We start from the raw sequence: 112,775 nt of genomic DNA on the forward strand, positions 1-112,775 counted from the left end.
GGTGGGGGTGGGGGGGCCGGTGCGGGGGGCGCGGCCGGGGGCCGCCCCCCCCGACCCCCCCCCCCCCGGCGGCACACCTCAGCTCCGGTCGAGATACGCCCGCCAGCCCCCGTAGGCCGTGATGTCCCGCGCGTCGTCGAGGGCGCCGGGTTCGCACAGGAAGCCGGGGACCCGGGTGCCGTCGGCGAGCTCGACGCTGCCGAGAGCCATGGGGCGGGGGAGCGCCGCGAGCAGGCTGCCCAGCCCCTCCGCCGGGAGCCGCCAGATCTCCACCTCGATCGCGGCGCCGCCCTCGTCCACCCGCACGAGACCCGGCTTGGGCGGGGCGGTGCGCAGGGCGTGCAGGCGGTAGACCGGGGACGTCGTCGTGGTTCGGTCCAGCACCGCGCCGAACGACAGCAACTGCGGGTTGAGGGGCTGGCCGGTCAGATGGGCGCCCGCCACCGCCAGGTGGACCTCGGGCCGCAGCAGGTCCGCGATCCGGGCCAGCCGGTCGTCCGTGAAGGCCGGGCCGACCAGCATCACGCCGAAGGGCAGTCCGTCCACCTCGCCCGCCGGGACGGCCACCGCCGCCAGGTCGAAGAGGTTGGTGGAGTTGGTGAAGCGGCCCAGCCGGGCGTTGGCCCCCAGCGGATCGGCGGCGACCTCCGCGAGGGTGGGGTGGCCGGGTGCGGTGGGCAGCAACAGGGCGTCGGAATCGGCCAGTTCGGCCAGGGCGCGGGTGCGCAGGGCCGCCAGGCGCCCGGTGTCCGCGAACAGCCGGTGGGCCGGGATGTCCCGGGCCCGGGTGATGATGCCGGCGACGGTCGGGTCCAGACCTGCGCCGCCCTCTGCAGTCAACTTGTCGACAAATGCACCCACGGCGGTGTAGCGCTCGGTGACGAACGCGCCCTCGTAGAGCATCGCGGCGGCCTCGGTGAACGGAGTGAGGTCGATGGTGCGGAGCTCGGCCCCGGCCGCCCCGAGCCGCCGCACCGCCGCCTCGTAGGCCGCCGCCCAGCCCTCGTCCAGCTCGCCCAGCCGGTCGAGGGGCGGGACCGCGATCCGCCAGGGGCCGGGCGCGCGGGCGGGCAGCGAGGGGAGGGCGCGGCCGGACGGCGACGCCATGTGGGCCAGGGCCCGTTCCGCCTCGGGGAGCGTCCGGGCGAACACCGTCACGCAGTCGATCGAGGCGCAGGCCGGGACGACGCCCTCGGTGGGGACCAGTCCGCGGGTGGGCTTGAGGCCGACGATGCCGTTGAAGGCGGCCGGGACGCGCCCCGAACCCGCCGTGTCCGTGCCCAGCGCGAGGTCGGCGATGCCGAGGGCCACCGCGACGGCCGAGCCGGAGCTGGAGCCGCCGCTCACCCGTGACGGGTCGACGGCGCCCCGCACCGCGCCGTACGGGGAGCGGGTGCCCACCAGTCCGGTCGCGAACTGGTCCAGGTTGGTGGTGCCCAGCACCAGCGCGCCGGCCGCGCGGAGCCGGGCGACGGCCGGAGCGTCCTCGGCGGGCCGGTAGGCGTACGCCGGGCAGCCCGCCGTGGTGGGCAGCCCGGCCACGTCGATGTTCCCCTTGACGGCGAGCAGCCGGCCGGCGAGCGGGAGGCGCTCGCCCCTCGCCAGCCGCTCGTCGAGGGTGTGGGCCTCCGCCTCGACGTCCGCCAGCGGCCGCAGGTCGATCCAGATCTCCGGCCGGTCCGCGGCCTCGATGCGGGCGTAGGCCGCGCGGACGCGGGACACAGTCGTGGAGATGCGTGCTCCTTGCATGGTGTCGGGCCGGTCGGCCGGTCAGCGCGCGACCGGGGCGAGGACGAGCAGTGCCGTCCCCGCCTCGACCTGGTCGCCGGGTCGGGCCAGGACCTGTGCCACCACGCCGTCGACCGGCGCGTGCACCCTGGACTCCATCTTCATCGCCTCCAGGGCGAGCAGCGGCTGCCCCGTCGTCACCTCGTCGCCCGGCGACACGTTCAACTGCCAGACGGAGGCGGCGAACTCGGCCTCCACGAGGCGGCCGCCCGGGGGCACCGCCACCTCGGCCGGGGGAGCGGCCGGCGCTTCCGCGGCCGCCGCCCGCGCGAACTCGCCGGCCGCCTCCCAGGCGTCCCGCTCCGTCGCGAACGCGGTCTGCTGGCGGGACCTGAACTCCGCTATGGGGCCGGCGTTCTCGGCGAGGAAGGCCTGGTACTCGGCGAGCGAGAAGGCGCCCTCCTCGACGCGGGGCACGAAGCGGCCCGAGATGATGTCGGCCCGCAGTTCGAGGAGTTCGTCCGCGTCGACGGGATACCAGCGGATCCGGTCGAAGAAGCGCAGCAGCCAGGGCGAGCCCGGTTCGAACGCGCCGCGCTGCTGCCAGGGCGACCACACCTGGGTCGTCCGGCCCACGAACTGGTAACCGCCGGGTCCCTCCATGCCGTAGACGCAGAGGTACGCGCCGCCGATGCCCACCGAGTTCTCGGCCGTCCAGGTGCGCGCGGGGTTGTACTTCGTCGTCACCAGGCGGTGGCGCGGGTCGAGCGGGGTGGCGACCGGGGCGCCCAGGTAGACGTCACCGAGGCCCAGGACCAGGTACTCGGCGGCGAACACCGTGTCGTAGACGTCCGCCACCGTGTCCAGCCCGTTCACCCGGCGGATGAACTCGATGTTCCAGGGGCACCAGGGCGCGTCGTCGCGGACGCCCGCCATGTAGCGGGCGATCGCCTCCCGGGTCGCGGGGTCGTCCCAGGACAGCGGGAGGTGCACGGTGCGGGAGGGGACGACCAGTTCGTCCAAGGGGGGCAGGGCGGCCGTCATCTCCCTTACCACGGCGAGGAGTTCACACAGCGGGAGGCGGGCGGGGTCCGTCCGGATCTGGAGCGAGCGGATGCCGGGGGTGAGATCGGTGACGCCGGCCAGGTCCGCCGCGGCCACCGCCTCCATCAGCGCGTGGACCCGCATGCGCAGCGCCAGGTCCAGCTGGAGCGGTCCGAACTCGACGAGCAGGTTGTCGTCGCCGCTGCGCCGGTAGGCCACGTCGCCGTCCCGGGCCAGCACGCCCCCGTCGACGATCCCGGGGCGCGGCGCGCCGCCCACGTCCACCGGGGCGAAGCGGACCGTGTCGCCCGGGCGCAGCTGGCCCAGCTTCCAGCGCTCGGAGCTGAGCACCGTCGCCGGGCACACGAACCCGCCGAGGGACGGGCCGTCCGGGCCGAGCAGCACCGGCATGTCACCGGTGTAGTCGACGGCGCCGACGGAGTAGGGGGTGTCGTGGATGTTGGACGGATGCAGACCCGCCTCGCCGCCGTCGGTGCGGGCCCAGCGCGGCTTGGGCCCGACCAGGCGCACACCGGTGCGGGCCGAGTTGAAGTGGACCTTCCAGTCGGCGGCGTAGAAGTCGCGGATGTCGTCCTCGGTGAAGAACTCCGGCGCCGCGTGCGGGCCCTCGACGGCGCCCAGGTGCCACACCGGGGTGAACTCCGGGCGTTCCGGGACGGGCACGGCGGCGCCCTCGACGACCGTCCCGCCGTGCAGGACGTCCCCCGTGCGCAGCGCCCGCCCGCCGTGGCCGCCGAACCGGCCCAGCGTGAACGTGCTCGCGCTGCCCAGGAAGGCGGGGACGTCCAGGCCGCCCGCGAACAGGACGTACGTCCGCAGGCCGTGCTCGCCGGGCGCGCCGATCTCCAGCAGCGATCCGGCCGGGACGGTCACCGGCTCCCACTGCGCCACCGGCGTGCCGTCCACGGTGACCGGGGCCGGCGCGCCCGTGACGCACACCGTGGTGGCGTGGGTGAAGCGCAGCGCCGGGCCCTGGAGGGTGCACTCCAGGCCCGGGGCGCCCTCGGGGTTGCCGAGCGCCCGGTTGCCGAGGCGGAACGAGCGGTCGTCCATCGGGCCGGACGGCGGGACGCCGACCTGCCAGTGACCGGTGCGGCCGGGCCAGTCCTGCACGGTGGTGAGGGTGCCGCCGGACACGACCTCGACCCGGGGCGTCGGGTCGGTGACGGTGGCGAGGGTCGCCGTCGAGTGGGCCGCCGTCCGGAACCGGGAGTCCGCCAGCGCCGCCCGGACCAGCCCGAGGTTCGTCTCGATGCCGTCGACGCGGGTCAGGGCGAGGGCCTCGTCCAGCCGCCGCAGCGCCTGCTCGCGGTCAGCGCCGTACGCGATCACCTTGGCGAGCATCGGGTCGTACGACGTCGTCACCTCGGCGCCCGTCTCCACCCAGCCGTCGACGCGCACGCCCGGGGGGAACTCGACCCGGGTCAACAGACCGGCGCTGGGCCGGTGGTCGCGGCTGGGATCCTCCGCGTACAGGCGTGCCTCGACGGCGTGGCCGCGGGGCGGGCCCGGGTCGCGCACGACGCCGCGCTCGCCGCGCGCCAGGCGCAGCATCCAGGCGACCAGGTCGACGCCGTAGATCTCCTCGGTGACGGGATGCTCCACCTGGAGACGGGTGTTGACCTCCAGGAAGTAGGCCTCCTCGCGGGCCGCGTCGTAGACGAACTCGACGGTGCCGGCGGACCGGTAGCCGACCGAGGCGCACAGGTTCCGTGCGCTGGAGGCGAGTTGCTCCCGCACGTGGGCGGGGAGGCCGGGGGCCGGGGCCTCTTCCACGACCTTCTGGTTGCGGCGCTGCAGGGAGCAGTCCCGGTCGCCGAGGACGACGACCTCTCCCGCGCCGTCGCCGAAGACCTGCACCTCGACGTGGCGGGCGTGCTCCACGAGCCGTTCCAGGAAGACACCGGCGGAGGAGAAGGACGCGGCGGCGACGCGCTGGACGCGCTCCCAGGCGTCGGTCAGCTCGGTGGCCGAGCGACAGGCCGACATGCCGATCCCGCCGCCACCGCCGGTGGCCTTGAGCATGACCGGATAGCCGATGAGCCGTGCCCGCTCCAGCGCCTCGGGCAGATCCGCCAGGAGCCCGGTGCCGGGGGCCAGCGGCACCCCCGCCGCCTCCGCCGCGGCCCGCGCGGTGTGCTTGGCCCCGAACAGCTCCAGCTGCTCGGGCGCCGGTCCGACGAAGACGATCCCGGCGTCGGCGCAGCGGCGGGCGAAGTCCGCGTCCTCGGAGAGGAAGCCGTAGCCCGGGTGGATCGCGCCCGCGCCGGTGTCCTTGGCCGCGCCCAGCACCAGGTCGGCGTCGAGGTACGACTCCTTCGCGGGCGCAGGGCCGAGCCGTACCGCCTGGTCGGCGAGCCGGACGTGGGGGGCCGAGCGGTCGGCGTCGGAGTACACCGCCACCGTGCGCAGGCCGAGTTCGCGGGCCGTGCGGATGACCCGGACGGCGATCTCGCCCCGGTTGGCGACCAGCAGCGTGTCGAAGCTCATGCGGCGCCCGCCTCGTCGATGGTCATCTCCACCGCCGTCGGCTCGAAGCCGTTGCAGGGGTTGTTGATCTGGGGACAGTTGGAGACCAGGACGAGGACGTCCCGTTCGGCGCGCAGGGTGAGCGAGAGGCCGGGCGCCGAGAGTCCGTCGACGATGCCGAGGGTGCCGTCCCTCTCGACGGGCACGTTCATGTACCAGTTGATGTTGGAGACCAGGTCCCGCTTGCCCAGGCCGTGCCGGGCGCCCTCGGCGAGGAAGTTGTCCACGCACGCGTGCTGCGCGTAGGTGTGGTGGCCGTAGCGCAGGGTGTTGGACTCCTTGGAGCAGGCGCCGCCGAGGGTGTCGTGGCGGCCCACGTCGTCCGCGGTCACCGTCATCAGCGCGGTGTGCTCGTTGGACATCAGCACACTGCCCGTGGTGAGGAAGACGCCGCCCTGGGCGTGGACCGTGTCGGGCGCGCTGTAGCGCACGGACGTGTCGCGGGCGTCGTACACGAGGAAGTCGACGGCCTGGTTCCCGTGCAGGTCGGTGATGGTCAGCGTCGCGCCCTCGCGGACGACCGACGACCAGGAGGCGCGGGCCGCCACCACTGTCTCCGTGCTCATGCGAGCCCCTTCGCGGTGAGGAATTCGGCGGTGTTGAGGAAGGCGCGGCGGCCCTCGGGCGTGGCGTCCCACAGGGGGTCGCCCGGGCAGGTGGCCGCCGCCCGCCAGGCGAGGACCTCCAGCGGAGTGCTGACGTACTCCGGCCGGGGGTCGGCCGGGTGCGGCACGTTGGCGATCAGGACCGTCACGTCCTGTTCGGCGCGCAGCGTGACGCTGCCGCCCGGGCCCGCCGAGCCGGTGAAGTCGAGCGTGCCGTCGGCCCGGACCTCCACCCCCTGGAAGAAGGAGAGCGAGGGCGGCAGGTCGCGGGGCTCCAGGCCGTTCTTCGCGGCGGCCAGCTTGAACAGCTCCCGGCCGGCCGGGGAGGCGGACTGCGGGGTGCCGTCGCCGTAGCGCTCGGTGTTGCGCACGAGGGTGGAGGTGCCGCACAGCGCGTCGTGCCGGCCGGCGGTGTCGGCGACGACCGAGGCGAGGACCCGCCCCTGGTCGGACAGGAGCAGCACGCCCTCGCCGAGGTAGGCGTTCCACTGGACCTTGACCGTGTCCGCGACGTTCAGCCGCTCCCAGGGGCGGCCGTCCGCGTGGAGGAGCAGATGGGCGCAGGCGTCGCCGTGCGGGTCGGTCAGGCGCAGCTCGGTGCCGCGGGCCAGGACCCGGTGGGTGTAGTTGCCGCCCGCGACCGTCTCGGCCCAGACCAGGTGGCCCGCCTCGCAGGGCGGGTCCTGCCAGTCACGGGCCGGGACGACCGGCATGGCCTCGGCCCGGGCGCCCTCCTGCGCCCGGGCGTGGGCGCGTGCCCCGTACGTGGTCGCTGTCGCCGCCATTGCGGACCTCCGCAGCTCGGTTCCGTCGCTGTCGCGGTATTTCTGTCGCCCGACAGAAATTAGGTCCGGGGCGGGTCGCCGCCGTTGCCCTCCGGTTGCGGGGCGGTTACTGACTCCTCACCTGCCCGCCCGGAGATCGCGGTGCGGGGCCGTGTGCGAGGATCGAACGCATGGGGACGAGCAGCGGACGTCGAGTGGGCCGCCCGCGGGCCGCGCAGCGCCCGGACAGCGGGCTCACGCCGCGCGCCGAACTGCTCGGGGCAGCCGCGGAGTTGTTCACCACGCGCGGCTACGCCGCCACCACCACCCGGGCCGTCGCCGAGCGTGCGGGCATGCGCCAGGCCTCCATGTACCACTACGTCTCCGGCAAGGAGGAACTGCTCGCCGCACTGCTGGAGTCGACGGTCACGCCCTCCCTGGCCTACGCCCGTGAGCTGCTCGCGGACGAGACGCGGACGGCCGAGGACCGGCTGTGGGAGCTGTGCCGCACCGACGTCGAGCTGCTGTGCGGGGGCTCGCACAACCTCGGCGGCCTGTACCTGCTGCCCGAGGTGCGCACCGAGCGGTTCGCCGGTTTCCATGCCGTGCGCGCCGAACTCAAGGACGCCTACCGTCAGTTGATCGCTGCCACGGCGGTGGGCGGCGCGCTCGTGAAGAGCGCCCTGGATCTCCGTACCGATCTGGTCTTCGGTCTGATCGAGGGTGTGATCCTCGTGCACCGCTCGGATCCCGACCGATCGGTCTCGGAGTTCGCCCGCGCCACCGCCGACGCGGCCCTGCGCATCGCGGGGAACTGAACATCGCCCGCTCCACGCACGGGTGCTCGCCTCATCCGTCCCGGTGAAGTGTTTCGCACGCCACTTCGGTGTCACGCACGGTGTTCGAACAAATGCCGTGAGTGTAAAGAGACCGAGGTTACTCCACGTGCGGGAGTGGTTTCAGGCAGTTGCTGAATATGACACGGCGATGATCCGGTCGGACTAAGCTCGCCCGCGGCGCACCGAGTTGAGGCGTATTCGTGCGCTTGTTCCCAAACTTCCCGAAGATGCCGACAGATCCCTACAGAGGGTGCCCACATGGTGAGTGTTCAGTCCCCACCCGGTCGCCGAGAACTTCCCTACGCACGCGTGCTGTTGCTGCCGGCGATACTGATGGCCGCGGCGACCGGCGCCGCCGTCGCCCTGGTGGCGACGCAGGCCCGGCTCGCCGTCGGCGTCTGCGGAGCCGTCGCCACCCTCCTGGTGATCGCGGCCGGAGCCGAGTCGGTGCGCCGTGGGCGGCTCCTGCGGGAGCTGCGCGCGGAACGGGACCAGCGCGTCGCGTACCTGGAACGCCGGGTGGCGGGCCACGCGGAGGAGAACCGCCGCCTCGCCGAGGAGTTCGTGCCCAACACCGTGGAGTGGCTGCGGGCCGGACATTCCCCCAGGGAGGTGATGCGCGACTTCAGCGAGGGTGATCCCGACTTCCGTGCCCTCGACGACGCGCAGCGCGCCGTGGTCAGGAAGATCCTCGACATCGTCGACCACGAGGAGTCCCTGCGCGACTCGGCCCAGCGCTCCTTCGTCAGCATCGCCCGCCGGGTCCAGGCCATCGTCCACCAGCAGTCCGCGGAACTGCGGGAGATGGAGGAGGACCACGGGCGCAATCCCGAGGTCTTCGACGACCTGCTGCGCATCGACCACGGCACCTCGCTGATCGGCCGCCTCGCCGACTCCATCGGTGTGCTCGGCGGCGGCCGGCCGGGCCGCAACTGGCCCCAGCCGGTGCCGCTGTACAGCGTGCTGCGCGGCGCCATGTCCCGGATCCTGGACTACCGGCGCATCCAGCTGGACTCCATCGCCAAGGTGAACATCCGGGGCCTCTCCGTGGAGCCGCTCATCCACGCGCTCGCCGAACTCCTCGACAACGCCACCCGCTACTCGCCTCCGCAGAGCAAGGTGCACGTCAACGCCGTCGAGGTGCAGACCGGCATCGCCATCGAGATCGAGGACGCCGGCGTCAGCCTCAGCGAGGAGGCCCGCGCCAAGGCCGAGCGCATGCTGGAGCAGGCCATGGCGGGCGTCGACATCCAGGACGTCGGCGGCACCCCGCGCCTGGGCCTCGCGGTCGTCGGCCGTCTGTGCACGTCGTTCAACCTCCAGGTCTCGCTGCGCACCTCGGCCTACGGCGGCGTCCGGGCCGTCCTCATCGTGCCGAGCGAGATGCAGACCTCCGACCCCGCTCCCGGCTTCGCGCACGGCATCGGGGCCACCGCCGTTCCGCAGATCGACCTGAGCCAGATCGGCGAGGGCCCCAAGCGCCCGCCCAAGAAGCGCCGCCCCACCAACGCGCGCATCCCGGCCGGAGTCTCCCTGACCGACGACGAGGTGCCCGAGGTCACCGAGTGGACCGAGCAGGGTCTGCCGCAGCGTCGCAGCAAGGCCACGATCCCGATCACCCAGCGCTACGCCGAGGCGTACGCCGCCCAGGAGGCCGAGCGCCTCGGTCAGCCCGACCCGTTCGCGCAGCGCCGGCCGGAGCCCGAGCCGGAACCCCAGAAGAAGCGGGAGCCCGGCCTGGCGTTCGAGGCCTTCTGGGAGGGCCTGGTCAAGGCGGCCCCGCCCGGCGTGCACCCCACCGACTTCACCCGCAATCCCACCGCTTACGTGCATCTGCTCGAAGACAAGGCCAGGCCCGAGGCCGACGATGAAGGGGACCTCACGTGATCCAGCAGCGCCAAAACTTCGACTGGCTGCTCAAGGAGCTCTACGACGGGGTTCCGGGCATCGAGATGATCGTGGTCCTCTCGGCCGACGGACTGCGCATCGCCCGCTACGCCGGTGACCCCGACGCCGCCGACCGGGTCGCCGCCGCCTGCGCCGGCCTGCAGAGCCTCGCCGCCGCGGTCGGCCAGGAGATCCACTCGAGCACCGGCGAGATGGACATGGTCGTCATCGACCTGAGCGGCGGCTACTTCTACATGATGTCGGCCGGCGCCAACGCCTACCTCGCCGTCCTCGCCGACGTGCGCTGCGAGGCCAGCCGGATGAGCGGCATGATGCGCGACCTCGTGGTCCGCATCGGCGCCCATCTGACCAGCCCGCCCCGGCGCAACGGGCAGAGCGTATGACTCCTCCGCAACGCCGTCGGCGACAACCCCTGCCCCCGGCGCCTCCGCCGTCCCCTCCGCCCCCGAAGGACGCCAAGGACGGGGCGGAGGGGGAGGGCAAGAACCCCGAGCGGCTGTACATCATCACGGGCGCGGACGGTGAACGCGCGCCCGTCGACCTCGTGACGTTAGTCGTGGCGCGTGCCGAACCGCCCTCGTCGGCCACCCCGGAGCAGACGGCGGTGCTGCGGATGTGCGCCGCCCCGCTGTCGGTGGCCGAGATCTCGGCCTACCTCGGTCTGCCGTTCAGCGTGGTGACGGTGCTGCTCACCGAGATGCTGGCGGCGGAACTCGTCCAGGCACGCGCCCCCATCGTCCGGCAGCAGCTCCCCGACCGTTCCCTTCTCGAAGCGGTGATGCATGGACTTCAACGGCTCTGACACGATTCCCGGCCCACGGGCCGAGGACCATCTGCCGCACACCACCACGGCCGCGGCGAAGATCGTCATCGTGGGCGGCTTCGGCGTCGGCAAGACCACCATGGTCGGCTCCGTCAGCGAGATCAGGCCGCTGACCACCGAGGAGACGATGACCCAGGCGGGCATCGGGGTCGACGACAACTACGGCTCCGAGACCAAGACCGCCACCACCGTGGCCATGGACTTCGGCCGGATCCGCATCACCGAGCAGGTCGTGCTCTACCTCTTCGGCACGCCCGGCCAGGAACGCTTCTGGTTCCTGTGGAACGGACTGTTCGAGGGCGCGCTCGGCGCGGTCGTCCTGGTCGACACCCGCCGTCTCGAGGTGAGCTTCGAGGTCATGGGCCGGCTCGAGGAGGGCGGCGTGCCCTTCGTCGTCGCCGTCAACACCTTCCCCGACGGGCCCCGCTACCCCGTCGAGGACCTGCGCGCGGCCCTCGACCTGCCGCCCGAGATCCCGATCGTCGAGTGCGACGTCCGGCGCCGCGCCTCCAGCCGCGACGTCCTGATGACCCTCATGCGCTTCCTGCACTCCCTGGCCCTGACCCGCAGCCTCGCCTGACCCGCACGCCAGCACCTCCCCACACACCGGATTCAGCACAGTTTCGGAGCGACCCCCTGTGACTCCCGAACACCCCACCCCGACCGGCCCGCACGACCTCGCCCTGGACCCGCCGCCCGGCTGCCCCGCGCACGGCCGCGGCCCCGGCGGACTGGCCCGCCTCTACGGCCCCGGCGCGGAGGACCTGAACGAACTGTACGAGCGGCTGCGCGAGGAGCACGGCCCCGTGGCGCCCGTCCTCCTCCACGACGACCTGCCGATGTGGATGGTCCTCGGGCACGCCGAGAACCTGCGCATGGTGCGGACCCCCTCGCACTTCACCAAGGACAGCCGCATCTGGTCGCAGCTGCTGGACGGCAGGGTCAGGCCCGACCACCCGCTCATGCCGCACATCGCCTGGCAGCCCATCTGCGCCCACGCCGAAGGCGACGAGCACAAGCGGCTGCGGGGCGCGGTGACCGCGGCCATGGCGACCATCGACGACCGCAGCGTCCGCCGCTACATCAACCGCTCCAGCCAGCGCCTGGTCAACCGCTTCTGCGAGCAGGGCCGGGCCGACCTCGTCGGCGACTTCGCCGAGCACCTGCCGATGGCCGTGATGTGCCATGTCCTCGGCATGCCCGACGAGTACAACGACAAGATGGTGCACGCCGCCCGCGACGCCCTCAAGGGCAGCGAGACCGCGCTCGCCAGCCACGAGTACGTCGTGGGGGCCCTCGCCCGGCTCACCGCCCGCCGCCGCGCCAAGCCCGAGGACGACTTCACCAGCCACCTCATCGGCCACCCGGCGCAGCTCACCGACGACGAGGTCAGGGAGCACCTGCGGCTCGTGCTCTTCGCGGCCTACGAGGCCACCGTCAACCTGCTCTCCAACGCGCTGCGCATGGTCCTCACCGACCCGCGCTTCCTCGCCCAGCTCAACGGCGGCCAGATGACGGTGGCGGAGGCGGTCGAGCAGTCCCTGTGGGACGAGCCCCCGTTCAGCACCATCTTCGGCTACTTCGCCAAGCAGGACACGGAGTTGGGCGGTCAGCGCATCCGCCGCGGCGACGGTCTCTTCTTCGCGCCCGCGCCCGGCAACGTGGATCCCCGGGTACGCCCCGACCTGTCCGCCCACATGCAGGGCAACCGCTCCCACCTCGCCTTCGGCAGCGGTCCGCACGAGTGCCCCGGCCAGGACATCGGCCGCGCCATCGCCGACGTCGGCGTCGACGCGCTGCTCATGCGGCTTCCCGACGTGCAACTCGACTGCGACGAGGACGAGTTGCGCTGGACGATGTCGATCGCCTCGCGGCACCTGGTGGAACTGCCGGTCCGGTTCGAGCCGAAGGACCAGCAGGACGTCAAGCACAAGCCCAGCCACGCCCCGATCCCGTCGCAGCGCCTGACCCGGCCGGTGAGCATGGAACCGCGCCCCGCGCCGACTCCGGCCCCCGCTCCCGGACCCGCCCCCGAAGCGGCGGCCGCTCCGGCGCCCGCGCCGGGCCGGGCGACGGCTCCTGTACCCCCCGTCCCGCAGTCGACGGGGCCGGACCGCAGGCCCAACGCCTGGCGGCGCTTCCTGTCCTGGTGGCGCGGCTACTGAGCGGCGCCCGCCGCCGGGGCGCCGGCCCAGCCGTCGTACGACGTCCAGGCCTCGAGCACCCGGCCGCTCCGCAGACGGTGCTCCGTCCCCGTGACCGGGTCGGTGAACTCCAGCTCCCGCGCCAGCAGTTGCAGCGGACGCCGGAAGTCGCCGGCCGGCACGGCGGCGGCCACCTCGGGGTAGAGCGGATCGCCGAGGATGGGCACGCCGAGCCTGTTCATGTGGACGCGCAGCTGATGCGTCTGCCCGGTGGCGGGCAGCAGCCGGTACCGGCCGAGTCCCCGCGCGTCGTGCTCGACGAGCTCGACGCGGCTCACGGCGTTCGGCTCGCCCGCCACCTCGTAGGCGGCCAGGATCCCGCGCTCCTTGACGATCCGGCTGCGCACGGTCCGGGGCAGGGCGAGCTCCGGGTCGTACGGCGCGACGGCCTCGTACACCTTGCGCACCAGGCGGTCGCGGAAGAGCGACTGGTAGGCGCCGCGCTCCTCGGGACGCACGGTGAACAGCACGAGCCCGGCGGTCAGCCGGTCGAGCCGGTGCGCGGCGCCGAGCGCGGGGAGGTCCAGCTCCCGCCGCAGCCGGGCGAGCGCGCTCTCGGTGACATGGCTGCCGCGGGGCGTGGTGGCCACGAAATGCGGCTTGTCGACGACGACGATGTGCTCGTCGCGGTGCACGATCTCCAGCGGGAACGGCACGGGCGCCTCGGGCGGCAGCTCGCGGTGGTACCAGACGAACATCCCCGGCACGTAGGCGGCGTCCGGGGCCACCGCCCGCCCGTCGGCGCCGACGACGAGCCCGGCCTCCAGCATCCCGTCCACGATCGCGGCCCGCGCCGCGCCCATCCGCTCCACCAGGTGCTCCCGCACGGTGGCCCAGGCCCCCTCGCCGGGCAACCGCACCCGCACCGGATCGATCCCGTCGCGCTGCGGCAGCGGGGAGGGCGGGGGCGGCGTACGGCGTCTCATCGGGGTCAAGCCTACGGGCCGGAAAACCCGTTGGTCGGGCCGTCGTCCGTTGGCAGGATGCGGCTCATGCCCTTCACCGCCGACGCCGTCCTGCCCGCCGGAACCCTCTCCGGGATCCCGCAGCCCGAGCTCCGCAGCGGCGACGGGCTGCTCCTGCGCCCGTGGCGGGCCGAGGACGCCCCCGCCGTGTACGCCGCCTTCCAGGACCCGGCCATGCACCAGTGGCACATCAGAGCCGCCGACTCCGAGGAGGAGGTCGCCGGCTGGATCGAGGAGTGGCGCGCGAGCTGGGCGCGCGAGCGCGACGCCCAGTGGGCCGTGGTCGACACGGACACCGGCGAACTGCTCGGGCGGGTGGCGCTGCGCAGCGTCCTGCTCGCCGAGGGCGTCGCCGAGATCGCCTACTGGACGACCAGGGCGGCCCGTGGCCGTGGTGTGGCGCCCCGCGCCACGACCGTCCTCACCCGCTGGGCCCTCGACGAGATCGGCTTCCACCGCCTGGAGCTGATGCACGCCACCGCCAACGAGGCCTCCTGCCGGGTCGCCGGGAAGGCGGGCTACCTCCTGGAGGGCACCAGGCGCAGCGCCGCCCTCCACCAGGACGGCTGGCACGACATGCATCTCCACGCACGCGTGCAGGGCGACTGAGCCGCGTGCAGGGTGACTGAGCGAGGCTCACCCCCGGGCGAGCGCCGGGCCCCGCCGGCCGCCCCGGCGGTGCCGGCGGCCGGTCCGCTCTGCGCGGACGGCGGGCGCACCGGGACCGCCGGGACTACGACCGCAGGGACTGCGCGGCCGCCGGCTCCGGCACCGACGGAGCCGGTGCCGGTGAGCGCCTGCGGGAGGTCCGGAAGGCCACGCCGACCGCGAGCGTCGCGCCGAGGAACAGCACGGTGAACCACTGGAAGTACCAGTGACCGCCCGCCGGGTCGTACACCGCCGCGCGCGGCCAGGCCAGGTTGACCGTCATCAGCAGGCCGTAGAGGAGCGCGAGGGCGTTCACCGGGACGCCCCAGCGGCCCAGGGAGAAGAGGGGGGCGCCCGTCTCGTCGGCGCCGGACGAGGAGAACCCTCCGCGCAGCCGCCGCACCAGCAGCGGGCCGGTGACCATCGCGTACGCCAGGTACAGCATCACGATGCAGGTCGTGCCGATGGCCAGGAAGGCTTCCGGCGAGGCGAAGTCGAGCAGCAGCAGGGCCGCCGCGAGGACGCCGACCACCAGCGCCGGAGCGCTCGGCATGCCGGTACGGGGGTTCACGCGCGCGAGGCGGCCGGAGAAGGGGAGCTGACCGTCGCGGGCCATCGAGAACAGCATCCGGCAGGCCGACGTCTGGATGGCGAGCGTCGCCACCGCGATCGCGACCACCACGTCCGCCAGCAGCACCTTGCCGACCCCGTCGCCGAGGCTGCTGGTGAGGACGTAGCTGAGGCCGTCCACCCCGAGCCGTCCGTCGGTGAGACTGGGCGCGGCCAGCAGCCCGCCCAGCACGATCAGCCCGCCGAGCAGTCCGGCCGCGCCGAGCGCGGTGAGGATCGTGCGGGGCGCGGTGCGCCGCGGGTGGTGCGTCTCCTCGCTCATCTCGCCCGCGCTGTCGAACCCGATCATCACGTAGGCGGCCGTGAACGAGCCGACGAGCAGCGCCCCGAACAGGCCGTTCTGCGCGGCCCCCTCGGTGTGGAAGGTGATGCTCGGAGTGCGCTCCGAGTGGGTCAGCAGCAGCACGACGATGAGGACCGCGCCGATGATCTCGGCGGTCACGCCGACCCGGTTGACCAGGGACATCACGCGGTTGTCGACGACGTTCACGAACGTGGTGAGGGCCAGCAGGAACACGCCGAGCAGCGCCGCGTTGGCCGCGCCGTCCGGTGAGGTGGGCGCCGGGTCGGTGCCGATCAGCTGGAAGCCGGACCAGATCGCCGGCAGCACCATCTGCAGGGCCAGCGCGGCCGCCGCGACCACGACGATCTGCCCGGTCACCATGATCCAGCCGGCGAACCAGCCGAACGACGGCGTCGACAGCCGCGACGACCACTGGTAGATCGCGCCCGAGATCGGGTAGCGCGCCGCCAGCTCGGCGAAGCACGCGGCGACCAGCAGCTGACCGACCAGCACGACCGGCCAGGCCCAGAAGAAGACCGGGCCGCCGAAGGCGTACCCGAAGGCGAAGAACTGGAAGACGGTCGTCAGCACGGAGATGAAGGAGAACCCGGCGGCGAAGGAGGCGTACCGGCCCAGACTGCGGTGCAGCTCCTGGCGGTAGCCGAACTCGGAGAGGGAGCCGTCGCCCGCGCCGGGGGAGAGCGGCGGGTCGGGGCGTACGTCGGAAGGGGCTGTTGTCGTCACGGCGGAACCTGCCTTGGGCCCAGAGGGAACGTCATTCCTGTCGGGCGACAGAAATTAGGGACGCGCTGTTTCGTGCGCGTCACGCCGCCGTGTCCGGGGCGGGCCCAAGTCCTCACGTCCGCACCCGCCTCACCCGATCGCGTTACATCGCGTCCGTTGCGGCGGTGTGGTGACTCGCGATATGTTCGGCTACGGATATTCGGCAGCGAAGTGCTGGTCGTGACCGGTGGAACGAGGTGGTCGTCGTGGCGAGGAAACGCCGCAAGCTCGGCAACCCGTTGGCGCTCGCCGTGATGACGACGCTCTGGCAGAAGCCGATGCATCCGTACGAGATCGCCCAGACCTTGCGCAGCCAGGGCAAGGACACCAGCACGAAGACCAACTACGGCTCGCTCTACACCGTCGTGCAGAACCTCGAGAAGTACGGCTTCGTCGAGGTGACCGGTGTGGAACGCCAGGGCAACCGGCCCGAGCGCACGGTCTACGGGCTCACCGACGCCGGGCGTGAGGAGATGGCCGAGTGGCTGTCCGATCTGATCGCCATCCCCGCGAAGGAGTACCCGATCTTCGAGACGGCGCTCTCGCTGATGGCGGCGCTGCCTCCCGACGAGGTGGTGCGCCTGCTGAAGACCCGGCTGAGCTCTCTGGAGGTCCAGGTGGCCAGTGGCCGGGGCGCCCTCGAGAAGCTCTACGAGACGCTGCCGAGGCTCTTCCTCGTCGAGGTCGAGTACCAGCTGCACATGGTCGAGGCGCAGGCCGAGTGGGTCGGCGGATTCCTCGAGGAGATCAAGAAGGGCTCACTGCCCGGCGTCGAGGAGTGGCGGCGCATCCACGAGACGGGGGAGCCGCCCACGGAATTCACCTCTTGAGAACGACCCCGGCAGGGCTGTTGGAGCAGCTCCGCCGGGGTCCCAACCCCGAACGGGATCCGCCGTGAAGCGGCTCCGGGCCATCGAGGTGCGGCACACCCAGGATAGCCCGGCGCTCTTCACGCGGATCCGCAGTCCTGTCCGCTCACGAAGGAGCACCGTCATGAGCAACACCCGCGCGCCCGCGGTCGAGGCGTGTCGACTCGTCAAGACCTACCCCGGTGGCGTCACCGCCCTGAACGGCCTCGAGATCACCGTCGAGCCCGGCACCGTCTTCGGGCTGCTCGGCCCCAACGGCGCCGGCAAGTCCACCGCGGTCAAGATCCTCACCACCCTCGCCCGCCCCGACTCCGGGACGGCCACCGTCGCCGGGCACGACGTGCTGCGCCACCCGGACCGGGTGCGCCGCGCGATCGGCGTCGTCGCGCAGCACTCGGGCGCCGACCCGGTCGCCAGCGGCCGCGACAACCTCCGTCTCCAGGGCCGGCTCCACGGCCTGCGCGGCGCCGCCCTCGACCGGCGCGTCGACGAGCTGCTCGAACGGTTCACGCTCAGCGACGCCGCGAGGCGCCCGGTGAAGGGCTACTCCGGCGGCATGCGGCGCCGGCTCGACGTCGCGCTCGGTCTGGTGCACCGGCCCGAGGTGCTCTTCCTCGACGAGCCCACCACCGGTCTCGACCCGGAGGCCCGCACCGCGATGTGGGACGAGATCGGCCGGCTGGCCGGCGAGGAGGGGCTGACCATCCTGCTCACCACGCACTACCTGGAGGAGGCCGACCGGCTCGCCGGACGTGTGGCCATCGTCGACCGCGGCCGGATCGTGGTCACGGGCGCCCCCGACTCCCTGAAGGGCGAACTCCGCGGCGACGCCGTGCACGTGGAGCTGCGCACCGCGCCGGGCGAGAGCGGCCGCGTGCTGCTCCGGGACGCCCTGGGCGGAGTGCCGGGCGTCCACGAGGTGGTCGTCGACGGGCCCCGGATCAGCGTCCGCGCCGAGGACGGAGCCGCCGCGGTGCCCGCGCTGCTCGGCGCCCTGGAGCGGGCCGGGGTGGCCGTCGCCACCGCGACCGTGGCCCGGCCCTCGCTGGACGACGTCTACCTGCGGTACGCGGGCCGTCGGTACGCCGAGGCCGAGGGCGGGACCGCCGCCGACGCCCTGATCCTCGCCGGGGGTGCGCGATGAGCACCGCGATCGTCCAGACCTGGTACATGACGCAACGCCAGCTGATGGTGTTCGCCCGCCAGCCCGCCTACGCCGTGATCACGCTGATCCAGCCGGTGATCTGGCTCTTCCTCTTCGGCAGCCTCTTCCGGAACGTGGTGGCGCTGGGCGGCTTCGGCACGACCTCCTACCTCGACTACCTGGTGCCGGGCGTGGTCGTCATGAGCGCGCTCGCCTCCAACCTGTGGGCGGGCATGGGCACGTTGGAGGAGATCCAGCGCGGCACGCTCGACCGCTTCCTGACCACCCCGGCCAGCCGGGCGGCGCTCATGAACGGCAATGTCGTCCACAACGGCGTCGTCACCGCTCTCCAGTCGGCCGTCATCGTGCTGCTGGGCCTGGCGGGCGGTGCGGAGTACCCGGGCGGGGTGCTGGGCGTCGTCGTCCTGATCGTCGTCTCGGTGCTGCTGGGCACGGTGTTCGGCGCGCTGTCCAACACCCTGGGCATGCTGGTGCGGGAGCGGGAGTCGATCATCGGCGTCAACACGTTCCTGCTGCTGCCGCTGACCTTCCTGTCGAGCGCGTTCATGGCGCCGGACCGGATGCCCGGCTGGATACGGCAGGTGGCGCGCTTCAACCCGTTGGACTGGGCGATGGTCGCCGGCCGGTCGGCCCTGTCCACCGACCCGGACCCGGGCGCGGTGCTCCTGCGCGGCGGGGCGCTCCTCGCGCTCGCGACGGCGGCCGTGTGGCTCTCGATCGGGACGTTCCGGTCGTACCAGCGGTCGGTGTAGCGGCAGGGTGCGGCCCAAACGGGGTCGCAGGGGCGGCCCGCCGGGTGCGGGCCGCTTCCGTCGGGTCAGGCGGCCGGCGCCGCCCCCTCCTGCTCCGCCCCCTCCTGCTCCGCCTCCACGCGCGCGTTCCAGTCCCGCTTCGAGGCCTGCCAGCCGTCCTCGTTGTGGCCGAGCCGCCAGTAGCCGGAGATCGACAGGTCCTCCCGCGGGATCTGCAGCTCGACGCGCAGGAGTTTGCGCAGCTCCTTCACGCAGGCGGCCTCGCCGTGCACGAACGCGTGCAGGCGGCCCTCGGGGAACTCCAGCGCCCGGACCGCCTCGACGAGCCGCTCGCCGACCGGCCGGTCGCCGCGGTGCAGCCAGACGACCTCCACGTCGGAGTCGACCTTCTGCTCCTCCTCGGGGCCCGAGACCTCGATGAAGGCGTGGGCGACGGTGCCGGCGGGCAGCGACTCCAGGGCGGCCGCGATGGCCGGCAGGGCGCTCTCGTCGCCGGCCAGCAGGTGCCAGTCCGCGTCGGTGTCGGGCGCGTAGGCGCCGCCGGGGCCCATGAAGCGGACGGTCTCGCCCGGCTGGACGCGCGCCGCCCACGGACCGGCCAGGCCCTCGTCGCCGTGGACCACGAAGTCCAGCGTCAGCTCGCGGAGTTCGGCGTCCCAGTGGCGCACGGTGTACGTGCGGGTCACCGGCCAGTGCTCACGGGGGAACTCGGCGCGGATGCGGTCCATGTCGAAGGGCTCGGGGTAGGTCACGCCCTCGGGGCCGAAGAGCAGTTTCACGTAGTGGTCGGTGCAGGTGCCGGCGGTGAAGTCGGCCAGGCCCTCGCCGCCGAGGACGACGCGCTGCATGTGGGGGGTGAGCCGTTCGGTGCGGACGACCTGCGCGGAGTGGGGCTTCCGCGGCTTCCGTGCCGGACGTTCTGCCATGACGGCCTCCCATGTGGCTATGGTTAGGGTTACCTAAGTTAGCATCTCTCCCCCCGGCGATGCCCTCCCCGACGGGAGGCCGCCCTCACCTCTCACCGGGATCTCATGCAGAGGATGCCCTCCCGCCCCGGCGAAGGTCAGCCCCCGGCGCGAGAGCAATGGTCACGCGGGCGGTGCGCCCAGTGTCGTGAGCAGCCGCTGGAGCGACCCGCCGAGTCCCCAGCGATGCGCCAGTGCCTCCAGTGTCTCTCCGTCGCGCGGCGCGTGCGGCAGGGCGGTGTCCACCTCCGGCAGCGGCACGTCGTCGGCGACCTTGACCACCTTCGGCGCGACGGCGAGGTACGGCCGTGCCTCGTCGAGCCGGCTCCGCTGCGAGGGGGTCAGCTTGGCCCCGCGGTCGTCGATCGCGGCCACGATCCCGGCCAGGTCGCCGAACTCGGCCAGCAGCTTGGCCGCGGTCTTCTCCCCGATGCCCGGCACGCCCGGCAGGCCGTCGCTCGGGTCGCCGCGCAGCAGCGCCAGGTCCGCGTACCCGCTCCCGTCGACGCCGTACTTCTCGCGCAGCCACGCCTCGTCCGTCAGCTGGAGCGTGCCGACGCCCTTCAGCGGGTACAGCACGCGCACCCCGCGGGAGTCGTCCACCAGCTGGTAGAGGTCGCGGTCGCCGGTCACGATGTCGACCGGGCCCTTCGCCCGCCCGGTGAACGTGCCGATCACGTCGTCCGCCTCGTAGCCGGCGACGCCCACCCGGGCGATGCCGAGCGCGTCCAGGACCGCCTCGATGATCGGCACCTGCGGCGAGAGGGTGTCCGGCACCTCCTCCTCGTCCGGGCCGGACTCGTGCTCCTCGGCGACGCGGTGCGCCTTGTAGGAAGGGATCAGGTCGACCCGCCACTGGGGGCGCCAGTCGGCGTCCATGCAGGCGACCAGCTCGTCCGGCCGGTGGTCCTTCACCAGCCGGTCGATGAAGTCCAGCAGCCCGCGCACCGCGTTCACCGGGGTGCCGTCCGGCGCCTTCACGGAGTCCGGGACGCCGAAGTAGGCGCGGAAGTAGAGCGAGGCGGTGTCGAGGAGCATCAGTCGTCCGGTCACGCCTCGCATCATGCCGCACGCGCGCCCCCGCTCTTGGTGGGTATTCACTCCCGTGGCAGGAGTGAACATCCGGTGAAACCTGCTGTGAACTGAACCACTCGTCCGTTTGACCCCATCCGAACAGGGCAGGGGCGGGCTCGGAGCAACGCCCGGTTGCGTTTTCAACTGTTTGCTGTTGCCGAGTGCTCCGATTCCTGTCCCCGACGAGAGGTACGCGTGTCCTCCAGGCTTGAGGCCGAGCATCTGCACAAGGTGTTCGGCAGACGACCGCAGCAGGCAGTCGAGCGGCTCCGGGAGGGAGCCGACCGGGAGGAGCTGCGCGCCGACGGCACCACGGCCGCCGTCATCGACGCCTCCTTCACGGTGGCCCCGGGTGAGATCTTCGTCGTGATGGGCCTGTCGGGATCGGGCAAGTCCACCCTGCTGCGGATGCTCAACGGGCTGCTGGAGCCGACGGCCGGCCGCGTCCTCTTCGACGGCCAGGACCTCACCGCCCTCGCCGACCGCGAACTGCGCGAGGTCCGGGCGAAGAAGATCAGCATGGTCTTCCAGCACTTCGCGCTCTTCCCGCACCGCAGCGTCCTCGACAACGCCGCCTACGGCCTCGCCGTCCAGGGCGTCCCCCGTCGCGAACGCGAGGAGCGCGCCGCCGAGGCGCTGCGCCTGTGCGGTCTGGCCGGCTGGGAGAAGTCCTGGCCGGACGAGCTGTCCGGCGGCATGCAGCAGCGCGTCGGCCTGGCCCGCGCGCTCGCCACCGACGCCGACCTGCTCCTGATGGACGAGTCCTTCAGCGCGCTGGACCCGCTGATCCGCCGGGACATGCAGGACCAGCTCCTCACCCTCCAGCAGACGCTGAAGAAGACCATCGTCTTCATCACCCACGACCTCAACGAGGCCATGCGTCTCGGCGACCGGATCGCCGTCATGCGCGACGGCCGCATCGTGCAGACCGGCACGGCGCAGGACATCCTCATCCGCCCCGCGAACGACTACGTCGCCTCCTTCATCCAGGACGTCGACCGCTCACGCGTGCTGACCGCCTCCGCCGTCATGGACACCGCCGTGCGCGGCGACGAGGCCGACTGCGGCTGCGAGACCGCCACCCCGGACACCCCGTTCACCGCGCTGTGCGCGCTCAGCGCCCGCCTGCCCCATCCGGTCGCGGTCCTCGACGGGAAGCGGGAACTCGTCGGCGTCGTGTCCGGGCAGCGCCTCGTGCGCTTCCTCGGCGACGAACAGGGCGGGACGACGGCCTGCGAGGGTCCGCGCGACAGCGGGAAGAAGGTGATGGCCCGTGCCTAGGCTGCACCTCGGCGACCGGGTCGACTCCGGCGTCGACTGGCTCGTCACCCACATGTCCTGGCTCTTCGACGCGATCAAGACGGTCGTCGAGGGCATGTACGACGGTCTCGACGCCGTCCTCACCGCCCCCGAACCGCTTCTCCTCGCGGGCATCCTCGCGGTGCTCGCCTGGTGGCTGCGCGGTCTCGTCGCGGGCGTCCTGGCCTTCGCCGGGTTCGCCCTCATCGACTCCCTGGCCCTGTGGGACGAGGCGATGTCGACGCTCTCCCTGGTGCTGGTGGCCACGGTCATCGCCCTGGTGATCGCCCTCCCGCTGGGCATCTGGGCCGCCCGCTCCAAGGCCGTGAGCGCGACCCTGCGCCCCGTCCTGGACCTGCTCCAGACCATGCCGTCGATGGTCCTGCTGATCCCGGCCATCCTGTTCTTCGGGATGGGCGTCCCGGCGGGCGTCATCGCCACCCTGATCTTCGCGCTCGCCCCGGGGGTCCGGATGACCGAGCTCGGCATCCGCCAGGTCGACCCCGAACTCGTCGAGGCCGCCGAGGCGTTCGGCACCACGCCCCGCGACACCCTGCTGCGCGTCCAGCTGCCGCTCGCCCTGCCGACGATCATGGCGGGCGTCAACCAGGTCATCATGCTGGGCCTGTCGATGGTCGTCATCGCCGGCATGGTCGGCACCGGCGGCCTCGGCGGCGCCGTCAACGAGGCCATCGGCCAGCTCGACATCGGCCTCGGCTTCGAGGCGGGCCTCGGCATCGTCGTCCTCGCCATCTACCTGGACCGGATGACCGGCGCCCTCGGCACCCGCATCTCCCCGCTCGGCCGCCGCGCCGCCGCCAAGGCCCGGGGCACGGTGTGGACGTACCGTCCGCGCCCGGCCGTGGCCGTGGTCGGCGTGGTCGTGCTCGCCCTGGTCGCCGGCGGCATGAACGTCTTCGGCTCCTCCTCCGGCACCGCCGAGGCCTCCGCGTCGGACATCGGCCGGGGCAAGGAGGTCAAGATCGGCTACATCCCGTGGGACGAGGGCATCGCCTCCACCTACCTCTGGAAGGAACTCCTGGAGGAGCGCGGCTTCGACGTCACCACCACCCAGTACGCCGCGGGCCCCCTGTACACCGGCGTCGCCACCGGGCAGATCGACTTCCAGACCGACGCCTGGCTGCCCACGACCCACGACGAGTACTGGAAGAAGTACGGCGGGCAGCTCGACGACCTGGGCTCCTGGTACGGCCCCACCTCGCTGGAGCTGGCCGTCCCCTCGTACGTCAAGGACGTCGGCTCCCTGGCGGACCTGAAGAGCCACGCCGCCGAGTTCGACGGCAAGATCACCGGCATCGAGCCCAGCGCCGGGATGATGGGCCTGCTCAAGGACAAGGTCCTGGGACAGTACGGCCTCGACGGCGCCTACGCCGTCGTCGACGGGTCCACCCCGGCGATGCTCGCCGAACTCAAGCGCGCGTACGCCGCGAAGAAGCCGATCGTCGTCACCCTGTGGTCGCCGCACTGGGCGTACAGCGACTACGACCTGAAGAAGCTCGCGGATCCCCGGGGCGCCTGGGGCAAGGGGGACGGCGTGCACACCGTCGCCCGCAAGGGCTTCGCCGCCGACAACCCCGAGGTCGGCACGTGGCTGAAGGACTTCAGGATGACCGAGGCCCAGCTCACCGGTCTGGAGGCGCGGATCCAGAAGGCCGGCAAGGGCAAGGAACAGGACGCGGTCCGGACCTGGCTGAAGGAGAATCCAGGTCTGGTCGAGAAGTGGGTACCGGTCGCCGATTCTGGGCAGGAAAGCCGGGCGGCCCGGTGACCTGACAGCACCGCGACCGCCTGACGAGGGGCGGGCACCGGCGTACGGCCTCCGGGCCCGCGCCGGGGCCCGCCCCTCGTGTCGTTCCCGGGGCGCCGGCCGGCCCGCCCCGGGTCGTTCCCGTACGTCTCCCGCGGCGCGCGACCGGCCACGGCACCGGTCCGGCCCCGTCCGGCCGCCGCCCCGCCACGGCAAGGATCCGGCCAAGTACGGAGAGCTACGCCCACGCCCGAACCCCGTCTTCGCGAAGCCGGGGACGAGCGGGAACATGCGCGGCCGTTCGCGCATTGAACCGGACGACGGGTGGCCGGGTCCGTGCCCGGCGCGTCCGGGGTCCGATCGGCTGGCGCGAACTGTGAGGTCCGGTGTTACGCCAGGTGTCCTCGATGTGACGGGCGCATGAAACGGTTTGCCGAACATGCGTAGGGTGCAGACAACTCCTCAGAGGGCGTAGAGGACGTCATGACACCGACGAGCTAAGGAGGGAGCCGGAGCGATGGGCGACCACAAAGAACAGCCCCTGCGCGTAGGCGCGGCCGTGCGGCGCCGCCGGCGGTCCCTGGAGCTCACCCTCGCCGTCGTGGCCGAGCGCAGCGGCCTGTCGGTGCCGTTCCTCAGCCAGATCGAGAACGAGCGCGCGCGGCCCAGCACCAGCTCCCTGGAGAAGGTCGCCGACGCCCTGCGCACCACGGCCGTCGAGCTCCTCGCCGCCGCCGACCCCGCGTGCAGCGTGGACGTCGTGCGCGCCGAGGTGACCGAGCCGGGACCGGGGCCCGAGCCGGAGCCGCGCTCCCGTTCCCTGGTGCGCGGTCACCACCAGATGCACGCCTCGGAGTTCACCGGCGACCATGACGCGGGCCGTGAGTTCCAGTACCGCAACGACCAGCTGATGTACGTGGCCGACGGCGCCGTGGAGATCGAGGCGGAGGGCCGCGCCTACCGTCTGGGCCGCGGCGACACCCTGTACCTCACCGGCGGGGTCCGGCACCGCTGGCGGGCGACCGTGCCGGACACCCGGGTGGTCGTCGTCGCCGTGGCGGAGCACATCGAGGCGGTACGGGACCGGGACCGGGGCCGGAAGCGGTAGTGCGGGTCGTCTCGCTGGTGCCGTCGCTCACGGAGGCGGTCGCCGCCACCGTGCCCGGCGCCCTGGTGGGCGCCACCGACTGGTGCAACCGTCCCGCGGACCTCGGCGTCGTCCGGATCGGCGGGACCAAGAACCCCCGGGTCGACCGGATCGTCGCCCTCGCCCCCGACCTGGTGATCGCCAACGAGGAGGAGAACCGGGAACCGGACCTGGCCGCGCTGCGTGCGGCCGGGCTGGAGGTCCTGGTGACCGCCGTCCGGGACGTGCCGCAGGCCTTCGGCGAGCTGGCGCGGGTGCTCCGGGCCTGCGGGGCTCCCTCCCGGCCGAAGTGGCTCGACCAGGCCGAGGAGGCGTGGGCGGCCCCGCCGCGGCCCGCCCGCCGCCGGACGGCCGTCGTGCCGATCTGGCGCCGCCCGTGGATGGTGCTGGGCCGCGACACCTTCGCCGGGGACGTGCTGGCCCGCCTCGGCGTCGACCAGCTCTACGCCGGGCACGCCGAACGCTATCCGCGGATCCCGGTCGGGGAACTGCTCGCCGCCGCACCGGACCTGGTCGTGCTGCCGGACGAGCCCTACCGCTTCACCGCCGACGACGGCCCGGAGGCCTTCCCCGGTCTGCCCTGCGCGCTGCTCAGCGGACGGCACCTGACGTGGTACGGCCCGTCGCTCGCCGAGGCGCCGCGGGTGCTGGGCGAGGCGCTGCGAGCAGCTCACGGCTGAGCAGCCCCCGGACGGTGTGCGCGGCGGCGACGCCCCACGCGGCGACGAGGACGGCGTACAGCGCGCAGGCGAGCACGTCGTAGGCGACCAGCCCGGTGTGCCGGGCCAGCGCCGCCGCGCCGGTCACACAGGTGCCGACCGGGAAGGTGAACGCCCACCAGGTCATCGCGAAGCCCATCCCGTGCCGGCGGGCCCGCACCACGTGCGCGGTGGCCAGAGCCAGCCAGAACAGCGCGAACCCCATGACGGGCACCCCGTACAGCACGGCGAGCACGGCGAGACCGCGGCTGTCCGGGCCGGGCAGGACCCCCGGAGCGACCTCCGCGAACTTCCCGACGGCGGTCGTGGACTGCCCCAGCGGGCCCAGGACGAGGAACAGGGTCGGGGTGAGGGCGAGGGGCAGCGGCCCGCCCGTCACCAGCCGTCCGAACACCACCGGCAGCATGACGGACGTGGCGAGCAGGCTCAGCCCGAACAGCGAGAAGCAGGCCAGGAGCAGCGTCTGCCGCGGCTGCCCGGCCGGCAGATGCGGCACCAGCGCCGGCCCGAGCGCGGCGGACACCAGGGGCGCCACGAGCGGCAGCAGCCACACCGGCGTGGCCTGGGACACCCGGGCCCGGTGGCGTACGGCCATCAGGCAGGGGACGGCGACGGCGGCCGTGAGGGCGACGGCCGTCCCGACGGTGAACAGCACGGCGTCGAGCGCGACCGCGGCCCGGACGCCGATCCAGTCCCGGCCGACGGTGAGGGCGCCGCCCCCGACGGCGAGCAGCGCCATCGCGAGGCAGCCGTAGAACGGCGCCGTCGCCGGATCCAGGAGGTGGGCCCGGGCCTGGTCGCGGTGGTGCCGCCAGTGCAGGGCGCGGGCGGTGAGCAGGGCCGCCAGCAGGACGAGGGAAAGGGCCCAGCAGACGGTGAGGAGCGGGCGCAGCCCCGGCGGGTGGACGGGGAGCGCGGCTCCCGCCGTGGCGAGGATCGCGGTCCCCATGACCGTGGCGTACCAGTTCGGTCCGAGGTGACGGACGGCGCCGGCGCGCGCACGGGGGAGGGTGAACAGGGGCTGGGCGGCGGTGACCATGACTCCACGGTCGCCCGGGCGGCCGCCCGCGACCAGGGAGGATGACTCTATGGGGGCATAAGCTGGGCTTATGGGGAGTGTCGAGGAACAGCGCGCGGACGACGCACCGGGTTCGATCGCGCACCGTGTCCCGGACCTGGGCGCGCTGGAGTTGCTGCTCGCGGTGGCACGGCTGGGCAGCCTGGGCGCGGCCGCGCGCGAACTCGGCATCACCCAGCCCGCCGCGAGCAGCCGGATCCGTTCCATGGAACGCCAGTTGGGCGTGGCCCTGGTGGACCGCTCGCCGCGCGGCTCCCGGCTCACCGACACCGGCGCGCTGGTGACGGACTGGGCGGGACGGGTCGTCGAGGCGGCACGGGCGTTCGACGCGGGGGCGCAGGCGCTGCGGGTCCGCCGCGACTCACGGCTGCGGGTGGCGGCCAGCATGACGATCGCCGAGTATCTGCTGCCCGGCTGGCTGCTCGCGCTGCGCGCCGGACGGCCGGACACGGCGGTGTCGCTGCTGGCGGGCAACTCGGCGGCCGTCGCCGAGCGGCTGCTCGCGGGGGAGGCGGACCTCGGCTTCGTGGAGGGCCTCACGGTGCCGCCCGGCCTGGACTCGGCCGTGATAGCCCACGACCGTCTGATCGTCGTGGTCGCGCCCGCCCACCCGTGGGCCCGGCGGCGGCGGCCGCTGCCCGCGGCCGAACTGGCCTCGACGCCGCTGATCCTGCGTGAGAAGGGCTCGGGGACCAGGCAGGTGCTCGACACGGCGCTGGGCGGCCTGGCCCGGCCGCTGATCGAGCTCTCCTCGACGACCGCGGTCAAGGCGGCGGCGGTCAGCGGGGCGGGGCCCGCGGTGCTGAGCGAACTGGCGGTCGGTGAGGAGCTGGGGCTGCGGCGGCTGGTGGAGGTGCCGGTCGAGGGGGTGGCGCTGGCACGCGATCTGCGGGCGGTGTGGCCCACGGGGCACCGGCCCGCGGGACCGGCGCGGGAGCTGCTCTCGCTGACGCGGGGCTAGGTTCTCCCGCCCCTCCGCTCCCCGCGTGTCCTGCCCCGGCCCCGGGGACGGCCGCCCCGGGCCCGCTCCGGCCCGGGGCGGCCTCGTCCCCGAGCGCCGGAGGGGCCGGGGGCCCGCCGTCATCGGGGCGAGCCCCGGGAGTGCGCCGCGCCCACCAGGGCGTGCATGACGCGTGTGTCCTCGTCCATCTCCGGGTGCCACTGGACGCCCAGCACCCAGGCCGCGGACGGCAGTTCGATCGCCTCCACGGTGCCGTCCGCCGCGTGAGCCGAGGGGATCAGGCCCGTGCCGAGGCGGTCCACGGCCTGGTGGTGGTAGGCCGGTACGGAGGCCTCCTCCTCGACGACCGCCGCGTACCGCGTGCCGGGGACCGGCTTGACCGGGTGCCGGCCGAAGGCGCCGACGACCTCGGCGTGCCCTTCGATGTGCTGGGTCAGGGTGCCGCCGAGCGCGACGTTCAGCAGCTGCATGCCCCGGCAGATGCCGAGCAGCGGGAGGTCGGCCGCCAGCGCCGCCTCGATCAGGGCCAGCTCCCAGGCGTCCCGTTCGCGGGCCGGCGGCCCGGTGCGGGGGTCCGGCTCGGCGCCGTAGCGGACGGGTTCGACGTCGGGGCCGCCCGCGATCACCAGGCCGTCGAGGCGGGCCACGGCCGCCGCCGCGTGCCCGGGAGCGTCCGGCGGGAGCATCGCGGCCAGCCCGCCGGCCCGCTGCACCAGCCGCGGATACCCGACGGGCAGCAGCGCGGCGTCCAGGGCCCACACGCCCCAGCGCGCCGCGGACTCCAGATACGTGCTGACGCCGATCAGCGGCCGTGCGCCGTCCGTCATGTGCCCTCCTGCTCCCGCAATGGATCGAAGTGAGACCATTTCACGTCAGGAAGCCCCTGAGCAGGGCCGCGGTCCCCGCGCAGTGCTCCCGCATCATCTCCCGAGCCCCGTCCGCGTCCCCGTCCAGCACCGCCTCCACCAGCGCGAGGTGCTGGCGCTGCGAGTGCTCCAGGTTGCGGACGAGCAGCGGGATGCAGTCGAGCAGGTCGTTCACCGTGGCCCGGACCGCCGCGTACCGCGCGGTCAGCGAGGGGGAGCCGCACAGCTCGGCCAGGGTGAGGTGGAGCATCGTGTCCAGCCGCCGGTAGTCGGCCAGCGGCGCGTCCGCCGTGCGGGCCAGCGCCTCGCGCAACCGGTCCGCCTGCTCGTCGTCCAGGCCGTGCGCGGCGCACAGGCCCGCCGCGCCCACCTCGAGCACCTCGCGGAAGCGCAGGACGTCCTCGATGTCGACCTCCGCGATCCGCCGCCGCAGCTCGTCCTCGCCGCCGGCGTCCGAACGCGGCAGCACGAACGTTCCGCCGTAGCGGCCCCGGCGGGACTCGACCAGGCCCTGGTCCTGGAGGACCTTCAGCACCTCGCGCAGCGTCACCCGGCTGATCCCGAGCCGTTCCGCCAGGTCCCGCTCGGCCGGCAGCCGTTCGCCCCCCGGCACCAGCCCCAGCCGCACCACCTGGAGGATCTGCTCCAGCGCCTCCTCGAAGCCGTTCCCGGCCCGCACCGGCCGCAGCACCGGCGTCAACCGGTCGTCCGGTCCGCCGTCAGCGTCCACCGACATCTGGTCGCGCCCCCTTCCCAAGCAATGGTTCTCCGCAATACCTTATGGCTCCCGGCCCGCCCGAAGAAGACGAAGGAGCCGGGGAAGCCGAAGGAGGCCCTCCCGTGGCAGACCGCACACCCCCGCTCAGTGTCGACGAGCTGCACGCTCATGTCGCGAGCGGTGAGATCGACACTGTCGTCCTGGCCTTCCCCGACATGCAAGGGCGTCTCCAGGGCAAGCGGTTCGCCGCCGGGTTCTTCCTCGACGAGGTCCTCCGGCACGGCACCGAGGGCTGCAACTACCTCCTCGCCGTCGACACGGAGATGAACACCGTCGACGGGTACGCCATGTCCTCCTGGGAGCGCGGGTACGGCGACTTCGCCATGCACCCCGACCTGTCGACCCTGCGCCGCGTGCCGTGGAACGCCGGAACCGCCCTGGTCATCGCCGACCTGGCCTGGAACGACGGCTCGCCCGTGGTCGCCGCGCCGCGCCAGATCCTGCGCCGCCAGCTGGAGCGCCTCGCCGGGCACGGCTTCACCGCCCAGGTCGGCACCGAGCTGGAGTTCATCGTCTTCAAGGACAGCTACGAGGCCGCCTGGGACGCCGACTACCGCGGACTCACGCCCGTCAACCAGTACAACGTCGACTACTCGGTGCTCGGCACCGGCCGGGTCGAGCCGCTGCTGCGCCGCATCCGCAACGAGATGGCAGGCGCCGGACTCACCGTCGAGTCCGCCAAGGGCGAGTGCAACCCCGGCCAGCACGAGATCGTCTTCCGCTACGACGAGGCCCTGGTCACCTGCGACCAGCACGCGATCTACAAGACCGGCGCCAAGGAGATCGCCGCCCAGGAGGGTGTCTCGCTGACCTTCATGGCCAAGTACAACGAGCGCGAGGGCAACTCCTGCCACATCCACCTCTCGCTCACCGACGCCGACGGCGCCAACGTCATGGCCGGCGACGGGGAGGGCGGGATGTCCGACGTCATGCGGCACTTCCTCGCCGGACAGCTCGCCGCCCTGCGCGACTTCTCGCTCCTCTACGCCCCGAACATCAACTCCTACAAGCGGTTCCAGCCGGGCTCCTTCGCGCCGACCGCCGTCGCCTGGGGCCACGACAACCGGACCTGCTCCCTCCGGGTCGTCGGCCACGGCCGCTCGACGCGCTTCGAGAACCGGCTGCCCGGCGGCGACGTCAACCCCCACCTCGCGGTCGCCGGTCTGGTCGCGGCAGGCCTGTACGGCGTCGAACAGAAGCTGGAGCTGCCCGAGGCGTGTGCCGGCAACGCCTACACCGCCGAGTACGCGCACGTCCCGACCACCCTGCGCGAGGCCGCCGAGCTCTGGGCGAACAGCCCGATCGCGCTGGCCGCGTTCGGCGAGGAGGTCGTCGCGCACTACTCCAACATGGCACGCGTCGAGCTGGCGGCCTTCGACGCGGCGGTCACCGACTGGGAACTGCGCCGGTCCTTCGAACGCCTCTGACGGCGCCTCCGACGCACCCGCCCCCGCCCGTGAAAGGTCCTTCCGTGCCCGGTCCCTCCCTGCCCGATGCCTCGCCGTCCGGTCCCTCTCCGTCCGGCCCGCGGTCGCTTCCGCACGAGCTGATCGTCCTCAACCCGGCCACCGAGGAGGTCGTCGCCACCGTCCCGGCCGCGTCCGCGGCCGACGTGGACCGCGCGGTCGCCCGGGCCTGCGCCGCCCAGCGGGCCTGGTCGGCCGCCGCCCCGGCCGACCGGGCCCGGCTGCTGCGCCGCTTCGCCGACGTCGTCGACGCCCACGTCGAGGAACTGGCGCTGCTCGAGGTCCGCGAGGCCGGCCACCTCCTCGGGAACGCGCGCTGGGAGGCCGGCAACGCCCGTGACCTGCTCCTGTACGCGGCCGGCGGCGTCGAACGGCTCCTGGGCAGCCAGATCCCCGTGCCCGGCGGCTGGAACGTCACCTTCCGGGAGCCGCTCGGCGTGGTCGGGGTGATCGCCCCCTGGAACTTCCCGATGCCCATCGCCGCCTGGGGCTCCTTCCCGGCCCTCGCGGCGGGCAACGCCGTCGTCCTCAAGCCCGCCGAGACCACCCCGCTCACCGCCCTGCGCCTGGCCGAACTGGCCCTGGAGGCAGGCCTGCCGGAGCACCTCTTCCAGGTGCTGCCCGGCCACGGAGCCGTCGCCGGACGGGCGCTCGTCGACCACCCGGGCGTGGCGAAGATCGTGTTCACGGGCTCCACCCGCACCGGACGCGAGGTCATGGAGCGCTGCGCCCGGCAGGTCAAGCCCGTCACCCTGGAACTCGGCGGCAAGAGCCCCAACATCGTCTTCGCGGACGCCGACCTGAAGGCCGCGGTCGACCCGTTCTCCTTCCTCGACAACTCCGGCCAGGACTGCTGCGCCCGCACCCGCGTCCTCGTCCAGGAATCCGTCTACGACGAGGTGGCGGACCGTCTGGCGCGGGAACTGGCCGCTGTGACGGTCGGCGACCCGGCCGACGAGAAGACCCGGATGGGTCCGCTGATCTCCCGGCAACAGGTGGACCGCGTACGGTCGTTCGTGCCGGACGACGCCGAGGCGCTGCGCGGCACCGCGCCCGACGGCCCCGGCTTCTGGTTCCCGCCGACCGTCCTCACCGGCGTCGCGTCCGACGCGCCCGCCGCCCGCGAGGAGATCTTCGGCCCCGTCGCCGTACTGCTCCCCTTCACGGACGAGGCGGACGCGATCCGGCTCGCCGACGACACCCCCTACGGCCTCTCCGGCTCCATCTGGACCCGGGACGTCGGCCGGGCGCTGCGCGTCTCCCAGGCCGTCCGCGCCGGCAACCTGTCCGTCAACTCCCACTCCAGCGTGCGCTACTGGACCCCGTTCGGCGGCTACAAGCAGTCCGGCGTCGGCCGTGAGCTGGGGCCGGACGCCCTGACCGCCTTCACCGAAACCAAGAACGTCTTCATCAGCACGGAGGGCCCCGCACAGTGACCGCATCGCCTGACGAGATCATCTGCCGCCGTCTGGTCGGCCGCACCGCCGTCATCACCGGAGCCGGCAGCGGCATCGGCCTCGCCACCGCGCGCCGGCTCGCCTCCGAGGGCGCGCACGTCGTCTGCGGCGATGTGGACGAGACCCGCGGCAAGGCCGCCGCGGAGGAGGTCGGCGGCATCTTCGTGAAGGTCGACGTGACCGATCCCGAGCAGGTCGAGGCGCTGTTCGAGGCGGCCTTCGACACCTACGGCAGCGTCGACGTCGCCTTCAACAACGCCGGCATCTCGCCGCCCGACGACGACTCCATCCTGGAGACCGGCCTGGAGGCCTGGAAGCGCGTCCAGGAGGTCAACCTGACCTCCGTCTACCTGTGCTGCAAGGCGGCGATCCCCTACATGCGGCGCCAGGGCAGGGGCTCCATCATCAACACGGCGTCCTTCGTGGCCCGGATGGGCGCCGCCACCTCGCAGATCTCGTACACGGCGTCCAAGGGCGGCGTCCTCGCCATGTCCCGTGAGCTGGGCGTGCAGTTCGCGCGGGAGGGCATCCGCGTGAACGCCCTCTGCCCGGGGCCGGTCAACACCCCGCTGCTCCAGGAGCTGTTCGCCACGGACCCGGAGCGGGCGGCCCGCCGGCTGGTCCACATTCCCGTCGGCCGGTTCGCCGAGGCCGAGGAGATCGCCGCCGCCGTGGCCTTCCTGGCCAGCGACGACTCCTCGTTCGTCAACGCCGCCGACTTCCTGGTGGACGGAGGCATCTCGGGCGCGTACGTGACCCCGCTCTAGGACGCCCCACGGCCGCCCGCCTAGAGGAAGGTCCGCCCCTCACCCCGGTAGGTCGGCACGGTCGCCGTCACCGCGTCCCCCTCGACGAGGTGCAGCACGTCGAACCGCTCGCACAGCTCACCGGCCTTCGCGTGCCGGAACCACACCTTGTCGCCGATCAGCAGATCGTCGGCGGGGGAGCCGAGCAGCGGCGTCTGCACCTCGCCCGGTCCCTCCTGCGGGTCGTACCGCAGCCCTTCCGGCAGGTACGGCACGGGCAGCCGGTCGGGCCCCGCCGCACCGGACGCGGGATACCCGCCGCCGAGCACGGTCACGACCCCCACGCCCGGCCGCCGGACGACGGGCTGGGCGAACAGGGCCGCCGGACGGCCGCTGAAGGAGGTGTAGTTGTCGAACAGCCGCGGCACGTACAGCCCCGACCCGGCCGCGATCTCGGTGACCGCGTCCTCGGCCGCGGTGTGCTGCACACTGCCGGTGCCACCGCCGTTGACGTACTCCAGATCCGGCACGACGGCCCGCACCGCGCGCACCACCGCGGCGCGGCGCTCGGCGAGCTCGCGCCGGGCGGCGGCCTGCATCAGCCGGATGGCCCGGGACCGGAAGGGCCGCCCGGCGACCGCGTCGCCGACCCCGGCGATGTGCCCCTCGTAGGCCATGATCCCCACGAGCCGGAAACCGGGCCGCCGGGCGATCGCCCGCGCCACGTCGGCGACCTGGGCGGGGGAGTGCAGCGGCGAGCGCAGGGCGCCCACCCGGACCCGGCCGCCGAGGAACTTCAGCGCCGTGTCCAACTCCAGGCAGACCCGGATGACTTCGCGTCCCTCGCCGCGCGCGCCGTCGATGAGGTCGAGCTGGGAGACGTCGTCGACCATGACGGTGACGGCGGCGGCCGGCTTCGGGTCGGCGGCGAGTTCGGCGAACGCCGTGCGGTCCGCCGACGGGTAGGCGAGGAGGATGTCGTCGAACCCGGACCGGGCCAGCCACAGGGACTCGGCCAGGGTGAACGACATGATCCCGGCGAAGCCGTCCCTCGCCAGAACCCGTTCCAGCAGGGTCCGGCAGCGTACGGACTTGCTGGCGACACGGATCGGCTTGCCGCCGGCCCGGCGGACCAGGTCCTCGGCGTTCGCGTCGAAGGCGTCCAGGTCCACGAGGGCGAGAGGGGCGTCGAGATGGGCGGTGGCCCGGTCGTAACGGGCCCGGTCGGCGGCGCGCGCAGTCATGAACGCAGCCTGCCAGACAGGATTACCGCAGGGTAGGGGGACGTTCCGGGCAGAAGCCCCGGGCGTCGCGGACTGGTTCCCGTTCGCCCGGCGACAAGCCGTAGAGTGACGCGCACGCACGGAGGACGGCTCCGGCCGGGCACGCCTGCCGGGATGCCGGTCCGCCCGCGCGGGTATGCGTGCCCGGGACGGACTGCGTCGTCCACGCCGGGCCGCCCGGGCACGAGACCGACCGCCCGCGTACAGAACGACGGCCCGGGGACGAGGAAACGGGGGGTGCATGAGTACGGAAGCACGCCGCGCCTCGGTCCCCCCGCGCCCGGACGTGCCGCCGCCCCACCCCGGTGTCCCGCCCCGCCCGGCCACCCCGCCCCGCCCGGCCCAGCCCCCGACGGCCCCGCCGGACGAGGCGAGCACCCCCCAGGACCCCGCCGGGCCGCCGCGACGCGACCCCGCGCGCGGGACAGCCCCCGCCGCGGACCCGCAGAACCCCGCCGCGCCGCCTCGGACGCCGACCGGCCCGCCGCGGCAGCGGGCCGAGCGGGAGGTCCCGGACAGGGCGGCTCCCGGCCCGGCCGGAGCGCGCGAGGCACACCGGCGCGAGGGCGCGGCCGACGACGGCCTCCCCTCCCCGGGACCCGGCTCCCCCTTCTTCCGCACCACCCCCCGCCGCACCGCACCGCGGGCCCAGCACACGGACGCCATGACCCCGCCCCCGCCCCCCGCGTCCGCCCGCTTCCCGGACACCCCGCCGCAGCCGGCGCCGCGCAGCGACGACACCGGCACGCCCGCGCGCGCCGAGGAACGCCCCGCCGCACCCCCGGCCTCCCGGCCGGCCCCGCCCCACGACTTCCGCCGCACCCCCCGGCCCACCAGGCCGGCCGGCCGTCCCGCCCCGTCGGAGGACTCCCGCCCCACGGGCCAGGACGGCGCCACCCCGCGCACGGGTACGACCGCCCCCCGCACCGCCGGCGGTAAGGCCCCCCGCCCCACCGCCCCGGCCGACACCCCTGCCGCCGACACCCCTGCCACCGGCACCTCCGCCGTCCGCCCCACCGGCGACGCGCCCGCCGGTCCGGGCGCCTCCCGTCCCGCCGCCCCGGGAGACTTCTTCTCCGGCGCGGGCCCTCGCCCCACCGGCTCCGGCACCCGCCCCGCGGCCCCGCCGCCACCCCCGCGTCCCGTCGTCCCGCCGCCGCCCTCTCCTCCCGTGGGTCCGGCCGACGCCTCCTCGGCCGACAGCGCATGGTCGCCGCTGCCCCGCAGCTGGGTGCCCGCGCCCGGCCGGAGCCGACGGGAAACCGGGTCGGACGGTGCCGCGGGCGGGCCGCGCGCTGACGCGCAGGCGGCCCCGGCGGTGGCGGACGACGGACCGGCCTGGAGCCCCGGCGCGGCCGTGCGGCAGCCCGCGTTCGCCGTGCCGCCCGTCCCCGCCGCACCCCCCGCCACGCAGACCCCGCGCCGGACCGACGGCGGCCCGGACGGGGCGAGCGGCCCCGATCCGTCCCTCTCCTGGAGCGCTCCCATGACCCCGGGCGGCGCCCTCGGCGCCACCCGGCCCGTGGTGACCTTCGGGCGTCCCGAGGGATACCGGGACGCGCCCCGGACCTTCGGCCGACGGGGACGCCTCGCGGCGGCCACCGTCTGCGCCGTCCTCGGCATGGGGCTCATCGGCGGTGCGGTCACCGGCAGTTGGCTGGTCGGGGACTCGGCGGACGCCGCCGAGCGCAGCGCCTACACCACCGCCGGCGGCCTGTGGCACAACGTGCCGGTCGACCAGCTGTTCCCGCCCACGGTCGACGGCCAGGGCGCCGGTCCCGGCGGCGCCGACCGCACCTGGACCCGGATCGCCGTCGCCCCGGACGGCGGCTGCGCCGCGGCCTTCGACCCCCTGCTGCTCAAGGCGCTCGCCCCGGTCGGCTGCCGGCGGCTTCTGCGGGCCACCTACACCGACGCCACCCAGAGCCACGTGACCACCGTCGGCCTGCTGTTCACCACGGCCGACGCGGCCGCCATGCGGGCGCTCGACACCCGCTTCACCCGGGAGAAGCTGGCGGAGCGGACCGATCTGATGCCCCGGCCGTACGCCGCGAAGGGCACCGTCGCCGCCGCCTTCGGCGACCGGCAGCGCGCGGCCTGGACGGTCTCCGTCCTCACCGACGCGCCCGTCGTCGTCTACGCCGTCTCCGGCTGGGCCGACGGCCGCGTGGTCGACACCCCGCAGCCCGCCCCCGCGGCCACCGCGGCGGGCGCCACGACGGCCCCGGCCCAGGCGGGCCTCGGCAACGAGGCCCAGGGCCTCGCCGACCGCATCGAGCGCGGCCTGCGCAAGACCGCCGCCACGCCCTCGGAGCAGCCCTCATGAGCAGCCGTACGACCCGCAGGGCCGGGCTCCTGTGCTGTCTTCTCGCCGCCACCGTCGCCCTCGTGCCGCCCTCCACCGCCTACGCCGACGGCATCCGCGCCAAGCAGTGGGCCCTGGAGGCCCTGCACACGGACGAGGCCTGGCGGACCACCAAGGGCGCGGGCATCACCGTCGCCGTCCTGGACACCGGCGTCGAGGCCGATCACCCCGACCTCACCGGCAACGTGCTGACCGGCAAGGACATGGTCGGCTTCGGAGCCGGCCCGGGTGACCGCGCATGGGCCCGCCACGGCACCGCGATGGCCGGCATCATCGCCGGTCACGGCCATGGCAGCGGCAACGGCGACGGCGTCCTGGGCATCGCCCCGGAAGCGAAGATCCTCCCCGTCCGGGTGATCCTCGAGGACGGCGACCCGCAGCGCACCAAGGCCCGCAACACCCGCGGCAACGCCCTCGCCGAGGGCATCCGCTGGGCCGCCGACCAGGGCGCCGACGTCATCAACCTCTCCCTGGGCGACGACTCCGCCTCCGCCCACCCCGAACCCGCCGAGGACGAGGCCGTCCAGTACGCGCTGAAGAAGGGCTCGGTCGTCGTCGCCTCGGCCGGCAACGGCGGCGAGAAGGGCGACCACATCTCCTACCCGGCGGCCTACCCCGGCGTCATCGCCGCGACCGCCGTCGACCGCTACGGCACCCGGGCCTCCTTCTCCACCCGCCGCTGGTACGCCACGGTCAGCGCGCCCGGTGTCGACGTCGTCATCGCCGACCCGGACCACAAGTACTACGAGGGGTGGGGGACCAGCGCCGCTTCCGCCTTCGTCTCGGGAGCCGTGGCGCTCGTCAAGGGCGCGCGTCCCGGGCTCACCCCGGCCCAGATCAAGAAGCTGCTGGAGGACACCGCGCGCAACGCCCCCACCGGCGGGCGCGACGACTCCCGCGGCTTCGGGTTCATCGACCCGGCCGCCGCGATCAAGGCCGCCGCCGGGCTCGAGCCGGAGGGCCTGCAGTCGGCGGCCTACGGCGAGCGCTACTTCGGCTCCGGCCCGGACAAGCCCGAGGCGGACGACGACCAGGGCGGCTGGGCGGGCCTGCTCGCGGGCGGCGCCGGGGGAGTGCTGCTGGTGACGGGGGCCGTCCTGTGGCGCGGCCGCCGCGAGCGCAACCGGCCCGAGTCCCGCGAGGCGCTCCAGCCCTGAGGCGGCGCTCCGGCTCCGAGGCGGTACTCCGGCCCTGACGCGGTACTCCGGTCAGTCGGCGGCGGACGGCGAGGCCGACGCGGCGGCGGTCCCGCCCGGCGACGCCGAGGCGCCGCCGTCCCGCAGCGCCGACACCGCCGCCCGCGCCACCTGCTCGACCAACGAGATCCCGGCCGTCTGCGTCGCGTTGCCGTTCGACAGCACCGCCACCAGACAGTCGTGACCGTCGACGGTCACCCGGCCGATGCTGTTGATGTCCCACAGCCCCGTCGTGCTGCGCGCCAGCCAGCCGTTCTTCAGGGCCCACGAGGATCCGTCGGCCGCCGCCGAGACCCCCCAGCGCTGGCCGGCGGCTATCCGCCCCATCAGGCCCCGGAGGTACGTCCGTGACGCCTCGCTCAGCTCCGAGTCGTCCCCGAAGACCTGCCGGAGCAGGGTGAGCTGGTCGGCGGCCGTGGTCTGCGTCAGGCCCCACAGCATGTCGTCGCCGCCCGCGGTGCCGGTCAGCCCGAACCGTTCGTTCGCGGCGTCGAGTCCCGCCGCCTTGCCGATGCTCCGCCAGAGCGCCGACGCCGAGTCGTTGTCACTGTTCTCGATCATCGCGGTGGCGTACGTCTTCTCGGCGGCCGTGAGAGACCGGTCCGCGTCCTGCGCCTGGAGCAGCAGCGTCGCGAGGATGTCCACCTTGACGATGCTGGCCGTGTCGAAGGCGCTCTCGCCGTGCGTGGCGTCGGCACCGGAGTCCAGGTCGAGCACGGCCACGGACACGGCCGCGTCGCCGGGCACGGTCACCGACTCCATCGCGGACGCCAGCAGCGCGTCGTGGTCCACCTCGGGAGCCGCCACCGTCTCCACCGCCACCTCTCCGCCGTCCGGCCCGGACGCCGACGGCGTCGGGGAGGACGACGATACGGTCCCGGCGCCCGAGTGCGCCTGCGCCTTCACATAGACGGTCCCGCCCGCCGTCGCCCCCACGACGGCGATCGTGGCGAGCGCGGTGAAGAGGAGCGGACGGCGCCGGGAGGGACGAGCGCGGCGGTCGCGACGTGCTCTGGAGGACTCCATGAGCGTCGATGCTCGGGGCGGCGACTGTGCGCGCCGTTAGACGCGGGTTAGAGGCTCGTCAGGGATGTCTGAGAATCCCGTGAAAGGCGTCACCGCCGTGTTTCGGGCCCCGCACAAGCGCAGCAGCATCCCCCCGATAGGGTCGACGACCGTGGCGAACAAGAACATTCCCGACTCCGGCTTCCCCGACGACGACGGCTCCGCCGACCCCCGGCTGAGCGCGGCGCTCGCCGCCTGGGCCGAGGACCGCGCCGCCGTGGGCCCGGTCCTGGCGGCCCTCAAGGGCGCCCGGCTCCTCGTGCCCGTGGTCGCCGTGCTCGGCGAGGTGGAGGAGGACGAGAACGGGCTGCGCCGCGAGAAGACCAGCGACATGGCCGTGCCCACACTGAAGGCGGGGGCCCGCACCGCGCTGCCCGCGTTCACGTCCACGGACTCCCTCGCCCGCTGGGACCCCGAGGCCCGCCCGGTCGCCGTACCCCTGCACCAGGCGCTGCAGGCCGCCGCCCACGAGAAGGCGGACACGGTCGTCCTCGACCTGGCCGGACCGGTGGCCTTCGAACTGACCGGGCCGGCGCTGCTGGCGCTCGCCGAGGGCCGCACGTCGGCCGACCCGCTCGCCGATCCGGCCGTGCGGGCGGCGGTGCGGGCCGCCGTGGCCGCCGAACCGGCGGTCCTGAGCGCTCACCTCGGGCCGGGGCAGGCGGACGGCACCCTGGCCCTCGTCCTCGACCCGGCCGCCGTTCCCGCGGAGGCGGCCCGCGCCGTGGCCGGGCGGCTCGCCGCCGACGAGACACTGAGGGCCCGCCTGGTGCGCGGCCTCGACCTGGCGGTGCTGCCGGCCGGGACGGCGCCTCCGGGCGAGCCCCTGTACGTGAAGAGCTGAACCGGCGGACGGGCCGGCAGCGTGGACGGATCGGCTGGGTGGACGGGCCGGCTCAGCCGTAGATCGGGCCCGTGTACTTCTCGCCCGGACCCTGGCCCGGCTCGTCCGGGACGACCGACGCCTCGCGGAACGCCAGCTGCAGCGACTTCAGGCCGTCGCGCAGCGGCGCCGCGTGGAAGGAGCTGATCTCCGTCGCGCTGCCGTCCAGCAGGCCGGCGAGGGCGTGGATCAGCTTGCGGGCCTCGTCGAGGTCCTTGTACTTCTCGCCCTCCTCGGTGAGCCCCAGCTTCACGGCCGCGGCGCTCATCAGGTTGACGGCGACCGTCACGATCACCTCGACGGCGGGGACCTCCGCGATGTCGCGGGTCATCTCGTCGAAGTCGGGGGCGCCGGGGGTCCCGGCGGGGCCGGAGGGGGAGGTCTCACTCATGCCCCACACGATAGGCGCAGGCCGGCCGGGTCACCGTACCGAGGCTCGATTGGCCCTTCCTGGCGCGGACTGCTAATCTCGTGTAACGACCGGTCGGACACGCGTGCCCCTCAGCAGGCGGATCCGGCCCACAAGTGGAGGCTCCGAACTCCCACCCGACTGTCCTCGCGGACGGCGGGTCACCCCGGTCAGGCGGCCACCATCGTTCCGTACGGACGATGGAGTCGCCCGGTAGTGCGCCCCGCGTTCACGCGGCGGTGCTCCGGTAGTGCTTGGAGCCCCGCATGTGATCGTTCGGGGCATTTTTTGTGCTTCGGCGTGGTTGAAGATCTCACAACCAAGACGTTACGCGGCCGTTCGCCAGACTGCCGCGTGGTGCTACCAAGGAGGATCCATCAGCGCCGAGCCCCGCATCAACGACCGGATTCGCGTTCCAGAGGTGCGACTTGTCGGTCCCAGTGGCGAGCAGGTGGGCATCGTCCCCCTGGCCAAGGCACTGGAGCTTGCCCAGGAGTACGACCTGGACCTGGTCGAGGTCGCGGCGAACGCCCGTCCGCCGGTCTGCAAGCTCATGGACTACGGGAAGTTCAAGTACGAGTCGGCCATGAAGGCCCGTGAGGCGCGCAAGAACCAGGCGCACACGGTCATCAAGGAGATGAAGCTCCGGCCGAAGATCGACCCGCACGACTATGACACCAAGAAGGGTCACGTCGTTCGGTTCCTCAAGCAGGGCGACAAGGTCAAGATCACGATCATGTTCCGCGGTCGTGAGCAGTCCCGGCCCGAGCTGGGCTACCGACTGCTGCAGCGTCTCGCGGAGGACGTCCAGGACCTCGGGTTCATCGAGTCGAACCCGAAGCAGGACGGCCGAAACATGATCATGGTTCTCGGTCCGCACAAGAAGAAGACCGAGGCGATGGCCGAGGCCCGTCAGGCGCAAGAGGCCCGCAAGGCCGAGGCGAAGGCCAACCCGGGTCGCTCGCAGAACGCCGCGGACGCCGACGCCGTCAACGCCGAGGGCGATGTCGAGGCCGACGCCGCGAGCGCCGAGGCTGACGTCGAGGCCCCTGCCGAGGCTTCCGCCGAGGCGTGATCCGCGGGACGCGAGTCCCAAGGACTAACCGATACAAGCGACGTTCCACCGTGCCCGGTTTCGCGACCGGGCACCGGAACGCCACCGACGAGGAGAGAACGGCGCTATGCCGAAGAACAAGTCGCACAGCGGTGCCAGCAAGCGCTTCAAGATCACCGGCTCCGGCAAGGTGCTCCGTGAGCGCGCCGGCAAGCGCCACCTGCTCGAGCACAAGTCGTCCCGCGTGACGCGCCGCCTCACCGGCAACGCCGAGATGGCCCCGGGCGACGCCGCGAAGATCAAGAAGCTTCTCGGCAAGTGATGTCGGGCGCGCGTGACGCGCGCCCGACATCGGACCGGGACCCCATCTATTCCGGGTCGTGTGAGTCCCACCACGGCCCCGCTACAAGGAGTTAACAAGTGGCACGCGTCAAGCGGGCAGTCAACGCCCACAAGAAGCGCCGGGCGATCCTCGAGGCGGCCTCCGGCTACCGCGGTCAGCGTTCGCGCCTGTACCGCAAGGCCAAGGAGCAGGTCACCCACTCGCTGGTCTACAACTACAACGACCGCAAGAAGCGCAAGGGCGACTTCCGTCGGCTGTGGATCCAGCGCATCAACGCGGCCGCCCGCGCCAACGGCATCACGTACAACCGCTTCATCCAGGGTCTGAACGCCGCGAACATCGAGGTGGACCGCAAGATCCTGGCCGAGCTGGCCGTGAACGACGCCACCGCGTTCGCCGCGCTGGTCGAGGTCGCGCAGAAGGCCCTCCCGGCGGACGTGAACGCGCCCAAGGCTGCGTGACGCCGCGCCGGCGCCGACCGACGTGACCGAAGGACCCGCAGGTGTCAGCCTGCGGGTCCTTCGCTGCTGACGCCCACCGCGTCCGTCGTGCGGCGCCGGCCGTCCGCCGCATGTCGCGCCCCGGGCGGCGGAGCCGCCCATCGATACGGCCCCGCGCCCCCGGGGAGTCGCCGGCGCCCGCTGCCGAGCCGGTCGCACAGATACCGAAGGTGAACCACATGCCCTCCGCCACCCCCGAGCCGATCTCCCCCCGCTCTCCCCGGGTCTCCGCCGCCCGGCGGCTCGCCCGGCGGAACTTCCGGGGCAAGGAACGGCTGTTTCTCGCGGAGGGGCCGCAGGCCGTGCGGGAGGCCGCCGCACACCGGGCCGGCGGCGAGCCGACCCTCGTGGAGCTGTTCGCCACCGTCGAGGCGGCGGAGCGCTACGCCGACATCATCGGCGAGGCGCGTGCCGCGGGCGCCCGGGTGCACCTCGCGGCCGACCAGGTCATCGAGGACATCTCCACCACCGTCACCCCGCAGGGGCTGGTCGGGGTCTGCCGGTTCCTGGACACGCCCTTCGAGCAGATCCTCGCCGCCCGGCCGAAGCTGGTCGCCGTGCTGGCGCATGTGCGCGACCCCGGCAACGCCGGCACCGTCCTGCGCTGCGCGGACGCCGCGGGCGCCGACGCCGTCGTGCTGACCGACGCCTCCGTCGACCTCTACAACCCCAAGGCCGTCCGCGCCTCCGTGGGCTCCCTCTTCCACCTGCCGGTGGCGGTCGGCGTCCCCGTCGAGCGGGCCGTGGCCGGGCTGAAGGAGGCCGGGGTGCGGATCCTGGCCGCCGACGGCGCCGGGGACGACGACCTCGACGACGAGCTGGACAAGCGGACGATGGGCGGACCCACGGCCTGGGTGTTCGGCAACGAGGCCTGGGGGCTCCCCGAGGAGACCCGGGACCTCGCGGACGCCGTCGTGCGGGTCCCGATCCATGGAAAGGCCGAGAGTCTGAACCTCGCGACCGCCGCCGCCGTATGTCTGTACGCATCGGCCCGTGCACAGCGCGCCTCCGGAGGGTGCCGCTCCGTCACCGAGAGCTAGTAGGGTGACCAGCTCGGGGGCCCCTCAGTCGTCTGAGAGGTGGGGTACGGGGAATGAGCGTCGGCATGAGCGGTACACGGGAGGCGCAGACCGGTCCCGACGCCACCGCGCCCCGGCCGGCCGGTGACCTCGCCGGTCCCGGCATCGATCCGGACGACCTGCCCGACGGGCTCGTCGTCGCCGACGAGCACGGGCACGTCGTCTGCTTCAACGCCGCCGCCCAGCGCATCACCGCCGTCTCGGCCGCCGACGCCCTCGGACAGCGCCTCGAGAAGGCCCTGCCGCTGGAGGATCTCGAAGGCCGCCGCTGGTGGCAGCTGACCGACCCCTACGGCGGCCTCGCCATCCGGGTCGGCCAGCCCGAACGCAACCTGCTGCTGCCGGGCGGCCGCGAGGTGCTCGTCACCGTGCGGTACGTCCGCGGCGAACCCACCGGCCCGGTCCGCCGGGTCGTCGTCTCGCTCCGCGACACCGAGGCCCGTCGCCGCACCGAGCGCAGCCACGCCGAACTGATCGCCACCGTCGCCCACGAGCTGCGCTCCCCCCTCACCTCGGTCAAGGGCTTCACCGCCACCCTGCTGGCCAAGTGGTCGCGGTTCACCGACGACCAGAAGCGGCTGATGCTGGAGACCGTCGACGCCGACGCGGACCGGGTCACCCGCCTCATCGCCGAGCTGCTCGACATCTCGCGCATCGACTCCGGACGGCTGGAGGTGCGCCGCCAGCCCGTCGACATGGGCGCGGCCGTCGGCCGGCACATCCAGGCCTACGTGGCCGCCGGACAGCCCGCCGACCGGTTCCTGCTGCGCATCGAGCAACCGCTGCCCGCCCTGTGGGCCGACCCCGACAAGGTCGACCAGGTGCTCAGCAACCTCATCGAAAATGCGGTGCGCCACGGCGAGGGAACCGTCACGATCGATGTCACGCCCGCCGCGTCACCCCGTGAGGGAGAGGACACCGGCACATCGGTCACCGTGAGCGACGAGGGCGCAGGCATCCCGGAGGAGTCCATGAACCGCGTCTTCACCCGCTTCTGGCGGGGCAGCAAGCGCGGCGGCACGGGCCTCGGGCTGTACATCGTCAAGGGCATCGTCGAAGCCCACGGCGGCGTCATCACGGTCGGCCGGGCCCCCGGCGGCGGCGCCGAGTTCCGATTTACGTTGCCCGTGAGCGCACCGGCGTATCTCACCTGAGAACCGGCCGGGCCGCCCGCGGGCGCATGCGTATACCTCCACCCCGTTAGACTCGGCCTTTGGCACCTTTGTGTCCCATGGACGGCCCTCTGACCTCTGCGTGAGTCGGTGACGGGGACCTTCAGCCAGCCAACCGGAAGCACGGGAAGAGATGTCGGCACCGAATAAGTCGTACGACCCGGTAGAGGTCGAGGCCTTGAAACCGGAAGAGATCGAGCGCATGCGGGACGGGGCGCTCGCCGCCTTCGCCGCCGCGGACTCCCTCGACGCACTCCAGGAGGCCAAGGTCGCCCACACCGGCGGCACCTCCCCGCTCGCCCTCGCCAACCGCGAGATCGGCGCCCTGCCGCCGCACGCCAAGGCGGCCGCCGGCAAGCTGGTCGGCCAGGCCCGGGGCGCCGTGAACAAGGCCCTCGCCGCGCGTCAGGAGGAGCTCGAGGCCGAGCGTGACCAGCGCGTGCTGGTCGAGGAGGCGGTGGACGTCACACTGCCGTACGACCGCGTGCAGGCCGGCGCCCGCCACCCGCTCACCACGCTCTCCGAGCGCATCGAGGACGTCTTCGTGGCCATGGGCTACGAGGTCGCCGAGGGCCCGCAGGTCGAGGCCGAGTGGTTCAACTTCGACGCGCTCAACATCGGCCCGGACCACCCCGCCCGCGGCGAGGCCGACACGTTCTTCGTGCAGGGCCCGCAGGGCGGCACCGAGTCCGGGGTCGTGCTGCGCACCCACACCTCGCCGGTCCAGATCCGCTCGCTGCTCGGCCGTGAGCTGCCGGTGTACGTGATCTGCCCCGGCCGCGTGTACCGCACCGACGAGCTGGACGCGACGCACACCCCGGTCTTCCACCAGGTCGAGCTGCTGGCCGTGGACGAGGGCCTGACCATGGCCGACCTCAAGGGCACCCTGGACCACATGGTCCAGTCGCTGTTCGGCGAGGGCATGAAGACCCGGCTGCGGCCGAACTTCTTCCCCTTCACCGAGCCGTCCGCCGAGATGGACATGGTGTGCTACGTCTGCCGCGGCGAGTCCGTCGGCAACCCCGACCGCCCCTGCCGCACCTGCTCCAGCGAAGGCTGGATCGAGCTCGGCGGCTGCGGCATGGTCAACCCCAAGGTGCTGGCCGCCTGCGGCGTCGACCCGGAGAAGTACAGCGGGTTCGCCTTCGGGTTCGGCATCGAGCGGATGCTGATGTTCCGCCACAACGTCGAAGACATGCGAGACATGGTCGAGGGTGACGTCCGGTTCACCCGGCCGTTCGGGATGGAGATCTGATGCGGGTCCCGCTTTCCTGGCTGCGGGAGTACGTCGACCTGCCGGCCACCGAGACCGGCCGTGACGTGCAGGCCAAGCTCGTGTCGGCGGGCCTCGAGGTGGAGACCGTCGAGCCCCTCGGAGCCGACCTCAAGGGTCCCCTCGTCGTGGGCCAGGTGCTCACCATCGAGGAGCTCGAGGGCTTCAAGAAGCCGATCCGCTTCTGCACCGTCGACGTCGGCACCGCCAACGGCACCGGCGAGCCGCAGGAGATCGTCTGCGGCGCCCGCAACTTCGCCGTCGGCGACAAGGTCGTCGTGGTCCTCCCGGGCGCCGTCCTGCCCGGCGGCTTCTCCATCGCCGCGCGCAAGACGTACGGCAAGACCTCCCACGGCATGATCTGCTCCGGCGACGAGCTGGGCATGGGCGACGACGGCAGCCACGGCATCATCGTCCTGCCGCCGGAGACCGAGGTCGGCAAGGACGCCATCGAGCTGCTCGAACTGGTCGACGAGGTCCTGGACATCGCCGTCACCGCCAACCGCGGCGACTGCCTGTCCATCCGGGGCGTCGCCCGCGAGGCCGCCATCGCCTACGGTCTGCCGCTGCGCGACCCGGCGCTGATCGACGTGCCCGCGCCGAACGCCTTCGGCTACCCGGTGCAGGTCTCCGAGCCGATGGGCTGCGACCGCTTCACCGCCCGCACCGTCACCGGTCTGAGCCCCGAGGCGCGTTCCCCGATCTGGCTGACCCGCCGGCTCCAGAAGGTCGGCATGCGTCCGATCTCGCTCGCCGTCGACGTCACCAACTACGTGATGATCGAGATCGGCCAGCCGCTGCACGCCTACGACCGTTCGCTGGTCCAGGGCACCATCGGCGTGCGCCGGGCCGCCGAGGGCGAGCGGATCGTCACCCTCGACGGGGTGACGCGGGCGCTGCACGCCGAGGACCTGGTGATCACCGACGACCGCGGCCCCATCGGCCTCGCCGGTGTCATGGGCGGCGCCGACACCGAGATCGCCGATCACGACGCCGCCGAGAACGGGGGCGCCGCGACGACCGACGTCGTCATCGAGGCCGCCCACTTCAACGCGGTGTCGATCGCGCGCACGGCCCGCCGGCACAAGCTGTCCTCCGAGGCGTCCAGGCGCTTCGAGCGCGGTGTCGACCCGCAGGCCGCGGCGGCCGCCGCGCAGCGCACGGTGGACCTGCTGGTCCTGCTCGCGGGCGGTACGGCCGACGCGGGCGTCACGGAGATCATCGCCCCGTCGGGCCCGCACACGATCAGCGTCCCGGCGAACCACCCGGACAAGGTCGCGGGCGTGGAGTACGGCCGGGAGACGGTCGTCCGCCGCCTCCAGGAGATCGGCTGCGACGTGTACGGGCAGGACGAGCTGATCGTCACCGTCCCGTCCTGGCGGCCCGACCTCGCCGAGGTCAACGACCTGGCGGAGGAGGTCATCCGGCTGGAGGGCTACGAGAACCTGCCCTCCACGCTGCCCAAGCCGCCCTCCGGCCGTGGTCTCACCCACCGTCAGCGCCTCCACCGCCGGGTCGGCCGGGCGCTGGCCGGTGCCGGCTACGTCGAGGCGCCGAACTACCCGTTCATCGGCGAGCAGGTCTTCGACCAGCTCGGCCTCGACGCCGACGACCCGGCCCGCCGTGTCGTCCGGCTGACGAACCCGCTCAACGACGAGGAGCCCGCGCTCCGTACGTCGCTGCTGCCGGGCCTGCTGGCCGCCCTGCGGCGCAACGACGGCCGGGGCTCGCACGACCTGGCGCTCTTCGAGACCGGGCTGGTGTTCCTCCCGCAGGAGGAGCAGCGCGTCGCCGGGCACCTGCCCGTCGACCGCCGTCCCACCGACGAGGAGCTCGCGTCGCTGGACGCGGTGCTGCCCGCGCAGCCGCGCCATGTCGCCGCCGTCCTCGCGGGCGCCCGCGAGCAGGCCGGCTGGTGGGGCAAGGGCCGTCCGGCGGACTGGGCCGACGCCGTCGAGGCGGCGCGTGCCGTCGCCCGCGAGGCGGGGGCCGAACTGGTCGTCCGCAGCGGCCAGTACGGGCCGTGGCACCCGGGCCGGTGCGCCGAGCTGCTGGTCGTCGTCGACGGCGCCGAGCGGGTCGTGGGCCACGCCGGTGAGCTGCACCCGCGGGTGCTGAAGGCGCTGGGGCTGCCCTCGCGTACCTCCGCGATGGAGCTGGACCTCGACGTGCTGGAGCAGGTCGGCGACGACACGCCCCAGGCGCCGAGCATCTCGGTGTTCCCGGTGGCCACGCAGGACGTCGCCCTGGTCGTCGACAGGTTCGTCCCGCACGCCGAGGTGGAGGCCGCGCTGCGCGAGGGCGCGGGTGAACTGCTGGAGGCGATCCGGCTGTTCGACGTGTACGAGAACGCGGAGCAGCTCGGCGAGGGGCGCAAGTCGCTCGCGTACGCGCTGCGCTTCCGTGCCCACGACCGGACGCTGACCGTCGACGAGGCCTCGGCCGCGAGGGACGCGGCGGTCGCCCTGGCGGGCGAGCGCACCGGAGCGGTGCTGCGCGCCTAGGCGCCGGGGGAGCCCTGCGCTCGGCCGGCCGTGACGTGGTCGCGGCCTGCCGAGCGGTCCCCGGCTCCCCGGGGGCGCCTCCGCGGTCACCTCACTCCTTCGGGTGAGATCTCCTGGTGATCCGGTCCTCCGGGCCGTCACCTCGACAGAATCGGACCGGCCTTTCGGGGCCGGTCCGATCCGCGTTGTCGGGGCCTGGACGGGGGATCATCGACATGTTCGGCATCTGGCGGCCGTTGCGCCGGGCCCGTCCGCTGGGGCTGCCCGCGGCCTGGGGCGCCCTGGCCATCTCCTACAAGTTGTTCTGTCCGCCGGCCCGGCAGGACGGGCTGCTGGCCAGGATCGTCACCAGCGCCGTCTTCTTCGCCGTGGGCACCGGGCTGGTCCTCCACATGCGGCAGGCCCTGGTACGGGAGCTGAAGCAGGCGCGGCGGGTCGCCGGGGCCGCGCAGAGCGCCCTGCTGCGTCCGCCGCCGCCGCGCGTCGACGGGCTGCACGTGGCGGCCGCTCAGCTCTCCGCGGACCGGGGCGCGAGTGTGGGCGGCGACCTGTACGAGGTGGTCGCGACCGAGCACGGGGTGCGGGTCGTGATGGGCGACGTCCGCGGGCACGGGCTTCCCGCGCTCGGCACCGTCGCCGCCCTCCTCGGCAGTTTTCGCGAGGCGGCCCACGACGAGCGCGATCTCGGCCGCGTCCTGCGCCGTCTGGAGCGTGCCCTGGAGCGCCACTTGCGCGAACGGGCCCGTGAGGCCCCCGACGCCACGGTGACGGAGGAGTTCGTCACGGTCCTGCTGCTCGAGATCCGGGAGGACGGCGAGCTGCGGGCCCTGAACTGCGGTCATCCGTGGCCGTATCTGCTGAGCGGCACGAGCGTGCGGCCGCTGGCGCGGGCGGATCCGCTGCCGCCCCTGGGGCCGTTCCCGCTGCCGGCCGAACTGCCGCCCCTGTCCTGCGGCCCGCTGCTCCCCGGTGAGTCCGTGGTCCTGTTCACGGACGGCGCCGAGGACGCGAGGGACGCCCGCGGCAGGTTCTTCTCCCTGCCGCAGACGCTGGTGACGGCCGTACGGGACCAGCCGGTCACGGCCCAGCAGATCCTGCGGGCGGTGCTGGCAGCGGTGCTGCGCCACACGGCGGCCCCACCGACCGACGACATCGCCGTCCTGGTGCTGCAGAACGGGCGGCTGCCCGCCGTCGCGGCACGGGCGGGGGACACCGCGCGACCAGCCACCGCGCCCCCGTGGCCGGCCACGCCTCTCGACGGCGTGTCCGCACGCGATTCCCGGCCCGCCCCGGCCGGCGGAACACACCGCACCGCCGGGCCGTCGCTTGAATGAGGGGGAGCCGACGGCCCGGCGAACCTCTTGCGAGGCATTCCAGTCAACCGGGGGCGAACGCTCCGCGACAGCGCGCGCACCCTGCGAATGCGCGTACTCCGTTCACACCCCGTGTGAGGGCGGACCCACTACTCTGACGGCACCGAGGCACCCGGGGGGCACCCATGCAGCCCAACACTCTGCTCGACGCGATCCTGGACGAGGCGGGCGTCTCGCACGCGGGCCTCGCCGCCCACGTCAACCAGGCCGGACGGGCCCGCGGTCTCGCCCTGCGGTACGAGCACACGGCGGTGGCCCGGTGGCTGAAGGGCCAGCGGCCGCGCGGCCAGGTGCCCGACCTGATCTGCGAGGTGCTCGCGGAGCGGCTGCACCGGCCGGTCACCCTCGACGACATCGGCCTCGGCGTGCCGGGTGAACCGGCAGGCCCGCACGGCCACTCGCTCTCCGGCTTCGTCGAGCGGGCCACCGCACTGTGGCGCTCCGACGAGCAGCAGCGCCCGCACCTCCTGGGAGCGCCCGCGGTCACCGGCACGCCGGCCGTGATGCCGGTGTGGGAGTGGGAGAACCCGCCGGAGGACGTCGACGTCTCCCGGGGCGGCCGGCACCGTGTCACCACGGCCGACATCGAGCTGCTGCGGTCCGCCCGCGCCCACTACGAGCAGATGTACCGCAAGGCGGGCGGCATCGCGACCCGCAGCCGGATCGTCGGCTTCCTCAACGCGGAGGCGGCGCCCCTGCTGCGCGGCAGCTACACCGACGAGACGGGCCGTCAACTGCACCGGGCCACCGGCGGGTTGGTCGCGGTCGCCGGGATCTGTGCCTACGACTCCGACGCGCACGGCCTGGCCCAGCGCTACTTCCACCAGGCGCTGCGCCTGGCGAAGGCCAGTGGGGACCGGGGACTCGGGGCGTACGTCATCGCCCTGCTCGTCAACCAGTCCTTGTTCATGCGGGAGTACCGGCAGGCGGTCGCCTTCGCGGAGGCCGCGCTGCGGACGGCGGGCCGGCACATCACGCCCGCCCTCGCCTCCGACCTGTACGCGATGCAGGCCAAGGCGTACGCCCACCTCGGCGACGGGACGAGCGCCCTGTCCTGCATCCGGCGTGCCGAGACCGCCGCCGGTCACATCCGGCGCGGACACGAGCCGGACGAGACCGGCTATGTCCAACCGGGCCTGGTCAACGTCCAGGTGGCGGAGGCGCTGCTCAGCCTCGGCGACCTCGCGGCCGCCGCCGAGCACGCCGCGGCCGCCGTCGACACCCCGGCGCACGACCGGGGGCGGGTGCACCGGCTGGCCATGCTCAGCACCATCGAGCTGCGCCAGGGCAACACCGACAAGGCGGTGGTCACCGCGGTGCAGATGGCCGAACAGGCCCGGGGGATGGAGTCCCAGCGCCTGCGCGACAGGCTCCGGGCGGTGCGCGAACACCTGGCGCGCAGCGGTTGCGCCGGCACGGCCGAGGCCGCCGAACTCATCGACGGGGCGCTGCGCGTACCGCTGTAGGCGGGGCGCGGCGGGGTATCCGACACCGACACCGACACGACACCTCCACAGGCATCCACCCCCGCGGCTCCGCCGACGCTGCACAGTTCCTGCTGCGATATTGCCACTCACTCGACGGAAGGTGGCAGAACCGTGCAGTGGACGAAACAGAACGAACAAACTGTGTATGAAAACCGCTGGTTCAGCGTCAACCTGGCAGATGTGGAACTGCCCGACGGCCGGCACCTCGATCACTTCCTCATACGGCTGAGGCCGGTCGCGGTCGCGACGGTCGTGAACCGGGCCAACGAGGTTCTCCTGCTGTGGCGCCACCGCTTCATCACCGACAGCTGGGGATGGGAGCTCGCGGCGGGAGTGGTCGAGGACGGCGAGGACATCGCGGGCGCGGCCGCCAGGGAACTCGAGGAGGAGACCGGCTGGCGGCCGGGGCCGCTGCGTCATCTGATGAGCGTGGAGCCGTCCAACGGGCTCACCGACGCCGTCCATCACATCTACTGGTCGGACCACGGCGAGTACATGGGGCACCCGGTGGACGACTTCGAGTCGGACCGCCGGGAGTGGGTCCCGCTCAAGATCGTTCCCGATCTGGTCGCCCGGGGGGAGGTCCCGGCCGCCAACATGGTGGCCGCGTTGCTGCTGCTGCACCACCTCAGGCTCGCCGAGGGCTAGCCGCGCACCGGCCGTGGACCGGAGGCGGACCGGCCGGGATCAGTGGGACAGCGCCTGCCACACCGTCGCGACCAGTGCCCCCAGAGCCGTGAGCGCCGCGAGCGAGGGCAGCGGCCAGCGCGCGTGTTCCAGCGAGATCATGCGGGTGTTCAGCTCGTCCAGTTCCTTGGCGGTCTCCTCGGTGCGGTGGGACAGCAGCGCCAGCCCGCCCTCGACGCGGGCGTAGGCCACATCGAGCCGGCGGCGTAACTCTGCGAGTTCTCCATGAACCACGGGATGCTCGGGGTCGGCGGTCACGTGTCCGCTCCTTTGCGTAGTCGTCTCCCATCCCTTGCATGCGCATGACGAGTGAACCCGCCCGGTGGGCCGACGGGGAGAGTGTGCGCGGGGCATATGCGAACCCGTGGCGCACACGGCGTGTGAATGCCGCGGGCCCGGCACTCCGAGGAGCGCCGGGCCCGTGGGGAGCACGGTGGGTGATCAGTACGCGTAGAAGCCCGAGCCGGTCTTGCGGCCCAGCCGGCCCGCGTCGACCATGCGCTGGAGCAGCGGGGGAGCGGCGTACAGCGGCTCCTTGTACTCCTCGTACATGCTCTGCGCCACCGACGCGACGGTGTCCAGGCCGATCAGGTCGGACAGCTTCAGCGGACCCATCGGGTGGGCGCAGCCCATCTCCATGCCGTTGTCGATGTCCTCGCGGCTGGCGATGCCCGTCTCGAACATCCGGATCGCGGAGAGCAGGTAGGGGATCAGCAGCGCGTTGACGACGAAGCCGGACCGGTCCTGGGCGCGGATCGCGTGCTTGCCCAGCACCTTCTCGGCGAACAGCTGGGCCCGGCTGAGCGTGCCCTCGGAGGTGGTCAGCGCCGGGATCAGCTCGACGAGCTGCTGCACCGGAGCCGGGTTGAAGAAGTGGACGCCGACGACGTGGTCGGGCCGCGAGGTGGCGACCGCCAGCTTCACCAGCGGGATGGAGGAGGTGTTGGAGGCGAGGATCGCGTCGGGGCGGGTCACGACCTGGTCGAGGACCTGGAAGATCTCGGTCTTGACCTGCTCGTTCTCGACCACGGCCTCGATGACCAGATCGCGGTCGGCGAACTCGCCGAGATCGGTGGTGAAGCTCAGCCGCGCGAGGGCGGCGTCCCGCTCCTCCTCGGAGATCTTGCCGCGCTCGGCGGCCTTGGCCAGGGAGTTCAGGAGCCGGGTACGGCCGATCTCCAGGGCTTCGCCGGTGGTCTCGGCGACCTTGACGTCGAGACCGGCGCGGGCGCAGACCTCTGCGATGCCCGCTCCCATCTGGCCGCAGCCCACCACTCCGACGCGTGAGAGATCTCCCGCTGGGGTGCCCGTCACATCAGTCCCTTTCGCCGCGCTGACTCAGATGGCAGAAGCAGGCGTGCCGGGTCCCGGCCGCCCTGCTCCGATCGTGCACGTTACTAGCAAGTATCGATGATCGATCGTCGGGGTGGAGGCATGCTGGAGCGCGAAACGATCCGTGACCGAGCGGATCCGCAGAGTGTGTGGGGATGTGTGCGATGGGGCGACTGACCCGGCGGGCGTTCGCGCTGGCAGCGCTGTCGGCGTTCACCACGACGGGCGCGGCGGCCGCTCCCTCGGGGGGACGGCGGGCGGCGACCGAGATGCGGGGGATGTGGCTGGCGACCGTGTCCAACCGGGACTGGCCGTCCCGCCCCGGGCTGTCCGCCGCCGCGCAGCGCGCCGAACTGATCGCCATGCTCGACCTGGCGGTGAGCCGGCGGCTGAACACGGTGATCTTCCAGGTGCGGCCGACGGCGGACGCGCTGTGGCCCTCTCCCCACGAACCCTGGTCCCAGGTGCTCACCGGCACCCAGGGCAGGGCGCCGGGCTGGGACCCGCTGGGCACGGCCGTCACGGAGGCGCACGCGCGGGGGCTGCAGCTGCACGCCTGGTTCAACCCCTACCGGGTCGCGACCCATGACGACCCGTCGAAACTCGTCGCCTCCCACCCCGCGCGCCGGCGCCCGGAGTGGGTGGTCCCGTTCGGCGGCAAGCTCTACTACAACCCGGGCCTGCCCGAGGTCCGCGCCTTCGTCCAGGACGCGATCCTCGACGCCGTGAAGAAGTACCCCGTGGACGCCGTGCACTTCGACGACTACTTCTATCCGTACCCGGTGGCCGGCCAGACCTTCGACGACGAGGCCGCCTACGACACCTACGGCGGCGCCTTCCCCAGCCGCGCGGCCTGGCGGCGCGACAACGTCGACCAGCTGGTGCTGGAGACGGCCGCCCGGATCAAGGCGGTACGGCCCTCCACGCAGTTCGGGATCAGCCCCTTCGGCGTGTGGCGCAACGCCTCCACCGACTCACGCGGCTCGGACACCCGGGCGCTCCAGTCGTACGACGACATCCACGCGGACACCCGCAAGTGGGTGCGGGAGGGCTGGATCGACTACATCGTCCCGCAGCTCTACTGGAACATCGGGCTGTCGGTCGCCGACTACGCCAAGCTCGTGCCCTGGTGGGCGGAGGTGGCGAAGGGCAGCCGCACCCGCCTCTACGTCGGCGAGGCCCTCTACCGGGCGGGCGACCCGGCGCAGCCCGCGGCCTGGCAGGACCCGGCCGAGCTGTCCGACCACCTCGACCTGGCCGCAGCCCACCCGCAGGTGCGCGGGCACGTCTTCTTCGCCGCCAAGGACGTGCGCACCGACCGGATCGGGGCGATGGCGCGGGTGGTCGCCGACCACTACCGGCAGCCGGCGGACCCCCCGCGCTGATCTATCGCTGGTCCTCGGCCGTCCTGTGGCGGATCTCGGTGTCGGGGCCGGGCGAGCACACGCCCACATGCCCGTCCGTGAAGCGGACGCGGTACGGGGGATTCCCCTCCTGGCCCATGACCTCGACGATCTCGCCGACCTTGTCGTGCTGGCCGACCACCCTGCCGTGCTGGACGAACTGGTCGCCCTTGGTTGCGCGCATCTGCGGGGCCTCCTCACCGGGTGCGGCGCTGCGTCTGCCGTGACTAGCCGCGCGCCCGCTGCGTGACGGCGATGCAGACGAGCACGGCGGCGGCCGTCAGCGGAGCGGCGGGCGTGAGGTGCTCGCCCAGCAGCAGCACCGACCACACCAGTGTGAGCAGGGGCTGGGCCAACTGCAACTGGCTGGCCTTCGGGATGCCGATGACCGCCATGCCCCGGTACCAGACGACCAGGCCGAGGAACTGCGAGCCCGCCGCGACCCACAGCAGCCCGGCCACGCTGTGCGCGGTCAGGCGGGCCGGCTCATGGGCCAGGGCGAGCGCCGCGCCGGGCGCCGTGAGCGGCAGGCAGAGGACCAGGGCCCAGCCGATCACCTGCCAGCCCGGCATGACCCGGGCCAGCCGGCCGCCCTCGGTGTAGCCGGCCGCGCACACCAGCAGCGCCCCGAACAGATACGCGTCGGCGGCGGTCAGGGCCCCGCCGCTCTGCTGCACGGTGAACGCCACCACCGCGGCGGCGCCCGCCAGCGCGGCCGCCCAGAAGGCGCGGGAGGGGCGGGTCCCCATGCGCAGGGCGGACAGCAGCGCGGTCGTCAGCGGCAGCAGGCCGACCACCACGGCGGCGTGCGCGGTGGTGGACGTCCGCAGCGCGAGCGTGGTGAGCAGCGGGAAACCGACGACGACCCCGGCGGCCACGACGCCGAGTCCCGCCCAGTGCCGCCGGGCGGGCGGCGGAACGCGCAGGGCCAGCAGACAGCCGCCCGCGATCAGCGCGGCCAGCACGCTGCGCACGGCCACCAGCGACCAGGGGCCGAACCCCTCCAGACCCCAGGCGGTCGCGGGGAAGGTCAGGGAGAAGGCGACGACACCGAGGGCGGCCAGGAGCGTGCCGAGGCCTCTCGTCCGCGGGGCACCGGCGGGGGCGCTCGCGGAACGGCCGGCCGGAGTCCCGGGCGCCGTGCCCGGCGCGGTGCCGGACGGCGATTCGGCGGGGGTGCTGACCGCTATCGTGCGCCGTTCGATAGCGCTACTCTGTGTCTTCATGCATGAGCGTAGCAGTGTGGGTGAGCTGGCGGATCAGCTGCGGCGGGAGCTCGACCGCTACTCTCCAGGTGGAAAGCTCCCGTCGAGCCGGGTCCTGGTCGAACGGTTCAGGGTGAGCCCGGTGACCGTCTCGCGGGCCCTGGCGCAGCTGGCCGCCGAGGGACTGGTGGTCACCCGGCCCGGCGCGGGCGCCTTCCTGACCGGGCCGGCGCGGGCGGTCGCCGCCCCCGCCGGCGACACCTCCTGGCAGGAGGTCGCGCTGAGCGCGGACGGCGCCGCCGATCTCGTCCCGCGCTCGGTGGACGCCTCGGGCGTCACCGTGTCGCTGGCCGCGCCGCCCCCCGGCGTGATCGAGTTCAACGGCGGCTATCTGCACCCCTCGCTCCAGCCGGAGCGGGCGATGGCCGCGGCCCTGGCCCGGGCCGGGCGGCGGCCGGGCGCCTGGGGCCGGCCCCCCATGGAGGGCCTGCCCGAACTGCGCGCGTGGTTCGCGCGGACCATCGGCGGTTCCGTCACCGCGGCCGAGGTGCTGGTCAGCTCCGGTGGTCAGACGTCGCTCACCACCGCCCTGCGCGCCCTCGCGCCGCCCGGGGCGCCGGTGCTCGTCGAGTCGCCCACCTACCCGGGCATGCTCGCGATCGCCAGGGCGGCGGGCCTGCGCCCGGTCCCCGTTCCGGTCGACCCGGACGGGGTCAGGACCGAGCTGCTCGCCGACGCGTTCCGCGCGACCGGCGCCCGGGTGTTCGTCTGCCAGCCGCTGTTCCAGAACCCGACCGGCGCCGTCCTCGCCCCCGACCGGCGGGCGCAGGTGCTGCGCATCGCTCGGGAGGCCGGCGCGTTCGTCGTCGAGGACGACTTCGTGCGGCGGCTCGCGCACGAGGACGCCGGGCAGCTGCCGCGCCCGCTCGTCGCCGACGACCCCGACGGCGTCGTCGTGCACGTCGGCTCGCTGACCAAGGCGACCTCGCCGAGCTTCCGGGTCAGCGCGCTGGCCGCCCGCGGCCCGGTCCTGGAACGCCTGCGGGCCATTCAGGTCGTCGACACCTTCTTCGTGCCCCGCCCGCTGCAGGAAGCAACCCTCGAACTCGTCGGCTCGCCCGCCTGGCCGCGTCATCTGCGGTCCATCGCGGCCGAGTTGCGGGCCAGACGGGACGCGATGACGGCCACGCTGCGGCTGCGGCTGCCCGAACTGGCCCTGCCGCACATCCCGTCCGGCGGCTACCACCTGTGGCTGCGGCTGCCCGACGGCGGCGACGAAGCCGCGTTCACGGCGGCCGCCCTGCGCGCGGGCGTCGCCCTCACCCCCGGCCGCCCCTACTTCAGTGCCGAACCCCCGGCCGGTCACGTGCGGTTGAGCTTCGCCGCCGTCGCCGGGACCGAGGAGGTCGCGGAGGGGGTGCGGCGGCTGCGGACCGCCTGCGACGAGGTGTTCCCCGCAAAGCGTTCGACATGACGATCGCCGCCCTGTGAGGATCCGGCCATGACTGCCACGGATGCCATGAACGCCGTTCCGCCCCTCGCCGAGGGCTACGAGATCTCCGCCGACTCCGCCCGCGTCGACGTCGACCGAGTGCACCACTGGCTGTCCACGGACGCCTACTGGGCCCTCGGACGCGAGCGGGCGAGGCAGGAGAAGGCGATCGCCGGTTCGCTGAACTTCGGCGTCTACGACACCGCGTCGGGGGAGCAGGTCGCCTACGCGCGGGTCGTGACCGACCTCGCGGAGTTCGCCTGGCTGTGCGACGTGTACGTGGACCGGGCGGCGCGCGGCAAGGGCCTGGGGACCGCTCTCGTGGCCGCCGTCCGCGACCATCTGCGCTCGCACGGCCTGCGCCGCATCCTGCTCGCCACGCACGACGCGCACGGGGTCTACCGGCAGGTCGGCTTCGAGGCGCTGGAGAAGCCGGACCACTGGATGGCCCTGATCTTCGCGAAGCCCGGTCCGGCCTGACGGTCCGGCCTGACGGGCGCGGCGGGGTCGGAGTGAGCGGGCCGGGCGGGGCCGATCGGCGGGCCGGGTGGCCTGTTCCGGGCGTCGGGATCAGGACATGCTGTGGGGGACACCGCTTTCTGGGGACTTGTCCGGCAGGTCCTGACCCGACGGTAAGTTTTCTTCCAGCCGTCGGCCGGCAGCTCTTGACCTGCGCAGTTACGCGGCTCACCATCACCGCATGCCACTTCGGGTCACGTTCGTCGCCGCCGCTCGCAGCTCCTCGCTGCTCGCGGAACGCTTCGAGGACGACCGGCCGCTGGACCAGGACGGCTGGGCTGAGGTGCTGCAGGTGGCCGACGCCCTGCTGCCGCTCGCGGCGGCCGAGCTGCGCTACTGCTCACCGACTCCGCGCAGCCGCGCCACCGGGGACGCGCTCGGCTACGCCCCGCTGGTGCAGCTCGCGCTGCGGGACTGCGACATGGGCCGCTGGCGAGGCTTCACGCTGGGCGAGGCGATGGCCCGCGAGCCGGAGGCCGTGGACGCCTGGCTCTCCGACCCGCTCGCCACTCCGCACGGCGGCGAGTCGCTGTTCGCGTTCATCACGAGGGTCGCCGGCTGGCTCGACACCCGGCCGGTGGGCGACGGCGGCCGGATCGTCGCCGTGGCCGAGCCGAGCGTGATCCGTGCGGCCCTGGTGTACGCCCTGAAGGCGCCGCCCGCGACGTACTGGAACATCGACGTGCGTCCGCTGTCGACGACCACCGTCACCGGCCGGGCCGGTCGCTGGAACCTCCGCCTCGAAGGGGCCTCGGCTCAGCCCAGCCGCACGTAGTCGGTGGTGAGCAACAGGTCTTTGGCGGGGCCCGCCACACGCCAGACCGTCCGCCAGTGGTCCGCGTCCCGCACGGTGAACTCGCCCCGGTAGAGGTCGGCGGAGCAGGGGTGGTCGGCGATGTGCCGCCCGGTCGTCAGGTCCAGGTCGTGGAAGGGGCGGTCGTCGGCGAACCGTACGTCCGCCGTGCCGGGCGCCGGCCCCGGCCGGAAGCGCAGGGTGCGCTCGGCGGGCCGCGGCACGCCCCGCCACACGAACGTGCCGGTCTCGTGGTGCAGGAGACCTCCGCTGTCGCCGAGTGGCCGGAAGACGGTGACGCCGGTGAAGGCGCCCGCGTCGCCGCTCGCGCGATCCCGTACGGACCGCTCGACCTGCCAGCTCCCGGCCAGGTGACCCAGCACATCGGCGACTGGCCAGAACTCGTCCATCGGTGTCGTGCCGCCCCTTCTCTCCGTCACATCCGTTGCTGCGCGACCCATTGACGCGCCCCCTCCCCCTCCCTATCTTGCCGTTCGAAGTGCTGATCAATGTCCGATATTTCGAACATCGTGAACAGAGAGCCGCGGAGTGTCCATGTCACGCAGCACCACCCGCACCCGCCGGAGAGCCGGTCTCACCGTCACCGCCCTGCTGACGGCCGCCACCCTCCTCCCTGCCCCCGCGCAGGCCGATACCGCGACCGACTACGCCCTCACCGTCGACCCCACCGCCAGGGGTGCGAGGATCGACGACTCGATGTACGGCGTCTTCTTCGAGGACATCAACCGGGCGGCCGACGGCGGCCTGTACGCCGAACTCGTGCAGAACCGGTCCTTCGAGTACTCCACCGTCGACAACCGGTCGTACACCCCGCTGACCTCCTGGACGGTCGACGGCGCCGCGCAGGTCCTCGACGACGCCGGCCGGCTCAACGACCGCAACCGCAACTACCTCTCCCTGGGCGCCGGTTCGACGGTGACGAACTCCGGCTACAACACCGGTGTCCGGGTCGAGCAGGGCAAGAAGTACGACTTCTCGGTGTGGGTCCGCGCCGAGGGCGGCAGCACCCTCACCGTGCGGCTCCAGGACGCGGACGGCGCGCTGGCCACCGCCCGTGAGGTCGCCGTCGGCGGGAACGGCTGGGCCCGGTACCGGGCGACCTTCACCGCCGCCCGGAGCAGCAGCGCCGGCCGGCTCTCGGTGGGCTCCTCGGCCGCGGCCGCTCTCGACATGGTGTCCCTGTTCCCCCGTGACACCTACCGCAACGAGCCCAACGGCCTGCGCAAGGATCTCGCCGAGAAGATCGCCGCCCTCCACCCGGGCTTCGTGCGCTTTCCCGGCGGCTGCCTGGTCAACACCGGTTCCATGCAGGACTACAGCGAGGACTCCGGCTGGCAGCGCGCCCGCTCCTACCAGTGGAAGGACACCATCGGGCCCGTCGAGGAGCGTGCCGTCAACTCCAACGTCTGGGGCTACAACCAGAGTTACGGACTCGGCTACTACGAGTACTTCCGCTTCGCCGAGGACGTCGGCGCGATGCCGCTGCCCGTCGTGCCGGCCCTGGTGACCGGCTGCGGCCAGAACCGGGCCGTCGTCGACGACGCCCTCCTGAAGCGCCACATCCAGGACACCCTGGACCTCATCGAGTTCGCCAACGGCCCGGTCACCTCCACCTGGGGCAGGAAGCGCGCCCGGATGGGCCACCCCCAGCCCTTCCGCCTCACCCACCTCGAGGTCGGCAACGAGGAGAATCTGCCCGTCGAGTTCTTCGCCCGCTTCGAGCAGTTCCGCGCCGCGATCGCGGCGAAGTATCCGGACATCACCGTGATCTCCAACTCCGGCCCCGACGACGCCGGTTCGACCTTCGACACGGCCTGGCAGCTCAACCGGGACGCGGGCGTCGCGATGGTCGACGAGCACTACTACAACAGCCCGCAGTGGTTCCTGCAGAACAACGACCGCTACGACGCCTACGACCGCGGCGGCCCCAAGGTCTTCCTCGGCGAGTACGCCTCCTGGGGCAACGCCTTCAAGAACGGCCTCGCGGAGGCGGCCTTCATGACCGGCCTCGAACGCAACGCGGACGTCGTCAAGCTCGCCTCCTACGCGCCGCTGTTCGCGAACGAGGACTATGTGCAGTGGAGCCCGGACCTGGTGTGGTTCAACAACCACGCCTCCTGGAACTCGGCCAACTACGAGGTCCAGAAGCTGTTCATGACGAACGTCGGCGACCGGGTGGTGCCGTCGACCGCCACCGGGACCCCCTCCCTGCAGGGCCCCATCACCGGCGCGGTCGGTCTGTCGACCTGGGCCACCGGCGCGGCGTACGACGACGTGCAGGTCACCGGCGCGGACGGCGAGACGCTGCTGAGCGACGACTTCTCCGGCGACGCCGCGCAGTGGACGCACACGGGCGGCGGCAGCTGGTCGCTCCAGGACGGGCGGTACGTGCAGACCGACACCGCGGCCGAGAACACCATGGTCTCGGCCGGTGACACCGGCTGGCACGACTACGACCTGAAGGTGAAGGCGACCAAGACGTCCGGCAAGGAGGGCTTCCTCTTCGCCTTCGGCGTCAAGGACACCGGCAACTACTACTGGTGGAACCTCGGCGGCTGGAACAACACCCGGTCCGCCGTCGAGCAGGCCGTGGACGGCGGCAAGTCGACGCTGATCTCCAAGGCCGGGTCCGTCGAGACGGGCCGCGCCTACGACATCGAGGTCAAGGTGCGGGGCCGACAGGTCACCCTCTACCTCGACGGCCAGGAGTGGGGCAGCTTCACCGACGACAAGCCGGCCGAGCCGTTCCGCCAGGTCGTCACCCGGGACCAGAAGACCGGCGATCTGATCGTCAAGGTCGTCAACGCCGGGTCCGCGGAGGCCCGTACGGCGATCGACCTGGGCGGCGCCGAGGTCGCGTCCAGGGCGAAGGTGACCACGCTGGCCGCCGCGCCGGACGCGGTCAACACGGAGACCACGACCGCGGTCGCACCGGTCACCTCGACCTTCACCGGGGTGGCCGCGAAGTTCACCTACACCTTCCCGGCGAACTCGATCACCTTCCTGCGGATCAGGCGGCGATAGCGGATCCCGGCGGGCGCGGGTGACCGCGGCCCGCGCCCGCCGGGCGTCCCTCGGCCGTCACGCGCCCTTGCGCCGGAACCAGCCGCGCCGGGGCGGCGGCAGGTGGGGAAGCGGCTGCGGGGCGGCCGGCCCGTCGAACGGCGGCAGGGCCTTGAACCGGTCGTCGAAGGTGACCGTGGGCGTGAGCCGCAGCAGGGCGGCGCGCACGAGGGTGAGCGGATGGTCGGGGAACCGGGCGTCCCACTGCTCGTCGTCGCCGACGTGGTACGGCAGGCCGCCCGGCTGTCCACCCGTGTAGGGGTGAGGCCGGAAGTACGCGGCCGGACCCACCTGCGCCATGACCGAGGCCTCCCGCATCCCGGTCGTGGCGCCCTCGGCGGCCTGCACCTTCACGACCGTGCTGGACCCGGCCCTGGGCACGGTCCAGGAGCCGAGGAACGCCTGCCCGGGCCGGCTGCCCAGCGGCATCTTGACCAGCTGGCGGACCGCCGGGACGCCGTCCACCGTGCCGGGCTCCGCCTCGATCAGCCCGCCGCCGGCCCCGGCCGCGAGCTGTGCGAGCCCGGCCCCGAGCCGTTGCGGCTCGTGCAGCGCGGCGGGCAGGTCCGGTATCAGCGGGAAGAAGTGGACCGACAGGACGAGCCCCGCCGCGTCGGTCCACACCCCCGGCTCACGCTCGGTGAAGCCGGTCAGGTCCAGGCTGGTGAGGGGTGTCTTGGCGATCACCGGGTCGAGGTTACGCAGCCGGGCGGCCCGGGAAAAGATCACTCCGGGGCCGACTTCGGCATGGATTGCATAAACGTGCAACGAAACGTATAGTCATGCCATCCGGGAGGAGGAGTCATGGTGGTACGTGCGGCGGTGGCCGGAGCGAGCGGGTACGCGGGCGGAGAGCTGCTGCGCCTGCTCCTCACGCACCCCGGGGTCGAGATCGGGGCCCTGACCGGCAATTCCAACGCCGGACAGCGGCTGGGCGCGCTCCAGCCGCACCTGCTGCCGCTGGCCGACCGGATCCTCCAGGAGACCACCCCGGAGGTCCTCGCCGGACACGACGTCGTCTTCCTCGCCCTGCCGCACGGCCAGTCCGCCGCGGTCGCCGAGCAGCTCGGCCCGGAGGTGCTCGTCGTCGACATGGGCGCCGACTTCCGGCTGGCGGACGCGGGCGACTGGGAGCGGTTCTACGGTTCCGCGCACGCCGGGACCTGGCCCTACGGCCTCCCCGAGCTGCCGGGCGGCCGAGCCGCGCTCGCCGGGTCCAAACGCATCGCGGTCCCGGGCTGCTACCCCACGGCCGTCTCGCTCGCGCTCTTCCCGGCGTACGCGGCGGGCCTGGCCGAGCCGGAGGCCGTGATCGTCGCCGCCTCCGGCACCTCGGGCGCCGGCAAGTCGCCCAAGACGCATCTGCTGGGCTCCGAGGTGATGGGCTCCGTCTCCCCGTACGGCGTCGGCGGCGTCCACCGGCACACCCCCGAGATGATCCAGAACCTGAGCGCGGCGGCGGGGGAGCCGGTCTCCGTCTCCTTCACGCCCACCCTGGTGCCGATGTCCCGGGGCATCCTCGCCACGTGCAGCGCCAAGGCGAAGCCCGGCGTCACCGCCGACTCCGTCCGCGCCGCCTACGAGAAGGCCCTCGCCGACGAGCCCTTCGTGCACCTGCTCCCCGAGGGACAGTGGCCCGCCACGGCGTCCGTCCACGGTTCCAACGCCGTTCAGGTGCAGGTCGCGTACGACGCCGCCGTGGGCCGGATCATCGTCATCAGCGCCATCGACAACCTGACCAAGGGCACCGCGGGCGGCGCCCTCCAGAGCATGAACATCGCCCTCGGGCTCGACGAGACCACCGGGCTTTCCACGATCGGAGTCGCACCGTGAGCGTCACGGCAGCCAAGGGATTCACGGCGGCGGGCATCGCCGCCGGGATCAAGCAGAACGGCAACCCGGACCTGGCCCTCGTGGTCAACACCGGGCCCCGACGCGCGGCCGCCGGCGTCTTCACCTCCAACCGCGTCAAGGCCGCGCCGGTGCTGTGGTCCGAGCAGGTCCTCAAGAGCGGCCGGCTGTCCGCCGTGATCCTCAACTCCGGCGGCGCCAACGCCTGCACGGGACCGAAGGGCTTCCAGGACACGCACGCGACCGCCGAGAAGGTCGCCGAGGCGCTGGATCTGGGCGCGGGTGAGGTCGCCGTCGCCTCCACCGGGCTCATCGGCGTCCTGCTCCCGATGGACAAGCTGCTGCCGGGGGTCGAGACCGCCGTCGGCCGGCTCTCCGCGCACGGCGGCGAGAAGGCCGCCATCGCCATCAAGACCACCGACACCGTCCACAAGACGTCCGTCGTCACCTCGGGGTCCCCGGAGTCCGGGGGAGGCTGGACCGTCGGCGGCATGGCCAAGGGCGCGGGCATGCTCGCGCCCGGCCTCGCCACCATGCTGGTCGTCCTCACCACCGACGCCGACGTCGACAGCGAGACCCTGGACAAGGCGCTGCGCGCCGCCACCCGGGTCACCTTCGACCGCGTCGACTCCGACGGCTGCATGTCGACGAACGACACGGTGCTGCTGCTCGCCTCCGGCGCCGCCGAGGTCACCCCGGCGTACGAGGAGTTCGCCGCCGCCGTCCGGACCGTCTGCGACGACCTCGGCCAGCAGCTGATCCGGGACGCCGAGGGCGCGAGCAAGGACATCAGGATCGAGGTCGTCAACGCGGCGAGCGAGGACGACGCCGTCGAGGTGGGCCGCTCCATCGCCCGCAACAACCTCCTCAAGTGCGCGATCCACGGCGAGGACCCGAACTGGGGCCGGGTGCTCTCCGCGATCGGCACGACCGGGGCCGTCTTCGAGGCCGACCGGCTCAACGTCGCGATCAACGGGGTCTGGGTCTGCAAGAACGGCGGCGTCGGGGAGGACCGCGAGAAGGTCGACATGCGCTACCGCGAGGTCCACATCGTGGCCGACCTGGCCGCGGGCTCGGAGACCGCCACCATCTGGACCAACGACCTCACCGCCGACTACGTCCACGAGAACAGCGCGTACTCGTCATGAGCACCACCCGCAAGCACACCGCCCTGCCCAAGGCCCAGATCCTCATCGAGGCGCTGCCCTGGCTGACCCGGCACAACGGCAGGACGGTCGTCATCAAGTTCGGCGGCAACGCCATGATCGACGAGGACCTGAAGGCCGCCTTCGCCCAGGACGTCGTCTTCCTGCGCCACGCCGGCCTGCACGTCGTCGTCGTGCACGGCGGCGGCCCGCAGATCAGCGCCGCCCTGGACCGGCACGGCATCGTCAGCGAGTTCAAGGCCGGCCTGCGGGTCACCACCGAGGACGCCATGGACGTCGTACGGATGGTGCTCGCGGGGCAGGTCCAGCGCGAGCTGGTCGGGCTGCTGAACCAGCACGGGCCGCTCGCCGTCGGGTTGACCGGCGAGGACGCGCACACCATCACCGCCACCAAGCACCAGCCCGAGATCGACGGAGAGTTGGTCGACATCGGGCGGGTGGGCGAGATCACCGCGATCGACACCGGCGCCATCGAGGCGCTGCTCGCCGACGGCCGCATCCCGGTCGTCTCGTCGATCGCCCGTTCCCAGGACGACGGACATGTCTACAACGTCAATGCTGATACGGCGGCTGCGGCACTCGCTGCGGCACTTGGCGCCGAAACCCTCATGGTCCTCACGGACGTCGAGGGCCTCTACGAGGACTGGCCGAACAGCGACGAGGTGATCAGCCGCCTCACCGCTTCCCAGCTGGAGAAGCTGCTGCCGGAGCTGAGCTCCGGGATGGTCCCGAAGATGGAGGGCTGTCTGCACGCCGTGCGCAACGGCGTGAACACCGCCCGCGTCATCGACGGGCGGGTCCAGCACTCGATCCTGCTGGAGATCTTCACCGACGAGGGCATCGGCACGATGGTCGTGCCCGACGAGAAGCCGCACGCGGAGCCGGCCGCACAGCCGGAGGCACAGGGGGAGCCGTCATGAGCAACGAGGAACTGACCGCGCGGTGGCAGAACGCGCTCATGAAGAACTACGGCACCCCGCTGCTGCCCCTCGCGCGCGGCGCGGGCAGCCGGGTCTGGGACGCCGACGGCAAGGAGTACCTCGACTTCGTCGGCGGCATCGCGGTCAACGCGCTCGGCCACGCCCACCCGGCCGTCGTCGAGGCCGTGAGCCGGCAGATCGGCTCCCTCGGCCACATCTCCAACTTCTTCATGGCCGAGCCGACCGTCACGCTCGCCGAACGGCTGCTGCAGTACTTCGGCCGGGACGGCAGGGTCTTCTTCTGCAACTCGGGCGCCGAGGCCAACGAGGCCGCCTTCAAGATCGGCCGGCTGACCGGGCGGACCCACGTGGTCGCCACCGAGGGCGCCTTCCACGGCCGGACCATGGGCGCCCTCGCGCTCACCGGCCAGCCCGGCAAGCGGGACCCGTTCCTGCCGCTGCCCGGCGATGTCACCCATGTGCCGTTCGGCGACGCGCAGGCGCTGGCCGCCGCGGTCACCGAGGACACGGCGCTCGTCGTCCTGGAGCCGATCCAGGGCGAACTGGGTGTCGTCGTGCCGCCCGCCGGCTACCTCAAGGCCGCCCGCGCGATCACCGCCGCGACCGGCGCGCTGCTGGTCCTCGACGAGGTGCAGACCGGCGTCGGCCGGACCGGGCACTGGTTCGAGTACCAGGCCCACGAGGGGGTCCTGCCGGACGTCGTGACGCTGGCCAAGGGCCTCGGCGGCGGACTGCCGCTGGGCGCGACGATCGCCTTCGGGCGGGCCGCCGAACTGCTCCGGCCGGGTCACCACGGCACCACCTTCGGCGGCAACCCCGTCGCCTGCGCCGCCGGACTCGCCGTTCTCGACACCATCGAGAACGAGGGGTTGCTGGAGAACGTCAAGCGGCAGAGCGAGAGGTTGCGGACCGGAATCGAGGGTGCGGGACATCCGTTGATCGATTATGTCCGGGGCGCGGGCCTGCTCCTGGGTATCGTGCTCACCGAGCCCCGCGCGCCCCAGGTGCGGGCGGCGGCTCAGGAGGCCGGATTCCTCGTGAACGTGCCCGCCCCCGACGTCGTCCGGCTGATGCCGCCGCTGAACCTCGGCGACGACGAGGTGGAGGCGTTCCTCGGGGCGCTGCCCGGAATCCTCGGCGCAGCCGCGGCGAGCGGAGAGTGACGATCCGGAGAACCGGAGATTGAGACGACGATGAGTCAGGCGCAGGACCATGAGCAGCCGGGCGCGGGCGGGCCCGCCGTGCCGCAGACCCGCACCGCGCGTCACCGCCGGATCGTGGACATCCTCAACCGGCAACCGGTGCGGTCGCAGAGCCAGTTGGCGAAGCTGCTGGCCGACGACGGGTTGAGCGTCACCCAGGCGACGCTGTCGCGGGACCTGGACGAGCTGAACGCGGTGAAGATCCGCAACAACGACGGCGACCTGATCTACGCGGTGCCGAGCGAGGGGGGTTTCCGGACCCCCCGGGTACCGCTGGGGGAGTCGGCGAAGGAAGAGCGGATGCGGCGGCTGTCGCAGGAGCTGCTGATCTCCGCGGAGGCGTCCGCCAACCTCGTGGTGCTGCGCACCCCGCCGGGCGCGGCCCAGTTCCTCGCCTCGGCGATCGACCAGGCCGAGCTGCACGACATCCTCGGGACGATCGCGGGCGACGACACGCTGCTGCTGATCAGCCGTGAGCCGACGGGCGGGCAGGCACTGGCCGATCACCTGCTGCGCCTCGCCCAGAACGGCCACTGACCGTCCGCCGAGGCGGCTCCTCCGGGTCGCTCGCCGACCCCGGGGGAGCCGCATACGTCACCTGGCTCCGGCAGGCCGCGGCTCAGCCGGGCCTTGTGGGCGGCCGGCCTCCGTGGGACCCCGCGCCGCCGGATCGCCTCGTGCGCCGTGCCCCCGTGCGGCCCGGACCGCACGGGGGCCGACCGGGAACGCCCACGGCCCGGCGGCAGCCCGTCGGGGCAGGGGTGTGTCGCCGGTGTGTGGCCCGCCTCCGGTCGGGGTGGCCCCGGTTCAGCCGAGGCGGCCGGCCAGGCCCCCCGTGCAGCGCACCTCGTCGCCTGCCGTGATCAGCAGGGCCTCCACGTCCGGCAGGGACTCCAGCCAGCCCAGCGCGTCCCGCGAGCCCCTCGCGAACGCGGCCGTGGCCCAGCAGTCCGCCCAGGTCAGCCGCGGGGTCACCACCGTCACGGCGACCAGGTCGGTCACCGCGGAGCGGCCCGTTCGCGGATCCACGATGTGGGCGCCCCGCTCCGCCGTACCGGAGGTCGCGACGGCCAGCTCGTCCGCTCCCGCCGCCGAGACCACCGCGGCGAGACCGCCCGGGCGCAGCGGGTCCGACACCCCGACCCGCCACGGCCGCTCGGGCCCGGGGACGCCCAGCAGCTGCACGTCCCCGCCGCCGTTGACGCTCACCCCGCTCACGCCCGCCGCGGCGACCAGCCGGGCCGCGCGCTCGGCGGCCCAGCCCTTCACGATGCCGGTCGGGTCGAGCCGGCCCTGGTAGCGCATGCTGAACCAGCCGTCGCTCACCCGCTCCGCCTCGGCGCCCAGCTCCAGCACCTCGGCCACTTCCGGATCGCACTCCTGCACGGTCAGCTCACCGCGTACCAGCCGGGACACCTGGCTGTCCTCGCGGTAGGTGCTGAACACCTCGTTCACCCGGTGCAGCGAGGCGATCGCCTCCTCCAGCGCGGCCCGCACCGCCCCGGGCTCCCCGCCGCGGATGTCGAAGGAGAAGACGGTCCCCATGACCTCCTCCGCGTGACGCAGCACGGCGGGGGCCGCCGACTCGGCCACGGTGTCAGCCACCGGCCTGGTCCAGCGCCGACTGCAAGGATTTCTTGTAGCCCTCGCTGGTGAAGGTCGCGCTGGAGACGGTGTCGATGTCGGCGTTGCCGGCCGCGACCGCCGCGGCGTTGAGCTTGGGGACGGCGAGCGCGGTCTTCTGGTCGCTGGTGCCGCCCTTGGGGGCCTGGACGGCCTCCGCCTTGGTGATCTTCCCGTCGGCCACGGTGATCCGGACCTGGACGGGACCGTACTGGGTCTGCGCGACGCTGCCGGTGACGGTCTTGGCCTGCGCGGCGCCCGAGGAGGCCCCCGCGTCGCCGGACCCGGACGACGACGAGCCCGCCGTCGCCTTCGCCTTGTCGAGCGCCGACTGCAGGGACTTCTTGTAGCCCTCGCTCGTGTAGGTCGCGCTGGAGACGGTGTCGATGTCGGCGTTGCCGGCCGCGACCGCCGCGGCGTTGAGCTTGGGGACGGCGAGCGCGGTCTTCTGGTCGCTGGTGCCGCCCTTGGGGGCCTGGACGGCCTCCGCCTTGGTGATCTTCCCGCCGGCGACCGTGATCCGGACCTGGACGGCCCCGTACTGCGTCTGGGCCGCGTCCCCGGTGAAGGTGCCGGCCGCCTGCGCGCTGCCGGAGCCCTGGGAGGACCCGGACCCGGCGCTCGCGTTCGCCTTGTCGATCGCCGACTGGAGGGACTTCTTGTAGCCCTCGCTGGTGTACGTGGCGCCCGACACCGTGTCGATGTCCGGGCTCTGCTTGGCGACCACATCGGCGTTGAGCTTGGGGACGGCGAGCGCGGTCTTCTGGTCGCTGGTGCCGCCCTTGGGGGCCTGGACGGCCTCCGCCTTGGTGATCTTGTTGTTGACGACGGTGATCCGGACCTGCACGGCCCCGTACTGCGTCTGGGCCGCGTCCCCGGTCATCGTCCCCGACACGACCGCCCCGGCCCCGCCCTGCGCCGCTCCCTGCGCCGCCGCGCCCGCGCCCGCCGCCTGGGCGGCGCCCGGGTCGGACGCCGGCTTCAGCGACAGCAGCAGCACGATCCCGGACACGGTGGCGGCGGTGGCGAGCACGACGCGCCGAAGAGGGTGGCTCTTCCTCATCTTTTCCTGAGCTCCTGATTCCCGTTGGTGGCGAGGTTCCCGTGCGGACGGATCGCTCACATCTCGAACGACTCGTGGTGGATACGGCGGGCGGGGACCCCGGCGCCGCGCAGTGCCTCGTACACCCCTCGGGCGAAGCCGTTGGGTCCGCACATGAAGACGTCGTGGCTGTCGATGTCGGGGATCTTCCGCTGGAGGGACTCGGCCGAGATGTCGGGCCGCTCCCCGTCGGGGCTGTTGACGGCGTACATCAGCCGCGCCCCGCGCTCGTCGGCGATCTTCGCCAGCTCGTCCCACAGCGCCAGATCCTGCGTGCTGTTGGCCCGGTAGAGAAGGGTGATGTCACCCGCCGCGCCCGGCAGCGTCTCGAACAGCGCCCGCATCGGCGTGATGCCGACCCCGCCGGCCACCAGCAGCACCTTGCCGCGGCTGCGCCGGGACGCCGTCATCGCGCCGTACGGGCCCTCGGCCCACACCTTGGTGCCGGGCTGCAGCTCGCGCAGTGCCGCGCTGTGGTCGCCGATCGCCTTGACGGTGATGCGCAGGAGGTCCGGGCGCGGGGCCGCCGACAGCGAGTACGGGTGGGAGCTGAACCGCATCCCCGGCGCCATGAACCGCCAGCGGAAGAACTGCCCGGCCTCCGCGCCCATCCGGTGCAGCTTGCGCCCGCCGATCAGCACCGAGACGATGCCCGGCGTCTCCTCGATGACCGCCTCGACGCGGAGCCGGTGCCGCAGGTTCAGCCGGACCGGGACGATGACGCGGTACCAGACGACCAGCGCGGTGACCGACCCGTACAGCGCGTACCAGACGGTCTTCGCGGTCGGCTCGACGGCGAAGTCGTTGCCGGTGGTGATCTGGTGCCAGAACGTCAGGAACACGGCCGCGTACGTCAGCAGATGGATGTGGTACCAGGTGTCGTACGGCATCCGGCGGCGCACGGGTCCGATCGACACCAGCCCGATGAGCAGGAACAGACCGGTGCCGATCGCCGCCTTGCCCATGTCCGGGAGCTGGTTGATGGAGTCGACCGTCTGCTGGACGATGTCCCCAAGCGTCTTGCCCGCCTGGAGCGCGTACCCCCACATGATCAGGAACACGTGCGCGAAGACCAGGCAGAGCGTGTACCGTCCGCTCATCGCGTGCCAGCGGGCGACCCGGTCCGAGCCCACCCGCCGCTCCAGCGCGGGCACCCTGGCCATCTGCAGCACCACGAGCGCCATCAGGTACCCGGCGAGCAGCCCGGTGATCCGGCCCGCGTTGAGGATCTTGCTGTTGTCGTCCGCGATGTTCGGCGTGTTGGCCCACCACAGCCACAGCACACCCGCCGCCCCCGCCCATACGGCGAGCAGCAACGGGACGGCCGGGGAGCGGCGCGGGCGGATGCGGCGCATCGTCTGGCGGCGGGCGGCACGGCCGCCGGCGATCGTCGTCGTCACTGTTCCTCCGTGGATACGGACCCTTGGCCCTCAGATACGGGCCACGGGGGCGGAGTGTTCAGCCGTCCCGCAGACCGTCACCCGAGGCGACCACCAGGAATCGCCGCGCGGCCGTTCGCGCCGGGGAGGCAGGCGGGCGTGCGGCCTCCCCGGTCCTCAGTACCGGGTGATCGCCGTCCGCCCGTCCGCCGTGCCGATCGCGAGGTGCGGCCGCTTCCACGGCCGGGCCCACGTCAGCAGCCGCCGCATCGCCCCCTCCGGCACCGACACGCAACCGGCCGTCGCCCCCCGCCCGTCGACGTGCAGGAAGATGCCCGCGCCGCGGCCCCGCACCGGTGTGTCGTAGTTGAAGCCGACGACCAGCGCGTACGCGTACTGCGCGCGGTACGTGACCAGGTGCTCGGACTCGGCCGCGCGGCAGTCCGCGGGACGCGGCTCGGTCCACCGGTTGTAGGAGCGCGACGAGGTGTCCTGGCACCACCAGGAGTCCTGGCGCACCGGACGGTAGGGGTACGACGTCCCGCGCGGCGCCGGCCGGATGCCGAAGGCGTAGGGGAGCCCGTACAGGCCCGTCGGTGTCGTGTTCGTGCCCTGCCGGCGCGAGGCGCCTTCGACCAGGCCTTTCGCGCCGAACCGGGCCGGCGTGGAACCGGCCTGCGTCCACCGCCCGTCGCGCAGGTCCCACCAGGTGAGCGTGCCCGTCGTGGAACCGGCCCGGGGGGCCACGGCGGTGATCAGCTGCGTGCCGCCGCCCGTGTCCGCCATCCGCGCGGGCAGCGGCGGGGCGGCCCCGGTGCCCGGAGCGGCGCCGAGCAGACCGAGGGAGGCGCAGACGAGGGCGGTGGCGACGACACGAGGGCGCATGGTCAGACGCTAAGCGCGGGCGGCGGCGCCGGCAGGCCGGGTGGGCCGACCGTGCGAGGCGCCGGCCCACCCGCGCGGGCCGCTCAGGTCACCGGTCCGAGCGGGTTGAGCTGGTCCGCCTGTCCCTCGAAGGCGTACAGCAGCAGGTCGGTCATCTCGAAGACGTGCCGGGAGTTGCGCTCCGCGACCGGGCTGAGGAACGGACGCCAGAACGGGTCGCGCAGGATGGAGTACCGTCCGGCCTCGATGGCCCGGTGGAACACCTCGGCGACGATGCGGCCGCCGACCCCGGTCAGCTTGCCGCCGCCCCGCACCTCGGCCTCCCGCAGGATGTAGAACCACAGCGGGGTGTGCCGGGCCACCGCTTCCGCGAGCCCGCCGGAGAGCTGCGCGCCGCCGCCCTGTGCGAGGTCGGCCCGGGTCAGCGGTTCCACGTCGACCTTGCGGTCGATGAAGTGCTCGACCATCTGCTGTCCGGTGGCGAGCCGCAGCATCGAGGCCCGGGTGAGGTTGCGGAAGGCGAGGTTCAGCTCCTCCTGCGGAGGCTTGGCCTGGCCCCGTCCGCCGAAGGCGCCGAGCGGCAGTTCGGCGAGCGGGTCGACCAGCAGGGTGTCGATCCGCTTGGCGAGGTTGAACTGCTCCTCGGGCACGAGGAGGTCGGTCCGCTCCGGCACCGCCTCCTGGAAGGCGAACAGCCGCCGGAAGTCGGCGATCCAGTTGGTGGGCAGGCGCTCGAAGTCGCCCGACTCCGGGTCCGCCGGGTCGGCGGGAGGCGGCGACAGGGTGCCGCTGGTGCCGCTGAACCGGAACAGGAGCTCGAGGGTGCCCCGGCCGCGGTCGAAGACGCGGTTCCAGTTGTACCGGCCGCGGACCATGCTGTGGCCCAGCCGGTAGGCGGCCACGGAGAACTCGATCGGCATGGTCGGCAGGTCGTGCTCGCCCGGCGAGGGCTCGAACACCCGGCGGCCGTTGCCGAACACGTCCTCGACGATCTCGGGGTCGACGATCCTGCGCAGGAAGTCGTGGCGCAGCATCCACTGGTAGTGCTTGACGACCGTCTCGCGTGCCGACTCGAAGAGGACCGCGCTCGACACGCCCTTGCCGACGAGGTCGGCCACCACCCGGTTGTGGAACCGGACGAACGCGGCGTGGACCTGGGCGACGGCCAGGTTCTCGTCGTTGCGCGGGTCCGGGATCAGCGCCCGGCGCCGTTCGGACCGCAGCGAGCCCGTGCCCTGCCTGGGCAGGTCGAACCCGGTGAGCGACCGGCCCACCAGGGAGGGGTCGTTCGGCACCCCCTGGGTGGTGCCGGACTTCAGCCGGAGGCCGTCGTCCTCGTAGAACCGGCGGTCGAAGCGGTGGTCGGGCCCGAGGCCGTAGAGGGAGTCGAGGTCCAGGGCCGGGGACCGGCCCTGGAGGAGCTGGCGGACCGTGATCTCGTCGTCGAGGCGCACCGCGGTGGCATCCAGGGTGAGGTCGTGGTCCACGAACTGGCCGAGATAGGTGAACCCCGACGGGACCCCCGGCTGGTCGGGGTGGTCCCGCTCGGGGTCCGTCATCGCCCTGGCCAGCTCGACGCGGGCGTTCCGGTCGAGCTGCTGGGCCGGCCCGGAGCGTGGGCCGAGCCGGGAGAAGCGGAACTTGCGCAGGTCCGCGACGGTGGAGGCGGCCTGCGGATGCACGGGACCGCCGTCCCGGGACTCGGCGAGTATGCCCTCGCCCATGACATAGAACGAGGAACGGACGTGACGTTTGCTCTGTGGTTCGCGTGCGGGTCGGAACATGTTTCCCCCATGTGTTCGCGCCCACGCGTGAGCGCGCGGGCGGGAGCCACGCTAGGGGACGAGTGCGGCGGAAGGGGGAATTCCGTCAAATCCCCCAAGAGCACCAAGTGTTGACTCTCTGTACAGACACCGCATGAACGTCAAATCGGACTCAGGGGCAACGGCAGTCCGGGCAGTCCGTCCATGCTCGTGGCGATGTGCTCCTTCTTCGCGAAGTACGCGCTGAGCGACTCGTCGTCCTCCCGCGCGAACCGCTTGGCGTGCAGCTCGCGGTCCTCGTCGTACGTCATGAAGGGCACCGCGTACCCGCAGGTGTCCCGCACGAGTTCGGCGTGCACGACGATGATCGCGCGCAGTCCGTGCGGGGTCGGGTCCAGGTCCGGGAAGCGGGCGAGGAGCTCCCGGAAGCGGGGGTCGTCGCGGAAGACCGGTTCGCCGCGGCCGTGCACCCGCACGATGTTCGGCGGCCCCTGGAAGGCGCACCACATCAGTGTGATCCGGCCGTTCTCCCGCAGATGCGCGACGGTCTCCGCGTTGGAGCCGGCGAAGTCCAGGTAGGCCACGGTGTGCTCGTCGAGCACGGCGAACGAGCCCTTGAGGCCCTTGGGGGAGAGGTTCACCGTGCCGTCGCCGGACAAGGGGGCGGTGGCCGTGAAGAAGAGGGGCTGCTCCTCGATGAACGTGCGGAGTCTGCCGTCGATGCGCTCATAGGTCTTTCCCATGTCTAACGATTATCCGGGAAAGCCTTTCGCGTGTCTAACGAAATAGGGAATCGGTGGGGCCTGGAGGGCGGAGAGTGAGGGGGTGACGGGCAGGGAGGGAGTGAGAGGTAGGGGGGGCGGGGGTGAGGAAGGCGTGGGGTGTGCAGACGTCACAGCGGCCGCCCCGGCCGGCGCTTCGCGGGGCGGCCGCCGTGCCTGTCACGTCACTTGTTCAACGTGCAGGCGGCCAGGGCGTCGAGGCCCTGCGGCTTGGTGCCCTTGCGGCCGATCGAGATGGCGATGCGGTCGATCGTGGACACGCGCTTGTCCGCCAGCGGGCCGAGGATCGCGTTCTGGACGAAGTTGGCGCCGCCCTGGCCCACGGTGTCGACCAGTCGCTTGTTGGCCTCGTCGATCTGTGTCTGGAGCAGGGCCAGGTTGCGGTCGACCTCGGCCTGGGCGGAGGCGGGGATCTCGGGAAGCTGCGAAGCGACGTCCGGGCAGCTGATGGTGCCCACGCCGGCCGCGTCGCCGCCGGCCTCGTCGCCCGTCTCCGCGGCGCCGTCGCCCGCTCCTGCGGCGGCGGTCTCCTCCGCGCCGGGGGTGTCCTCGGCCTCGTCGCCGGCGCCGGCGTCCTCACCGGTGCCCGCGACGCCGCCGGTGTCGAGGGCGCACGGCGCGAGCGCGTCGAGGCCCTGCGGCTTGGTGCCCTGGCGGCCGATCGAGATGGCGATGCGGTCGATGGTCGACACGCGCTTGTCCGCCAGCGGGCCGAGGATCGCGTTCTGGACGAAGTTGGCGCCGCCCTGGCCCACGGTGTCGACCAGTCGCTTGTTGGCCTCGTCGATCTGTGTCTGGAGCAGGGCCAGGTTGCGGTCGACCTCGGCCTGCGCGGAGGCCGGGATCGCGGGAAGCTGGGAGGCCACGTCCGGGCACGCGACGGTGCCGGGGCCGGCGAGCGTCCTGGCGTCGGTGCTGCCGCTCTTGGACGACTCCCCGGCGAGGGCGGAGTTGACGACGACCGCGCCGGACAGCGCCAGAGCGGCGGCCGCGCCGATGACCGCCACGCGACGCTTGTTGTACTTCGGAAGAGCCCTGGACATGCGGATGCCTCACTTGGGTCAGGAGTGGGTGTACAGACGCGGCGCCGGCGTTCAGTCCTCAGTACGGGTAAGCGGTTGCTGTCGTTCAAACTCGTGCCGAAAACTTCTCGGGAGCGGGAACCGGACGGCCGTCCGGGGTCGAATTGACGAATCATGCAGAGCACTGCATACTCATGCATGTCGTGGAGAGCAGTGGTGAGGAGCGCGCAAGTGAGCAGCAACAGCGGTGACGTAAGGCTCTGGGGCGGCCGTTTCGCCGACGGTCCCGCCGAGGCCCTGGCGAAGCTGTCCGCCTCCGTCCACTTCGACTGGCGCCTCGCGCCCTACGACATCGCCGGTTCGCGCGCCCACGCGCGCGTGCTGCACAAGGCGGGCCTGCTCACCGAGGACGAGCTGACCCGGATGATCGGGGGCCTCGACCGGCTCGAGGCGGACGTCGCCGACGGTTCCTTCGTGGGCACCATCGCCGACGAGGACGTGCACACCGCCCTGGAACGCGGCCTCCTGGAGCGCCTCGGCGCCGACCTGGGCGGCAAGCTGCGCGCGGGCCGCTCCCGCAACGACCAGGTCGCCACCCTCTTCCGGATGTACCTGCGCGACCACGCGCGGATCCTCGGCGGCCTGATCGCCGAGCTCCAGGACGCCCTGATCGGCCTGGCGGAGGCCCACCCGGACGTGGCGATGCCCGGCCGCACCCACCTCCAGCACGCCCAGCCGGTGCTGTTCGCCCACCATGTCCTCGCCCATGTGCAGTCGCTGTCCCGGGACGCGGAACGCCTTCGTCAGTGGGACGAGCGCACCGCCGTCTCGCCGTACGGCTCCGGCGCCCTCGCGGGTTCCTCCCTCGGCCTGGACCCCGAGGCGGTGGCCAAGGACCTCGGCTTCGAGCACGGCAGCGTCGGCAACTCCATCGACGGCACGGCGTCCCGCGACTTCGTCGCCGAGTTCGCCTTCATCACCGCGATGATCGGCGTGAACCTCTCCCGCATCTCCGAGGAGATCATCATCTGGAACACGAAGGAGTTCTCCTTCGTGACGCTGCACGACGCCTTCTCCACGGGCTCGTCGATCATGCCGCAGAAGAAGAACCCCGACATCGCGGAGCTGGCGCGCGGCAAGTCGGGCCGCCTCATCGGCAACCTGACCGGTCTCATGGCGACCCTCAAGGCCCTCCCGCTCGCCTACAACCGCGACCTCCAGGAGGACAAGGAGCCCGTCTTCGACTCCTGCGACCAGCTCGAGGTCCTGCTCCCCGCCTTCACCGGCATGGTCGCCACCCTCACCGTCAACCGCGAGCGCATGGAGGAGCTGGCCCCGGCCGGGTTCTCGCTCGCCACCGACATCGCCGAGTGGCTGGTCAAGCAGGGCGTGCCGTTCCGGGTCGCGCACGAGGTCGCCGGCGAGTGCGTCAAGGTCGCCGAGGCGGACGGCAAGGAGCTCGACGGCCTCACCGACGAGCAGTTCGCGAAGATCTCCGCCCACCTCACCCCCGAGGTGCGCTCCGTCCTCAACGTCCCCGGCGCCCTCGCCTCCCGCGACGGCCGTGGCGGCACGGCGCCCAGCGCGGTGGCGATCCAGCTGGCCGAGGTGAAGGCGGACGTGGCGGCTCAGCACGCGTGGGCGACCGCCAAGAAGCGGTAGGCGCAGCGCCCCGAAAGGGTGTGGGGAGCCGTGCGACAGACCGGCGGCCCACCCGCGCCCGCCCGGGCGTCGAACGCACCGGCCCTGGGCGAAGGTCATCACGGGTTACGTTGGTCAGGAGCCGAACCGGAGCCGACCCTACGGAGCCCGCGATGCCCTTCGCCCGCCTGGCCGCCGCAACGACCCCCACCTGCCACATCGGCTTCGGCCTCGCCGCCGTCGGCCGCCCCGGCTACATCACCCTCGACCGGGACCACGACCTCGGAGCGGACCGCAGCGTCGAGACCCTGCGCGCCCGCACCCACGAACTCCTCGACGCCGCCTACGCCCAGGGCGTCCGCTACTTCGACGCGGCCCGCTCCTACGGCCGTTCCGAGGAGTTCCTCGCCGACTGGCTGAAGGCCAGGCCCGACGTCGACGACATCGTGGTGGGCAGCAAGTGGGGGTACACCTACACCGCCGACTGGACGACGGACGCGGACCGGCACGAGGTCAAGGACCACGGGCTGCCGACGTACGAACGCCAGCGCGCCGAGACGGCGGAGCTGCTCGGCGACCGGCTCGACCTCTACCAGATCCACTCGGTGACCCCGGACAGCCCCGCCCTCACCGACAAGGAACTCCACGCGAAGCTGGCCGAGTCCGCCGCGCAGGGCCTCACCGTCGGTTTCTCCACCAGCGGCCCCGCCCAGGCCGACGCCATCCGCGCCGCCCTCGCCGTGACGGTCGACGGCGAGCCCCTCTTCCGTACCGTCCAGTCGACGTACAACGCGCTGGAGACCTCGGCCGGTCCCGCCCTGGCCGAGGCCCACGACGCCGGGCTCACGGTGATCGTGAAGGAGGGCATGGCGAACGGGCGCCTGGCTGACCCCCACGCGCCGGACGCCCTGCGGGCGGTGGCGGCGCAGACGTCGCTCGGCTGCGACGCGGTCGCCCTCGCGCTGATCCTGCGGCAGCCCTGGGCCGGTGTCGTCCTCTCCGGCGCGGCGACCCTCACCCAGCTCGCCTCCAACCTGCACGCGGCGGTCGTGGACCTCGACGACGACCAGCTGAACCGGCTGGCCGGGCTGGCGGAGGAGCCGGGGGCGTACTGGGAGCGGCGCGCCGGCCTGCCCTGGCACTGAGCGCCCCCGGATCCACCCGCCCTGGTAGGAGCAGTTCCCCGGATCCGACCTGCCCCGGCATGAGCGTCCCCCGGATCCGACCTGCTGGCACCGAGCGTCCCCGGACCGGTCGACCGCCGACGATGAGCCCACCCGAGTGACTCACGCACGCCCAGAGTGAGACATCTGTGTCTCACCTGGGTTACTCTTGTCTCATGGCTGTCGATCGTGATCAAGTGCTGCGCGGTGCCGCGGCCCTGCTGACCCGCAAGTCCACGGCGACGATGGACGAGGTCGCCAAGGCGGCCGGGATCAGCCGGGCCACCCTGCACCGGCACTTCGCCGGCCGGGACGCGCTGGTGCGCGCCCTGGAGGATCTCGGCATCGCGGAGTGCGAGACCGCGCTGGACGCGGCCCGGCTGGACGAGGCCCCCGCGCGCGACGCCGTACGCCGGCTCGTCCGGGAGATCGAACCGGCGGCCGGCCTGCTCGCCTTCCTCTACACCGAGAACCAGCTGTTCGAGGGCGAGGAACTGCACGACGGCTGGACCCGGATCGACGACCGGATCTCGGACCTGTTCCGTCGCGGCCAGCTGAGCGGTGAGTTCCGCATCGACCTCACACCCGCCTGGCTCACCGAGGCGCTCTTCGGCCTGCTCGCCTCCGGCGCCTGGATGGTGCAGAGCGGCAAGGGCGCCCCCAAGGACTTCCAGCACATGATCGTCGAGCTGCTGCTCGGCGGCGCGCTGAGGCCACCCGAGACCCAGAGTCCGGCCCCGCAGAGCCCGGCCCCGCAGAACCCGCTTCCCCACGGCTCACCGGCCCCCCAGGACCCCGCACCCACCGGCCCTTCGGCGCCACAGAACCCCGCACCGCACCGTTCCGCATCACCGAGAGAGGAATCATGACCAGCACCCTGCGGCCGGCGACCACGACCGGGGCGGTGAAGCGTCCGGACCGTTGGCTCGCGCTCTCCGTCCTCGTACTCGCCGTGCTGCTGGTGGCCGTCGACGCGACCGTCCTCGGCCTCGCGACCCCGTACATCAGCGAGGACCTGGAGCCCTCCGGCACCCAGCTCCTCTGGATCGGCGACGTCTACTCGTTCGTCATCGCCGGCTTGCTCGTCTCGATGGGCAGCCTCGGCGACCGCATCGGCCGCAAGCGGATCCTGCTCATGGGCGCCACCGCGTTCGGGCTGATATCCGTCCTCAACGCCTATGCGACGACCCCGGAGACGATGATCGCGGCGCGTGCCCTGCTCGGCGTCGCCGGCGCGACCCTGATGCCCGCGACCCTCGCCCTGATCCGCAACCTCTTCCACGACCCGCGCGAGCGCAGCCTCGCGGTCGGCATCTGGGGCGCGACCGCCTCCGCGGGCACCGCGGTCGGGCCCATCGTGGGCGGCTTCCTCCTCGAACACTTCTGGTGGGGCTCGGTCTTCCTCATCAACCTGCCCGTGATGATCGTGCTGGTCGTCGTCGGCGTCAGGACGCTCCCCGAATCCCGCACCCCGAACCCCGGCCCGTGGGACCTGCCCAGCGTGCTGCTGTCCCTGGTCGGCATGATCGGTGTCGTCTACGCCGTCAAGGAGGCCGCCACGCACGGCCTCACCGCGATCTCGGTCGGCACCGGGCTGCTGGGCGCTGCCGCGCTCTTCGGCTTCGTGCGGCGCCAGCTGACCCTGCCGGCCCCCCTGCTGGACATGCGCCTGTTCCGCAACCGCGGCTTCAGCGGCGCGGTCCTGGCCGACCTGCTGACCATCCTGGGCCTGTCCGGCCTGGTGTTCTTCCTGTCCCAGTACCTGCAGCTCGTCCAGGGCAGGCGGCCGTTCGAGGCCGGTCTGGCCGAACTGCCCGCCGCCGTCGGAGCGGTGGTGGCCGGCCTGATCGCGGGCCGCGTGGCCCGCCGCTTCTCGGTGCGGGCCGTGGTCTGCGGCGGCCTCGCGGCGATCGGCCTCGCACTGGCGGGGCTGACGTTCATCGGCGGGCAGACCGCCTACCCGGTCCTGGGAGCCGCGCTCCTGGTCGTCGGGGTGGGCGCGGGCTTCTCCTTCACGGTGACGTCGGACGTCATCCTGAGCTCCGTGCCGAAGGACCAGGCGGGCGCCGCCTCCGCGGTCTCCGAGACGGCGTACGAACTGGGCGCGGCCCTCGGCATCGCCGTACTCGGATCGATCGTGACCGGTGTCTACCGCGGCTTCGCGGCCCCCGCGGGCACTCCCGCGGGCGCCCACGAGTCACTGGGCGGCGCGGTGGAGGCGGCGGGGCACATGGCGCCCGCCGCGGCCGGGGAGATGCTGTCCTCGGCCCGGGCGGCGTTCGTCGACGGCCTGGCCGTGGCCTCGGGCGTGGGCGCCGCGGTGCTGCTGGCGACGGCGGTGGCGGCCTGGTTCATGCTGCGCAACGAGCGGCTGGACAACCGGCTTTGAGGGACGCGGGGACGGCGCGCACCGGGAGGGCGCACCCGGACCGGCACCCGCGCCGACGTGAGCGCACCGGCCTCGGCCTACGACGCGCCGACAGCCGATGCCGCGCGCCGGGCCGTCACGCGGCCTTCGCCTTGGTGGCGTACATGTCCACGTACTCCTGCCCCGAGAGCCGCATGACCTCGGTCATCACGGAGTCCGTCACGGCCCGCAGCACGTAGCGGTCCCGGTCCATCCCGTCGTAGCGGGAGAACTCCATGGCCTCGCCGAACCGCACGGTGACCCGCCCCGGCCGGGGCATGCCCGCGCCGCCCGGCTGCAGCTTGTCGGTGCCGATCATCGCGAAGGGGACGACCGGCGCCCCGGTCATCAGCGTCAGCCGGGCGATACCGGTGCGCCCCCGGTAGAGCCGGCCGTCGGGGGACCGGGTGCCCTCCGGGTAGATGCCGAAGACCTTCCCCTCCTCCAGCACCCGCCGGCCCGTCATGAGCGCCGCCACACCGCCGCGGCCGCCGTCGCGGTCCACCGGGATCATGCCGACCCCGGTGAAGAACCAGGCCATGAGCCGGCCCTTGAGGCTCTTGCCGGTGACGTACTCGTCCTTGCCGATGAAGAAGACCTGCCGGTCGCAGACGAGCGGCAGGATCATCGAGTCGATGAAGGTGAGGTGGTTGCCGGCCAGGATGACGGGGCCGTCGCCAGGGATGTGCTCCGCGCCCTCGACCCGGGGGCGGAACATCAGGCGCATGACCGGTCCGAGTACTGCCTTGATGAGCACGAAGCGGGACAACGAGCCCTCCGATGTCAAGGGAAAACGATATGAGTCTGTGCAGGTGAGGACGATACTCGCGGAGCCGGGGGTGACGCACATCGGGTCACCCAGGTCTTACGCACTGTTGACGTACGTTTACCTGTACGGCGGCATCGCCTCCTTCCTGTCATCTGCCCGGAACGCGCTGAACTACCGCGCGGAACCGGCCGGATGGCCGTACGGCAGCCGCCATCCCCCGTCCCCCGCGTGTTGGGGCCGAGGTCTCCCGACGGTCATGTCCACGCCCCTACGATCGGGCCGCACGGACGAGCCGACGGCAGGAGATCCCTCATGGGCACGCAGGGCAAGCAGGAGCCGAACCAGCAGGCGAGCGCGGGCGGAACCGGACGGCGGGCGCTCCTGGGCGCCGCCGTGCTCGGCGCCACCGGAACGGTGCTCGGCCTGCCGGGCACCGCGAGGGCCGCAGATCCGTCCCGTTCCGGAAAAGGCCTGAAGAGCCTGCCCGTGCCGACGATCATCGGTCACCGCGGCGCCAGCGGATACCGGCCGGAGCACACCTTCGGCTCGTACCAGCTGGCCCTCGACCTGGGCGCCGACATCGTCGAGGCGGGCGACCTGGTCCCCACCAGGGACGGGCACCTCGTGTGCCGGCACGAGCCGGAGATCGGCGGGACCACGGACGTCGCCGACCACCCGGAGTTCGCGGGCCGCAGGACCACGAAGGTCCTGGACGGCGTCTCCACGACCGGCTGGTTCACCGAGGACTTCACCCTCGCCGAGCTGAAGACCCTGCGCGCCGTCGAGCGCATCCCGGCCAACCGCCCGCACAACACCCTCTACGACGGCCGCTGGGAGATCCCCACCTTCGAGGAAGTCCTGCGCTGGCAGGACGAGCAGACCCGCAAGCGCGGCCGGCAGGTCTGGATCTACCCCGAGACCAAGCACCCCACGTACTTCCGCAAGCTGGGCCTGGGCCTCGAGGAGCGGGTCGCCAAGCTGCTGCACACGTACGGCAAGGACCGCAAGAACTCGCCGGTCATCGTGCAGTCCTTCGAGCCGACCAGCGTCCAGCGCCTGAACAAGCTGGTCGACAACCCCCTCGTGGTGCTGCTGTCCGGTGCGAACTCGCGCCCGTGGGACTTCGTCGAGACGGGCGACCCGCGCACGGTCGCCGACCTGGTCACCCGGGCGGGGCTCCGGGAGATCGCGGGCTACGCCCAGGGCATCGGCCCGACCCTCGACCTGGTGATCCCGAAGGACGCCGCCGGCAACCTCACCACCCCGACCACGCTGGTCAAGGACGCCCACGCGGTCGGCCTGGTGCTGCACCCCTACACCATGCGCAACGAGAACCCCTTCCTGCCCACGAACTTCCGCAAGGGCACGGACGCCGACGGCTACGGCGACTCCTTCGGCGCGTTCCGCACCTACTTCGCTACCGGCATCGACGGTGTCTTCACGGACAACCCGGACACCGGACTGCTGGCCCGCGCGGACTTCGTCAACGGCTGAGTCCCCGTTGGAGTGACAGTCGGCCGCCCCGGCAACCACCCGCCCGGGCGGCCGCATCGTGTGGCACGTGACCCACGACCTGCTCACCACCCTGCGCCCGCTGCTCACCGCCGAGGCCTCCGCCGAGGCCCAGGCCGCCGGGACCGAACCCGGCGACCTGGAACAGGCGGTCTGGCTCCGCCTGCTCGAACGCCTCGCCACCGACGGCCCGCCGCCCGACCCCCAGGGCTGGCTGCGCGGGGCCGTCCGCGCCGAGGTCCGCCGCGCCCGCCGTACGACGCGCCGCGAGCAGCCGTACGAGAGCGACCCCGCCGAGGACGCCGACCGCGGCCCCGAGCAGCTCGCCCTGACCGCCGCCCGGCACCGCGCCCTGCGCGAGGCCGTGCACCGGTTGCCCGGCCGCTGTTCCCGTCTCCTCCAGGCGCTGCTCTCGCCCCGGGACCTCACCTACCGCGAGATCGCGGGGGAGTTGGGTATCTCACAGGGCAGTCTCGGACCGGAACGTTCCAGATGTCTGGGATGTCTGCGGCGTTTGCTGACGCCGGAGGTTGCGGCCCGCGAAGCGCGGGGATAGGAGTGAGGGACCACAGGCGATCAGGTGAGCGGGAGGCGTGCGCACATGGGCATGAGCGTGACCATCTCGGAGGCGACCGAGCAGGATGCCGAGCAGATCTTCAGATTGCAGTACCTGTGCTTCCAGAGTGAAGCCGCGCTGTACGCCAACTACCGCATCGCCCCGCTCGTCCAGAGCCTCGACTCGGTCCGGCAGGAACTCGCCACGGACTGCGTCTTCGTGGCCCGCCTGGGCGACGAGGTGGTCGGCTCCGTACGAGGCGGTCTCACCGAGGACGGCGCCGCCGCCATCGGCAAGCTCTGCGTCCACCCGCGGCTCCAGGGCCACGGCATCGGCGCGCGGCTGCTCCGCGCGGCCGAGGCGGCGCTGGCCGAGGAGCGCGGCGCCAAGAAGTTCCGCCTCGTCGCCGGCCACCGCAGCGAGGGCAACCTGCGCCTCTACCGCCGGGTCGGCTACGAGACGGTCGGCACCTCGCAGGGCACGGACGGCGTACTGATGATCGTCCTGGAGAAGCAGGCGGGGGAGTACGCGGCTACCGCGTAGCCGTGCGGGACCTGCGCAGCCAGTACAGGGCGGACAGCGGCAGCAGCACCGGGATGAACACGTAGCCCATCCCGTACTGCGACCACACGGTCGAGTCCGGGAAGGCCGACGGCTCGACCAGGGTCCAGGTGCCGACGATCAGCACCCCCGCCAGCTCGGCGGCGCAGCACACCTGCGCCGCCCTGCGCGCCGTCTCGCCGCCGCGCACCAGCGAGTACGTGATGAATCCGTACACCACGCCCGCGAGGGCCGACAGCGTGTACGCGAGCGGCGCCCGGTCGAACTCGGTCGCGATCTGGTACGCCGACCTCGACACCGCCCCGACCACCATCACGCCGTAGAACCACACCAGGAGCATCCCGGGCCCGCTGATGAGCCGGCCCCGCTCGTCGTCCACCGCCGCCACCTCAGCCTCCCCAGATGTCGAAGAGCCGCACCTCGAGCACGGCGAGCACCACACCGCCCGCGGCGGCCGTCACCGAACCCCAGCGGGTCCGCTCGGACAGCGACATGAACGCCACCGCCGGTACGCACGCGACCGCGCCGAGCAGATAGGCCACGAAGATCGTCGTGCCCTGCTCCGGCTTCTCGCCCCGCGCCAGCTGGACGATCCCGACCACCAGCTGGATCAGGGCCAGCAGGGAGACCACGGCCATCCCGATGAAATGCCAGTCCTTCGTCGGCTGGTCACGGTAGGCGGCCCAGCCGCACCAGGCGGCGAGCAGCAACGCGGCGACGCCGGTCACCAGCGTCAGGGCATCAAGCATGCAGTGACCTTATTACGGCGTATCAGGCGTCCTGCGATCGGCCCCGCACCCCGGCGAGGAGTCCGGAGGGCACCCGGCGCCACCGGCCCGGCCGTTCCGCCTGCCGTGGCGTTGGCCACAGCCCGCCGGCCGCCCGCGCCCCGCGCCGGCCGCCCGGCCGGGGCCTGTCTCCCTTGTCGGCGCTGGTCGCGGGCGGGAGGGCGGGGCCCTCCGCGCGGGGCCGGAGGGCGCCCGCACAGCGTCCACGAGTGTCCGGCATGCGGACGCCGGGGTCTCGGTCAGGACCGTATGTCTGCTTTACTGATGCCCATGACCACGACGAGCAGCCGCACCCTTGCGACCGAGGCGACCCTGACGCCCGGTGCTCGTTGTATGTGTCGAATGTGCGCCTTCTAGAGGGCCCCCGCACCACTCCCGAGCTCGCGCCCCGAAGCGAGACGTCGTGGCATGTCCGTGCGCCGCAAGTCCGCCGTACATGACGTAGCCGCGCCCCGCGCACATGTTTCTCCCCGGTTCCCCGCCACAGCGAGAGCCGTGTCGCGTCCCTGACAGCCTGCACCCGTGCGCCCGGGCACACCCACGCCCGCGCACTCGACAGTGACGGAAATCCACGTGATCACCACCACGGGCCTGACCAAGGTCTACCGCTCGCGCGGCCGTGAGGTCACCGCCCTCGACGGCGTCGATCTCCACGTCCGCGAAGGCGAGGTGTACGGCGTCATCGGCCAGTCCGGCGCCGGCAAGTCCTCGCTCATCCGCTGCATCAACCTCCTGGAGCGTCCCACCGCCGGCACGGTCACCGTCGCCGGACAGGACCTCACCGCGCTCGCCGGCCGCGGACCCCGCGCCGGCAATGAGCTGCGGCAGGCGCGCAGCCGGATCGGCATGGTCTTCCAGCACTTCAACCTGCTCTCCTCACGGACCGTGCAGGACAACGTCGAACTGCCCCTGGAGATCCTCGGCGTCTCGGGACGGGAACGCTCCCGCAAGGCGCTGGAACTGCTCGACCTGGTCGGCCTCGCCGACAAGGCGAAGTCCTTCCCGGCCCAGCTCTCCGGCGGCCAGAAGCAGCGTGTCGGCATCGCCCGCGCGCTCGCCGGCGACCCCAAGGTGCTGCTCTCCGACGAGGCCACCAGCGCGCTCGACCCGGAGACCACCCGCTCCATCCTCCAGCTGCTGCGCGACCTGAACCGGCAGCTGGGCCTGACCGTCCTGCTCATCACCCACGAGATGGACGTGGTGAAGTCGATCTGCGACTCCGCCGCGCTGATGGAGAACGGCCGGGTCGTCGAGTCCGGCACGGTCGGCGAGCTGCTCGCGACCCCCGGCTCCGAGCTGGCCGGCGCCCTCTTCCCGGTCGGCGGCGACGCCACCGGCGAGGACCGCACCGTCGTCGACGTCACCTTCCACGGCGAGGCCGCCACGCGCCCCGTGATCTCCCAGCTGTCGCGCACCTACAACATCGACATCTCGATCCTCGGCGCCGCCATCGACACCGTCGGCGGGCTCCAGGTCGGCCGCATGCGCATCGAACTGCCCGGCCGCTACGAGGACAACGTCGTGCCGATCGGCTTCCTGCGGGAACAGGGCCTCCAGATCGACATCGTGGACCACGCGGCCCAGGCGCCCGTGCTGCTGAAGGACGGTGCCGAGTGACCTGGTCGCAGATGCAGCCCCTGCTGTCCCAGGCGTGTTGGGACACCCTCTACATGGTCGGCTGGTCCACGCTCATCGCCGTCGTCGGCGGTCTCCCGCTCGGCGTCCTGCTGGTCCTGACCGACCGGGGCGGCCTGCTGCAGAACCTCGCCGCCAACAAGGTGATCGGGCAGGTCGTGAACATCGCCCGCTCGCTGCCGTTCATCATCCTGATGGTCGCGCTGATGAACTTCACCCGCACGATCACCGGGACGACCATCGGCCGCGAGGCCGCGATCGTGCCGCTCGCCATCGGGGCCATCCCGTTCTTCGCGCGCCTGGTCGAGACGGCCGTCCGCGAGGTGGACGGCGGACTCGTCGAGGCCGTGCAGGCGATGGGCGGCAACACCTGGACGATCGTGCGCAAGGTCCTCGTGCCCGAGTCCCTGCCCTCGCTCATCGCGAGCACGACGACCACGATCGTCGCCCTCATCGGCTACTCCGCCATGGCCGGCACGGTCGGCGCGGGCGGCCTCGGCGACATCGCCATCCGCTACGGCTACCAGCGCTTCGAGACCGAGCTGATGTGGATCACGGTGGCGATCCTCGCCGTCGTCATCTCGCTCATCCAGTTCGCCGGCGACTACGCGGCCCGCTCCCTGCACCGCCGCGGCGGCGGCTCGGGCGCCGCGCCGAAGCTCCGGCTCCTGAAGGCCAAGGAGCCGGCCGCCGTGGACATCAGCAAGGTCGCCTGAGCCCGCCCAGGGCCGTCACCACAGATCCCCCGCACACCCCACGCGGGTCGCTACACCCTCAGGAAAGGCACTTTTCGTGCGTAACACCGCCAAGTTCACCACCGCAGCCCTCGCCGTCGGCGCCCTCACCCTGGGGCTGACCGCCTGCGGCTCGGACCAGGACGCCGCCTCCGACACCAGCGGTCCGCTGACCGTCGCCGCGAGCCCGACCCCGCACGCCGAGATCCTCGACTTCGTCAAGGACAAGCTGGCGAAGAAGGCGGGACTCGACCTGGAGGTCAAGGAGTTCACCGACTACGTCACGCCGAACACGGCGACGGAGGACGGCTCGGTCGACGCCAACTACTTCCAGAACCAGCCGTACCTCGACGACTTCAACAAGAAGAACGGCACCCACATCGTGCCCGTCGTCACGGTGCACCTGGAGCCGCTCGGCCTCTACTCCCACAAGGTCAAGAGCGCCGACGCCCTGAAGAACGGCGCGACGATCGCCGTCCCCAACGACAGCGTCAACGAGGCCCGCGCCCTCAAGCTGCTCGCCGCGAACAAGCTCATCACCCTCAAGGAGGGCGTGGGCAACGAGGCGACCCCCGCGGACATCACCGCGAACCCGAAGAAGCTCAAGTTCAAGGAGCTGGAGGCGGCCCAGACCCCGCGCTCCCTGGACGACGTGGACGCCGCCGTCATCAACGGCAACTACGCCATCGAGGCCGACCTGAAGCCCGCGTCGGACGCGCTCGTGCTGGAGTCCGCCACGGACAACCCGTACGGCAACTTCCTCGCCGTCAAGGACGGCAACGAGGACGACCCGCGGGTGAAGAAGCTCGCCGAGCTCCTCACCTCGGCCGAGGTCAAGAAGTTCATCGAGGACACGTACGACGGCTCCGTCATCGCCTCGTTCTGAGACACGGCGACCGGCCGTCCGGCCGACGCGCGCGCCCGGGGTCCGCACCTTCAGCCGGTGTGGACCCCGTGGTGTGGTTCCGCGCTCACATGCTGCATGCTGGGCAGTTCAGCGGACCCTGACGGGTCGGCAGGTCACACCCCGAGGTTTCGAAGGTTACGGAGCGGCGCATGACGAGCACCTTCCCCACCATCTCCATCAGCACGGAGCGGTTGGTGCTGCGTCCCCTCGACGAGGACGACGTGCCCGCCCTGGCCGACATGATGAACGACGAGCAGGTCACCGCCTGGACGGCCGTGCCGCAGCCCTACGACGAGGCGGTGGCCCGCCGTTGGATCACCGAGCAGGCGCCCGCCGAACGCACCGCGGGCCGCGGCCTCGCCCTCGCGGTCACCGAGTTCCTCACCCAGCGCCTCGTCGGCGTCGTCCAGCTCTCCAAGACCAACTGGCACGTGCGTTCCACCGAACTGTCGTACATCATCGCGCCCTGGGCGCGCGGCGAGGGCTACGCCTCCGAGGCGGCGCTGGCCACCGCCCAGTGGCTGATCCGCGACCAGAAGTTCGAGCGCATCGAGCTGCGCACGGCCGCCGACAACACCGCTTCCCAGCAGGTCGCGCAGAAGATCGGCTGTATCAGCGAGGGCGTGCTGCGGGGCGCCTGCATAGCGCGCGCCCGGGCCGAGGACGGCAGGTGGAACGAGGTGCGCACCGACTACATCGTGTGGAGCCTGCTCCCCGAGGACCTGGAGGGTCCCGGCGAGCACTTCGCGGAGAGCGGCGGTTTCACGTCCTACACCGACTGGAACTGACCGCGGGGCCGGTGCCACCGCCCTTGCCGTGACCCACCGACCAGGTACCCTCACGGAGCCCGCTACCTGCGTGAACCCCGGGGGAGACTGACGACGATGGCCGACCGCGTCACGGTGATCGGATGGGACGGTTCGCCGCTGACCGCCGCGGCCCGCTCCGCCCTCGGCGCCGCCACGCTGGTGGCCGGCGCCCCCCACCATCTGGCGCTGCCCGAGGTGCCGCCCACGGCGGAACGCGTCCGGCTCGGCAGCGTCTCGCTCGCCGCCCGCCGCATCGCGGGCCACCGGGGCACCGCGGTCGTCCTCGCCGACGGCGACCCGGGCTTCTTCGGCGTCGTACGGACCCTGCGCGCACCCGAGTTCGGCCTGGAGGTCGAGGTCGTCCCCGCCGTCTCCGCCGTGGCCGCCGCCTTCGCCCGGGCCGGGATGCCCTGGGACGACGCCCAGGTGGTCGTCGCCCACCGGCGCACCCTGCGCCGCGCCGTGAACGTCTGCCGCGCGCACACCAAGGTCGCCGTCCTCACCTCCCCGGGCGCGGGCCCCGCCGAGCTCGGCCTGCTCATGGAGGGCGTGCACCGCACGTTCGTCGTCTGCGAGGAACTCGGCACCACCCGCGAGCAGGTGAGCGTGGTCACCTCGGACAAGGCCGCCGACCACACCTGGCGCGACCCCAACGTCGTCATCGTCATCGGCGGCCCCACCGGCCCGGTCGTCTCCGGGGACAGCGGCTGGATCGCGGGCCGTGATCCGGCCGCGGGCCCGCGCGGCTGGGCCCTGCCCGCCGAGGCCTACGGCGGTGGCCTCGGCGAGGGCGAGGCGGAGCTGCTCCGCGCCGCCCAACTCGCCCGGCTCGGCCCGCGCGTCGGCGACCTCGTCTGGGACATCGGCTGCGGCAGCGGGGCCTTCGCGACCGAGGCGGCGCGGGCGGGCGCCGCCGTCATCGCCGTCGACCGGGACCTGGACGCGTGCGGCCGTACGGACGCCTCCTCGCGCCGTCACGGCGTCCAGCTGCAGATCGTCCACGGCACCGCGCCGCACGTCCTGGAGAACCTGCCCGAACCCGACGTCGTCCGGGTCGGCGGCGGGGGAGCGGCCGTGGTCTCCGCCGTCGCCGACCGCCGCCCGCAGCGCATCGTCACCCACGCCGGGACCCGCGACGCGGCCGAACTCGTGGGCCGCGACCTGTCCGAGCACGGCTACCGCGTCGAGTGCTCGCTCGTCCAGTCCGTCGAACTCGACACGCGGGCCTGGACGGAACGGGAGCGGAGCGTCGCGTTCCTCCTCACCGGAGAGATCGTGCGGCGCGCGTCGCCGCGTTGAGGCCGGCGGACAGGTGCGGGACGCGTGAGCGACGTGTGAGGGGCCGGTGTCGGCCGGGCGGCGGGCGGGACCGTTCCGACCGCCTCTCGTGACCGGGCGCGCCCTCCCCGTGATCCTGTTGTCGTACCGCGCGCGGTAGGCTGGCCGATCGTCGTACCGCTTCCGTTCACCCGGCGCTTCGTAGGTCAATGTCCGGAAAACACATCCCTTTTGGGGTGGGTGTGGTACGGCAGAACCGGAGGACGCGCAACGTGGCGCAGTCCACAGCGGGGCGTCGCGGATCAAGCTGTCGCGACGCGACTACGGCCGGGACAATGCCACTGAATGGCTTTGTCGCTTTTTCGGGCGGGTCGTTCGTGCCGCTGGGCACGGACGCTCGTTCTTCACTATGGGGCGGTCGGTGCGCCGCTCCGGGTGAGCTGGTCGTAGAAGCACTAACCGATGGGCGAGGGGTACGCATGACCGACACCGGCCAGGTCCCGGGCGAGGGGCTGCCGGAGAACGCAGGCATGGTGGAACAGCCGGGCGCCCCCGCGCACGGTGCGTACACCTACCTCTCCGAGACCACCGCCGAGGACGAAGACCTGTTGCTGCTGCCGGGTGCCCAGAGCGCGTGGGGCAACGAGGTGGCGCCGCCCGCGCCCGAGCCGGTCGTCGAGACGGTGCACGAGCCGGGCCCGCACGAGACGGGCGGCCGCGACAGCGGTTCGGTCGACCTCAGCGGCGTCCGCCTCCCCGGCCCGTCGGCGCCCCAGGCGGCCCCGCGCCGCCCCCTGCACCTCGGCCCGCCGATCCCCGACGCCTCCGCGAGCCCGGTCCGCTCCCTCGCCGACCGCGGTCCCGCGGGCGCGCCGGTACGGCAGCCCGCCCCGTCCGCGTCCGGCCCCGAATACCTCGACGTCCCGCACCTGCGCGAGATGCCCCCGCAGGGAGCGTCTCCCTGGGGCGCCGCGCAGCCGCCGGTCGCGCACGGGGGGACGACCGCGGAAACGGTTGTCCCGGCGACGGCGGCACAGCAACGCGAGCCGGTCGGGGTGGCCCAGGCCGTCGTGGCCCGGGTGGCGACCGAGGCGATCGCCGCGACCGCCCCGCAGGAGGAGGTTCAGGAGGCCGGGTCCGCCGGCGCGGAGGCGCCCGCGCCGGCGGACCCGGGCTACGGGGTCGTCGATCCCGGTGAGCTGCTCGGCGCCGCGATGATGGCGGAGGCGGAGCAGGAGCCGGAGGAGGTCCAGGTCCCCCTCTCCGGGGACGACGGGACCGCGGACGGCAGTGCCGTGCCGGCCGCCGACCCGCCGGTCGAAGCGGCGCAGGCGCCGGAAGCCGCCCGGACCCCCGAGCCCGCGTACGCGGAGCAGCCGGCAGCCGTCGCCGAAGGCGCCCCGCCGGCCGAACCGACCGCGCCCGAGATGCCCCGGGAGGCCGAGGTGGCGGAGCCCGCCGAGGCGACGGAGCCCGCCGAGGCGACACAGGCCGTAGAGACGGCACCTCCCGTAGAGACGGCACCTCCCGCCGAGGTGGCAGAGCCCGCCGGGACGGCAGAGCTCGCACAGGCCCCGGACGTGCACCTCGTTCCGGAGCCCGACGCACAGCCCGCCGAGGTCGCCCAGGCGAGCCCGGTCGAGGCGCCGCACCGGCCGGAGTCCGAGGAACCCGGGCAGCCGCACGCGGAGCTCGGCGACACGCCGGTCCAGGCCCACCAGGCGCCCGCGGCGGAGGCGGCTCCGCTCGCCGAGGCCGTCGCCGCGCCCGTCCCCACTGCCGGAATTCCCGCGCCGGACGCCGTCGTGGCCCCTGAGTCTGAGCCTGAGCCCGACCCCGCCGAGCCCACCCCTGTGCCGGTGGTCGCTCAGGCCCCCGAACCCGCGACGACCGTGATCCCCGAGGCGCCCGAAGCCGCGGCACCGGCCCAGGAGGCGCCCGGCCCGGTGGCCGAGGCCCCCGCGCCGGAGGAGGTCTCCGCGCCGGAGGTTCCCGCCCCGGCGCCGGCCGTCGCGCCCGAACCCGTCCTGCTCGTCGACGCCTTCGTGGCGTCCGCGGGGGTCGCCGCCGCGGCGGCGCAGGCGGAGGCGACGGCCCGGCAGGAGCCCGTCACCGAGCAGCCCGTCGAGCCGGCCGAGGACTCCTTGCCGACCCCGACCCCGACCCCGACCCCGGAGCCCGGGCCGCAGTCTGGGGTGGAGGCGCAGGTGGAGGCTCAGGACGACGACCTCGACCCGGCCGCCCACCTCGCGGTCCCCGCGTCGCACCTTCCGGAAGAACCTGTTCCCGGGACGGCCGCCCGGCCCGAGGCCGAAGCCGCACCCGAGGCCGAAGCCGCGGCGCAACCCGCACCCGCCGCCCCGGTCGCGGCCGACCTGCCTGAGCCCGCCCCCGCCGCGACCCTCGCGGCACCGGAACCGCAGCCGACACCGCAGCCGGAACCGGCGGCGCAGTCGCCCGTCGAGGCGCCCGCCGTGCCGGTCTCCCCGGAGCCCGTGGCGATCGCGGTCCCCGGGGAAGCCACCGTCGTCGCGCAGCCGCCCCAGCAGGATCAGGCACCGGAACAGGCGCACCCGCAGGCCGTCCAGCAGCCGGTGACCGTCCCCGCGTCGGCCGCCCCCCCGGCCCCCCGGCAGGAGCAGCCGCACCAGCCGGACGGGTCGGCGCCGGACCAGCCCCTGGGCCGGTTCGTGCCGGTCGAGGGCATGGTGCCCACCACCCCGCACCTGGCCCCGACCCCCCCGCACCCCCTCGTGCTCCCCACCCAGGAGCAGGCCGACCCCGCGGCGGCGGAACAGCCCCGGGCCGCCGGGGCGAGCGCCGCCCCGCCCGTCGTCACGGTCCCCGCGCCCCGCGGCGCCGACCCCGCTCCCGCCCCGGCGACCCCGGCCACGGAGCCCGAGACCGGCATCGACCCCGATGTCGCCCAGAGCCCGGAGGACCTGGAAACCAGGGCCGCCGACCAGGAAGAGAGCCCGGCCCCCGTGGAAGAAGTGCGAGAGTCCACCGGCCCCGCCGCGCCCGCGTACGACGACGCCGAGCGCGAGGCCGTGCTGAAGGTCATGCGTGAGCGCCGGGACATCCGCAACGGCTTCCGCCCCGACCCGATCCCGCACGAGGTGCTGCTGCGTGTCCTGGAGGCGGCCCACACCGCGCCCTCCGTCGGCCACTCGCAGCCCTGGGATTTCGTCGTCATCCGCTCCGCCGACACCCGGCGCGCGATGCACGAGCTGGCGACCCGTCAGCGTGACGCGTACGCGAAGTCGCTGCCGAAGGGCCGGGCGAAGCAGTTCAAGGAACTGAAGATCGAGGCCATCCTCGACACCCCGGTGAACATCGTCGTCACCGCCGACCCGACCCGCGGCGGCCGCCACACCCTCGGCCGGCACACCCAGCCGCAGATGGCGCCGTACTCCTCCGCGCTCGCGGTCGAGAACCTCTGGCTGGCCGCCCGTGCCGAGGGCCTCGGGGTCGGCTGGGTCAGCTTCTTCGACGAGCGCGAGATGGTCCGCGCCCTGGGCCTGCCCGAGCACCTCGAAGTGGTCGCGTACCTCTGCGTCGGCTACGTCGACGAGTTCCCGGACGAACCCGAGCTGATGCAGGCCGGCTGGGCCAAGCGCCGTCCGCTGTCGTGGGTCGTCCACGAGGAGACGTACGGCCGTCGCGCGCTGCCCGGCGAGGACCCGCACGACCTGCTCGCCGAGACCGTCGCCAGCGTCCGCCCGCTCGACGCCAAGGCGCTCGGCGAGGCCTGGGAGCGGCAGAAGCGGATGACGAAGCCGGCCGGGGCGCTGGGCATGCTGGAGATCATCTCCGCGCAGCTGTCCGGCCTGTCCCGGCAGTGCCCGCCGCCGATCCCGGAGCCCGCGGCCGTCGCGATCTTCGCCGGTGACCACGGCGTGCACGCGCAGGGGGTCACGCCCTGGCCGCAGGAGGTGACGGCCCAGATGGTCGCCAACTTCCTCGGCGGGGGAGCGGTCTGCAACGCCTTCGCCACCCAGGTGGGCGCCGAGGTCTGCGTGGTGGACGTGGGTGTCGCCGCCGACCTGCCCGCCACCCCCGGGCTGCTGCCCCGCAAGATCCGCGCGGGCACGTCCGACATGACCACCGGCCCCGCGATGACCCGCGAGGAGGCCAAGCAGGCCATCGAGGTCGGCATCGAGACCGCCCGCGACCTCGTCGCGGCCGGCAACAAGGCGCTGCTCACGGGCGAGATGGGGATCGCGAACACCACGGCGTCCGCGGCCCTCATCTCGGTGTTCACGGGGGCAGACCCGGCCGAGGTCACCGGCCGCGGCACCGGGATCAACGACGAGACCCTCGCCCGCAAGACCGAGGTCGTGCGCCGTGCCCTGGAGGTCCACCAGCCGGACCCGGCGGACCCCATCGGCGTCCTCGCCGCGATCGGCGGCTTCGAGCACGCGGCGATGGTCGGTCTCCTGCTCGGCGGCGCCTCCCTCCGCACGCCAGTGATCCTGGACGGCGTCAGCGCCGGCGCCGCCGCGCTGGTCGCCCGCGCCATCGCCCCCGAGGTCCTGGCGGCCTGCATCGCGGGCCACCGCAGTGCCGAACCCGGTCATGTGGCCGCCCTGAACAAGCTGGGTCTGCGTCCTCTGGTCGACCTCGACCTCCGCCTCGGCGAGGGAACGGGCGCCCTGCTCGCCCTGCCGCTGGTGCAGAGCACGGCCCGGGCGATGCACGAGGTGGCGACGTTCGATTCGGCGGGCGTCACGGAGAAGTAGGTCCCGCCCGGGGCCGGGGGCACGCCCTTGTGCCGCCCCCGGCCCCGCCGCATGCTGAAGTCACCTCTAAAATGCGCACGTCAGGGCTGCTCCAGAGCCGCAGCGCCCACCCTCTGCTCTCTGCCCGTACGAGGAGCCGCACCCTCATGGCCGAACACCCCGCCTACCCCGTAGGCCTTCGTCTCGCCGGCCGCAGGGTCGTCGTGCTCGGCGGCGGCCAGGTCGCCCAGCGCCGTCTCCCCGCGCTGATCGCGGCCGGCGCCGACATCCACCTGGTGTCCCCCGAGGCGACGCCCTCGGTGGAGGCCATGGCGGACGCGGGCGAGATCACCTGGTCGAAGCGCCCGTACGCCGACGGCGATCTCGCCGAGGCCTGGTACGCGCTCATCGCCACGAGCGACGCCGAGGCGAACGGCCGGGCCTCCGCCGAGGCCGAGGCGCACCGCGTCTGGTGCGTCCGCTCCGACGACGCCGACGCCGCGACCGCCTGGACCCCGGCGACCGGCCACAGCGAGGGCGTCACGGTCGCCGTGCTCACCACCGACGCCCGCGGCCGCGACCCGCGCCACACCGCCGCCATCCGGGACGCGGTCGTCGAAGGGCTGCGCGACGGCACCCTCGTCGCCCCCCACTACCGCACCCGGACCCCCGGTGTCGCGCTGGTCGGCGGCGGTCCCGGCGACCCGGACCTGATCACGGTCCGCGGCCGTCGCCTGCTCGCCGAGGCGGACGTCGTCATCGCGGACCGGCTCGGCCCGCGCGACCTCCTCGCCGAACTCCCGCCGCACGTCGAGGTGATCGACGCCGCGAAGATCCCCTATGGCCGCTACATGGCCCAGGAGGCCATCAACCACGCGCTCATCGAGCACGCCAAGCAGGGCAAGTCGGTGGTCCGCCTCAAGGGCGGCGACCCCTACGTCTTCGGCCGTGGCATGGAGGAGCTCCAGGCGCTCGCGGAGGCCGGGATCGCCTGCACGGTCGTGCCGGGCATCTCCAGTTCGATCTCGGTGCCCGGCGCGGCCGGGATCCCGGTCACCCACCGGGGCGTCGCCCATGAGTTCACGGTGGTCAGCGGCCATGTCGCGCCCGACGACGAGCGGTCCCTGGTGGACTGGTCCTCCCTCGCGAAGCTCACCGGCACCCTGGTCGTCCTCATGGGCGTCGACAAGATCGGGAAGATCGCCGAGACGCTCGTCGCGCACGGCAAGTCGCCGGACACCCCGGTCGCCCTCGTCCAGGAGGGCACGACGGCCGCCCAGCGCCGCGTCGACGCGACCCTCGCGACGGTCGCCGAGGCGGTCCGCACGCAGGACGTCAGGCCTCCCGCGGTGATCGTCGTGGGCGAGGTCGTCGCCGTCGGCTCGCCGAGCTCCGAGTAACCGCGGGTAACGCAACCGTTCCGAGCCGTTGGCACCACACCCAGGACAAGGCAGTATCACCCCTGTGGCCGATCTCATCACCGTTCACGACCCCGACGACCCGCGCCTGCGCGACTACACCGGCCTGACCGACGTCGAGCTGCGCCGCAAGCGCGAGCCCGCCGAGGGGCTCTTCATCGCCGAGGGCGAGAAGGTCATCCGCCGCGCCAAGGACGCCGGGTACGAGATGCGCTCCATGCTGCTCTCCGCCAAGTGGGTCGACGTCATGCGCGATGTCATCGACGAGCTCCCGGCGCCGGTCTACGCCGTCAGCCCGGAGCTGGCCGAGCGGGTCACCGGCTATCACGTCCACCGCGGCGCGCTGGCCTCGATGCAGCGCAAGCCGCTGCCGGACGCCGCCGAACTCCTCCAGGCCGCCCGCCGGACCGTGGCGCCGGGTCCGGCCGACGACCTCGTGGAGCCGGCGGACGACGCCGGTCAGCGCGTCGCCGTCTTCGAGGGATTCGTCGATCACGCGAATCTCGGGGCCGCCTTCCGCAGCGCCGCCGCGCTGGGCATCAAGGCGATCCTGCTCTCCCCGGACTGCGCGGACCCCCTCTACCGGCGGGCGATCAAGGTGTCGATGGGCGCCGTCTTCTCGGTTCCCTACGCCCGCTTCGACGCCTGGCCGGCCGGGCTCGACGTGGTGCGCGACGCCGGGTACGACATCCTCGCCATGACCCCGGACGAGAAGGCGACCCCCCTCGACGAGCTGGACCCGGCACGCTTCGAGAAGAGCGCCATCATGCTGGGGTCGGAGGGGCACGGACTCTCCACCTACGCCCTCCGGGCGGCGGACGAATGGGTGCGCATCCCCATGTCCGCCGGAATCGACTCCCTCAACGTGGCGGCGGCTTCCGCCGTCGCGTTCTACGCGACCCGGCCGAGACGCGCCTGAGGCCGCGGCCGGCCCGACCCCGGCGGCCCGGCCGCGGAAGCCCGACCGCGGAGCGAGGGCCGGAACGCACGACGCGTCCGGCCCTCACCCGCGCGGGGCCTCGGTCAGCGGTGGTGGCACTCCCAGTGCCCCTTCACCCACTGGTGGTCCCAGTGGCCGGGCACGTAGACCCACTTGTAGGAGTAGTGGTGGTCCCAGTGGCCGTGGTGCCAGGTCTTGTGGTCGACCCGCTTCTTCTCCCAGTGGCCCTTCACCCACTTCTTCTCCCAGTGGCCCTTCACCCAGTGGCACTTGCCGTCGTGGTCGGTGGTCACCACGGTCGGGGCGGAGGCGGGAGCGGGCGCCGCGGTCGCCGCGCCGGACATGCCGAGCACGGCCCCTCCGGCCAGTAGGCCCGTCGCGGCGGCTCCGGCCACCAGACGTCGGGCTCGCAGGAAAGCGGTCATCGGACACATCTCCCTCGAACGTTCAGCGAAGAGCACCTGCGACGAGGTCGCGTCGCCCCGTCCACCGGCCGCGCCGTCGGCGGGGTGGCCGCGGGGGGAACGCCGTTTCTCGTTTCGCTGTGCCGGACGAGGGGGTATTCGGACCTGTGAGCCGGACAGATGACGACAAAGCCGAAAAATGTAGCGGAAGCATAAGGGAGGGTGAGGGAAGGAGGCGGCGGGACGACCCGCCACCCCCTCCGTAGGCCGGCCGGGTGAGAACCCGGGGCTTTCGTGTGCATCACGGCGGCATCCGCGTGCTGCGCGGCTACGAATCCCCTGCGAACCCAAGCCGTCCCCGACGAGTCGTTCCAGGGGAGCCCTCATGACCACCACGTCACCGCCGACGGCGCCGCCGGCGCCCGCGCGTTGTGCCGTCGCCCTGCCGCACTCCCGGCGGGCCCCGTCGCTCGCTCGTCAGGTCAGTGAGAGCTGGCTGAAGGCGAACGACCCGGTCGACCGTGTGCCGGACGCGGTCCTCGTCGTCTCCGAACTCGTGACCAACGCGGTCCGCCACACCAGCGGCCCCTGCGTGCTGACGCTGACGGTGCGCGACGGCCGACTGGACATCGCCGTCGCCGACCACAGCGAGGACCTTCCCGAACTCCACCGCCGTTCGGACGGCGACGAGCGCGGCGGCCTCGGCATGGGGGTCATCCGCGGGCTGGGCGGACAGATCCGGCTCGTCCCCGCCATCGGCGGCAAGACCGTCCACGTCCTGCTCGACCCGAGATCCGCGCCCGGCCCGTCCCCGGTGCGGTGAGGGGCCTCCCGGTGCAGGCCTCTTCCCTCCGCACACGCCGCGGGCGGGCCGTCCGAACCCAGCACGAGGCACGAGGGGAGCAGGGCTTTGCCGCACAGCTTCGATCCGGACGCCCGAGTGGAGGACCTGCTGGCCCGGGTGGCGGGGGGCGACCTCGACGCGTTCACCGGCGTGTACGACGCGCTGTCCGGCAGTGTCATGGGCCTGGCCTGCCGGATCCTGCGGGACGTCGCTCAGGCTGAGGAGGTGACCCAGGAGGTCATGATCGAGGTCTGGCGCACCGCGGGCCGCTACAGCCCGGACCGGGGAACGGCGAAAGCCTGGGTCCTCACCGTCGCCCACCGCCGGGCGGTCGACCGGGTGCGGTCCGCGCAGGCGGGCGCGGACCGCGAGCACCGGACCGTCGTCCTCGAACCGGAGCGGCCCTTCGACGAAGTGGCCGAGATCGTCCAGGACCATGACGAGCAGCGGCGGCTCCACCGCTGTCTCACCGCGCTGGCCCGCCAGGAACGCGTGCCGCTGATGCTCGCCTACTACCAGGGCCTGACCTACCTCGAGGTCGCCGACGCTCTCTCCACCCCCGAAGGAACGGTGAAGTCCCGAATGCGCGCGGGGCTGCGCAGACTGCGCGCCTGTCTGGAGGCCGACGCATGACGCCCGAGGAGGATCGCCACCTGTCCGTCGGCGCCTACGTCCTGGACGCTCTGCCGCCGGCCGAGGAGAGCGCGTTCGAGAACCATCTCGCCGGGTGCGAACAGTGCCACCGGGAGGCCGCCGACCTCCGGCGGGTCGCCGTCCGGCTCGGCGCCTCGGTCCAGCACGTCCAGGTGACCCCGCAGGCGCGCGCCCGCACCCTGGAGGCCGTCGCCCACACCCGTCAGGACCGGCTCCCGCACCGCTCGCGGGCCCCTGGCCGGCGGGTGCTGCGCTTCGCGCTCGCCGCGAGCATCGCGGCGGCCGCCGTGCTCGGCGGCATCGCCGTCCGGCAGCACGTCGAGGCGGACGACGTGCGGGCCCGGGCGGCCCGGGCCGAGCAGCAGGCCCGCACCGCGGGCGCCGCCATCACCGAGGTCCTCACCGCGCCCGACGCCACCGTCCACACCGGCAACCTTGGGGGCGCGGCCACCGCCGCCGTCGTGGTCTCCCGCGACCAGGCACGCGCGGTCTTCGCCGCCCACGGCCTTCCCGCGCTGCCCGGCGGCAAGGTCTACGAGCTCTGGTACGCGGCCGAGGCGGGCGACGTCCGGTCGGCGGGCCTGCTCACCGGCAAGGCGGCGAACGACTCCCGCGTGATGAAGGGATCGCCCGCCGACGCCGTCGCCGTGGGCATCACCGTCGAACCCGCCGGCGGCTCACCGCAGCCCACCACCGAGCCCCTGGGCGTCATCCCGCTCACCGCCTGACCCGGCCGGCCCGCCTTCCCGGCCACCCGGGGGCTCAGCTCCGGGCCGGTCCTGCGAGCGGGTCGGCCGGCTGCGGGCGGAGATGCCGCTGTTCCTGCCGTACGACGCCGTCGTCACCGCCGAGCCCGCGCGCCGGACCCTGGCAGCCCTGGACGACGGCGATGCCGAGCGCGACCAGCAGGGTCACCACGACGAACACGAACAGCCGCTGGCGCAGCAGCCGCGGATTGGCGGGCCGCCGCCCGGTCCCCGTGGTCCTGGGCCCCGGCCGCCGGGCCCCGCCGCGGGACGCGGGCCGGTTGCCGCTGCCGGGGCGGGTGTTGCGCGAGGGAGCCGGCCGGGCCCCCGACCGCGACGAGGACGAGGCGCCGGTGCCCCGTGCGGCACCGCTCCCGCGCGCCGGCGCTCCGCCCCGCGCAGGAGCCTGACCGCGCGCGGGCGGCGCCCCGTTCCGCGGCGGCGGAGTACCCGGTCCGGTCTGCTGGCGCAGCGTGCGCTCCGGGTATCCGGTCTCGGAGAGCCGCCCCGTCGGACGATCGGCCTCGGCCGCCCGGGGCGCCGGGGGACGCGCGTCCGCCAGTCCCTGGGCCTCCCGGGTCGCGATCTCCTTCAGGCGCAGCGACAGATCGAGGGTGCTGGGCCGCTCCTCCGGGTCCTTCGCCAGACAGGCCCGCACCAGCGGGGCCAGCGCGTCCGGCACCCCGTGCAGGTGCGGCTCCTCGTGCACCACGCGGTACAGCATCACCTCGGAACTGCCGTGCCCGAAGGGCGAATCGGCCGTCGAGGCGTAGGCGAGCGTGGCGCCGAGCGAGAACACGTCGGTGGCCGGGGTGACCAGCGCCCCGCGCACCTGCTCCGGCGCGAGGAACCCGGGAGAGCCGACCGCCGTGCCGACATGGGTCAGCGTGGAGGCGCCCGTCGCCCAGGCGATGCCGAAGTCGATGATCCGCGGGCCCTTGGGGGAGAGCAGGATGTTGGAGGGCTTGAGGTCCCGGTGCACGACCCCGGCCTCGTGGACGGCGACGAGTCCCTCCGACAGCGCGGCTCCGATCGAGGCCAGCTCGGCGGCCCCGAGCGGCCCCTCGTCGTTGACCTTGTCGTGCAGAGAGGGGCCGGGCACGTACTGGGTGGCGAACCACGGCCGGTCGGCGTCCAGATCGGCCGCGACCAGCCGCGCCGTGCATCCGCCCCGGATCCGGCGGGCGGCGGAGACCTCGCGCGCGAACCGCGACCGGAACTCCTGGTCCTCCGCCAGATCGGGCCGGATCACCTTCAGAGCGACCCGCTGGCCCTTCTTGTCGGAACCCAGATAGACGACGCCCATCCCACCCGCGCCGAGCCGTCGGTGAAGCCTGAACGAGCCGACGACGCGCGGGTCCTCGCGCCTCAGGCGCATCATCGCCATGTTCATCCCCGCTGCCCGGTCCGTGTGACGTGGCACAGCTTACGTTTCCACGGCCGTTCGCGCGCAGAGGCCGCGCCCTCTCGTACCGATCGATTGTGCGTGCCCGGCGGGCGATGTGAAGGATGGTCAGAGTCCCAGCGAACAGGCCTGCCTTGGGCGCCCCGTGCCTTCAACCGCCTTTCCCGCACAGAGGGTTGGACCCGTGGCGGGTGACCGTGCGCCGGCCCGCGCCGGCACCGGCGACGGCGGGCGGACCCGGGCGGTGGTGGCCCCCCGTACGGGCCGGTGAGGGGCGGGTGCGGGGCGGCGGAGGGCGGCGCGAGTGAGCGAAGTCACGGCGGGCCGTGCCCCACGGCCTGAGACGGCGCGGGAATCCGGCCCGGACCGGAGGCCCCCTCCGGGAAGACCCCGAGACCCGCGGCCATCTCTCCACCCAGGGGAGTACTTCCCAGGTCATGGCTCATCCTCCGGGAGGCCCGGCAATCGGTACGAGGGCATGACGCCCGGCAGCGGCCCCGCGCCTAGATTTGAGGTCAAGCGGCGGGTGCAGCACTCGTCCCCCGAGGTCAGACACCCGCCGCTGCCAACGACAACCGATCAGGTCAGGAGAGGGACCATGGCTCTCACGGCACCGCGGACGATGATCCGCGCACAGGGACGCGGTACGCGCCCTCGTCGCACGGGCCGCCGCCACCCCCTGGTGGCGACGCTGATGGCTCTTCCCCTGGCGGTCCTGCTCCTCGTCGTCTTCGACGGCTGGGAGACAGTGGCCACACAGGCGTCGTCCGTGGGAGTGATGCTGGGGCGCTGAGCGGCGACCCCAGGCCCGGAAGAGCGGTCCGGGCGGGGACATCCACCCATGAAACCCCGTGGGGACGGGGGTGCGGCGGACGGCAAAAAATGCAGGCGCAGCTGGGGAGCTGCGCCTGCATTGCTTTTCCCGGCCGCCCGCGACGCCCTGCCCGGCCGGCTGCGGTCGCGAGGCCCCGCGACTCGGATCGCCCCGCCTGCGTACCCTCGCGGGAAGACCCGCACGCCGTCGCCCAGGGAGCCCCGTGACCGCGCACCCCCTGCTCACCGAGCTCGCCCGCCGGGCCGGAGCCAAGGCGCACGAGGCCACGCCGGCCTGCCCCTGCGGAGCGGCCACCCTCGCCGACCGCCCGGACGCCACCGTCGTCCGGCATGCCGACACCGTCGCCAAGGCGCACGCCCCCGGCACCGACCCGGCGGGACTCGCCCCGCGGCTCGCCCTCGCCGCCCGGCTCCCCGACATCCTGCTCCCGCCGCTCGCACCGGCTCCGGCCGCGCTGCACGGCCGTCTGGTGACCTTCTGGCCGTACGGCACTCCGGTGGACCCGGACGCGCCCGACCTCGCCCCCTGGGAGGCCGCGGGCGCCCTGCTCGCCCGGCTGCACCGCACCCCCGCTCCGCCCGCGCTCCCGCAGATGCGCGGACCCGCCAAGGCCGCCCACGCCGTGGTCCGCCTCCGCGCGGCCGGGCCGCACCCCGCCGTCGCCCCCGTCCTGGGCGCCTGGCGCGCGCTGCCCGCCTGGGCCCGCGCCGAGGCCCCGATGCCCGACACCACCACCCTGTGCCACGGCGATCTGCACCTCGGCCAGCTCGTCCGTCATCCGGCGCCCGACGGGCCGTGGCGCCTGATCGACGTCGACGATCTCGGCGTCGGGGTCGCGGCCTGGGACCTCGCCCGCCCCGCCGCCTGGTACGCCTGCGGACTGCTCCCGCCCGGGGAGTGGACCCGCTTCCTCGCCGCCTACCGCGCCGAGGGCGGCCCCGCGGTCCCCGGGGACGGCGACCCCTGGACGGCGCTCGACGTTCCGGCGCGCGCACTCACCGTGCAGACCGCCGCACGTTCTGTCACCAAGTCGCTCGCCGAGGGCCGGGCGCTGGACGAGGTCGAGCAGTGCCTGGTCGACGCCTGTGCCCGAATGGGTTCCGTCCCCCCGCAGTTGACGGCGAGCCCGGCGAAGTAGGGTGCAACCGACCGCAGCCGGACAGTGTCTGTCCTGGCGGTACGCGAAACAGCACCGACCGGCGAGGAGTTGAGCCGAACCATGCAGTGCCCGAAGTGTCACGCTCAGATGCACACGTACAACCGCAACGGCGTCCAGATCGAACAGTGCAGCAACTGCCGCGGGATCTTCCTCGACTACGGCGAGCTGGAGGCTCTGACCCGTCTGGAGTCCCAGTGGTCCCAGCCGGGCCCGCCGCCCCCGGCCGCCCCGCAGGCGTACCCCCAGGCCGCTCCCGCGGCGCCCGCCTGGGGTGCTCCGCACGGCGGCGGGCACGGGGGCCACTACGGCGGCCACCACCGCCAGAAGGGCTTCGGCCGGATGCTGTTCTCCAGCTGAACCGGCGCCGACACAAGAAGCCCCCGGCCGCGAAGGCGGCCGGGGGCTCTCGGTGTGTGGACGATACTGGGATTGAACCAGTGACCTCTTCCGTGTCAGGGAAGCGCTCTCCCGCTGAGCTAATCGTCCTCGGGAACACGACCCGAGGGGCGTGTGCGATGCGTGCGCGATACTGGGATTGAACCAGTGACCTCTTCCGTGTCAGGGAAGCGCTCTCCCGCTGAGCTAATCGCGCGGGTTCGGATCGTCGAGCAGATCCAGTGGACGATACTGGGATTGAACCAGTGACCTCTTCCGTGTCAGGGAAGCGCTCTCCCGCTGAGCTAATCGTCCTTGGAGGTGGAGACGGGATTTGAACCCGTGTAGACGGCTTTGCAGGCCGTTGCCTCGCCTCTCGGCCACTCCACCAGGAGTGCAGGGGACCGGGAAGACCCCTTGTTCCTTCGAGCGGACGACGAGGCTCGAACTCGCGACCTCAACCTTGGCAAGGTTGCGCTCTACCAACTGAGCTACGTCCGCTTGTCGTTTCGGTCGGCTCTCGCGTCCCGGCGACGTGTTGAACTCTAGCGGATTCCCGGGCCAGTACAAAAACGCGTTTGTGCAGCGTGCTGCGCTGTGTCTCCTCGCGGACCTGGTCAGGGCCCCCGGCCGGGACATGCGGGACATGCCCGGACCACCTCTCGAGTGACCGGTCATACACTCGACCACGTGCTCGACCTCCCTCCTCTCGCCCGTTTCGGCACCCGTGTCGCCACCGGCCTCCTCGACGTGACCAGCGATCCCGCTGCCCTCGAAGGCTCCGGGTTCTGGGCCGTGTGCGCCGACTTCGAGGGCCGCCCGCTCTGCGCGCGCTTCGCCGACGTGCGCGAGGAGCCGGTGCCCGCTCCCGTGGCCGGTGCGTGGCGGGGGCCCTCGGCCGGTGACTGGACGTCGTCCCTCGACCGCGCCGCGTACACGGCGGGCGTCCGGCGGATCCGGGAACACATCGCGGCCGGCCGGGTGTACCAGGCCAACCTCTGCCGGGTCCTGACCGCGCCGGTCGCGCCCGACGCCGACGTGGACGCGTTGACCGCGCTGCTGGCCCGGGGCAACCCGGCGCCGTACGCAGGAACGATTCGTCTTCCGGCGCACGGCATAGAGACGGCCACGGCGTCGCCCGAGCTCTTCCTGCGCCGCGACGGCCGGGTCGTCGAGTCCGGGCCCATCAAGGGCACCGGGCGCACCGAGGCGGACCTCCTGGAGAAGGACTACGCCGAGAACGTGATGATCGTGGACCTCGTCCGCAACGATCTCGGGCAGGTCTGCGCCACCGGCAGCGTGAGCGTGCCCGACCTGTGCGCCGTCGAGAAGCACCCGGGCCTGGTCCACCTCGTGTCCACGGTCCGCGGCGAACTGCGCGACGGCGCCGGCTGGCCCGAACTGCTCGAATCCGCCTTCCCGCCCGGCTCGGTCACCGGCGCCCCCAAGTCCAGCGCCCTGCGGATCATCGACACGCTGGAGACGGCGCCGCGCGGCCCGTACTGCGGCGGCATCGGCTGGGTCGACGCCGACCGGGGGACCGGCGAGCTGGCCGTCGGCATCCGCACCTTCTGGATCGACCGTGCCCCCGCGGGCACGGCCGTGCTGCGCTTCGGCACCGGCGCCGGCATCACCTGGGGATCGGACCCCGAGGCCGAGTGGGAGGAGACCGAGCTGAAGGCCTCCCGACTGCTCGCGGTAGCGTCGGGAACGTACGAGGCCGAGGGAGAGGGACTGACGTGAAGATCTGGCTCGACGGCGGGCTGCAGGACACCGAGTCCGCCCGTGTCTCCGTCTTCGACCACGGACTGACCGTGGGCGACGGCATCTTCGAGACGGTGAAGGCGGTGGACGGCGTGACGTTCGCGCTGACCCGCCATCTCGACCGGCTGACCCGTTCCGCGCGCGGTCTCGGCCTGCCGGACCCGGACCACGACGAGGTCCGCCGCGCCTGCGCCGCCGTCCTCGAGGCCAACCCGATGCCGCTCGGCCGGCTGCGCATCACCTACACCGGCGGCCACGGCCCGCTCGGCTCCGACCGCGGCGAACACGGGCCCACGCTCGTCGTCGCCCTAGGGGAAACCACCCGGCGCGCCGACTCCACGGCCGTCGTCACGGTCCCGTGGACGCGCAACGAACGCGGCGCGCTCACCGGCCTGAAGACGACCTCGTACGCCGAGAACGTCGTCGCCCTGGCCCGCGCCCACCAACACGGCGCCACCGAGGCGCTGTTCGGCAACACGGTCGGGCAGCTCTGCGAGGGCACCGGGTCCAACGTGTTCATCGTCCTGGACGGCGAGATCCACACCCCGCCGCTCGCCTCCGGCTGCCTCGCGGGCATCACCCGCGAGCTGACCGTCGAGTGGACCGGCGCGAAGGAGACCGACCTGCCGCTGGACGTGCTGGACCGGGCCGAGGAAATCTTCCTCACGTCCACCCTGCGGGACGTCCAGGCCGTCCACCGTGTCGACGACCGTGAACTGCCGGGCGCGCCGGGGCCGGTGACCGCGAAGGCGATGCGGATCTTCACCGAGCGCGCGGCCGACGACCTCGACCCGTGAGGACGCGCACCGGTCCCGTGGCGTCCGGACCGGCCCCGCGCGGGCCGGGCCGCCCCGAGGACCGGAAAACCAGCTGACGTCGTCCGCCCGGGGTGGGTAGAAAGCCCCTGATGACCACGACCCTGCGGCCGACCGAGCCGCTTCAGCACGCCGCCGACGGGGCACTGTCACGCCACTACCAGGTGTGCGTGAACAGCCATCCCGTCGGAGCGGTCCACCTCTCGACGTCCCCCGTCTTCGGCCCCCGCGTCGCCCAGATCGCCGACCTGCGCATCGAGGAACCGGACCGCGGGCGCGGGCGGGGCACGGTGGCCGCGCTGGCCGCCGAAGAGGTGGCCCGGGGCTGGGGCTGCGCGCGCATGGAGGTCAGGGTGCCCGCCGACGCGGGGACCGCGCTGCGGCTGGCGACCGCGCTCGGCTACGTCCACCGCAACCGCGGCATGGAGAAGGCCCTGGGCGACACCGCTCCCCGGCTGCCCGCGGGCAGCCGGGGCAGGGACATGACGGAGGCCGAGTACCCGCCCTGGTACGAGCGCGGTCTCTCCTCCTACGCCCGGGATCTGGCGGATCGCGGGGTGCCCGAGGACGAGGCCCGGGCCAGGTCGCGCCGGGACCACGATCTGCTGCTGCCGCAGGGCCTGGCCACGGAGAACATGCGGTTCAGCGTTCTGGAGCAGGAGGGCGTCCCGGTCGGCACGCTCTGGCTGGCGTTCGTCGGCGACAAGGCGTTCGTGTACGACGTCGAGACCGACGAGGCCTTCCGCGGCCAGGGCCACGGACGGTCCCTGATGCTGCTGGCCGAGGCCCAGGCGATCGCGGCGGACCACCGCGTCCTCGGCCTCAACGTCTTCGCCGGCAACACCCCGGCCGAGCGGCTCTACGAATCGCTCGGCTATCTGCCCGTGGGCTACTCGATGTACAAGAACCTGCTCTGAGGCAGGGGCGCCCGCTCCGGGCCGGCCGGCCCGGAGCCCGCCTCAGCCCTGCTCGGCCAGCAGCCGGTCCGCGATCGCCTCGACACGCTCGCGGAGCCCCTCCTGGCTCTTGCCGCCGTCGAGGCGTTCGCCGCCGATGACGTACGTCGGGGTGCCGGTGATGCCCATCGCCTTGCCCTCGGCCTGGTCGGCGTCCACGATCAGGATGTGCCGTCCGTCGATCAGGGCGGTGTCGAACTCCTCGGCGTCGAGCCCGAGTTCACCGGCGACCTCGACCAGGAAGGGTTCCCCCCGGCGGTCCAGCTCCTCGACCCGGGCGAGCACGGCCTCGACGTACGGCCATCCCCGGCCCTGCTCCAGCGCCTCCTCGGCGGCCTGCGCGGCGGCGAAGGCGTGCTTGTGCTTCTCCAGCGGGAAGTGCCTGAGGCGCAGCTCCAGCCGGTCGCCGTACCGCTCGCGCAGGGCGCGCAGGTCGTCGAGGGCACCGCGGCAGTCGGGGCACTGGAGCTCGCACCAGACGTCGAGGACGACGGCGGGACGGGCGGCCGCCGTGCCGGGCGCGGCGGAGGCGGAGGTCGGGGACGAGTCGTTCATGCCGCCAGTCTTCCAGCCGCCGCCCGGCCGCCCCAATCCGGACCACCGGTCGCCCGGACGGGGAGGCGCTCGGCCGGTCCGGAGGACCGTGCCGGGGCGGCACCTGCGGAGGAGCCGACCCGGAGATGTCCCTGATGTCCGGCCGGAGCATGGCCCGCGAGCGGTGCGCAGGTGCAGGATGGAAGGGACGAGGCGCGGGCCCACCGGCCGCGCTGCCGAGTCGGTACTACGACCCCTGCCCGAGTGAGCCCCCACGCTGGAGGACCGGATGATTGCCGAGACCGTCTGTTCCGCCGTCGCCGCGGCCGGCCTCGGCATCGCGGTGGTCACCGCCTACCGCAAGCGCTACCTGGCGGCCGCCCGCATCGCCGCCTACGCGCTGGTGCCGCTGGGCCTGGTGATGACCGGCGTCGTCGAGTGGGCCGCCGACACCGCCTTCAGCCCGACGGCCTGGGCCGGCTTCGCCGTGCTCGGCGCGGCCTGGGCCCTGTTCGCCACCACCCGGGTCGTGGAGCGCCGCCGCGGCGGCACCCGCAAGGAGCGCCGAGCGGCGGCGCGCTCCGCACAGGCCGACGCGGTGGCACCCGCCGCTTCCGCGCCCTCGCTGGGCCAGGCCTCCCGGCCGGCGTCCCGGCCCGCGGCCGCACCCCGGGCGACCGGCGGCGCCGACGACTTCAGCGACATCGAGGCCATCCTCAAGAAGCACGGCATATGAACCGGGGCCGATGATTCCGCGGCTGCGGTGCCGCCCGGAGGTTTGAAACGACACAGTCGGCCTGACCACGCGCGGAAGTGATCACGGCACGACAGCGACATCACGGAATCCGGCGCACTCCCGCTCATTCCGGGCGCGTGATCGCGCGAGGGGTGTCACCTGCGTCATCATCGCCCGCGAGATGCTGGACACGACACAGAGCGACGCCGCGCCGCCGCAGGACGAGCCGCGCGGGTGCCTCTTCGCCCTTTCCCAGCCACCGCTGATGATCTTTCTGGCGGTGATCGGGTGTCTGCTGCTCATGGCTTCGCTGCATGATCTGCTGCTGCTCTGAGCCGTACCCGCGGTCCCCGGCGTCACCCGCCGGGGCCGCGTCGGCATCGAACGACCTCACGGGCCGTGCCGAGGGCGTCGCAGGCTCCCGAAGGTCCCGGAGAGGAAACTCACGGGGCCGGGTGAGGCGACCTCGCGGGGCGAGGCGGGTGCTCAGCCCGCCGCCTCCTTGCGGCGCGCCCGGTAGGCGGCCACGTGCAGGCGGTTGCCGCAGGTGCGGCTGTCGCAGTACCGACGGGACCGGTTGCGGGACAGGTCGACGAAGGCGCGCCGGCAGTCCGGGGCCTCGCAGCGCCGAAGCCGCTCCTGCTCCCCGGCCACCACGAAGAACGCCAGGGCCATCCCGCAGTCGGCCGCCAGATGGTCGGCGATGGAGGCGCCGGGCGCGAAGTAGTGCACATGCCAGTCGTAGCCGTCGTGATCCGTCAGACGTGGCGTGGTGCCCGCGGCGGCGACCAGCTCGTTGATCAGCCCGGCGGCGGTCCGCGGATCCGACGCCGCGAAGATCCGGGCGAACCGCCCGCGGATCTTGCGCACCGCGGACAGATCGAACTCGGACAGCACGCCGACGTCACTGATCTCCTGCTTGCGCACGAAATCCGCGAGGGCGGCGACATCCGGCAGCGCGTCCGGAGCCGCGTCGTCCTCCGGTGCGGTGTTCACCAGTTCCACCACGGCATCGAGTGCGCACCGGGTGTCGTGGGTGATCAGCACATTTCGCTCCCTGGCCTGGGGGTCGGGCGAGCGCCCGCCGATGCTGGCCGATGGTAGCCGCCCCGGGCCGTCGAGCAACGGTCACGCGGGGACCGGATCCCCGGGCGGCCGGCTCCGGGAGCCGGGGGAGCGCCGCCCGGACGAGCCGCGCGCACGCCGACGCCGCCCCACGGGAGACCCGTGGCACGGCGTCGGCGCATGCCCTATTCGGTTGTCCTGGCCCGAGCCGTCTCCCCGAGTGGACGGCGCCGGGCAGCTCGGTGTGAGCCTCGCCCTAGCTCTCCGCCAGGATGTGCGAGAGCTCCTGATCGAGATCGAAGTGCCGGTGTTCCGTGCCGGGAGGCACGGCGGCGTCGGTGCGCTTCAGGAAGGACTCGAGGGCCCTCGCAGGGGCCTCGAGCAGGGCTTCGCCCTCAGGGGAGCTCAGGGCGATGCACACGACGCCCTGACCGTGACTGCGCGACGGCCAGACACGGACGTCGCCGGTGCCCGTGGGCCGGTGCAGGCCCTCGGCGAGCAGGTCGCGGGCGAACACCCACTCGACGGTTTCCTCGGCACCGGTGTGGAAGGTGGCGTGCACGGCGTAGGGGTCGGCCGTGTCGTACCGCAGGCCTGCGGGGACAGGCAGGGATGACTCGCTCGACACAACGAGGCGCAGGTGCAGCTCGCAGCTGACCGTGGTGTTCATAAGCGCCAGGGCCTTTCGCTCAGTGTGCGCTCGGGGATTCGCACGTCGGCGAAATCGACATGCCACCTACGGTGCCGTTGTAAACCCCTCTGAGTGTTTTGCGTGCCTTTACGTAACTCTTCCGGCCGACAGTGCGTTCGCCCGGTACCACCATTCCGGTGACCGGATTCTCTCGGGTAAGGTCGGGCTGTATGAACACGGGGAGTGACGGAGCGGGCGAGGCGGTCGTGGCGGTCGACAGGTCGGAGCCGGACGGGGCGGCGGAGGCGCAGCAGGGCCAAGGGCTGGGCTCCAGGGCGCCCGAATTCGTCAAGGCGCGCCGCATGCTGCATCTGAGCTGGCAGGTCGGGGTCTTCGTCATCGGCCTCGCCGTGGTGGCCGCGGGCGTGGTCATGCTGCCGCTGCCCGGTCCCGGCTGGGTGGTGATCTTCGGCGGCATGGCGATCTGGGCGACCGAGTTCGTCTGGGCGCAGCTCGTGCTCCGCTGGACCAAGCGCAAGGTCACCGAGGCGGCCGCGCGTGCGCTCGACCCGAAGGTCCGCCGCCGCAACATCACCCTGACCGTGATCGGACTCGTGATCATCGCCGTCCTGACGGGTGTCTACCTGTGGAAGTTCGGCTTCGAGATGCCCTGGAAGATCAAGGACCAGTGATCCGCCGCGGAGGCGCGGGGGCGGGTCGGTCCTGGTCACAGCCACCCCCTGACATGGGGTAATGTTCTTCCTGCGTCCGGGCGATTAGCTCAGTGGGAGAGCGCTTCGTTCACACCGAAGAGGTCACTGGTTCGAACCCAGTATCGCCCACCCGGAACGTCGGCCCGCCTGCGAGAACGCAGGCGGGCCGACGTCGTTCCCGACCCCGGCGTCGCTCCCGGACCGCGGCACCGTTCCCGGACTCCGCCGTTGCTCCCGGGTTCCCGGAGCCGTTCCTTCCCCCCCGGAGCGTTCCTCTGGGGACGGCCGGTCCCTGCCGCGCGGCACCCCACTGTGCCGGTCTGGCGCCCCGTCGTCCGACGCCCCTCCGCGCCGGCCCGACACCGCGTCGCCCGAGCCGCCTGGCACCCCGCCCGCGTCCACGGGGATCTCTCCCGGCCGTCAGGGCCGGGCCGCGTTGCCTCCCCGGCCTACCGGGCCGGGCTGTGCCGCTTTTCCGGGCCGTCAGACAGGGCTGTGTCGCCCCTTCGGCTCATCGGAGGGAGCCGTGTCGGCCCTACGGTCCATCCGAAGAGGCCGGTCGCCTCGGGCCGTCCGAGCCGGGCGTGTCGCGTCTCCCGGACCCTTCCAGCCGACGGTGTCATTCTCCCGGCCCGTCCGGCCCGTCCGGCCCGTCCGGCCCTTCTGGGCGGACGAAGTCATCCGTCCGGCCCGTCCAAGTGGGATGCGCCACCGCTTCGGTCGTGGTCGTCGGCGTGCCCGGCTGCAGCTTCCGGTGTAAGTGCGCGCCCATGCGCTCCGCCCCGCCTGCCTTTCCTGCGTCGAGCCGATCCGCCCCGACCGGACCCGACCCGACCCGACCCGACCCGACCTGGCCCGACCCGGCTGCCCTCCCCGCGCCCCGCCCCGTCCGCCCTTGCTGACTTTCCGCCCGTCCCGAACCGACCTCTACGAGCCGCCCCCACCGCCCTCCGTCGTCCGCCCTCCACCGCCCTCCGTCGCCTGCCGGGCACCGCTCTCCCGAGCGACCCCGCGCGGCGCCTCCCACGACCCTGTGTCGACCTCCACCGCCCCCCTCGCCCGCTCTCGCCCACCCTCCCCGGGCGCCCCCGCACGGCGTCTCCGACAGCCCTGCACCGACGTCTCGGCGTCGCCCTCCACACGCCTGGCCGAGCGGCCCGGCGCCGCACCTCCCGCCGCCCCCCTACCGCAGAGCTCCCCCCGAACCCTCCTGCGTAGCGCGGCGACCCCGCACCACCCCCCAGCCGCCGCGCGCAGAAGCGACCGCCCCTCGCCGCCCGGCTGTCTCGCCCCGACAGGCCCTCTCGCGACCCCGTGACCCCGCGCCCCCACCACCCCGTGACCCCGCGCCCCCACCACCCCGTGACCCCGCGCCCCCACCACCCCGTGACCCCGCGCCCCCACCACCCCGTGACCCCGTCCCGTTCTCTTGCCCGCAGGCGGATTTCCGTCCCCCGTTATGATCTTCCGACGGCCGCTCAGCGGTTCGGAGCGTCGAACAGGTGACTCTCACCTGCGCATTCGTCCACTCGGTGGCGCCGCGTCACCCGTACGGGAGTCATTCGCCGACGAGGCCGTGCGCAAGAAATTCCTGTCCGAATCATTGACGCTCTCTCAACCCCCTCGTACCTTGTGCCAGCAAGCGCTTTCTTGAAACGATTCATGCAAGCGGCAACGACGCTGCGGGGAGGGCCCGACTGTGGGAACCAGCAGGAATGTTGAGAGGCGAACGATCCTGAAGGCCGCGGGGGCGACGGCGGCCACACTGGGCCTGGCCGCGACCACGGGGTGCGGGGGAGGCGACGGGACGTCGGCGGACGGGACGGTCACGATCCGTTACGCGTGGTGGGGTGGCGAGCCGCGCACCATCGCCATCAAGAAGACGATCGCGCTCTTCGAGAAGAAGTACCCGAAGATCAAGATCAAGCCCGAATTCACCGACTACGAGGCGTTCTGGGAGAAGTTCCAGACGCAGGCCTCGGGCGGAAATCCGCCGGACGTATTCCAGAATTCCGTCACCTTCCTGCGCAAGTACGACAAGCGCGGTGTTCTGATGGATCTCAAGTCGCAGGCGGACGCGGGGAATCTGAGCCTGGAGAACTTCCGCAACGGCGTTCTGGCGAACGGTCAGGTCGACGGCAAGCAGATCGGCATTCCGGTCGGCGCCAACACCATGGCACTCGTCATCGACCTCAAGGC

The 112,775-nt window shown here is 73.0% G+C and carries 103 protein-coding genes, 6 tRNA genes and 1 pseudogene (1 of these 110 running past the window's edge); 70 read left to right on the plus strand and 40 right to left on the minus strand.

All coding sequences use genetic code 11. From position 1 onward, the window contains the following. Positions 1–78: 78 nt before the first annotated feature. From atzF to J2X68_RS19465, 4 genes are read right to left on the minus strand one after another with little or no spacing between them, the layout of a single operon-like run. The gene (gene atzF / locus J2X68_RS19450) at positions 79–1,749 is read right to left on the minus strand and encodes an allophanate hydrolase (RefSeq protein WP_310433808.1); all 1,671 of its coding nucleotides are present in this window, start codon (positions 1,747–1,749) and stop codon (positions 79–81) included. Between the two features lie 21 nt (positions 1,750–1,770). Continuing rightward, the gene (locus J2X68_RS19455) at positions 1,771–5,283 is read right to left on the minus strand and encodes a 5-oxoprolinase/urea amidolyase family protein (RefSeq protein WP_310433809.1); all 3,513 of its coding nucleotides are present in this window, start codon (positions 5,281–5,283) and stop codon (positions 1,771–1,773) included. Continuing rightward, positions 5,280–5,888: an urea amidolyase associated protein UAAP2 gene (locus J2X68_RS19460; protein WP_310433810.1), complete on the minus strand. Its 609-nt coding sequence runs from the start codon at positions 5,886–5,888 to the stop codon at positions 5,280–5,282. The genes J2X68_RS19455 and J2X68_RS19460 overlap by 4 nt, the downstream gene beginning before the upstream one ends. Beyond that, the gene (locus tag J2X68_RS19465; RefSeq protein WP_310433811.1) at positions 5,885–6,712 is read right to left on the minus strand and encodes an urea amidolyase associated protein UAAP1; all 828 of its coding nucleotides are present in this window, start codon (positions 6,710–6,712) and stop codon (positions 5,885–5,887) included. The genes J2X68_RS19460 and J2X68_RS19465 overlap by 4 nt, the downstream gene beginning before the upstream one ends. A 170-nt stretch (positions 6,713–6,882) precedes the next feature. Between J2X68_RS19465 and J2X68_RS19470 the strand changes: the two genes are divergently transcribed. From J2X68_RS19470 to J2X68_RS19495, 6 genes are all read left to right on the plus strand, one after another. Continuing rightward, positions 6,883–7,509, plus strand: a complete 627-nt coding sequence (locus J2X68_RS19470) for a TetR/AcrR family transcriptional regulator (protein ID WP_310433812.1) — start codon at positions 6,883–6,885, stop codon at positions 7,507–7,509. Between the two features lie 279 nt (positions 7,510–7,788). Next, positions 7,789–9,417, plus strand: coding sequence for an ATP-binding protein (locus J2X68_RS19475; protein WP_310433813.1), 1,629 nt, complete (start codon positions 7,789–7,791; stop codon positions 9,415–9,417). After that, entirely contained in the window at positions 9,414–9,821 is a 408-nt protein-coding gene (locus J2X68_RS19480; protein WP_062646899.1) for a roadblock/LC7 domain-containing protein, read from the plus strand. Before J2X68_RS19475 ends, J2X68_RS19480 begins: the two co-directional genes overlap by 4 nt. Then, entirely contained in the window at positions 9,818–10,240 is a 423-nt protein-coding gene (locus J2X68_RS19485) for a DUF742 domain-containing protein (RefSeq protein ID WP_310433814.1), read from the plus strand. The genes J2X68_RS19480 and J2X68_RS19485 overlap by 4 nt, the downstream gene beginning before the upstream one ends. Then, positions 10,221–10,841 (plus strand): ATP/GTP-binding protein, encoded by a 621-nt coding sequence (locus J2X68_RS19490; protein WP_310433815.1) that lies wholly within the window; start codon positions 10,221–10,223, stop codon positions 10,839–10,841. Before J2X68_RS19485 ends, J2X68_RS19490 begins: the two co-directional genes overlap by 20 nt. 58 nt (positions 10,842–10,899) lie before the next feature. Beyond that, positions 10,900–12,426, plus strand: coding sequence for a cytochrome P450 (locus J2X68_RS19495; protein ID WP_310433816.1), 1,527 nt, complete (start codon positions 10,900–10,902; stop codon positions 12,424–12,426). On the opposite strand, the gene J2X68_RS19500 is transcribed toward J2X68_RS19495, so the two are convergent. Beyond that, a complete protein-coding gene (locus tag J2X68_RS19500) occupies positions 12,420–13,391 on the minus strand; it encodes an RluA family pseudouridine synthase (protein WP_310433817.1) in 972 nt (323 codons plus the stop codon). The two genes, J2X68_RS19495 and J2X68_RS19500, sit on opposite strands and share 7 nt — an antisense overlap. A gap of 66 nt (positions 13,392–13,457) precedes the next feature. On the opposite strand from J2X68_RS19500, the gene J2X68_RS19505 reads away from it, so the two are divergent. Further along, complete coding sequence (locus J2X68_RS19505; RefSeq protein ID WP_310433818.1) at positions 13,458–14,039, plus strand: GNAT family N-acetyltransferase; 582 nt, start codon at positions 13,458–13,460, stop codon at positions 14,037–14,039. Positions 14,040–14,163: 124 nt separating this feature from the next. On the opposite strand, the gene J2X68_RS19510 is transcribed toward J2X68_RS19505, so the two are convergent. Continuing rightward, positions 14,164–15,735: an amino acid permease gene (locus J2X68_RS19510; RefSeq protein WP_310433819.1), complete on the minus strand. Its 1,572-nt coding sequence runs from the start codon at positions 15,733–15,735 to the stop codon at positions 14,164–14,166. Between the two features lie 245 nt (positions 15,736–15,980). On the opposite strand from J2X68_RS19510, the gene J2X68_RS19515 reads away from it, so the two are divergent. The 3 genes from J2X68_RS19515 (at position 15,981) to J2X68_RS19525 (ending at position 18,560) form a co-directional block, all read left to right on the plus strand. Beyond that, positions 15,981–16,604 (plus strand): PadR family transcriptional regulator, encoded by a 624-nt coding sequence (locus J2X68_RS19515; protein ID WP_310433820.1) that lies wholly within the window; start codon positions 15,981–15,983, stop codon positions 16,602–16,604. Positions 16,605–16,767: 163 nt separating this feature from the next. Further along, the gene (locus J2X68_RS19520) at positions 16,768–17,787 is read left to right on the plus strand and encodes an ATP-binding cassette domain-containing protein (RefSeq protein ID WP_310433821.1); all 1,020 of its coding nucleotides are present in this window, start codon (positions 16,768–16,770) and stop codon (positions 17,785–17,787) included. After that, a complete protein-coding gene (locus J2X68_RS19525) occupies positions 17,784–18,560 on the plus strand; it encodes an ABC transporter permease (RefSeq protein ID WP_310433822.1) in 777 nt (258 codons plus the stop codon). Before J2X68_RS19520 ends, J2X68_RS19525 begins: the two co-directional genes overlap by 4 nt. A 65-nt stretch (positions 18,561–18,625) precedes the next feature. Here J2X68_RS19525 and J2X68_RS19530 read toward each other — a convergent pair whose 3' ends face one another. Together J2X68_RS19530 and J2X68_RS19535 are read right to left on the minus strand one after the other, a co-directional pair. Continuing rightward, positions 18,626–19,486 carry a siderophore-interacting protein gene (locus J2X68_RS19530; protein ID WP_310433823.1) on the minus strand — a complete coding sequence of 287 codons (861 nt, stop codon included), beginning with the start codon at positions 19,484–19,486 and terminating at the stop codon, positions 18,626–18,628. A gap of 162 nt (positions 19,487–19,648) precedes the next feature. After that, positions 19,649–20,587 (minus strand): 5'-3' exonuclease, encoded by a 939-nt coding sequence (locus J2X68_RS19535; protein ID WP_310434019.1) that lies wholly within the window; start codon positions 20,585–20,587, stop codon positions 19,649–19,651. Between the two features lie 207 nt (positions 20,588–20,794). Between J2X68_RS19535 and J2X68_RS19540 the strand changes: the two genes are divergently transcribed. From J2X68_RS19540 to J2X68_RS19555, 4 genes are all read left to right on the plus strand, one after another. Next, on the plus strand, positions 20,795–21,880 hold the full coding sequence (locus J2X68_RS19540) for a glycine betaine/L-proline ABC transporter ATP-binding protein (RefSeq protein WP_310433824.1): 1,086 nt from the start codon (positions 20,795–20,797) through the stop codon (positions 21,878–21,880). Beyond that, positions 21,873–23,687, plus strand: a complete 1,815-nt coding sequence (locus tag J2X68_RS19545; protein WP_310433825.1) for an ABC transporter permease/substrate binding protein — start codon at positions 21,873–21,875, stop codon at positions 23,685–23,687. The genes J2X68_RS19540 and J2X68_RS19545 overlap by 8 nt, the downstream gene beginning before the upstream one ends. A gap of 496 nt (positions 23,688–24,183) precedes the next feature. After that, complete coding sequence (locus J2X68_RS19550) at positions 24,184–24,774, plus strand: helix-turn-helix domain-containing protein (protein ID WP_020128360.1); 591 nt, start codon at positions 24,184–24,186, stop codon at positions 24,772–24,774. Then, a complete protein-coding gene (locus J2X68_RS19555; protein ID WP_310433826.1) occupies positions 24,774–25,493 on the plus strand; it encodes a helical backbone metal receptor in 720 nt (239 codons plus the stop codon). Before J2X68_RS19550 ends, J2X68_RS19555 begins: the two co-directional genes overlap by 1 nt. Here J2X68_RS19555 and J2X68_RS19560 read toward each other — a convergent pair. Then, a complete protein-coding gene (locus tag J2X68_RS19560) occupies positions 25,405–26,571 on the minus strand; it encodes a TDT family transporter (protein ID WP_310433827.1) in 1,167 nt (388 codons plus the stop codon). The genes J2X68_RS19555 and J2X68_RS19560 overlap by 89 nt on opposite strands. A 70-nt stretch (positions 26,572–26,641) precedes the next feature. On the opposite strand from J2X68_RS19560, the gene J2X68_RS19565 reads away from it, so the two are divergent. Beyond that, positions 26,642–27,571: a LysR family transcriptional regulator gene (locus J2X68_RS19565; RefSeq protein WP_310433828.1), complete on the plus strand. Its 930-nt coding sequence runs from the start codon at positions 26,642–26,644 to the stop codon at positions 27,569–27,571. A 119-nt stretch (positions 27,572–27,690) separates the two neighbouring features. Here J2X68_RS19565 and J2X68_RS19570 read toward each other — a convergent pair whose 3' ends face one another. Together J2X68_RS19570 and J2X68_RS19575 are read right to left on the minus strand one after the other, a co-directional pair. After that, complete coding sequence (locus tag J2X68_RS19570; RefSeq protein ID WP_310433829.1) at positions 27,691–28,398, minus strand: gamma-glutamyl-gamma-aminobutyrate hydrolase family protein; 708 nt, start codon at positions 28,396–28,398, stop codon at positions 27,691–27,693. 40 nt (positions 28,399–28,438) lie between these two features. Then, positions 28,439–29,173: an FCD domain-containing protein gene (locus J2X68_RS19575; RefSeq protein WP_310433830.1), complete on the minus strand. Its 735-nt coding sequence runs from the start codon at positions 29,171–29,173 to the stop codon at positions 28,439–28,441. A gap of 104 nt (positions 29,174–29,277) precedes the next feature. Between J2X68_RS19575 and J2X68_RS19580 the strand changes: the two genes are divergently transcribed. From J2X68_RS19580 to J2X68_RS19590, 3 genes are read left to right on the plus strand one after another with little or no spacing between them, the layout of a single operon-like run. Then, a complete protein-coding gene (locus J2X68_RS19580) occupies positions 29,278–30,642 on the plus strand; it encodes a glutamine synthetase family protein (RefSeq protein WP_310433831.1) in 1,365 nt (454 codons plus the stop codon). Positions 30,643–30,701: 59 nt separating this feature from the next. Continuing rightward, on the plus strand, positions 30,702–32,117 hold the full coding sequence (locus J2X68_RS19585; RefSeq protein WP_399040403.1) for an aldehyde dehydrogenase family protein: 1,416 nt from the start codon (positions 30,702–30,704) through the stop codon (positions 32,115–32,117). Then, positions 32,114–32,905 (plus strand): 3-oxoacyl-ACP reductase, encoded by a 792-nt coding sequence (locus tag J2X68_RS19590; RefSeq protein WP_310433832.1) that lies wholly within the window; start codon positions 32,114–32,116, stop codon positions 32,903–32,905. The genes J2X68_RS19585 and J2X68_RS19590 overlap by 4 nt, the downstream gene beginning before the upstream one ends. Before the next feature lie 20 nt (positions 32,906–32,925). On the opposite strand, the gene J2X68_RS19595 is transcribed toward J2X68_RS19590, so the two are convergent. Beyond that, entirely contained in the window at positions 32,926–34,128 is a 1,203-nt protein-coding gene (locus J2X68_RS19595; protein ID WP_310433833.1) for an amino acid deaminase/aldolase, read from the minus strand. Positions 34,129–34,408: 280 nt separating this feature from the next. Here J2X68_RS19595 and J2X68_RS19600 point away from each other — a divergent pair, with 280 nt between their 5' ends. Both J2X68_RS19600 and mycP read left to right on the plus strand, forming a co-directional pair. Next, positions 34,409–36,493 (plus strand): hypothetical protein, encoded by a 2,085-nt coding sequence (locus J2X68_RS19600; protein WP_310433834.1) that lies wholly within the window; start codon positions 34,409–34,411, stop codon positions 36,491–36,493. Continuing rightward, positions 36,490–37,689, plus strand: a complete 1,200-nt coding sequence (mycP, locus tag J2X68_RS19605) for a type VII secretion-associated serine protease mycosin (protein WP_310433835.1) — start codon at positions 36,490–36,492, stop codon at positions 37,687–37,689. Before J2X68_RS19600 ends, mycP begins: the two co-directional genes overlap by 4 nt. A gap of 51 nt (positions 37,690–37,740) precedes the next feature. Here the strand turns inward: mycP and J2X68_RS19610 are convergent, their stop codons facing one another. Then, the gene (locus J2X68_RS19610; protein WP_310433836.1) at positions 37,741–38,754 is read right to left on the minus strand and encodes a serine hydrolase; all 1,014 of its coding nucleotides are present in this window, start codon (positions 38,752–38,754) and stop codon (positions 37,741–37,743) included. Between the two features lie 151 nt (positions 38,755–38,905). On the opposite strand from J2X68_RS19610, the gene J2X68_RS19615 reads away from it, so the two are divergent. Continuing rightward, positions 38,906–39,637: an SseB family protein gene (locus tag J2X68_RS19615; RefSeq protein WP_310433837.1), complete on the plus strand. Its 732-nt coding sequence runs from the start codon at positions 38,906–38,908 to the stop codon at positions 39,635–39,637. A gap of 52 nt (positions 39,638–39,689) precedes the next feature. On the opposite strand, the gene J2X68_RS19620 is transcribed toward J2X68_RS19615, so the two are convergent. After that, positions 39,690–40,067, minus strand: coding sequence for a DUF1844 domain-containing protein (locus J2X68_RS19620; protein ID WP_310433838.1), 378 nt, complete (start codon positions 40,065–40,067; stop codon positions 39,690–39,692). 394 nt (positions 40,068–40,461) lie between these two features. Here J2X68_RS19620 and infC point away from each other — a divergent pair, with 394 nt between their 5' ends. The 10 genes from infC (at position 40,462) to J2X68_RS19670 (ending at position 51,518) form a co-directional block, all read left to right on the plus strand. After that, positions 40,462–41,160 (plus strand): translation initiation factor IF-3, encoded by a 699-nt coding sequence (gene infC / locus J2X68_RS19625; protein ID WP_310434021.1) that lies wholly within the window; start codon positions 40,462–40,464, stop codon positions 41,158–41,160. 106 nt (positions 41,161–41,266) lie between these two features. Beyond that, a complete protein-coding gene (gene rpmI / locus J2X68_RS19630; protein WP_003977225.1) occupies positions 41,267–41,461 on the plus strand; it encodes a 50S ribosomal protein L35 in 195 nt (64 codons plus the stop codon). 98 nt (positions 41,462–41,559) lie between these two features. Beyond that, on the plus strand, positions 41,560–41,943 hold the full coding sequence (gene rplT / locus J2X68_RS19635; protein ID WP_020132316.1) for a 50S ribosomal protein L20: 384 nt from the start codon (positions 41,560–41,562) through the stop codon (positions 41,941–41,943). Positions 41,944–42,161: 218 nt separating this feature from the next. Further along, the gene (locus J2X68_RS19640) at positions 42,162–43,022 is read left to right on the plus strand and encodes an RNA methyltransferase (protein WP_310433839.1); all 861 of its coding nucleotides are present in this window, start codon (positions 42,162–42,164) and stop codon (positions 43,020–43,022) included. A 53-nt stretch (positions 43,023–43,075) separates the two neighbouring features. Beyond that, the gene (locus J2X68_RS19645) at positions 43,076–44,215 is read left to right on the plus strand and encodes an ATP-binding protein (protein WP_310433840.1); all 1,140 of its coding nucleotides are present in this window, start codon (positions 43,076–43,078) and stop codon (positions 44,213–44,215) included. 151 nt (positions 44,216–44,366) lie between these two features. Beyond that, the gene (gene pheS, locus J2X68_RS19650; RefSeq protein ID WP_310433841.1) at positions 44,367–45,488 is read left to right on the plus strand and encodes a phenylalanine--tRNA ligase subunit alpha; all 1,122 of its coding nucleotides are present in this window, start codon (positions 44,367–44,369) and stop codon (positions 45,486–45,488) included. Further along, positions 45,488–48,010: a phenylalanine--tRNA ligase subunit beta gene (pheT, locus tag J2X68_RS19655; RefSeq protein WP_310433842.1), complete on the plus strand. Its 2,523-nt coding sequence runs from the start codon at positions 45,488–45,490 to the stop codon at positions 48,008–48,010. The genes pheS and pheT overlap by 1 nt, the downstream gene beginning before the upstream one ends. 215 nt (positions 48,011–48,225) lie before the next feature. Next, a complete protein-coding gene (locus tag J2X68_RS19660) occupies positions 48,226–49,344 on the plus strand; it encodes a PP2C family protein-serine/threonine phosphatase (protein ID WP_310433843.1) in 1,119 nt (372 codons plus the stop codon). Positions 49,345–49,508: 164 nt separating this feature from the next. After that, a complete protein-coding gene (locus J2X68_RS19665) occupies positions 49,509–50,849 on the plus strand; it encodes a transcriptional regulator (protein ID WP_310433844.1) in 1,341 nt (446 codons plus the stop codon). A gap of 132 nt (positions 50,850–50,981) precedes the next feature. Beyond that, on the plus strand, positions 50,982–51,518 hold the full coding sequence (locus tag J2X68_RS19670; RefSeq protein ID WP_310433845.1) for an NUDIX hydrolase: 537 nt from the start codon (positions 50,982–50,984) through the stop codon (positions 51,516–51,518). 39 nt (positions 51,519–51,557) lie between these two features. On the opposite strand, the gene J2X68_RS19675 is transcribed toward J2X68_RS19670, so the two are convergent. Together J2X68_RS19675 and J2X68_RS19680 are read right to left on the minus strand one after the other, a co-directional pair. Next, positions 51,558–51,815, minus strand: coding sequence for a hypothetical protein (locus J2X68_RS19675; protein WP_310433846.1), 258 nt, complete (start codon positions 51,813–51,815; stop codon positions 51,558–51,560). Between the two features lie 183 nt (positions 51,816–51,998). Next, a complete protein-coding gene (locus tag J2X68_RS19680) occupies positions 51,999–52,871 on the minus strand; it encodes a 3-hydroxybutyryl-CoA dehydrogenase (RefSeq protein WP_310433847.1) in 873 nt (290 codons plus the stop codon). A 182-nt stretch (positions 52,872–53,053) separates the two neighbouring features. On the opposite strand from J2X68_RS19680, the gene J2X68_RS19685 reads away from it, so the two are divergent. Then, positions 53,054–54,274, plus strand: coding sequence for a family 10 glycosylhydrolase (locus tag J2X68_RS19685; RefSeq protein WP_310433848.1), 1,221 nt, complete (start codon positions 53,054–53,056; stop codon positions 54,272–54,274). Position 54,275: 1 nt separating this feature from the next. Here J2X68_RS19685 and J2X68_RS19690 read toward each other — a convergent pair whose 3' ends face one another. Together J2X68_RS19690 and J2X68_RS19695 are read right to left on the minus strand one after the other, a co-directional pair. Continuing rightward, positions 54,276–54,476: a DUF1918 domain-containing protein gene (locus J2X68_RS19690; protein ID WP_310433849.1), complete on the minus strand. Its 201-nt coding sequence runs from the start codon at positions 54,474–54,476 to the stop codon at positions 54,276–54,278. 43 nt (positions 54,477–54,519) lie between these two features. Next, positions 54,520–55,518, minus strand: coding sequence for a DMT family transporter (locus tag J2X68_RS19695; protein WP_310433850.1), 999 nt, complete (start codon positions 55,516–55,518; stop codon positions 54,520–54,522). Between J2X68_RS19695 and J2X68_RS19700 the strand changes: the two genes are divergently transcribed. The 3 genes from J2X68_RS19700 (at position 55,517) to J2X68_RS19710 (ending at position 58,283) form a co-directional block, all read left to right on the plus strand. Further along, positions 55,517–56,971 carry a PLP-dependent aminotransferase family protein gene (locus J2X68_RS19700; protein ID WP_310433851.1) on the plus strand — a complete coding sequence of 485 codons (1,455 nt, stop codon included), beginning with the start codon at positions 55,517–55,519 and terminating at the stop codon, positions 56,969–56,971. The genes J2X68_RS19695 and J2X68_RS19700 overlap by 2 nt on opposite strands. 45 nt (positions 56,972–57,016) lie before the next feature. Then, positions 57,017–57,469 (plus strand): GNAT family N-acetyltransferase, encoded by a 453-nt coding sequence (locus tag J2X68_RS19705; protein ID WP_310434022.1) that lies wholly within the window; start codon positions 57,017–57,019, stop codon positions 57,467–57,469. Between the two features lie 220 nt (positions 57,470–57,689). Further along, positions 57,690–58,283, plus strand: a complete 594-nt coding sequence (locus J2X68_RS19710; RefSeq protein WP_310433852.1) for a histidine phosphatase family protein — start codon at positions 57,690–57,692, stop codon at positions 58,281–58,283. Here J2X68_RS19710 and J2X68_RS19715 read toward each other — a convergent pair. Next, a complete protein-coding gene (locus J2X68_RS19715) occupies positions 58,265–58,711 on the minus strand; it encodes a DUF6314 family protein (protein ID WP_310433853.1) in 447 nt (148 codons plus the stop codon). The genes J2X68_RS19710 and J2X68_RS19715 overlap by 19 nt on opposite strands. Before the next feature lie 145 nt (positions 58,712–58,856). Between J2X68_RS19715 and J2X68_RS19720 the strand changes: the two genes are divergently transcribed. Then, positions 58,857–61,346 (plus strand): alpha-L-arabinofuranosidase C-terminal domain-containing protein, encoded by a 2,490-nt coding sequence (locus tag J2X68_RS19720; protein ID WP_310433854.1) that lies wholly within the window; start codon positions 58,857–58,859, stop codon positions 61,344–61,346. A 57-nt stretch (positions 61,347–61,403) separates the two neighbouring features. On the opposite strand, the gene J2X68_RS19725 is transcribed toward J2X68_RS19720, so the two are convergent. Next, entirely contained in the window at positions 61,404–62,072 is a 669-nt protein-coding gene (locus J2X68_RS19725; protein WP_310433855.1) for a hypothetical protein, read from the minus strand. Between the two features lie 117 nt (positions 62,073–62,189). Here J2X68_RS19725 and argC point away from each other — a divergent pair, with 117 nt between their 5' ends. Genes argC through J2X68_RS19750 form a run of 5 tightly spaced genes read left to right on the plus strand, consistent with a single transcriptional unit; the run spans position 62,190 to position 67,082 of the window. Next, complete coding sequence (gene argC, locus J2X68_RS19730; RefSeq protein ID WP_310433856.1) at positions 62,190–63,218, plus strand: N-acetyl-gamma-glutamyl-phosphate reductase; 1,029 nt, start codon at positions 62,190–62,192, stop codon at positions 63,216–63,218. After that, positions 63,215–64,384: a bifunctional glutamate N-acetyltransferase/amino-acid acetyltransferase ArgJ gene (argJ, locus tag J2X68_RS19735; protein ID WP_310433857.1), complete on the plus strand. Its 1,170-nt coding sequence runs from the start codon at positions 63,215–63,217 to the stop codon at positions 64,382–64,384. Before argC ends, argJ begins: the two co-directional genes overlap by 4 nt. Further along, positions 64,381–65,322: an acetylglutamate kinase gene (gene argB, locus J2X68_RS19740; RefSeq protein ID WP_310433858.1), complete on the plus strand. Its 942-nt coding sequence runs from the start codon at positions 64,381–64,383 to the stop codon at positions 65,320–65,322. Before argJ ends, argB begins: the two co-directional genes overlap by 4 nt. Beyond that, on the plus strand, positions 65,319–66,506 hold the full coding sequence (locus tag J2X68_RS19745; RefSeq protein ID WP_310433859.1) for an acetylornithine transaminase: 1,188 nt from the start codon (positions 65,319–65,321) through the stop codon (positions 66,504–66,506). The genes argB and J2X68_RS19745 overlap by 4 nt, the downstream gene beginning before the upstream one ends. 30 nt (positions 66,507–66,536) lie before the next feature. Beyond that, positions 66,537–67,082, plus strand: a complete 546-nt coding sequence (locus J2X68_RS19750) for an arginine repressor (protein ID WP_171396188.1) — start codon at positions 66,537–66,539, stop codon at positions 67,080–67,082. A gap of 270 nt (positions 67,083–67,352) precedes the next feature. On the opposite strand, the gene J2X68_RS19755 is transcribed toward J2X68_RS19750, so the two are convergent. The 7 genes from J2X68_RS19755 to J2X68_RS19785 form a co-directional block, all read right to left on the minus strand. After that, positions 67,353–68,090 carry an FAD:protein FMN transferase gene (locus J2X68_RS19755; RefSeq protein WP_310434023.1) on the minus strand — a complete coding sequence of 246 codons (738 nt, stop codon included), beginning with the start codon at positions 68,088–68,090 and terminating at the stop codon, positions 67,353–67,355. A gap of 52 nt (positions 68,091–68,142) precedes the next feature. Then, on the minus strand, positions 68,143–69,231 hold the full coding sequence (locus J2X68_RS19760) for an FMN-binding protein (RefSeq protein ID WP_310433860.1): 1,089 nt from the start codon (positions 69,229–69,231) through the stop codon (positions 68,143–68,145). Positions 69,232–69,287: 56 nt separating this feature from the next. Next, entirely contained in the window at positions 69,288–70,670 is a 1,383-nt protein-coding gene (locus J2X68_RS19765; protein ID WP_310433861.1) for a ferredoxin reductase family protein, read from the minus strand. 156 nt (positions 70,671–70,826) lie between these two features. Further along, entirely contained in the window at positions 70,827–71,534 is a 708-nt protein-coding gene (locus tag J2X68_RS19770; protein WP_310433862.1) for a L,D-transpeptidase family protein, read from the minus strand. An 83-nt stretch (positions 71,535–71,617) separates the two neighbouring features. Next, positions 71,618–73,318, minus strand: a complete 1,701-nt coding sequence (locus tag J2X68_RS19775) for a heme peroxidase family protein (protein WP_310433863.1) — start codon at positions 73,316–73,318, stop codon at positions 71,618–71,620. A 140-nt stretch (positions 73,319–73,458) separates the two neighbouring features. Beyond that, positions 73,459–74,040 (minus strand): pyridoxamine 5'-phosphate oxidase family protein, encoded by a 582-nt coding sequence (locus J2X68_RS19780; RefSeq protein WP_310433864.1) that lies wholly within the window; start codon positions 74,038–74,040, stop codon positions 73,459–73,461. 203 nt (positions 74,041–74,243) lie between these two features. Continuing rightward, a complete protein-coding gene (locus J2X68_RS19785; RefSeq protein ID WP_310433865.1) occupies positions 74,244–75,122 on the minus strand; it encodes a hypothetical protein in 879 nt (292 codons plus the stop codon). A 210-nt stretch (positions 75,123–75,332) separates the two neighbouring features. Here J2X68_RS19785 and argH point away from each other — a divergent pair, with 210 nt between their 5' ends. The 4 genes and pseudogenes from argH (at position 75,333) to J2X68_RS19805 (ending at position 80,294) form a co-directional block, all read left to right on the plus strand. Continuing rightward, positions 75,333–76,763, plus strand: coding sequence for an argininosuccinate lyase (argH, locus tag J2X68_RS19790; RefSeq protein ID WP_310433866.1), 1,431 nt, complete (start codon positions 75,333–75,335; stop codon positions 76,761–76,763). 152 nt (positions 76,764–76,915) lie between these two features. Next, a complete protein-coding gene (locus J2X68_RS19795) occupies positions 76,916–77,887 on the plus strand; it encodes an aldo/keto reductase (RefSeq protein ID WP_310433867.1) in 972 nt (323 codons plus the stop codon). A gap of 194 nt (positions 77,888–78,081) precedes the next feature. Further along, a pseudogene (locus J2X68_RS19800) lies at positions 78,082–78,627 on the plus strand (TetR/AcrR family transcriptional regulator); the annotation flags it as partial. 143 nt (positions 78,628–78,770) lie between these two features. Then, positions 78,771–80,294, plus strand: a complete 1,524-nt coding sequence (locus J2X68_RS19805) for an MFS transporter (protein ID WP_310433868.1) — start codon at positions 78,771–78,773, stop codon at positions 80,292–80,294. A 115-nt stretch (positions 80,295–80,409) separates the two neighbouring features. Here J2X68_RS19805 and J2X68_RS19810 read toward each other — a convergent pair whose 3' ends face one another. Continuing rightward, a complete protein-coding gene (locus J2X68_RS19810) occupies positions 80,410–81,081 on the minus strand; it encodes a 1-acyl-sn-glycerol-3-phosphate acyltransferase (RefSeq protein WP_054239454.1) in 672 nt (223 codons plus the stop codon). A gap of 312 nt (positions 81,082–81,393) precedes the next feature. Here J2X68_RS19810 and J2X68_RS19815 point away from each other — a divergent pair, with 312 nt between their 5' ends. The 3 genes from J2X68_RS19815 (at position 81,394) to J2X68_RS19825 (ending at position 83,692) form a co-directional block, all read left to right on the plus strand. Then, positions 81,394–82,575, plus strand: coding sequence for a glycerophosphodiester phosphodiesterase (locus J2X68_RS19815; RefSeq protein WP_310433869.1), 1,182 nt, complete (start codon positions 81,394–81,396; stop codon positions 82,573–82,575). Positions 82,576–82,642: 67 nt separating this feature from the next. Beyond that, entirely contained in the window at positions 82,643–83,149 is a 507-nt protein-coding gene (locus tag J2X68_RS19820) for a sigma-70 family RNA polymerase sigma factor (protein WP_310433870.1), read from the plus strand. A 45-nt stretch (positions 83,150–83,194) separates the two neighbouring features. Further along, positions 83,195–83,692, plus strand: a complete 498-nt coding sequence (locus J2X68_RS19825; RefSeq protein ID WP_310433871.1) for a GNAT family N-acetyltransferase — start codon at positions 83,195–83,197, stop codon at positions 83,690–83,692. On the opposite strand, the gene J2X68_RS19830 is transcribed toward J2X68_RS19825, so the two are convergent. Continuing rightward, positions 83,682–84,050 (minus strand): hypothetical protein, encoded by a 369-nt coding sequence (locus J2X68_RS19830; RefSeq protein ID WP_399040407.1) that lies wholly within the window; start codon positions 84,048–84,050, stop codon positions 83,682–83,684. The genes J2X68_RS19825 and J2X68_RS19830 overlap by 11 nt on opposite strands. 49 nt (positions 84,051–84,099) lie before the next feature. Then, positions 84,100–84,459 carry a hypothetical protein gene (locus J2X68_RS19835; RefSeq protein WP_310433873.1) on the minus strand — a complete coding sequence of 120 codons (360 nt, stop codon included), beginning with the start codon at positions 84,457–84,459 and terminating at the stop codon, positions 84,100–84,102. Between the two features lie 612 nt (positions 84,460–85,071). Between J2X68_RS19835 and J2X68_RS19840 the strand changes: the two genes are divergently transcribed. From J2X68_RS19840 to J2X68_RS19875, 8 genes are all read left to right on the plus strand, one after another. Beyond that, positions 85,072–86,115: an ATP-binding cassette domain-containing protein gene (locus J2X68_RS19840; RefSeq protein WP_310433874.1), complete on the plus strand. Its 1,044-nt coding sequence runs from the start codon at positions 85,072–85,074 to the stop codon at positions 86,113–86,115. Then, complete coding sequence (locus tag J2X68_RS19845; protein ID WP_310433875.1) at positions 86,112–86,849, plus strand: methionine ABC transporter permease; 738 nt, start codon at positions 86,112–86,114, stop codon at positions 86,847–86,849. Before J2X68_RS19840 ends, J2X68_RS19845 begins: the two co-directional genes overlap by 4 nt. Positions 86,850–86,925: 76 nt before the next feature. Further along, positions 86,926–87,753, plus strand: a complete 828-nt coding sequence (locus J2X68_RS19850) for a MetQ/NlpA family ABC transporter substrate-binding protein (RefSeq protein WP_310433876.1) — start codon at positions 86,926–86,928, stop codon at positions 87,751–87,753. Between the two features lie 170 nt (positions 87,754–87,923). After that, positions 87,924–88,562, plus strand: a complete 639-nt coding sequence (locus tag J2X68_RS19855) for a GNAT family N-acetyltransferase (protein WP_310433877.1) — start codon at positions 87,924–87,926, stop codon at positions 88,560–88,562. A 96-nt stretch (positions 88,563–88,658) separates the two neighbouring features. Continuing rightward, complete coding sequence (gene cbiE / locus J2X68_RS19860) at positions 88,659–89,882, plus strand: precorrin-6y C5,15-methyltransferase (decarboxylating) subunit CbiE (protein WP_310433878.1); 1,224 nt, start codon at positions 88,659–88,661, stop codon at positions 89,880–89,882. A 458-nt stretch (positions 89,883–90,340) separates the two neighbouring features. Next, positions 90,341–94,603 (plus strand): nicotinate-nucleotide--dimethylbenzimidazole phosphoribosyltransferase, encoded by a 4,263-nt coding sequence (gene cobT / locus J2X68_RS19865; RefSeq protein ID WP_310433879.1) that lies wholly within the window; start codon positions 90,341–90,343, stop codon positions 94,601–94,603. 146 nt (positions 94,604–94,749) lie between these two features. Beyond that, positions 94,750–95,982: a uroporphyrinogen-III C-methyltransferase gene (gene cobA / locus J2X68_RS19870; RefSeq protein ID WP_310433880.1), complete on the plus strand. Its 1,233-nt coding sequence runs from the start codon at positions 94,750–94,752 to the stop codon at positions 95,980–95,982. A gap of 64 nt (positions 95,983–96,046) precedes the next feature. Further along, positions 96,047–96,919, plus strand: coding sequence for an RNA methyltransferase (locus J2X68_RS19875; protein WP_310433881.1), 873 nt, complete (start codon positions 96,047–96,049; stop codon positions 96,917–96,919). 104 nt (positions 96,920–97,023) lie between these two features. Here the strand turns inward: J2X68_RS19875 and J2X68_RS19880 are convergent, their stop codons facing one another. Beyond that, complete coding sequence (locus J2X68_RS19880; RefSeq protein WP_310433882.1) at positions 97,024–97,365, minus strand: hypothetical protein; 342 nt, start codon at positions 97,363–97,365, stop codon at positions 97,024–97,026. Positions 97,366–97,729: 364 nt separating this feature from the next. Between J2X68_RS19880 and J2X68_RS19885 the strand changes: the two genes are divergently transcribed. The 3 genes from J2X68_RS19885 (at position 97,730) to J2X68_RS19895 (ending at position 99,570) form a co-directional block, all read left to right on the plus strand. Then, positions 97,730–98,167, plus strand: coding sequence for an ATP-binding protein (locus J2X68_RS19885; protein ID WP_310433883.1), 438 nt, complete (start codon positions 97,730–97,732; stop codon positions 98,165–98,167). 87 nt (positions 98,168–98,254) lie between these two features. Next, positions 98,255–98,821: an ECF RNA polymerase sigma factor SigK gene (gene sigK / locus J2X68_RS19890; RefSeq protein ID WP_310433884.1), complete on the plus strand. Its 567-nt coding sequence runs from the start codon at positions 98,255–98,257 to the stop codon at positions 98,819–98,821. Then, entirely contained in the window at positions 98,818–99,570 is a 753-nt protein-coding gene (locus J2X68_RS19895; protein WP_310433885.1) for an anti-sigma factor, read from the plus strand. The genes sigK and J2X68_RS19895 overlap by 4 nt, the downstream gene beginning before the upstream one ends. 34 nt (positions 99,571–99,604) lie before the next feature. Here the strand turns inward: J2X68_RS19895 and J2X68_RS19900 are convergent, their stop codons facing one another. Next, positions 99,605–100,879, minus strand: coding sequence for a protein kinase domain-containing protein (locus J2X68_RS19900; RefSeq protein WP_399040409.1), 1,275 nt, complete (start codon positions 100,877–100,879; stop codon positions 99,605–99,607). Positions 100,880–101,591: 712 nt separating this feature from the next. Between J2X68_RS19900 and J2X68_RS19905 the strand changes: the two genes are divergently transcribed. The 3 genes from J2X68_RS19905 (at position 101,592) to J2X68_RS19915 (ending at position 103,344) form a co-directional block, all read left to right on the plus strand. Then, positions 101,592–101,786, plus strand: coding sequence for a hypothetical protein (locus J2X68_RS19905; RefSeq protein ID WP_054239472.1), 195 nt, complete (start codon positions 101,592–101,594; stop codon positions 101,784–101,786). A gap of 244 nt (positions 101,787–102,030) precedes the next feature. After that, on the plus strand, positions 102,031–102,966 hold the full coding sequence (locus J2X68_RS19910) for an aminoglycoside phosphotransferase family protein (protein ID WP_310433886.1): 936 nt from the start codon (positions 102,031–102,033) through the stop codon (positions 102,964–102,966). Positions 102,967–103,047: 81 nt separating this feature from the next. Then, positions 103,048–103,344: a zf-TFIIB domain-containing protein gene (locus J2X68_RS19915; protein ID WP_310433887.1), complete on the plus strand. Its 297-nt coding sequence runs from the start codon at positions 103,048–103,050 to the stop codon at positions 103,342–103,344. Positions 103,345–103,401: 57 nt separating this feature from the next. Here the strand turns inward: J2X68_RS19915 and J2X68_RS19920 are convergent. From J2X68_RS19920 to J2X68_RS19940, 5 genes are all read right to left on the minus strand, one after another. Then, positions 103,402–103,473, minus strand: a tRNA-Val gene (locus tag J2X68_RS19920). Positions 103,474–103,507: 34 nt separating this feature from the next. After that, positions 103,508–103,579 (minus strand) — tRNA-Val (locus J2X68_RS19925). Between the two features lie 26 nt (positions 103,580–103,605). After that, positions 103,606–103,677 (minus strand) — tRNA-Val (locus J2X68_RS19930). 1 nt (position 103,678) lies between these two features. Beyond that, a tRNA-Cys gene (locus J2X68_RS19935) sits at positions 103,679–103,752 on the minus strand. Between the two features lie 38 nt (positions 103,753–103,790). Continuing rightward, positions 103,791–103,863: transfer RNA gene (locus J2X68_RS19940), tRNA-Gly, on the minus strand. 189 nt (positions 103,864–104,052) lie between these two features. On the opposite strand from J2X68_RS19940, the gene J2X68_RS19945 reads away from it, so the two are divergent. From J2X68_RS19945 to J2X68_RS19955, 3 genes are all read left to right on the plus strand, one after another. Further along, positions 104,053–105,105 carry a chorismate-binding protein gene (locus tag J2X68_RS19945; protein WP_310433888.1) on the plus strand — a complete coding sequence of 351 codons (1,053 nt, stop codon included), beginning with the start codon at positions 104,053–104,055 and terminating at the stop codon, positions 105,103–105,105. Then, positions 105,102–105,923, plus strand: coding sequence for an aminodeoxychorismate lyase (locus tag J2X68_RS19950; RefSeq protein WP_310433889.1), 822 nt, complete (start codon positions 105,102–105,104; stop codon positions 105,921–105,923). Before J2X68_RS19945 ends, J2X68_RS19950 begins: the two co-directional genes overlap by 4 nt. A gap of 110 nt (positions 105,924–106,033) precedes the next feature. Next, positions 106,034–106,858: a GNAT family N-acetyltransferase gene (locus J2X68_RS19955; RefSeq protein WP_310433890.1), complete on the plus strand. Its 825-nt coding sequence runs from the start codon at positions 106,034–106,036 to the stop codon at positions 106,856–106,858. Positions 106,859–106,900: 42 nt separating this feature from the next. On the opposite strand, the gene J2X68_RS19960 is transcribed toward J2X68_RS19955, so the two are convergent. Beyond that, on the minus strand, positions 106,901–107,452 hold the full coding sequence (locus J2X68_RS19960; protein ID WP_310433891.1) for a DsbA family protein: 552 nt from the start codon (positions 107,450–107,452) through the stop codon (positions 106,901–106,903). A gap of 268 nt (positions 107,453–107,720) precedes the next feature. Here J2X68_RS19960 and J2X68_RS19965 point away from each other — a divergent pair, with 268 nt between their 5' ends. Together J2X68_RS19965 and J2X68_RS19970 are read left to right on the plus strand one after the other, a co-directional pair. Then, positions 107,721–108,167 carry a hypothetical protein gene (locus tag J2X68_RS19965; protein ID WP_310433892.1) on the plus strand — a complete coding sequence of 149 codons (447 nt, stop codon included), beginning with the start codon at positions 107,721–107,723 and terminating at the stop codon, positions 108,165–108,167. A gap of 181 nt (positions 108,168–108,348) precedes the next feature. Next, the gene (locus J2X68_RS19970) at positions 108,349–108,501 is read left to right on the plus strand and encodes a hypothetical protein (RefSeq protein ID WP_020128804.1); all 153 of its coding nucleotides are present in this window, start codon (positions 108,349–108,351) and stop codon (positions 108,499–108,501) included. 152 nt (positions 108,502–108,653) lie between these two features. Here the strand turns inward: J2X68_RS19970 and J2X68_RS19975 are convergent, their stop codons facing one another. Next, positions 108,654–109,214 (minus strand): CGNR zinc finger domain-containing protein, encoded by a 561-nt coding sequence (locus J2X68_RS19975; protein ID WP_310433893.1) that lies wholly within the window; start codon positions 109,212–109,214, stop codon positions 108,654–108,656. 274 nt (positions 109,215–109,488) lie between these two features. Beyond that, positions 109,489–109,902 (minus strand): SsgA family sporulation/cell division regulator, encoded by a 414-nt coding sequence (locus J2X68_RS19980; RefSeq protein ID WP_004002642.1) that lies wholly within the window; start codon positions 109,900–109,902, stop codon positions 109,489–109,491. A gap of 191 nt (positions 109,903–110,093) precedes the next feature. Here J2X68_RS19980 and J2X68_RS19985 point away from each other — a divergent pair, with 191 nt between their 5' ends. The 3 genes from J2X68_RS19985 to J2X68_RS19995 all read left to right on the plus strand — a co-directional run. Further along, entirely contained in the window at positions 110,094–110,555 is a 462-nt protein-coding gene (locus J2X68_RS19985) for a TIGR02611 family protein (protein WP_310433894.1), read from the plus strand. A 78-nt stretch (positions 110,556–110,633) separates the two neighbouring features. After that, positions 110,634–110,705: transfer RNA gene (locus J2X68_RS19990), tRNA-Val, on the plus strand. Between the two features lie 1,570 nt (positions 110,706–112,275). Next, positions 112,276–112,775 carry the start of an extracellular solute-binding protein gene (locus tag J2X68_RS19995; protein WP_310433895.1) on the plus strand. It continues 790 nt past the right edge of the window, so the window shows 500 of its 1,290 coding nt (coding positions 1–500); it begins with the start codon at positions 112,276–112,278; its stop codon lies off the right edge, out of view.

This window comes from Streptomyces sp. 3330, assembly GCF_031456635.1.
In the GTDB taxonomy this organism is placed as follows: Bacteria; Actinomycetota; Actinomycetes; order Streptomycetales; family Streptomycetaceae; genus Streptomyces.

Coding starts and splice junctions, on each gene's coding strand:
- J2X68_RS19785 (WP_310433865.1), bottom strand. CDS start 75,122: ATGTCCAGGGCTCTTCCGAAGTACAACAAGCGTCGCGTGGCGGTCATC.
- J2X68_RS19805 (WP_310433868.1), top strand. CDS start 78,771: ATGACCAGCACCCTGCGGCCGGCGACCACGACCGGGGCGGTGAAGCGT.
- J2X68_RS19645 (WP_310433840.1), top strand. CDS start 43,076: ATGAGCGTCGGCATGAGCGGTACACGGGAGGCGCAGACCGGTCCCGAC.
- J2X68_RS19780 (WP_310433864.1), bottom strand. CDS start 74,040: ATGGGAAAGACCTATGAGCGCATCGACGGCAGACTCCGCACGTTCATC.
- argB (WP_310433858.1), top strand. CDS start 64,381: ATGAGCACCACCCGCAAGCACACCGCCCTGCCCAAGGCCCAGATCCTC.
- argC (WP_310433856.1), top strand. CDS start 62,190: ATGGTGGTACGTGCGGCGGTGGCCGGAGCGAGCGGGTACGCGGGCGGA.
- J2X68_RS19775 (WP_310433863.1), bottom strand. CDS start 73,318: ATGTTCCGACCCGCACGCGAACCACAGAGCAAACGTCACGTCCGTTCC.
- J2X68_RS19855 (WP_310433877.1), top strand. CDS start 87,924: ATGACGAGCACCTTCCCCACCATCTCCATCAGCACGGAGCGGTTGGTG.
- mycP (WP_310433835.1), top strand. CDS start 36,490: ATGAGCAGCCGTACGACCCGCAGGGCCGGGCTCCTGTGCTGTCTTCTC.
- J2X68_RS19475 (WP_310433813.1), top strand. CDS start 7,789: ATGGTGAGTGTTCAGTCCCCACCCGGTCGCCGAGAACTTCCCTACGCA.
- J2X68_RS19575 (WP_310433830.1), bottom strand. CDS start 29,173: ATGTCGGTGGACGCTGACGGCGGACCGGACGACCGGTTGACGCCGGTG.
- J2X68_RS19600 (WP_310433834.1), top strand. CDS start 34,409: ATGAGTACGGAAGCACGCCGCGCCTCGGTCCCCCCGCGCCCGGACGTG.
- J2X68_RS19640 (WP_310433839.1), top strand. CDS start 42,162: ATGCCCTCCGCCACCCCCGAGCCGATCTCCCCCCGCTCTCCCCGGGTC.
- J2X68_RS19905 (WP_054239472.1), top strand. CDS start 101,592: ATGGCTCTCACGGCACCGCGGACGATGATCCGCGCACAGGGACGCGGT.
- J2X68_RS19885 (WP_310433883.1), top strand. CDS start 97,730: ATGACCACCACGTCACCGCCGACGGCGCCGCCGGCGCCCGCGCGTTGT.
- J2X68_RS19470 (WP_310433812.1), top strand. CDS start 6,883: ATGGGGACGAGCAGCGGACGTCGAGTGGGCCGCCCGCGGGCCGCGCAG.
- J2X68_RS19485 (WP_310433814.1), top strand. CDS start 9,818: ATGACTCCTCCGCAACGCCGTCGGCGACAACCCCTGCCCCCGGCGCCT.
- J2X68_RS19815 (WP_310433869.1), top strand. CDS start 81,394: ATGGGCACGCAGGGCAAGCAGGAGCCGAACCAGCAGGCGAGCGCGGGC.
- J2X68_RS19560 (WP_310433827.1), bottom strand. CDS start 26,571: ATGGTCACCGCCGCCCAGCCCCTGTTCACCCTCCCCCGTGCGCGCGCC.
- J2X68_RS19695 (WP_310433850.1), bottom strand. CDS start 55,518: ATGAAGACACAGAGTAGCGCTATCGAACGGCGCACGATAGCGGTCAGC.
- J2X68_RS19610 (WP_310433836.1), bottom strand. CDS start 38,754: ATGGAGTCCTCCAGAGCACGTCGCGACCGCCGCGCTCGTCCCTCCCGG.
- J2X68_RS19530 (WP_310433823.1), bottom strand. CDS start 19,486: ATGGCAGAACGTCCGGCACGGAAGCCGCGGAAGCCCCACTCCGCGCAG.
- rpmI (WP_003977225.1), top strand. CDS start 41,267: ATGCCGAAGAACAAGTCGCACAGCGGTGCCAGCAAGCGCTTCAAGATC.
- J2X68_RS19665 (WP_310433844.1), top strand. CDS start 49,509: ATGCAGCCCAACACTCTGCTCGACGCGATCCTGGACGAGGCGGGCGTC.
- J2X68_RS19660 (WP_310433843.1), top strand. CDS start 48,226: ATGTTCGGCATCTGGCGGCCGTTGCGCCGGGCCCGTCCGCTGGGGCTG.
- J2X68_RS19460 (WP_310433810.1), bottom strand. CDS start 5,888: ATGAGCACGGAGACAGTGGTGGCGGCCCGCGCCTCCTGGTCGTCGGTC.
- J2X68_RS19595 (WP_310433833.1), bottom strand. CDS start 34,128: ATGACTGCGCGCGCCGCCGACCGGGCCCGTTACGACCGGGCCACCGCC.
- J2X68_RS19915 (WP_310433887.1), top strand. CDS start 103,048: ATGCAGTGCCCGAAGTGTCACGCTCAGATGCACACGTACAACCGCAAC.
- cobA (WP_310433880.1), top strand. CDS start 94,750: ATGGCCGAACACCCCGCCTACCCCGTAGGCCTTCGTCTCGCCGGCCGC.
- J2X68_RS19500 (WP_310433817.1), bottom strand. CDS start 13,391: ATGAGACGCCGTACGCCGCCCCCGCCCTCCCCGCTGCCGCAGCGCGAC.
- J2X68_RS19565 (WP_310433828.1), top strand. CDS start 26,642: ATGGGGAGTGTCGAGGAACAGCGCGCGGACGACGCACCGGGTTCGATC.
- J2X68_RS19715 (WP_310433853.1), bottom strand. CDS start 58,711: ATGGACGAGTTCTGGCCAGTCGCCGATGTGCTGGGTCACCTGGCCGGG.
- J2X68_RS19960 (WP_310433891.1), bottom strand. CDS start 107,452: ATGAACGACTCGTCCCCGACCTCCGCCTCCGCCGCGCCCGGCACGGCG.
- pheT (WP_310433842.1), top strand. CDS start 45,488: ATGCGGGTCCCGCTTTCCTGGCTGCGGGAGTACGTCGACCTGCCGGCC.
- J2X68_RS19795 (WP_310433867.1), top strand. CDS start 76,916: ATGCCCTTCGCCCGCCTGGCCGCCGCAACGACCCCCACCTGCCACATC.
- J2X68_RS19980 (WP_004002642.1), bottom strand. CDS start 109,902: ATGAACACCACGGTCAGCTGCGAGCTGCACCTGCGCCTCGTTGTGTCG.
- cbiE (WP_310433878.1), top strand. CDS start 88,659: ATGGCCGACCGCGTCACGGTGATCGGATGGGACGGTTCGCCGCTGACC.
- J2X68_RS19955 (WP_310433890.1), top strand. CDS start 106,034: ATGACCACGACCCTGCGGCCGACCGAGCCGCTTCAGCACGCCGCCGAC.
- J2X68_RS19965 (WP_310433892.1), top strand. CDS start 107,721: ATGATTGCCGAGACCGTCTGTTCCGCCGTCGCCGCGGCCGGCCTCGGC.
- J2X68_RS19700 (WP_310433851.1), top strand. CDS start 55,517: ATGCATGAGCGTAGCAGTGTGGGTGAGCTGGCGGATCAGCTGCGGCGG.
- J2X68_RS19720 (WP_310433854.1), top strand. CDS start 58,857: ATGTCACGCAGCACCACCCGCACCCGCCGGAGAGCCGGTCTCACCGTC.
- J2X68_RS19745 (WP_310433859.1), top strand. CDS start 65,319: ATGAGCAACGAGGAACTGACCGCGCGGTGGCAGAACGCGCTCATGAAG.
- J2X68_RS19880 (WP_310433882.1), bottom strand. CDS start 97,365: ATGACCGCTTTCCTGCGAGCCCGACGTCTGGTGGCCGGAGCCGCCGCG.
- J2X68_RS19710 (WP_310433852.1), top strand. CDS start 57,690: ATGCCACTTCGGGTCACGTTCGTCGCCGCCGCTCGCAGCTCCTCGCTG.
- J2X68_RS19970 (WP_020128804.1), top strand. CDS start 108,349: ATGCTGGACACGACACAGAGCGACGCCGCGCCGCCGCAGGACGAGCCG.
- J2X68_RS19895 (WP_310433885.1), top strand. CDS start 98,818: ATGACGCCCGAGGAGGATCGCCACCTGTCCGTCGGCGCCTACGTCCTG.
- J2X68_RS19825 (WP_310433871.1), top strand. CDS start 83,195: ATGGGCATGAGCGTGACCATCTCGGAGGCGACCGAGCAGGATGCCGAG.
- J2X68_RS19685 (WP_310433848.1), top strand. CDS start 53,054: ATGGGGCGACTGACCCGGCGGGCGTTCGCGCTGGCAGCGCTGTCGGCG.
- J2X68_RS19525 (WP_310433822.1), top strand. CDS start 17,784: ATGAGCACCGCGATCGTCCAGACCTGGTACATGACGCAACGCCAGCTG.
- atzF (WP_310433808.1), bottom strand. CDS start 1,749: ATGCAAGGAGCACGCATCTCCACGACTGTGTCCCGCGTCCGCGCGGCC.
- J2X68_RS19985 (WP_310433894.1), top strand. CDS start 110,094: ATGAACACGGGGAGTGACGGAGCGGGCGAGGCGGTCGTGGCGGTCGAC.
- J2X68_RS19830 (WP_399040407.1), bottom strand. CDS start 84,050: ATGCTCCTGGTGTGGTTCTACGGCGTGATGGTGGTCGGGGCGGTGTCG.
- J2X68_RS19755 (WP_310434023.1), bottom strand. CDS start 68,090: ATGGGGACCGTCTTCTCCTTCGACATCCGCGGCGGGGAGCCCGGGGCG.
- cobT (WP_310433879.1), top strand. CDS start 90,341: ATGACCGACACCGGCCAGGTCCCGGGCGAGGGGCTGCCGGAGAACGCA.
- J2X68_RS19760 (WP_310433860.1), bottom strand. CDS start 69,231: ATGAGGAAGAGCCACCCTCTTCGGCGCGTCGTGCTCGCCACCGCCGCC.
- J2X68_RS19550 (WP_020128360.1), top strand. CDS start 24,184: ATGGGCGACCACAAAGAACAGCCCCTGCGCGTAGGCGCGGCCGTGCGG.
- J2X68_RS19750 (WP_171396188.1), top strand. CDS start 66,537: ATGAGTCAGGCGCAGGACCATGAGCAGCCGGGCGCGGGCGGGCCCGCC.
- J2X68_RS19835 (WP_310433873.1), bottom strand. CDS start 84,459: ATGCTTGATGCCCTGACGCTGGTGACCGGCGTCGCCGCGTTGCTGCTC.
- J2X68_RS19535 (WP_310434019.1), bottom strand. CDS start 20,587: ATGCGAGGCGTGACCGGACGACTGATGCTCCTCGACACCGCCTCGCTC.
- J2X68_RS19570 (WP_310433829.1), bottom strand. CDS start 28,398: ATGACGGACGGCGCACGGCCGCTGATCGGCGTCAGCACGTATCTGGAG.
- J2X68_RS19505 (WP_310433818.1), top strand. CDS start 13,458: ATGCCCTTCACCGCCGACGCCGTCCTGCCCGCCGGAACCCTCTCCGGG.
- J2X68_RS19520 (WP_310433821.1), top strand. CDS start 16,768: ATGAGCAACACCCGCGCGCCCGCGGTCGAGGCGTGTCGACTCGTCAAG.
- J2X68_RS19455 (WP_310433809.1), bottom strand. CDS start 5,283: ATGAGCTTCGACACGCTGCTGGTCGCCAACCGGGGCGAGATCGCCGTC.
- pheS (WP_310433841.1), top strand. CDS start 44,367: ATGTCGGCACCGAATAAGTCGTACGACCCGGTAGAGGTCGAGGCCTTG.
- J2X68_RS19490 (WP_310433815.1), top strand. CDS start 10,221: ATGGACTTCAACGGCTCTGACACGATTCCCGGCCCACGGGCCGAGGAC.
- J2X68_RS19705 (WP_310434022.1), top strand. CDS start 57,017: ATGAACGCCGTTCCGCCCCTCGCCGAGGGCTACGAGATCTCCGCCGAC.
- J2X68_RS19465 (WP_310433811.1), bottom strand. CDS start 6,712: ATGGCGGCGACAGCGACCACGTACGGGGCACGCGCCCACGCCCGGGCG.
- J2X68_RS19770 (WP_310433862.1), bottom strand. CDS start 71,534: ATGCGCCCTCGTGTCGTCGCCACCGCCCTCGTCTGCGCCTCCCTCGGT.
- J2X68_RS19690 (WP_310433849.1), bottom strand. CDS start 54,476: ATGCGCGCAACCAAGGGCGACCAGTTCGTCCAGCACGGCAGGGTGGTC.
- J2X68_RS19620 (WP_310433838.1), bottom strand. CDS start 40,067: ATGAGTGAGACCTCCCCCTCCGGCCCCGCCGGGACCCCCGGCGCCCCC.